Raw genomic sequence first — 87,877 nt, 5'->3', positions numbered from 1 at the left:
GAGAAAACTGTTACCCATGTGGTGAGCACAAACTGTTACCCATGTTGCGGCTGAAGACCTTTGGCCACCTCCCCCAACAAAGTTGGGGGAGGGACATGACGACGGGACCGTTCCCATGGATACCGCGCTGTCCGAGCCCGCCTCATCTGCTGCGTCAGCCGGGTCGACCGCTGCCGTCCGGCAGGCGCTGGCCGCCAGCCACCACGTGGTCCTGGGACCGCTGAAGCTGGATTGCGGCGTCACCCTCGACCGATACAGCGTCGCCTATCGCACCTATGGTGCACTCAACGCCGACAAATCCAATGCCGTGTTGATCTGCCATGCGCTGACCGGCGATCAGTTCGTGGCGGACACGCATCCGGTCACCGGAAAGCCGGGCTGGTGGGAAACCCTGGTCGGTCCCGGGCGGCCGCTGGATCCGGCAAAGTATTTCGTCATCTGCGCCAATGTGCTGGGCGGCTGCATGGGCAGCACCGGACCGCTCGATAGCGACCCGCGCACCGGCCAGCCCTACAACCTCAGCTTCCCGGTGATCACCATCGCCGACATGGTACGCGCTCAGGCCGGCCTGCTCGATCATCTTGGCGTGGCAAGCCTGTTCTGCGTCATCGGCGGATCGATGGGCGGCATGCTGGTGCTGCAATGGGCCGCGCAGCATCCCCAGCGGGTGTTCTCCGCCATCCCCATCGCCACCGCGGCACGTCATTCGGCCCAGAACATCGCCTTCCATGAGGTGGGACGGCAGGCGATCATGGCCGATCCCGACTGGCATGGCGGCAACTACGCCGTTCATGGCACACACCCGGCGCGTGGCCTGGCCGTCGCCCGCATGACGGCGCATATCACGTATCTCAGCGAAGCCGCGCTGCAGCGCAAGTTCGGCCGCCAGCTGCAGGGCAAGGATGCCCTGGGCTTCGGCTTCGATGCCGACTTCCAGGTCGAGAGCTACCTGCGTTACCAGGGCCGATCGTTCGTCGAACGCTTCGATGCCAACGCCTATCTCTACATCACGCGCGCAATGGACTATTTCGACCTCGCGGCCGCGCACGGCGGTTCACTGGCGACGGCGTTTCGCGGCGCGCCGACCCGCTTCTGCCTGATGTCGTTCACCAGCGACTGGCTGTTCCCGACGTCGGAGAGCCGCGAGGTGGTGCGGGCCCTCAATGCCGTCGCCGCCAACGTCTCCTTTGTCGAGGTCGAAAGCGACAAGGGCCACGACGCCTTCCTGCTCGACGAGCCCGAGATGTTCCGCACGCTGGAGGGCTTCCTGCGCGGCGCCGGCAACGCACGGGGCCTCAAGGCCTGACCACCATGGCCGTTTCCGATCAAAAGCCGGCGCCGCGCGACGGCATCCGCGTCGACCTGCAGCTGATCGCCGACATGGTGGCGCCGGGCACGCGCGTGCTGGATGTCGGCTGCGGCGACGGCGCCCTGCTCGATCATCTGGCGCGCTTCAAGCAGGTCGACGGCCGCGGCATGGAGCTGAGCCAGGCCGGCGTGAATGCCTGTGTCGCCCACGGACTGAGCGTCATCCAGGGCGATGCCGACACCGACCTGCAGCACTATCCCAGCGGCGCCTTTGATTACGTGATCCTGAGCCAGACCTTGCCGGCGACCCGTTCGCCGCGCGACGTGCTGGAGCAGATGCTGCGCGTGGGCCAGCACGCCATCGTGTCGTTCCCCAACTTCGCGCACTGGCAGGTCCGCCTGCGTCTGCTGTTCGGCGGCCACATGCCGCAAACCGACGCGCTGCCGCACCGCTGGTACGACACCCCCAACATCCATCTCTGCACCATCGACGACTTCCGCGACCTGTGCGCCGCCATGGGCGTCGTGGTCGAAAAGGCGATGGCCCTCGACCGCCGCGGCCACATCATCAGCGGCCTGCCCCTGCCGCTCGCCAACCTGATCGGCGAACAGGGCCTGTTCCTGCTGCGGCGGAAGTAGCGACGCTGTCATCCCGAGCGCAGCGAGGGATCCAGGCGCCGTTCCTAGACTAGATCCCTCGCTACGCTCGAGATGACAGATCATTCAACGGCTGGCGATTCTCGCTTCCACCGGCTTGGCGACGCGCAGCCAGTCCTGGGTGTCCATCTCCATCGAGCGGTCCAGGCGGCCGGCGTTGAAGAAGATGGTCGTGTGCGCCAGCAGGTCGGGATCGACGATGATCGAGAGTGCATCGTCGAACGTAAACGGCGGCACGCTGCCCATGGCGCAGCCGGTGATCTGCTGCGCCGTCTCGGGATTGGCGAAGCCGCACTTGCGCGCGCCGAAGTGCTGCGCGACGGCATTGAAATCGAGCTTGCGGCTGCCGGGCAGGATGGCGAGCACGTGCCGGCGCCCGCTGCCCTCGCCGCGCACATCCAGCACCATCGCCTTGGCGGCCTGGTCGGGATTGTTGCCGCGGATCACGCTGATCCTATCGGAGCGTCCCTCCGGCTCGTGCTCGATGACGCGGAACGTTGCGTTCTCGCGGCGCAGCAGATCGACAATGCGGTCGAAGACAGACGATTCGCTCACGGACGACTCCGGCACGGCGCAGGCGGGCGATGGAAGGATCAGTCGGTCGATCGCGCCGAGGGTGGCACGATACGGCCGGCCGCCGGCGACGGGCCGCGCGAGTGCGCCACCCGCAGGCGCGGGCGGGCCGGCGCAGGATGATGAGCAACGACGCCGGCGTGGATCTGCTTGCCGGCCTCGACGACCGCCACGCCGGCGAAACGGCTGAACAGGCGCCGGCCCATCTTCTCGACGGTGGGCGCCAGGCTCAGCATCAGCCGCGACCGGGTCGGCGGCAGATAGAGGGCGCGCGCCTCGCGCAGCGGCGTGAACATGTTGGCGCGCAGCAGGATGGCGAGCTGGCGCGCCGAATAGGGATGGCCGTGATAGAACGGCGAGCGATCGAACTGCGCCCACAGGCCGGTGCGGTTGGGCACCACGACCAGCATCCGCCCGCCGTCGGCCAGCACGCGCCAGGCTTCGCGCAGCAGCGGCCGGATCTGTTCGGCGCATTCCAGCGCATGCACGATCAACAGGCGATCGATCGAGCGGTCGGGCAACGGCAGGTCGATCTCCTCGACCAGGGTGGCGAGGTTGGCGCGTTCGTTGGGCCACGGCAGCACGCCCTGCGCCGCCGGCATCAGGGCCAGGACCCGTTCGGACTCATCCATGAACGGCCGCAGGAACGGCACCGCGTACCCCAGGCCGGCAACCCGCAGGCCGCGCACGTCGGGCCACAGTTCGCGCAACTGCGCCCGCAGCAGCCGCTGGGTCACCTGGCCCACGGTCTCGGCGTAGAAGTCGCGCAGGTCGACGACGTCGGTGAACATGCCCCTAATATATAGCACGGTTTGATGATTTCACCCCGTACCGGCCGTGACTTGCCCGAAACAGCGGTGCTAACGTCGCGCCGCGCCCACGCACGGTGACAGAACGTAAACCCAAGGGGAGAAGGATAGCGTATGGCCAATATGAAACTGATGTACTCGCCGACCTCGCCCTACGTGCGCAAGGTGATGGTGCTGGCGATCGAGGCCGGCCTCGACAAGAAGATCGACAAGGTAACGGTATCCACCACGCCCGTGGCACCGAACCCGGCGGTCGCCAAGATCAATCCGCTGGTCAAGGTCCCGGCGCTGAAGGCCGAGGGACTGGACCTCTACGACTCGCCGGTGATTTGCGAGTACCTCGACAGCAAGCACCGCAAGAAGAAATTCTTCCCGGCCAAGGGCAAGGCGCGGTTCAACGCGCTGCGCCAGCAGGCCCTGGCCGACGGCCTGATCGACGCTGCGATCCTGCTGCGCTACGAGAATACCTTGCGCGAGGAGCCCATGCGCAGCCCGGCCTGGCAGGAAGCGCAGATGAAGAAGATCCGCTGGGCGCTTGACCAGATGGAGAAGGAAGCCGGCACGCTCAGGGGCGCGCCCACCATCGGGCACATCACGTTCGCCTGCGCGCTGGGCTATCTCGACTTCCGCTATGCCGACGAGGGCTGGCGCAAGAGGCGCAAGAAGCTCACGGCCTGGTATGACAAGTTCGCCCAGCGTCCGTCGATGAAGTCGACGCTGCCGCCCGGCTGACGTTACCGCGCCGTGGATGCCGACGACCTGATCCGCCGCCTCGGGCTGCAACCGCATCCCGAAGGCGGCCATTTCGTCGAGACCTATCGCGCGCCGCCGGCCGACGGCACTGCCCGCGGCGCCACGACGGCCATCTACTTCCTGCTGAAGGCGGGCGAACGCTCGCACTGGCATGCCGTCGACGCCGTCGAGATCTGGCACTGGTACGCTGGCGCGCCCCTGGAACTCGCGATCTCGGACGACGGCCGTACCACGCGCTGCGTGATCCTGGGCACCGACTTCGCCGGCGGACAGCAGCCGCAGGCCGTCGTGCCGACGCGGGCCTGGCAGGCGGCGCGAACGCTGGGACCCTGGACGCTGGTCGGTTGCACGGTGTCCCCGGCGTTCGAATTCGCCGGGTTCACCCTGGCGCCTGCCGGCTGGTCGCCCGGCCAGGAGCTGCCAGGCTGACGGATGCCCGGGTTGATGGGTGAATGCCGGGCGGCGAAGCGCATTTGCACCTTATGTTCCAAATGAACCCAATGGAACATGCCGTGCCGCCATTCGAATCTACCGGATGATCACGCATCGGCGCGCGATTTGACCACGGACGATGAATCGTCGTGTCGTTGCCACTTCAATAACCCGGGTGCGCGCCTATCGCGCGCATGAGGCTGTGTTAGACTCGCACACATGCCGAGCCGCCGTCCGCCCAGCCCAGCCAAGGTACGCCTGGCTCGGCTGGTGTTCGGCCTGGGGTGGCTCGCGGCGCTCACGATCGCTTCGACGGGTCCGGCCTACCGCCGCGGTTTCATCGACGTCGCCGGCATCCAGACAACGTTCGGCCTCGGCACGTCGGCGGCGTTGGCTGCCATCATCGGTGGACTGGCGCTGTCGTTGCTGCTGCCCGCGCGCGAATACCGCCGCACCATCATCGCCACCGGCATCGGATGGCTGTATCGCGCGGCCGTGCTGTGCGTGTTCGGCGTGACGGTGATCTTCCTGGCGTCGCGCGCGGTACCCAGCCTGGGCGCCCGCACCGACTCCATGAAGCTGCTGGGCATTGCCGGTATCGGCGCCCTGGTCGCTGTCGCGCTGGGCATTCTGTGGGCCGCGGCACAGCCTGCCGGAACGGCACGGCCGGGGCTGCTCTCCACCCTGGTGGGCGTCACGCTGGGCATCGCCGCCGCCTACGTGCCGCTGAACTGGCGGATCGCGGCCGACACCCTGCCCCGCATCAACGACATCACCACCGATACGCTCCACCCGCCGGCCTTCATGGCCTTGCGCACATCAAACGACAGCGGCAATGGCGGTGACTATGCGGGTGAGCCTGTCGCGGCGGCACAGCGGGCGGGCTACCCGGATATCCGATCGCTGACCTTGAAGGAGCCGGCGGCCGAGGCCTTTGCTCGCATCGAGCGCACCGCGCGCGCATTGGGCTGGGAGATCGTGGGCGAGGACACGGCACAGGGCCGGCTGGAAGCCGTTGCCATCACCCGGTGGTTCGGCTTCAAGGACGATATCGTCGTCCGGCTGACGCCGGTGAGCGGCGGAACGAAGATCGACATCCGCTCGCGATCCCGCGTTGGCGTCAGCGACCTGGGCACCAATGCCGCCCGCGTCCGCCAATTCCTGGCCCGCCTGCAGCAAGCGCCCTGATGGCGCGCGCCGCGACCGGCCTGGATGGGCCGGCCGTGGCAACGGCTATCGCGGTTCAGCGCCGCCAGCCCACACGCTGTTCATCGTGACGGTTGCGATAGATGGCCCGGCTCTCCCGGTCGAGCATGCCGTCCAGACGCGCGCGTTCGCCCCGCGTCACGACACCATCGGCCTTGTAGCGCGCTTCGGCGCCGCGGATGCGGGACTCGCCCCATTCCAGGCGACGATATTCGCGCGGCGTCAGCGAACCGTCACGCACGCCGGCATAGATGCGGTCCTGCTGATGGCGCTCCCGCCAGTCGACGACCGGCGTGCGGGTACCAGTGTAACCGGTGTTCAGGCCCTGTGCCGAGGCGGCACTCGACAGACCGGCAACGACGAGCGCGCTCAACATGGTCAGGAGCGAAACGCGAGAGGCTACGGACATGAGGGGTCCTCGGGGACAATCGACAGCGGAAGCGGTGCCGTCTTATGGCTGCTTACGGCGCCACCGCCGACCGCATCCCTCGATTTTTGTTGGCAGTGTCAGGGTACCTTGAACACGTCGTCGACAGGTACCCGATAGCCGTTGGCCAGTCGGTTGGTTTCGTTGGCGAGGCCCACGACGGCCATGAGTTCACCGAACATGTCCTCGGTCATCCCCCGCTTGCGCGCCTGCGCCGTGTGCGAGGCCACACAATAGTCGCAGGCATTGGTCACCGAGACCGCGAGGTAGATCATCTCCTTGGTGCGCATGTCGAGCGCGCCGTCGGTCATCACGGCGCGCATGGTCGACCACATGCGCCGCATCTGCGCCGGGTGGCGTGCCATCGCCTTCCAGAAATTGTTGACCTGCCGCGGATCGATGCCACGCGCCGCCGCGATCTCGTCGAACACCGCCTTCGCCTCGGGCGCCGCCGCGTCGTACTCGATCAGGAAACCGTCAGACATGGACTCTCTCCGCCGTGTTTGAACAACAGCCTCAGCATGCGGCCGCGACCTGCCACCATCAACCCAAGCCTTGCATTTGCCAGCCGGCGATCCGCGTCGTAGTGTTGTCGATGTCAACTTCATGCCCGGAACGTGATGACCGATTCCGCTTCAGCCGAAGCAGCGCCGCCGCGCCGGCGCCGGCCGCGCGCCAAGCCGGCCAACCGCTATCATCACGGCGACCTGCGGGCAGCGCTGCTGGAGGAAGGCAAACGGCTGCTGGATCAGCAGGGCCCGGCAGCGCTGAGCTTGCGTGAGGTGGCGCGCCGGCTCGGCGTTTCGCATAACGCGCCCTACAAGCATTTCGCCACGCGCGAGGCCCTGCTGGCGGCGCTGGCCGCCGAGGGGTTTCGTCGGCTGGCGGCGCGCATGGCGGTCGATGCACGCGACAGCCTGCATGGCGCGGGCCTCGCCTATGTCGGGTTCGCGCTGGATGACCCCACGATCTTCCGGCTGATGTTCTCCGATGCAATCGACAAAGCCGGCTTCGCCGAGCTGCGCGCGGCGTCGTCTGCCAGTTTCGCGGCGCTGCGCACACGGGTTGCCGCCGTTGCCGGCGGGAACGACGTCGACCTGATGGCTGTCAGTGCCTGGTCCTTCGTGCACGGCCTGGCCAACCTGCTGATCGACGGGCAGGTGCCGTCCTCGATTGACGGCGGCCGCGACAGGATCGAGATCGCCGATCGCGTCTTGCGCACCTATGCAGGCTCATCGAAACGCACCCCGCGCACCGACACGAATCCGCTCGCGAGAACGTGAGCAGCTTGCCGCAAAGCTGCCATGGGCGGCAGCGTCAATGTCCTCCAGCCTGGTGGCGCCTCCACCACATGAAGAACACAACGCCCGGAGCGCCCATGCATCGCCGTTCCTTCCTGCGCACCGCGACCGTCGCAACGTTGGCAGGCGCCACCACGGCACGCGCCCAGGAAGCCTACAGTTTCGTACTGATCCACGGTGCCTGGCACGGCGCCTGGTGCTGGCAGCGCGTGGTGCCCATGCTGGAGTCGCGCGGGCATCGCGTCGAAGCACCGACCCTGGCGGGAGTCGGCGAGCGTGTCGGCGAACTCAGCGACGCCATCACGCTCGACACGCACATCGAGGAGATCGTCGACCTGCTGAGCACGCGCAAGCTGTGGAATACCGTACTGGTGGGGCACTCCTACGCCGGCGCGGTGATCACCGGTGTTGCCGACCGCGTGCCGCAGCGCCTGCGCCGCCTGGTGTTCCTCGATGCCGTGGTGCTGGAGAGCGGCCAGAGCCTGGGGCTGCCGGCCGGCCGCGATCCGCGACGGCCAGCCGCGATCCCGCCGCCGCCGGCAACGAATTTCGGCATTCCCAACCCGGCTGACCTGGCCTGGGTTCAGCAGAACCTCACCGCCCATCCGGCCCGCACCTTCGAGCCGCCGCTGATCCTGCAGAACCCGGTCGGCAACGGCATCCGGTGCATCTACGTCGCCTGCAACCGGCCGGCGATGATGGACCACGCACTGTTCCGGCGCATGGCACAGGTGAACCTCGGCTGGCAGATTCGCGAGCTGGCCACCGGCCACGACGCCATGGTGACAGCACCCGGCCCGCTGGTGGATCTGCTGGAAAAAGTCGCGGTGTAGACTCCCGGCCAGGGCCCGTCATCCCGAGCGCTGCGAGGGATCTTTCGCGAAGGGAGTCTCTGTTGCGCGGCGATCCCTCGCTGCGCTCGGGATGACGACGTGTCGCAACATTCACAGTTGCACACCTGTCGCAGCGACAACGCGTCCCCGCGCCAATCGTCCGGCTGTCGCTTAAATACGAAACGCGTTAGGATGATCAGAATGAAATGATGTGCCGGGCTCGCCGGCGCATCGGGAGAGACGGCATGCCCGACCTCTTCGATGCCTTGCTGTTGGCGCGCTTTCAGTTCGCCTTCGTCATCACGTTCCACATTGTCTTTCCGGCGTTTTCGATCGGTTTGGCCAGCTATCTGGCCGTGCTCGAAGGGCTGTGGCTGTGGACCGGCCGCGATGTCTACCTGCGGGTCTTCCGCTACTGGCTGAAGATATTTGCACTGGTGTTCGGCATGGGTGTCGTGTCGGGCGTGGTGATGGCCTACCAGATCGGCACCAACTGGGGCCCCTATGCCGACCGCACCGGACCGATCCTCGGCCCGCTGATGGGCTACGAAGTGCTGACGGCGTTCTTCCTCGAGGCCGGCTTCCTGGGCGTGATGCTGTTCGGCATGAACCGTGTCGGCCGTGGCCTGCATTTCTTCGCCACCATGATGGTGGCCATCGGCACGTTGATCTCGGCGTTCTGGATCCTGTCGGCCAACAGCTGGATGCAGACACCGACTGGACATGCCGTGGCGCCCAACGGGCAGTTCGTGCCGGTCGACTGGTGGGCCATCGTCTTCAACCCGTCATTCCCCTATCGCCTGGTGCACATGGTGCTGGCGGCCTACCTCACGACGGCGCTGGTCGTGGGCGCGGTCGGCGCCTGGCATCTGCTGCGCGACCGCTACAACGGATCGGCGCGCACGATGTTCTCCATGGCGATGTGGATGGCAGCCCTGGTGGCGCCGCTGCAGATCGTCGTCGGTGATTTTCATGGGCTCAATACGCTGAAGCACCAGCCGGCCAAGATCGCCGCGATGGAAGGCCACTTCGAGACCCAGCGCGGTGCACCCCTCATTCTTTTCGGCTGGCCTGATATGGCGGCCGAGACCACCCGCTATGCCATTGAGATCCCGCGCCTGGGCAGCCTGATCCTGACTCATGAATGGGACGGCGAGATCAAAGGCCTGAAGGAATGGCCGCGCGAGGACCGGCCCAACGCCACGATCGTATTCTGGTCGTTCCGGATCATGGTCGGCATCGGCGTGCTGATGGTGTTGCTGGGCCTGTGGAGCCTGCTGGGGCGCTGGCTCGGCTTTCTGTACGATGCGCCGTGGCTGCACCGCTTCGCCGTGGCCATGGGACCGGCCGGCTTCATCGCCGTGATCGCCGGCTGGATCACGACCGAGGTCGGCCGGCAGCCCTACACGGTGTATGGCCTGCTGCGCACATCCGAGTCGGTGTCGCCGATCGCGGCGCCGGCGGTGGCCACGTCGCTCGCCATCTTCGCGGTCGTCTACTTCGCTGTGTTCGGCACCGGCGTCTTTTACCTGATGCGCCTGATGCGCCAAGCGCCCACGGCCGACGAACCCGGGCCGATACCCGTTGCCGACGCCGCCAAACCGGCACTGGTCGGCGGTGCCGTCGGCCGCCTGACGGCAGGTGGAGAGGCGCCATGACCTTCGACCTGCCATTCCTGTGGGCCGGCCTGATCGCGTTCGCGGTGCTGGCCTACGTGATCCTCGACGGCTTCGACCTCGGCATCGGCATCCTCTTTCCCGCGATGCAGGATCCGCACGATCGCGATGTGGCGATCGACAGCATCGCACCGGTGTGGGACGGCAACGAGACCTGGCTGGTGCTGGGCGGCGGCGGGCTGTTCGCGGTCTTTCCGCTGGCCTATGCGATTGCGCTGCCGGCGCTCTACATGCCCATCACCTTGATGGTGGTGGCGCTGATCTTCCGCGGCGTCGCCTTCGAGTTCCGCCACCGCACGAATCGCGGCCGGCGCTTCTGGGACGGCGCTTTCGCCGGCGGCTCGCTGGTGGCCGCGTTGTGCCAGGGCATCGCGCTCGGCGCGCTGGTACAGGGCATCCGGATCGAGAACCGTGCCTATGCCGGCGGCTGGTGGGACTGGCTGACGCCGTTCAGCGTGCTCACCGGCCTGGCGCTGGTGACCGGCTACACGCTGCTGGGCGCGACGTGGCTGGTCTACAAGACACAGGGCGACCTGCAGGCGCGCTGCTTTCGCTGGTCCCTGCCGCTGGGCGCGGCGCTGCTGGCGTTCATTGTCATCGTGAGCGCCGTGACGCCGCTGCTCAATCCCACGTATGCCCAACGCTGGTTCGCCTGGCCGGCCGTTCTGTACGCCGCACCGGTGCCACTGCTGGTGGCGGCAACGGCGTTCGGCTTCTGGCGTGCCGTGCGCAACCGCCGCGAGCTGCTGCCGTTCCTGCTGGCGCTGGCGCTCTTCGTGCTGAGCTATGTCGGCCTCGGCATCAGTCTCTATCCGCACATCGTGCCACCGTCGGTCACGATCTGGTACGCCGCCGCACCCGAGGCGAGCCTGAAGTTCCTGCTGGCCGGCGCTGCCGTGCTGCTGCCGATCATCCTGATCTACACCGGCTACGCCTACTGGGTGTTCCGCGGCAAGGTGACACCCGGCAGCGGCTATCATCACTGACATGGCGCTGCCGGTTCCTGCCCATCCGCGCTGGCGCCGCCTCGGCTGGTTCATCCTGCTGTGGCTCGGCGGCGTCGCCGCGGTCGCGGGCATCGCGTATCTGCTGCGCATGGTGATGAAGCTGACGCTGACGTAGGTACGACCACGTCGCGATGATCACACGCTGGGCGCGCGCCACTCCGTGGCGCGTCATGGGGTGCTGAAAAGAAGACGCGCGACGGAGTCGCGCGCCCCCAGCGCGTCAACCCACGCTCGTACCGCCGTCACCGCGCAGCGGGTGTCCCGCGGCGAACACCTGTTGATGGCCGCCCAGCGTGTCCATGTATTCGCGCACGCGCGCGATGCGGCCGTCGCCGCATTCGAAGATGAAGCAATAGTCGTTGGCGTAGGCGATGCCGTTGGGCAGCCGCGCCGACATGCGCTCCTCGACCACGACAATGGGGCCGTCGGCGTGAAAGCCGCGAAACGTGATCGATACATCCGTGAAGAGACGTCGCATGCCGGTCGCGATGAAGGCCGCGATCGCGGCGGCGCCGACCATGTGATGCGTCACGTCGAGCGCGACGGCCGTGGCGTTGCCGGCCGGCGCCCGCCATTCGGCGTCGTCCGTAAAAAAAGCCGCGATCCGGTCGGGATCGCGGCTGGCGAAGGCAGCCCACGCTGCCTTGACGAGTGCTTTGCTGTCGTCGCTCTGCATGGACCTCACCTCTGTTCGGTGAGGTCCCTCTAGTGCGGATGGTACGGCCCGTGCTCGCGGTTTGCGGACGTCACAGGCAAGTGCCTTGGTTCCTGGGAGCGCGGGCGTCTCTCCGCGCGCGCTTCGGCGCTATGCACACAGGCGACCGCATAGCTTTTGCCGGGGAACGCGGGCCGCAGCCGCGCTCCCAGGAAGCTCAGTACATGTGCTGGCCGCCGTTGATGCTGAGCGTCGAGCCGGTGATGAAGCCGGCGTCGTCGGCGACCAGGAACACCACGCCGCGCGCGATCTCGTCGGCCTTGCCGAGCCGGCCGACGGGGATCTTGGCGACGATCTTCTCCAGCACCGGCGCCGGCACGGCCGAGACCATGTCGGTGTCGGTGTAGCCCGGCGCGATGGCGTTGACAGTGACGCCCTTGGCGGCGCCCTCCTGGGCCAGCGCCTTGGTGAAGCCGTGGATGCCCGACTTGGCGGCGGCGTAGTTGACCTGGCCGTACTGGCCGCCCTGGCCATTGATCGAGCCGATGTTGACGATGCGGCCGAAACCGCGGCCGTTCATGCCGTCCCACACCGCCTTGCAGACGTTGAAGCACGAGCCGAGGTTGGTATCGATCACGGCGTCCCAATGATCGCGGCTGAGCCGCTTCATGGTGCCGTCGCGCGTGATGCCGGCGTTGTTGACCACGACGTCAATCGGACCGAGATCCTTCTCGATCTGCGCCACCGCCGCCTGCACGGCGGCGAAGTCACCGACGTCGAACTTGTAGACGGCGATGCCGGTCTCACTCTTGAACTTCTTCGCGGCCTCATCGTTGCCGGCGTAATTCGCCGCCACGGTGTAGCCCTTGTCCTTCAACATTTTGGAGACGGCCGCGCCGATGCCGCGGGTGCCGCCAGTGACCAATGCCACGCGAGCCATGATATCCTCCCAGGTTACGCGTCTTGCTTGCCGGCCGTGCCTTGTCGCCGGCTGCCGGATGATCTTCTACCGAAAATGCTGCACTGCAGCAAGACCCTTGACAGTCATGCTGCAATGCAAAAACGATCTGTGAATCTTCTACGTCCGCTCGACGCACATGGCGATGCCCATGCCGCCGCCGATGCACAGGGTGGCGAGGCCCTTCTTGGCATCGCGCTTCTGCATCTCGAACAACAGGGTGGTGAGGATGCGTGCGCCCGAGGCCCCGATGGGGTGGCCGATGGCGATGGCGCCGCCATTGACGTTGAGCTTGGCGGGGTCGAGGCCCAGCTCCTTGCCGACCGCCAGCGCCTGGGCGGCGAATGCCTCGTTGGCCTCGACCAGGTCGAGGTCCTTGACCGTCCAGCCGGCCTTCTCGAGCGCCTTCTTGGTGGCGGTCACCGGGCCGATGCCCATGATCGACGGATCGACGCCGGTGGTGGCCCACGACACGATCTTGGCCATCGGCTTGACGCCGCGCTTCTTGGCCTCGTCCGCCGTCATCAACACCACGGCGGCGGCGCCGTCATTGATGCCCGAGGCGTTGCCGGCCGTCACCGAGCCGTCCTTGCTGAACGCCGGCCGCAGCTTGCCCAGCGCCTCGACCGTGGTGCCGTGGCGCGGGAACTCGTCGCTGTCGACGACGACGTCGCCCTTGCGGGTCTTCACGGTGACCGGGACGATCTCGTCCTTGAAGCGGCCGGCCTTCTGCGCCGCCTCAGCCTTGTTCTGCGATGAGCAGGCAAACGCGTCCTGCTCGGCGCGGGTGATCTGGTACTTCTGCGCCACGTTCTCGGCGGTGTTGCCCATGTGGTAGCCGTGGAAGGCGTCCCACAGGCCGTCCTTGAGCATGGAGTCGACGAACTTCAGCTCGCCCATCTTCACGCCGTCGCGGATATGCGCCACGTGCGGCGCCTGGCTCATGCTCTCCTGGCCGCCCACCACCATGATGTTGGCATCGCCGTTGCGGATCGCCTGGTAGCCCAGCGCCACCGCGCGCAGGCCCGAACCGCAGAGCTGGTTGATGGCGAACGCGGTCTTCTCGACCGGCACGCCGGCATTCACCGCCGCCTGGCGCGCCGGGTTCTGGCCCTGGCCGGCCTGCAGGATCTGGCCGAGGATGATCTCATCGACCTCTTCCGGCTTCACGCCGGCACGGTCCATCGCCCCTTTGACGGCAATCCTGCCCAGTTCATGCGCGGGCAGTCCGCCGAACGCGCCATTGAAACTACCCACTGGTGTGCGTGCTGCTGCGGCGATGACGATATCGGTCATGAACATCCCCTCCGGAAAGGCGGCGCGGCGCCCGAGGCGACCGCCACGACGCGGTGTGTGTGGCTACGCGGGACTTGCGACCGCCCCTGACTGTAGACCCGCCGTTCCCGCCGGCTCAAGCCGGCCCAGCGCTGTCCCTGGGCGATGTCGGCGGGCTTGTCGCACAGGTCATGCTGCAGCGCAACATGGAACGCGTGCATCGCATCCATGCATCTCGCTCCTTTGGTGACGCTGCGTTCATCAATCACCACGTATCCACCCATGCCCGCTTCTTGCCCTCGCGCGGCTTGGGCGGCGGCAAGGAGCGCAGGCCGCCCATGATCCAGCGGCGGGTGTCGGCGGGATCGATGACGTCGTCGATCTCGAACAGCGATGCGGCGCTCAATCCTTTTCCCTGCTCGTACATCTGCGCCACCATGCGATCGAAGAACGCCTTGCGTTCGGCGGGATCGGTGATGGCCGCGATCTCGTTGCGATAGCCGAGCTTGACCGCACCCTCGAGCCCCATCGGACCGAATTCGGCCGTGGGCCACGCCACGGCGAAGAACGGCGCGCGGAAGCTGCCGCCTACCATGCCCTGCGCGCCCAGGCCATACGCCTTGCGCAACACGACGGAGAACATCGGCACCGTGAGGTTGGCGCCGGTCACGAACACGCGGCTGCAATGGCGCACCAGCGCCGCCTTCTCGGCCTCGGGGCCCACCATGTTGCCCGGTGTGTCGCACAACGACAGCAGCGGGATGTCGAAGGCATCGCACAGCTGCATGAAGCGCGCCGCCTTGTCGGCAGCATCGCTGTCGATGGCGCCGCCCAGGTGCATCGCATTGTTGGCCAGCACGCCCATCGGCCGGCCCTCGATGCGGATGAACGCCGTGATCAGCGCACGCCCAAAGCGCGGTCGCAGTTCCAGCACCGAATCGGTATCGGCCAGGCTCGCAATCACCTGGCGCACGTCATAGACGCGCAGCCGGTTCTCCGGGATCAGCTTGCGCAGCCGGCGCTGATCGGCGCAGTCCCATTGCGCGACCGCGCCCTGGAAGTAGGAGAGATATTTCTTCGCGACCTGCGCCGCCTCCGGCTCGTCGGCGACGGCGATGTCGACCACGCCGTTGTTCACCTGCACGCTCATCGGTCCGACGTCCTCGGGCCGGAAGATGCCGAGCCCGCCGCCCTCGATCATGGCCGGGCCACCCATGCCGATATTGGCGTTGGCGGTGGCGATGATGACGTCGCAGCAGCCCAGCATCACTGCGTTGCCGGCGAAGCAGCGGCCCGACACCACGCCGACCAGCGGCACCAGGCCGGAGAGCTTGTTGAACAGCTCGAACGCGCGCACGTGAAGCTGGCCGGCGAACACGCCGTCGGTATCGCCGGGCCGGCCGCCGCCGCCTTCGGTGAAGAACACGATCGGCAGGCGCCAGTGCGTCGCCAGCTCGAACATGCGGTCCTTCTTCTCGTGGTTCTTGTAGCCCTGGGTGCCGGCGAGCACCGTGTAGTCGTAGGCGATCGCCGCCACCCGCGCCTGCGCATCGGGGAACAGGTCGCCGTTCACGCGGCCCAGGCCCATCACCATGCCGTCAGCCGGCGTGCGCTCGATCAGCTCCTCGAGCGTGTTGCGCTGGCGCCGCGCCGCCACGGCGAGCGAGCCATACTCGACGAACGAACCGGGATCGCACAGCGCGGCAATGTTCTCGCGCGCCGTGCGCTGACCGGTCTTGCGCCGGCGCGCCACGGCATCGGGCCGCGCCGCGTCCTGGGTGACACCCTGGCGCTTGAGCACTTCGGCGAGGTCGGGGCGGATCGCGTCGAGATCGCCGTCGTCGCTGCGCTCGGCCACGGCGCCGGCGACCTCGGCCGGCTCGATGAAGGCGAGCGCGTGCCCCTCGAACACGGTATCACCCTGCCCGACCGTGAGTTCGCGCACGATGCCGGCGGTGTCGGCGGCAATCACGTGCTCCATCTTCATCGCTTCCATCACCAGCACGGGCTGGCCGGCGCGCACGGTATCGCCGACACGCACCGAGAGGCTGACGATGGTGCCTTGCATGGGCGCCACCAGCGGCGTGGTGCCTTCCGGTCCCTCCGTTTCGCCAGCGGCACCCGCGACCAGTTCGTCGAAAGCGACGGCTGGCGCGGCGGTCTCCTGCTTGCCCAGCGCCAGGACAGCCAGTGGATCGGCGCTGTCGAGCTTCACGCCAGCCAGCCGCGGCGATGCCGTGGCGGCGCCCGCCGGCTCGAAGAACAGCCTGGCATGCTCGCCATTGTCCGTCGCCAGGAGGGCCGCGATGTGCGTTTCGACGAAGCGGGTATCGACGCGCCCGGCGATGACGTCGGGATGGCGCAGCAGGTTCTGCAGGAAGGCCGTGTTGGTGGCGACGCCGGCAATGCGGAACTCGCACACCGCGCGGTAAGCCTTGCCCAGGGCCGCCACCAGGTCGCCGGCGCCGGCGTGCACGATCAGCTTGCCCAGCAGCGAGTCGAAGCGCACGCCGGTGCGGTAGCCGGCGTAGCCGAAACCGTCGACCCGGATGCCGGGACCCGACGGCGGATCGTAGGCGACGAGCGTGCCGCCGGCGGGGCGACTGGTGCCGTCGGGCGCCATGGTCTCCATGTTGATGCGCACCTGCACCGCCGTGCCGCGCGGCGCCGGCACACGATCCTGCGTCAATCCCAACCCTGCCAGCGTTTCGCCGCCGGCGATCGCCAGTTGCAGGCGCACAAGGTCGAGGCCCAGCACTTCCTCGGTCACCGTGTGCTCGACCTGCAAGCGTGCATTGGCCTCGACGAAGAAGAACCGCGGCCGGGTGGCGGGTTGCGTCTCGACCAGGAACTCGACGGTGCCGAGACCGGCATAGCGGGAGGCCGCCGCGATCGTCGTGGCGGCCTCCAGCAGCGCCGCGCGCACCTCCGCCGGCAGATGTGTCGCCGGCGCGATCTCGATCAGCTTCTGGCGCTGGCGTTGCAGGGAGCAGTCGCGATCCCACAGATGGGCGACGGCACCGCTACCGTCACCCACCACCTGCACCTCGATATGACGCACGCGCGGCAGCAGCTGCTCGACATAGAGCGCGCCGTCGCCAAAGGCCTGTTGTGCTTCCGAGGCGCAGCGCGCATAGGCCTGTTCCAGTTCGTCGGGATGGTGCACTGGCCGCATGCCGCGACCGCCGCCGCCGGCCACAGCCTTGAGCATGACGGCGCTGCCCTCGCCCAGCTGCTCCATGAACTGGCGCGCCGCCGCGAGCGTGGTCGTCCCCGACGTGCCGGCCGGCACCGGGATCTTGCAGGCTTGCGCCAGCGCCCGCGCCTTGGCTTTGTCGCCGAAGACCGCCAGGGTCTCGGGCCGCGGGCCGACGAAGGTAAGGCCGGCCTCGGCGCAGCGCTGCGCAAACGCGGCGTTCTCGCTCAGGAAGCCGTAGCCGGGATGGATCGCATCGCAGCCGGCGTCCCGCGCGATGTCGATGATCTGCGCCATGTCGAGATACGCCGCCACGCCGGCACCCCGCAGCGGTCGCGCCTCGTCGACCTTGCGCGTGTGCAGCGACGCCGCGTCGTCCTCGGAAAAGACGCCTGTCGTGACAATGCCCATCTCGGCCGCCGTGCGGGCGATCCGGATCGCGATCTCCGCCCGGTTGGCGATCAACAACTTCCTGATCATGCGTCCTTCCCGTCCCTGGTGCCGGGCCGGTTGTGCCGGCCTCGGATCGCATGGAATATCCCGTTCGTACGGATCGCATCATGCGACGCCGACGCCCCGATGGGGAGCCCTGATGAAGCGACTGTTCCTCGCTACGACATTGCTGCTCGCCGGCATGGCATCAGCCCATGCCATCACCCTGGCCGAGGCCGTGCGCGACGGCTACGAGGTCAAGGCGGCCTCGATGGCCGGCGTGCAGACGCTGTTCATCGTGTTGCAGAAGGAGAAGACCGTCCTGGTCTGCGAGATGTCCGACACCAAACCCTGCCGCCTGTTCCGCTAGGCGGCCGAGCGCTCGCTCCATCCTGCCGGACGCAGCGAGATGTCTAGGCGCCAGCCTTGGTTCCTCGTTACGTTCGGCATGACAGACAAGAGGAGGATCGTATGGATGGGGTGATCGTCAGCGGCGCGCGCGAATTGAAACAGGCCACGTTGTTCGAGCGCGCGGCGCGGGCGGCATCGGGCTTCGCCGCGCTGGGCATCGGCGAGAATGGCGCCGTGGCGCTGGTTCTGCGCAACGACTTCGCCTTCTTCGAGGCCGCCATGGGCGCCGGCCTGGTCGGCGCCTATGCCGTGCCGGTGAACTGGCACTTCAAAGCCGACGAGGCCGGCTACATCGTCACGGATTGCGGCGCCAAGGCCGTGGTCGTGCACGCCGACCTGCTGCCGCAGATCAAGGACGGCATTCCCGCCGACGTCAGCGTCTTTGTCGTGCCGACGCCGCCGGAGATCCGCGATGCCTACGGCATCGCCGCCGATCTGTGTGCGGTGCCGCCGGGCGCAGTGGCGTGGGACGACTGGGTGGCGCGGCAGACACCGTGGAACCAGCCGCCGCGGCCGGCCCGCACCAACATGATCTACACCTCGGGCACCACCGGCCGACCCAAGGGCGTGCGCCGCGAGCCGGCGACACCCGAGATGCAGGCCGCTATGGGCGCCATGGTGGCACGCATCTTCGATATCCGGCCGGGCGATGGCATGCGCACCGTGGTCACCGGCCCGGTCTACCACTCGGCGCCGAACCTCTACGCCCTGTCGGCGGCGCGCGACGGCGGGCTGGTGATCCTGCAGCCGCGCTTCGATGCCGAGGACCTGCTGCGCCAGGTCGAGCAGCACCGCATCACGCATCTGCACATGGTGCCCACGATGTTCGTGCGGCTGCTGAAGCTACCGCCCGACGTGCGCCGCAAGTACGACCTGTCGTCGCTGAAATTCGTCACCCACGCCGCGGCACCCTGCCCGCCCGACGTGAAGCGCCAGATGATCGAATGGTGGGGGCCGATCATCAACGAGTACTACGGCGGCACCGAAACCGGCGGTGCCATCTTCCATAATTCGGAAGAAGCGCTGCGCAAGCCCGGCACGGTGGGCAAGCCCATTCCGGGCGCCGTGGTGAAGATCCTCGATGCCGCCGGCAAGGAACTCGGGCCGAACGACATCGGCGAGGTGTATCTGCGCATCGGCGGCTTCCCCGACTTCACCTACAACGGCATGGACGAGAAGCGCCGCGAGATCGAGCGCCAGGGCCTGATCACCTGCGGTGATGTCGGTTACGTCGACGACGACGGCTATCTGTTCCTGTGCGATCGCGTGCGCGACATGGTGATCTCCGGCGGCGTGAACATCTATCCGGCCGAGATCGAGGCGGTGCTGATCGGCATGCCGGGCGTGCAGGACTGCGCCGTGTTCGGCATTCCCGACGAGGAGTACGGCGAGTCGCTGGCCGCCTACGTCGAGCCGCAGGAAGGCGCCGACCTCACGGCCGATGCCGTGCGTACCTATCTGCGCGAACGCACCGCGGGCTACAAGGTGCCGAAGCTGGTCGAATTCCAGCATGGCCTGCCACGCGAGGACTCGGGCAAGATCTTCAAGCGCAAGCTCCGCGCGCCCTACTGGGAAAAGGCGGGGCGACAGATATAGAGTCTCCTGTCATCCCGAGCATAGCGAGGGATCTTTCGATGCAGACGCACGGTGCGCCACGCTGAAAGATCCCTCGCTGAGCTCGGGATGACAGGTGCGTGAGGCGATAATGAGAGGAGGCCACCATGGCCACGGGCATGCGCAAGGGACTGGCCAGCTATGGCGATCCCGGCTTTTCGCTGTTCCTGCGCAAGGCCTTCATCAAGGCCATGGGCTACAGCGACGATGCGCTCGACCGGCCGATCGTGGGCATCACCGACACCTTCAGCGACTTCAATCCCTGCCACGGCAACGTGCCCAAGCTGATCGACGCGGTGAAGCGTGGCGTCATGCTGGCCGGTGGGCTGCCGATGTCGTTTCCCACCGTGTCGATCCACGAGTCGTTCTCCAATCCCACCAGCATGTTCCTGCGCAACCTGATGGCGATGGACACCGAGGAGATGATCCGCGCCCAGCCGATGGACGCCGTGGTGCTGATCGGCGGCTGCGACAAGACCGTGCCGGCGCAGCTCATGGCGGCGGCCAGCGCCGACATCCCCGCCATCATGCTGGTGACCGGCCCGATGCTGGTCGGCCACTACAAGGGCGAGGTGCTGGGTGCCTGCACCGACTGCCGCCGCCTGTGGGGGCAACACCGCGCCGGCACCTTCTCCGAGGCCGAGATCGAAGAGGTGAGCGGCCGGCTGGCGCCCACCACCGGCACCTGCATGGTGATGGGCACGGCCAGCACCATGGCCTGCGTCACCGAGGCGCTGGGCATGTCGCTGCCGGGCAGCGGCTCCATCCCGGCGACGCACGCCGACCGGCTGCGCGCCGCCGAGGCGTCGGGCGCCCGCGCCGTCGCCTTGGCCAAGAACGGACCGCGGCCGCGCGAGATCATGACCAAGGATGCCTTCCGCAACGCGCTGGTGACCCTGCAGGCGCTGGGCGGCTCGACCAACGGACTGGTGCATCTGACGGCGATCGCCGGCCGCTGCGGTGTCGCGGTCGATCTCGACGAGGTCGACCAGCTGGGCCGCGACGTGCCGGTGCTGGCTGACCTCAAGCCGTCGGGCGAGCACTATCTCGAGCATTTCCACTGGGCCGGCGGCACCATGCGCATGCTGCGCGAGGTGCGCGAGCTGTTGGCGCTCGATGCCATGACGATATCAGGACAGACACTGGGCGCCGCGATCGACGCCGCCACCGACGTGCCGGGCCAGACCATCATCCGCACGCGCGCCACCGCGCTCAGCGCCACCGGTGCGATGGCGGTGCTGCGCGGCAACTTGGCGCCGCGCGGCGCCGTCATCAAGCAGTCCGCTGCGTCGGCGCATCTGATGCAGCACACCGGCCGCGCCGTGGTCTTCGACTCGGTCGAGGACATGACCCTGCGCATCGACGACGACAACCTCGACGTCACCAAGGACGACGTGCTGGTGCTGCGCAACGCCGGCCCCAAGGGTGCGCCGGGCATGCCCGAGGCTGGCTACATGCCGATCCCGCGCAAGCTCGCCCGCCAGGGCGTGAAGGACATGGTGCGCATATCGGATGCGCGCATGAGCGGCACGGCGTTCGGCACCATCGTGCTGCACATCACGCCGGAGGCTGCCATCGGCGGGCCGCTGTCACTGGTGCAGAGCGGCGATCGCATCACGCTCGACGTGCCGACGCGGCGCATCGAGCTGCTGGTCGACGCCGCGACGCTGGAGATGCGGCGCCAGGCCTGGCGCCCCCCGACCGAGGTCACGACCCCGGCACGCGGCTACGCCGGCCTGTTCCAGCGCAGCGTGCTGCAGGCAGACCAGGGGTGCGACTTCGATTTCCTGGTCGAAGCCCCGCGCACTGCGGCAGAGTGATCAAAGCAGTAGTGCGTCTGAGACAGGAAGATTCACCACAGAGACACAGAGGGGCACAGAGAAAGAGGAGATTGCGCGTTGAGGCGCACCTTGGTCTTTTCTCTGTGTTTCCTCTGTGCACTCTGTGTCTCTGTGGTGAATCTTCCAGGCGCCGCGACACATGATTGCCGGGAGAGTGGGATGCCAACGTTCCAAGAAGCACGTGAGTTCTTGTTGAAGCACCGCGTGGACTATGCTGCGGCCATCGCAGGCTTCCGCTGGCCCGAGCCCGTGCCGTTCAACTGGGCCCTGGACTGGTTCGATGCCGGCCTGGCGCAGGATCCGAAGAGCGGCGCCCGGCCGGCGCTGTGGATCGTCGACACCGCCAGCGGCAGCGAGACCAAGCTGAGCTTCACCGCGCTGTCGCGCCGCTCCAACCAGGTGGCGAACTATCTGCGCGGATTGGGCCTGCGGCGCGGCGATCACCTGCTGCTGGTGCTGGGTAACGTGGTGCCGTTGTGGGAGACAATGCTGGCGGCCATGAAACTGGGTGCCGTCGTGATCCCGGCCACGACCCTGCTGACCCAGGATGAGCTTGCCGATCGCCTTGAGCGCGGCCGCGCCCGCTTCGTCGTGGCGGGCGAGGACCAGGTCGCCAAGTTCAAGGGCCTGCCCACCGAAGGCATTACCAAAATCGTCACCGGCACGGCCAGCGACGCCGACTGGCGATCATATGCGGAATCCGCCGGCGAGCCGGACACCTTCACGCCGGACGGACCGACCGCGGCCGACGATCCGATGCTGCTCTATTTCACGTCGGGCACCACGTCGAAGCCGAAGCTGGTGCGGCACAGCCATCGCAGCTATCCGGTGGGTGCGCTCTCGACCATGTACTGGCTCGGCCTGCAGCCGGGCGACGTCCATATGAACATCTCGTCGCCGGGCTGGGCCAAGCATGCCTGGAGCTCGTTCTTCGCGCCCTGGAATGCCGGCGCCACCATCTTTGTCGTCAACCAGCCGCGCTTCGAGGCCAAGAGCCTGCTGGCGGTCCTGGAGCGCTGCGCCGTCACCACGATCTGCGCGCCGCCGACGGTCTGGCGCCTGCTGATCCAGGAGAACCTCGCCGCCTGCAAGATCGCGCTGCGCGAGGTGTGCAGCGCCGGCGAGCCGCTCAACCCCGAGGTCATCGAGCAGGTGAAGCAGGCCTGGAACCTGACCATCCGCGACGGCTACGGCCAGACCGAGACCACAGCCCAGATCGCCAATCCGCCAGGCCAGGTCGTCAAGGACGGCTCGATGGGCCGCCCGCTGCCGGGCTACACGATCGAGGTGCTGGATCCGGACGGCAACACGGCGCGCGAGGGCGAGGTCAGCATCACCCTGGGCAACAAGCGGCCGGCGGGCCTGATGCAGGGCTATCAGGACGCCGGCGGCGATGTGGCTGGCGCCGATGCAGCCGTCTACCGTACCGGCGATGTCGCCTATCTCGACGACGATGGCTACTTCCATTTCGTCGGCCGCGCCGACGATGTCTTCAAGTCGTCCGACTATCGCATCAGCCCGTTCGAACTGGAGAGCGTGCTGATCGAGCATGCCGCCGTCGCCGAGGCGGCGGTCGTGCCGGCACCCGATGCCATCCGGCTGTCGGTGCCCAAAGCCTATGTCGCGCTGGTGCCGGGATCGACGCCTGATGCGGCGACGGCACTGTCGATCTTCAAGCACACGCGCGCCCGCCTGGCGCCGTTCAAGCGCATCCGCCAGATCGAGTTCGTGACCGATCTGCCCAAGACCATCTCCGGCAAGATCCGTCGCGTGCAGCTGCGCCGCATCGAGCACGAGCGCGATGCGCAGCCGACCGGCGCGCGGATCCGGTTCGCGGAAACGGATTTCCCCGACCTTCAGTCGGATCGCACCACATCGTAGCGATGAGCACGGAGCGTGTTGTCAGGTCGGTTGCCGCGGACGCGGCCAGGAGCGGATCGTCTTCCGCCTTCCCCGCGCCAGGCGCGGGGAAGGCCAGTGGCTGTTACTTGCCCTTCGCCGGCTTCTTCGGCTTCTTGGGCTCCCTGCCGGATCTCTTCTGACCTTTAGCCATTGTCACCTCCCGCGTTGGTGCGAGACGGCAGCACTTTAGCACAAATTTGTAATGCCGCGCGCGCCATCGCGAACTTGGGAAGCTTCATGGTGAACCATGAAGGCTACGACCGACGCGCTTGCAGCCAATCGATCACTGGACGCCAGCAGCGCTTGGCGGCACTGCTGCCCACCATCATGCCGATATGGCCCAGCGGTAAATCCAATCGCGTGGCGTTGGGCAGGCCCTTGGGGCCAACCAGCGCCGCGGCCGACAACGGCGGCACGATGCGATCGCTGGCCGGGATCACGACCAGCGCGTCCACAGCGATGTCGCGCGGACGGATCGCGCGGCCGTTGACGACCCATTCGCCGCGCCCCGTCAGGTTGTCGCCGTACCAGCCCAGCAGACAATCGCGTGCCACGCGCTCGGGCAACGGCGCACCGTCGTTGAGCCAGTCCTCCAGCAGCACGAAATCGCGCGCGGCGTCCGACGCCATGTCCAGAGTGGCGAAGCGCAGGAACTTGTTGATCACCAGCCAAGGGTCCAGCGAGTAGAACAGCGTCTGGATGATGTCGGTCGGCAACTCCCCCGCCGTGCGCGCCAGTTCCGCCAGTGCCGGCCCCATCGTCACCAGCATGCCCTGCCCGGTACGGTCGGCATGGAAGTCCCACGGCGTTGCCAGCGCCACCAGGCCCGACACAGCCGCCGGCTGGATCGCGGCGAGCGCCACGGTCAACGTGCCGCCCATGCAGTAGCCGATCACCGGCAGCGGACGCCCATACGTCGCGGCGAGATGCTCGAGCCCGCGCGCCAGCCGCTTGACGCAGCCGGCCGCGTTCATGTCGCGCTCGTCCTCGCCCGGTGTACCCCAATCAACGACGAACGGCCGGAAGCCCTCGGCGGCGAGCGCGCGCACGAAGCTCTTGCCCGGTGCCAGGTCGAGCACCTGCCAGCGGTTCACCAGCGACGGCACCACCAGCACCGGCACCGCATCGGCCGCCACCGACACGCCCTGCGCCGCGCCGACATCGCGCAGGCAGGTTGCCCCCTCGCGCCAGGCCGGCGGCGGATCGTCGAGCACGCGCCGGACGGCATGCTGGCGATAGGCCAGCACGCCGGCGGCCAGCAGATCGAGCCGCCGCACCGTCTCGCGGCGCAGGGCATCGCGGAACGCGGCCGGATCGGCCGCCGCCTCAGGCGGCAGGCTCAGGCGGCTTGGGCTTGGGGGTGCGTCGTCGCGGTCGGGGCCGGGCCTCGAGTTCGGCGACCCGTCGTTCGAGGGCGTCAAGCCGAGCGCGCAGCTGCCCCAGGTCTGCAATGCCGTCAGCAGGTGCAGCGGCAGCGGACGCGGTCCCAGGCGAGGCGCCGGTGGCCCCGGCGGCAGTGGCATGTCGGGCATCAGCGTGTGCCTTCCGCGCGGTCTCGAAAGCAGCGGCCATGCTGGCGTTGGTGGTGGCCAGCAAACGCGCCATGGTCTCGGTGAGCTGGCGATCCGACGACAGGGCCGAAAGCTGGTTCTGCCACAGATCGAGGTAGCGCTTGGCGAGCGCATCGTAGTCGTCGGCCATGGCGGCAGTATAGCCGAGCCTATGCTGCGCAGCATCCGTTCTGCACGTGTCGTATCGCAGTGCACACCCCCACTTGTAGAAGTCCCGTGCGCGCGCTACGTTCGTGTATTGTGCGGCGCACTAGATGCAGCGCCACAAACGAACCGTGCGAGGCATGACATGGCCGCAGCGGAGAGTATTCCGAGCGCGAAACCGGCGCCGGTGGTGATCAAGAAGTACGCCAACCGACGCCTCTACAACACGTCGACCTCGATGTACGTCACGCTCGACCATCTGGCACAGATGGTGAAGGACAAGACGGACTTCGTCGTCTACGACGCCAAGAGTGGCGATGACATCACGCGCTCGGTGCTGACGCAGATCATCTTCGAGGAAGAGAGCAAGGGGCAGAACCTGCTGCCCATCTCGTTCCTGCGCCAGCTGATCGGCTTCTACGGCGACAATTTGCAGGCCCTGGTACCGCAGTACCTGGAAATGTCGATGCAGAGCTTCGCCAAGAACCAGGAACAGATGCGCAAGGCCATGCAGGGCGCCTTCGGCTTCAACCCGTTCGCCCAGATGGAACAGCAGACGCGCCAGAGCATGGCCATGTTCGAGCAGGCCATGAAGATGTTCAACCCGTTCATGGCGGCAGTGCCAGGCATGGGCGCCCAGGGCGCCGCGCCACAGGCCACACCCGACAGCAATGCCACCCCGCCGGTGGCGCCCGTGGCACCGCCGCCGGCCGAGCGCCCACGCGAGGGCGGCGGCGACACGCAGGCGCTCGACGATCTGCGCCGCAAGCTCGAGGAACTGCAGAGCCAGCTCAGCCAGATCTCGACCCGCCGCGAGGGCTGAGCGCTACCACCGCGCGCCGCGAAGGCGCCCGGTACAGCATGACGAGACATGACTGACTCCCCTCCTCGCCCGCAGCGCCGGCCGATCGTGTCGCCCTGCATATCGGTGTGCGTCATCGATCCCCAGAGCGGCCTGTGCCGCGGCTGCAAGCGCACGCTCGACGAGATCGCGCGCTGGGTGATGATGAACGAGGACCAGCGCCTGGCGGTGCTGGACGCGCTGCCGACGCGCCCTGATCCGACTCCAGCGACGTAACCAACCTGGGACCGCGGGCTCAGGCGACCTGCGCTCCCGAGGGTCACCGCCCGCGGAATACCGGTTTGCGCTTGGCGATAAAGGCTTCGACGCCTTCGCGGTGATCGTCGCTGGTCGTGGCCAGCGCGAACTGGTCCATCTCCATCTGGCTCGCCACATCGTCGAGCGCGCCGGCCAGTCGGTTGACGGTCTGTTTGGTCATCTGCACCGGGATCGGCGGCTGCGCACCGATCCGCTCGGCGAACGCCATGGCGCTGGCGAAGGCCTGGCCATCATCGACGACCTTTTCGACCAGGCGCCACTCCAGCGCTTCGGTGGCGGAAATGCGATCCGAGGCCAGGATCACGGCCTGCTTGGTGCGCGCCGGTCCCATCAGCTGCAGCATGCGCGGCACCGAGCCCCAGGTCATGTTCATGCCCAGCTCCAACTCAGGCACGCGGAAGTGCGCGCTGCGGCCGCAGAAGCGGAAGTCGAGCGCCACGGCCAGCGCCACGCCGCCGCCGATGCAATGGCCCTCGATGGCCGCGATCGTGACCTGATCCAACTCGTACCAGGCCTTGGCCAGCCGCGGGCCGTTGCGCAGCGCGACGCGACGCTGGCCCAGCGGCAGCGATCCGCGCGCCTTGCCGGCCGGCTCCTTGAGATCGAAGCCGGCGGAGAAGGCCCGCGCCGTGCCGGTCAGCACCACGACCGAGGTGTCGATATCATCCTCGAACGATCGCGCGGCTTCCGTGAGATCCCGGATCGCCGCCATCGACAGCGCGTTGATATCGTCGCCGCGGTCGAAACGCACCACCGCGATTCGGCCCTGTGGCCCCAGGCCCTTTTCGATGCGCACGGACGGTTCTGGCATGGTTCCCTTCTCGGCGTCTGCACCGGCAGGCTATCGCGGCACGGGATGCATCGCCACTGGCAGTAGCCTAGGAGGCCGATCAGACGCGCCGCAGCACCTTGACGATCGCGCAGGGCTCTTCGGCGCTGAAGCCCGCGTCCACCGCGCGTCGGAATATGCCGGCGGCGAAGCTTGGAAACGCCGCGCCGATTTTCAGATCGTGCGACAGTTCGACAAGCCGGGCGACGTCGGCGCTGACCGTCTTGAGGGTGGCTTCCGGCTTGTCGAAGCGGTCTTCGGCGATGGCGCGCCCCATGTGACGCAAGTCTTGCGCGAACGACGGGGACATCCCCGCCATCATCTCGCCGAACATGCCCACATCGAGCCCCTCGGCCTCACAGATGGCCGCACCGTGGCTGAAGCCGATCCAGTGCGCGGCAAAGTAGGCAAGCGCCGCACCGAACAGTGCTTTGGCATGGCCGATGTTCGCACCCGTGTAGGTGAGGCCGCCCGCCAGCAGCTTCAGCAGCGGTTCGGCCACGGTAAACAGCGCTTCGCTGCCGACGATGAGAATGCCGGCGTCAGGCCCGCCGATCTGGCGCGGCCAAGCCGCGATGGCACCGTCGAGATAGTGGGCGCCGTGCGCAGCCACCCAAGACTCAAGCGCGCGCGCCTGGTGGGGCGTCCCCGACGTCAACTGCACGATCAGTCGGCCGCCGAGCCCCTCGGCCACGCCGTCCCCGCTCAGCACGCCGGTGGTTGCCGCATAGTCGGACAGGCACACCACCAGGACAGGGCTGGCTGCCACGGCGTCGGAAACAGTGGAGGCATGCACAGCCCCTAGATCCACCAGGGGCGCGGCCTTTGCCGGGGTCCGATTCCAGACCACGACCGACTTGCCGGCCGCCAGGAAGGCGCGCGCCAGGGCGCTGCCCATCTCGCCAAGGCCGATCACGGTCACGTCGCTCATGAGATCCTCACTTGATTTCATACCTACAAAATGTAACTTACAGAATGTAGAAATCAAGCCGGGACCGACGCATTGGTGAAACTGCCGAAGGACAGGCGCCGCGAGCAGATGCTCGACGTGGCCATGACGATCGTTCGCGCCGACGGCGCCGACGGGCTGACCTTGGGTACGCTCGCGGCCAAGGCCGGCGTCAGCAGGCCCATTGCCTATGACCACTTTGGGACGCGGGCGGGTCTGCTTCTGGCGCTCTCACAGCGCCTGGAGGACCGCTACGTGCAGGCGCTGCGCGATGCCCTGCGCGCCACGCCGCGCGACCTCCACGCGATCGCGGACGTGATGAGCAGGGCCTATTTCAATTGCCAGACCGATCTCGGCCCCGAAGCCCCGGCCATCTCGGCGGCGCTGAAGGGCAGCGAGGCCATGGCAGCGCAGCAGCGCGCCATGATCGACGACTATGTCGACATCATGCACCGGGCCCTTCAGCCTTTTTCCCCGTTGGGACCTGACGCGTTGAAGCTCACGTGCATCGGGCTGTTGGGTGCGGCGGAAGCGATCGCGCGCGAAAAGCACGACGGCCGCGTCTCGGCGGAGGCCGCCATGGACGCCTTTTCGTCGCTCATTGCTGCGAGCACCGGCGCACCGCCCCGCTGAGGCGCGCGGCGAATGGGCCTCGCCGCCGCTGTTGCCCACCAGAGGCCGATCCAGTATGGTCCGCCGCGTCGGACCACAGGTCCGGTCCAGGTGCGGGACCCGTAGCTCAGCTGGATAGAGCGCTGCCCTCCGAAGGCAGAGGTCGTACGTTCGAATCGTATCGGGTCCGCCACCTCACACCAGTAGTACCGGCATCTTGGCAAGTCATACTGACCATACCTGCGTGTGGCGATTCTTCATGCCCTGACGGCGCTACCGTTTCGCGCGAGACGGGCTCGCGGGGGCTGTTTGGCGCGGCTGCGGCTTGCCGGCGGTAGGATCATCCGGCGAACGCGGTTCATTGGCTTGACCGGAAGGTGTTTCGCCCTGCTTCGCATCAATTTCCCGGTGGGCGCGTTCCCAGTGTTCCTGGTCGCGACCGTCGGGCCGCCCTTCCATTTCCCAGATCTCGTGAGCGCGCTGCCTGATCCTCTCCTCGCGATCCACCATCGACCAACTCCTCGCGTGTGACCTGCTGTTAGGACGTCGTAGCGGAAGCATGGTTCCCCGTTCTCGCGTCAACAGTATTGGCGGCAGAGGGTCGCGCTCCCCAGCCAAGCGCAACCTTCACCATACGCGCGCGTAAGGTTCGAGGCCCATGCTCGGAAGATCGTCTTCCGGCCATTCCTGTCGTCAGGCCGCCTGCCACTTCCAGCCGGGTAGAATCATGAACGTCTCTCCCAGTGCGCCTCAGATCATCGTCATGCGGTCAAGCCTGCGCGAAGGCCTGCCGTTTCCGCTCGGCGCCACGTGGGATGGCCTCGGCGTCAATTTCGCGTTGTTCTCCGCCCATGCCACCAAGGTGGAATTGTGCCTGTTCACCAGCGACGGCAGCACCGAGATCGAGCGCATCGAGCTGCCCGAATATACCGACGAAGTGTGGCACGGGTACGTGCCCACGGCGCGGCCCGGCACGACCTATGGATATCGCGTGCATGGTCCCTACGCACCGGAGGCCGGGCATCGCTTCAATCCCAACAAACTCCTGATTGATCCTTACGCGAAGCAGCTGGTCGGCAGCCTGCAGTGGCGACCGGAACTGTTCGGCTACAATCTCGAGTCCCCTGAGAAGGATCTCTCCTACGATGAGCGGGACAGTGCGTCGTTCGTCCCCAAGTGCCGGGTCATCGACCCTGCCTTTACCTGGGGCGCGGCACGGCAACCCGCCACGCCCTGGGATCGCACGATCATCTACGAGATGCATGTTCGTGGCTATACGATGCGCCATGACCGCATCCCGCAGGAACTGCGCGGTTCGTTCGCAGGGCTCGCCGATCCGCACGTGATCGGATACCTGCGATCGCTGGGCGTGACGGCCATCGAGCTGCTGCCCATCCACGCCTTCGTCGATGACGATCATCTGCTGAAGAAGGGGCTACGGAACTACTGGGGCTACAATTCGATCGGTTTCTTCGCACCCGACCCCCGCTATCTCTCGACCACGTCGGTCAACGAGTTCAAGGAAGCGGTGAACCAGTTCCATGCCGCCGGCATCGAGGTGATCCTCGATGTCGTCTACAACCATACCGCGGAAGGCAACGAGCTCGGCCCGACCCTGTCGCTCAAGGGCATCGACAATGCCACCTACTACCGGCTGCTGCCCGACAAGAAGCGCTACTACATCAATGACACCGGCACCGGCAACACGGTCAACCTCAGCCACTCGCGGGTCCTGCAGATGGTGGCCGACAGCCTGCGTTACTGGGTCACCGAAATGGGTGTCGACGGCTTTCGCTTCGACCTGGCGACCATCCTGGCGCGCGAGCCGCACGGGTTCGATGAAGGTGGCGGCTTCCTCGACAGCTGCCGGCAGGATCCCATCCTGTCACGGGTGAAGCTGATCGCGGAGCCCTGGGATATCGGCCCCGGGGGCTACCAGGTCGGCCATTTTCCACCGGGGTGGGCGGAATGGAACGACAAGTTCCGCGACACGGTACGAGCCTACTGGAAGGGCGATGAAGACGTATTGCCAGACCTCGCCAAGCGACTCACCGGCTCGCAAGACAACTTCAACCGGCGCGGTCGCAAGCCTTGGGCCTCGGTCAACTTCATCACGGCCCACGATGGATTTACGCTGCACGATTGCGTCTCCTACAACGACAAGCACAACGAGGCCAATGGCGAGGACAATCGCGACGGTCACAGCAACAATCACGCCTGGAACCACGGCCACGAAGGACCAACCGACGATCCGGCTATCAGGGCCCTACGCGAACGCACGAAGCGAAACATGCTGGCGACGCTTCTGCTGTCGCAAGGGACGCCGATGCTCCTGGCGGGAGACGAGTTCGGGCGCAGTCAAGGCGGCAACAACAACGCCTACTGCCAGGACAACGACGTCAACTGGGTCGACTGGGAACACATCACGTCGGACGGCAAGGCGTTGATCGATTTCGTGCGCAAGCTGATCGCGCTGCGCAAGGCCTATCCCATTCTTCACCGCGGCCGGTTTCTCATCGGCGAGTACAACCAGGAGCTGGACGTCAAGGACGTGACCTGGATCTCACCAGCCGGCGTCGAGATGGCACCAGAGCAATGGCAGGATGCCAAGGCGCGGTGCCTGGGGCTGGTTCTTGACGGCCGCGCCCAGCCCAGCGGCATCCGGCGTCGCGGCGCAGACACGACACTGCTGCTGATCCTCAACGCCTATCACGATGTCGTCGATTTCACCCTGCCCGCGGTGCCGGAGGGCGACAGCTGGCAATGCCTGATCGATACGAACGTACCGACCGTGATCAAGCAGACACCTCATGTGTTCGGCGCGATCTACCAGGTGACAGGCCGCTCCTGCCTTCTGTTTGCGCTCGAACGGCGCCGCAAGACGACACGCTCCGTGCGCGCCGGCATGGCGGCCATTCTCGACGTTGCGCATCGGCCCACGCGCTGACCCGCGTCAGTGTGATGCACGTCGTCCCATCGGTAAGCGCGAGCTACGCCGCAGCGGTGTCCAACAGCCCGGGAACTGGCCTTTCCGTCTGCCGTTGGATTCTTGAACCGCCAGAGTGTGTCGCCATGTCGAATCTCAGATCGGAAACCAATGCCCCGAGCATTCTGCTCGTCGAGGACGACGGGCTGTTGCGCATGACCATTGCGGACTTTCTCCGCGACAGGGGTTACCCGGTCGTCGAAGCAACGTCCGGCGACGAGGCCATATCAACGCTCGAAACAGTCGGCGATGTCGACGTGGTGTTTTCGGACGTGCATATGCCGGGCAACGTCGATGGTTTTGGCCTCGCGCGATGGGTCAGCAGGCACCGCCCGGAGGTTCCCGTCCTCCTCACCTCAGGCGTGTACACCGAGGACGGCGTTGTTCCGAAGCCTTATGACGTCGCAGACGTCGAGGAACGAATCAAAAGACTGCTGAATACCCAGCCGCTCTCACGATAGAGCCTGTTTGCACCCGCTCACGACGTTGCGGCTGCAGCCTCCGTGGCGGCCCTGTTCGCCCTCGCCCGCTCGGCGGCGAGTTCGCCGACATGTGCGCGCAGTTGAGGGTAACGACCGAGGAACGTCCGAAAGTCACGCCTGTCGAGCGTGAGGAACTTGCAGAAATCGACAGCCGTCACGTCAGCTGATCGCCGTTCGCCGCTGAGCAGCGCCATTTCCCCGAAAAATTCGCCTTGCGCCAGGCGTATCGTGCGGTTGCCGACGTCTACCTGCACGGCGCCTTCCGAGATGAAATATGCCGCGTCCGGCCGGTCACCCTTGCGCAGCACACGATCGCCCGGCGAAGCCATGCGCGGCTGGAACAGCACCAGCAACTCCTCGCGCGCCTGATGATCGAGATGCCCGAAGATCGGGAAGAGATCGACGAGGTTCTTCATCTGCAGGCTGCGTGCCTCTTCACGGGCCTCGGTCCGTTCGCGCAGCATGGTAAGTTGGGTCTGCAGTGCCGCCAGTCGTCGCGCGCCGTAGTTGCGGATGGATTTGACGGCGGCGATTCGCGGACCGAGCATGTCGACGGCGGCAAAGCACACAGGATTGAGCGTGATCGACAGCAGGGCGCCGGCGAGGATCAGGTCGAAGGCTTCCTGCGGCAGCAACCCCGCGCTTTTTCCCAGCCCTGCCAGGATGAAGGAGAATTCGCCGATCTGCGCCAGGCTCGCGGAGACGGTGAGCGCCGTCGCGACCGGGTAGCCCAGCGCGACAACGACCCCCAGGGCAGCGATGGACTTTCCCAGCACGATCACGAGCAACACGGCAATGATCGCGAATGGCTCGCGCACGACGATCGAGGGATCAAACAGCATGCCGACCGATACGAAGAACAGGATGGCAAAAGCATCCTGCAACGGCAGCGAGTTGGCCGCCGCACGATGGCTGAACTCGGACTCGTTGAGCACGACGCCGGCGAAGAATGCGCCCAGCGCGAAGGACACACCGAACAGCTCGGCCGAGCCGTAGGCGATTCCCATGGCGATCGCCAGAACGGACAGAGTGAAGAGTTCGCGGGAGCCGGTACGCGCGACCTGCTTGAGCAGCCAGGGAACCACTTTCGGCCCGAGAACCACCGCGAGGGCAACGAAGGCAGCCACCTTCAGAAGCGTGATGCCCAACGTCAACAGCACACTGCCGCCTGGTGTTGCATGCGGATCCGGGCGACCGCCGAGCAATTCCGAAAGCGCCGGCAGCAAGACCAGTGCGAGCACGGTCACCAGGTCCTCGACAATCAGCCAGCCAACGGCAATGCGTCCGTTCGGGTGATCGAGAGCGTTTCGGTCCTCAAGGGCGCGCAACAGAACGACCGTGCTGGCGACCGACAGACTGAGACCGAACACGAGGCCCGCGCCCAGGCTCCAGCCCCAGACCATGGCGAGCCCAGCACCCAATGCCGTCGCCAGGACAATCTGGCCGATGGCGCCGGGGATCGCGACCCGCCGCACGGCCATCAGGTCCGCCACGGAAAAATGCAACCCGACGCCAAACATCAGCAGGATGACGCCCATCTCCGCCAGTTGCGCCGCGAGCGCGGCATCGGCGACAAAGCCCGGCGTGAAGGGGCCAACGGCGACGCCGGCGACCAGATAGCCTATGAGCGGGGGAAGCCGCAGCCTGCTGGCGGCGAAACCGAATACAAATGCAAGAACGAAGCCCATGGCAACGGTCGCGATCAGCGTGGCTTCATGATGCATCGAACTTCCCGAGGATATGATGAGGCGGAGAACGCGGGCTTGGCGGCCGGCGCGACCAACCATTACCAGCCCATGCAAGTTTCGGGCAACCACCGATGCCTCTGCACGACGATCAGGAAAGTCTCGCGATGCATACCCGTGATGCGGCCGGCATTTTGCGCATACGACAATGCGATCAGGTCATTGCGCGCGATGGCAGCCGTTACCTCGCGGCAAAACGTGGCACCAATTTCAGTATTCTCAGTCGTGGCTTGAGGGGCTATTCGACCATGCTGACCGAACGCCTCGGCACCAATCGAAGGTACGATTCGACCCGCAGGCTCTCGGCCAGTCGGCTGCGCGAATACGTCACCATGCCCTTGATCGCACGCTTGGCCGATTGACGGTCGGTCTCCGTAACGCTGATGGGCATGGCCGCGAGCAGGTCGCGCAAGGTCAGCATGAGCTCGCGTTCGCGCCTCGTGTCAGGTCGATCCGGCGTCAGGTCGAGCCACATCCTGACAGCATGCAAGGCGCCCGCGATCGAGTACAGCCTGGCCGGACCCGGCCCGATGCCCCACGGGGCTGGTGTTACAAATGTGCCGGTGACCATAGGCATCGCTCCTCGCAGGGGAGCACGCCACACGCGGTCGGCCCCTATACCGACAAATTCACTGTGGGCCTCTCCACGACGCGCCACAAGGACAATCGGCACCCTTTCCCCATCCGACGATCAGCGATCGCCAGAACCCCACGGCACGTTCGCACCCCGGCATTACGGGTCGCAGCGCATGCAGACGCTGATCACGCATGATCCCCTTTCGGCAGCCAGAGCGACAGCAGGCCGCCGATCACCAGCAACGTAACATTGCAGGCAAGCGCCACGCTGAAAGCGTGCGCGTGAGCGGCCAGATCGAGCCTCGATCCGAGCACGTTGAAGAAAATGCCGCCGATCACAGCAACCCCGAGTGCGGCGCCGATCTGGAACGTCGAGATCACGATTCCCGAAGCAAGGCCGGCATGACGCGGATCGATACCGCCGATCACCGCCTTGATGACCGACGGCATCACGATGCCGAAACCGATGCCGGCCACGACAAGCCCCGCGTCGATGTACCCCGCACGCGATCCTGCGACAGCCAGGGTCACCGCACCGAAGCCGATGACCTGGATGGCGAATCCGAGCGTGAGCGCGCGCGATCCCAGGCGTTGCATGATGCCGGCCGCGGCGAACGATGCGAGGAAGTATCCAACGCCGAACGGCAGCGTTCGCAGGCCGGCATCCAGCGGCGCCAGGTGCAGGCCCGCCTGGAGATAGACGGAGAAGGTCAGATAGAACGAGGACAGCATGTAGTAGAGCAGCGCCATCGCCACACCGATTGCGAAGCCGCGCTGCCGGAACAGGCCGATGTCCACCAGCGGCGACCCGCCACGCCTGATCAACCGGCGCTCGAACTGGACGAAGGCGATCAGCGCCATCGGGAACGCCACGAGCATCGCGATGATCCAGAATGGCCATCCCATCTCCCGCCCTTCGACCAGGGGATAGACGAGAAGGCCCAGCGTCGCCGACAGCAGGATGACGCCGCCGACATCGAGTTTCTGCGCGTGGTCGGCTTTTGAATCACCGAGAAAGAGCAGGCTGCCGATGAAGGCCGCAAGGCCGATCGGCACGTTCACCAGGAAAATCGCCTGCCATGCGAGGCCGAACGGCTGCGACGACACCAGGACGCCACCCAGAATCTGTCCTGCGATATTGGCCAACCCGAAGGTGGCACCGTAGAGACCGAGTGCCGTCCCTTGTTCGGCCGCCGGAAACAGCACCCGGATCGAGGCCAGCACCTGCGGCGCCATCATGGTCGCGGCCAGCCCCTGCAGGATGCGGCCGGCGATCAGCACATCCGGCGACCACGCCGTTCCGCACAGGACGGAAGCCAGCGTGAAACCGACGACGCCCAGCGTGAACAGGCGCTTGCGGCCGAGCCAGTCGCCGAGCCGCCCGCCGGTGATGAGGAACACGGCGTAGGTCGCGGCATAGGCCGATATGACGAACTGCAGGTCGCTCGATGTCGCCCCGAGATCCTGTCGAATGGCCGGCAGTGCCAGATTGACGACGTTGAAGTCGAGGATAGGCAGGAACGCCCCCGTCAGCAGGACAGGCAGCGCCAGCCATCGTCGCGGATCGCCATCTGCCTGTGCGCCGGCCGGCTTTTCGAGTGTTGTCGTGCTCATGATGCGCCCCTCACCGCAGCGGCTGCTTGCGGTGCCAGTCGGTGGCCTGCTGGTAGGCGTGACCGGCCCGCACGAGCAGGGCTTCATCGAGGTGCCGGCTGACGAGTTGGAACGAGAGCGGCAGTCCTCTCGCCGTGAAGCCGCACGGCAGCGTGAGCGTCGGACTGCCGGACATGTCGAAGGGTGCCGCGAAACGCAGGAACGCGCCAAGCTCGTCCGGCTGCGTGAAGAGCGCGGCTTCCCGCGCTACCGTGAAATCGGCAAGCGGCTGCGTGGGAATGAGCAGCAGGTCGATGTCGCGGAACAGCGCGGCCAAGGCGCCGCCGAAGGCCAGCCGGGCATAGTGGATGTTCATCAGATCGATCGCCGTAACGGTGCGACCATGCTCGATCAGGCCGGCGATCGTGCCGCTGGCGGGCGGGCCATAGTCCGAAGACCGGGCAGGATATGTCGCCGCGTGAACGATGCCGGTCTCGACACCGGCCAGCGATCCCCACGCCGCCGTGACCGCGTCGTGATCCGGAACCCGCACGTCACGAATCACCGCGCCCTGGTCCTCCAGCACACGTCGTGCGTCGCGAAGCGCCCCGACAATGTCGGCGTCGACACCGTCTTCGGCATAGGACAGATCGATCCCGACTCGCAGGCCGCGGACACCCTTGTCCAGATCGGCAAGATAGTCGGGCACCGGCGCGACGAGCGTCGTCGGATCACTCGGATCGTGGCCGGCAATTGCGCCCAGCATGGCACCCGCATCGGCGGCCGACCGTGTCATCGGTCCGATGTGATCGAGGCTGGGCGCCAGCGGGAATACGCCGTGGCGGCTGACGCGGCCCCAGGTCGGCTTCAGCCCGGTGATGCCATTGGCGGCGGCGGGAAAACGGATCGAGCCGCCGGTATCGCTGCCGATCGCACCGAACGCGAGACCGGCGGCGGTCGCCACGCCCGAACCGCTGGACGATGCGCCGGCGTAGTACGCCGCATGCCAGGGATTGCGCGGCACGGCGATGCCAGGGTGGTGCTTGGCGAAGGCACCTTCCGTCAGTTGCAGCTTGCCCAGCAGCACCGCGCCGGCGTCGGCCAGGCGCTTGACGACGGTCGCGTCGAAATCCGGGACGTGGCTGGCATGGATCGGCATGCCGGCGGCCGTGACGATGCCGGCCGTGTTGCAGATGTCTTTGACCGCGATGGGAATGCCATGCAACGGCCCACGATCGCGGCCCTCGGCAAGGTCCTTGTCGGCCCGACGCGCCTGTGTCCGGGCGACCTCCGGCGTTACGGTCGCGTAGGCATGAAGCGTGGGATCGACTTGCGCGATGCGATCCAGCAGCGCGTCGGTCAATTCCACCGAAGACAGTTTCCGCGACCTGATGGCATCGGCCGCTTCAGTCAGGGTTGCATAGTGCCAGCCCGTCATCCGTCCACCTCAGAGGTTTGTCGGCGCGCGCTGTCCTCAGATTTCAGCCGCGCCTCATGTGTCGGCCCCAAACCTAGTGATCCGTTGACAATAACTGAATGTGATGTTTATCTATATCAGAGATAACATTCCAATATGAACAATGACGACCCTCGACGTTGATGCCGTGCAGGCCTTCGTTCTCGTGGCCGAATTTCAGAGCTTCACGCGCGCGGCCGAAGCGCTCGACACCTCCCAGGCCGCGGTCAGTGTCAAACTGAAGCGACTGGAGGAACGACTGGGCGAAAGGCTCATCGAACGCACGCCCCGCCTCGTGCGCCTGTCGTCGCGCGGCGCGGCGTTCCTGGGGCCCGCGCGCGAGTTTGTGGCCGCGCACCAGCGTGCCCTGGCCGGGCTTTCCTCAACGCCGCGCCGCTTCGTTCTCGGCATCACCGATCAGTTCACCAGTACGGAACTTCCCATCCTGCTGGCCCGTCTGCACGCGCATGACCCGGCACTGCTGATCGAGGTCCGGATCGAGTCATCGCGCAGTCTGCTCGACGCCTTCGACCGTGGTGTCCTGGACGCTGCGATCGTGCGACGGGAGAGCGATCGGCACGACGGCGACGTCCTGGCGCAGGAACGCTTCGGCTGGTTCGCAGCGCCCACCTTCGTGCGTCGAGACGGCGATCCGCTACGCTTGGCATCGCTCGCCCAGACGTGCGGCGTTCGCACCATCGCCACCCGCCTGCTGGATGACGCCGGTATCGTCTGGACGGAAGTGTTCGTCGGCGGTGGCATGGCCGCCGTCACGGCGGCGGTGTCGGCTGGACTTGCGGTGGCGGCGATGGCGCGCACCATCGCGCCCGTCGGTGCCGTGGAGGTTGGCGCGCAGCTGGGTCTTCCGTCACTGCCGCCGGCGGCGGTCGTTCTGCACTCCACCGTATCGGACCCGCGCTCCCGCGCCGCCCTGCGCGCCCTGGCCGCCGCCTTTCGCGAGCATCGCGCGTCGCTGTGACGGCTAAGGCGTCGTGCGGAAGTCGATCGCCGGCGCCTCCGGTGTAATGCCCCGCCGGCTTACGACGCCCCAGTCACCGTCGTAGTAGTGGGTGAGGATATGGTCGAACCGCACGGTGTCGGCGACGCCCGGCAGGCCGTAGAGCCGCCGGGTGAGCGCAGCCAGGCCCGGATAATCGACAAGGCGCTTTCGACTGGCGCGGAACAGCGGATTGTAGACACCGTCGAAGCGGACCAGCGGCGTGAAGATCAGAACGTCGGCCAATGTCGGCTGGTCTCCCAGCAGGAACATACGGCCGTCACCCACGAACCGCTCCATCTCGTCGAGGAAGCCGAACAGCGATCCCATCGACAGGTCGTACTCGCCCTGATCCCGGGCTTGCCCAACCGCGTAAACACCCTTGGATAGCTTTTCCGCGATCCGAAGGCTCAATGCGTCGATCTCGGGTTTGCGTGCCGGCGGATCAAGATCAACGCCATGATCGGCGCCGACCGTGTCGAACGCCGCGTTCAGCATCCGCGCGATCTCGATCGACTCGTTGTTGACGATCTGTCGCGTGCCTGTGTCCCAGAGAACGGGAACCGTCACCTTCCCGGTGTAGGTCGCATGCGATGCCCGATAGGCCTCATGCAGGAAGCGAAAACCGTTGCCGGCCCGATCCGGTGTCGACAGGGGCGAGGCGCCGAACGCCCAGCCGTCGGGTGTGTCCCAGATGGGATCCACGATCGATATCGGCACGATGTCCCGCAGTCGTTTCAGCGCATGCACCACCAGCGTGCGGTGTGCGAACGGACAGGCGTAGGAGACATAGAGGTGATAGCGACCGGCTTCGGCCGCAAAGGCTGACGGCCGGTGCGGCATGACCACGTGACGAAAGCGACCGTCGTGGATCGCACGCTGGGCGGCCAGTTCAGGCGGCGGCGCGATATCGCTGCGCCAAACCCCATCGATCATCAGCTTCATCGGACGTACCGTCCTGTGTAACGCCTCGCAGTCCCCTTCATATTGGCGTCATCCGCGCACTATTGAAGCGCGCCTTTGCTTATTTCAGCGATATCCGTTTGCTATGCCGGTGGCTGCCGGACACTCGGCATCACACGCCCGCGCCGCCACTCGGCCGGAGATCGCCGTGCCTCCCGCCGAATCAGGCGCCGCAACGTCGAGGGTTCGGCATAGCCGACCTGGCGGGCAACCGCATCGACGGGCAGGCGCGTCGTCTCCAGCAGCACCTCGGCAGCCTCGATCCGGATCCGCTGGACAAATCGGATCGGCGACAGGCCGCAGACAGCCGCCAGGCGACGCGCAAAGGTGCGCGGGGACAGGCCCACGGCATCCGCCACCGCATCGACCGAAAAGTCCTTGCGGATGTTCTGGCGTACCCACGCTTCAGCCTGCGCGACCGTTTCGTCCTGGCCTGCCAGGAAGGCCAGCGCCATGTAGGGCGCCTGGGAGCGCCGCCGGTCCAGCACGAGATAGCGGGCGCAGGCAGCCGACAGCGCCGGGCTGGCGAACTTGGCGATGATCGACAGCATGAGGTCCATCTGCGCCATGGCCGCCCCGGCCGTCGCCAACGGCCAATCCGGCATCACGATCGCGTCCGGCTCAAGGCGCACGTCGGGATACCGACGCCGAAACAGCGCTGCCAGCCACCAGGTCGTCGTGGCACGCCGCGCCGACAGCAAGCCTGCTTCAGCCAGCACGAAAGTACCGGCGCATGAAGCCGCGATGGACGCGCCCGCCTTGCTCGCGCGGCCGACAAGGTCGATTGCCCGCCGCGCCGGCAACGTGGCGAGGCGTGCGATGACCTCCTGCTCCGAGGTACCGCCCAGTCCCGGTACGATCAGGAGATCGCCGTGCGTGAATTTCACCGGCCCGGCTCGCCGCAACGGCACTGTCTGCACCTGAAACGGCGGGCGACGCCCACCCTGGCGGCTGATGTGGTTCGCCGTCTCGAGGGCGTCGAGCGTGATGGCCAGGCTCGACGCCAAGCCATCCGGAAACGCCAGAACCAGGGTACGTGTCATGTGGCGGATTCACCCTGAATAATGTCGAATTCGACACTAGCCGATACGTACCTGCGCGGGCAAACATGGCCGCCATGCCTGGGAAGAAACGGTGGCACCCATGACAAGTCGGAATCTGAATGAGGACGATCGCCTGGAGGACTTCGAGCACCGGCCGATCACGCTCGAGGGTACGACCAAGGTGGTCCATGTCGCGGGTTCCGGACCGGCGGTCATCGTGATGACCGAGATGCCGGGCATCAGTCCGCACGTCGCACGATTTGCGCGCTGGGTTCGCGATGCGGATTTCACCGTCTACATGCCATCGCTCTTCGGCCGCGACGGCGCCATGCCGGCGGCGGCGGAAGGCGCCGCCGTGTTCCAGCGTGCCTGCGTCAGCGCCGAGTTTCGCGCGCTGGCCGCAAATCAGTCGAGCCCGGTCACCCGGTGGCTGATGGCGCTCGCCCGGCTGGCGCACCAGCAATGCGGCGGCCCGGGCGTCGGCGCCATCGGCATGTGCTTCACCGGCAACTTCGCGCTTACGATGATGCTCGAGCCATCGGTGCTGGCACCTGTCCTCTGCCAGCCGTCGCTGCCGCTCAACGATCCGGCCGGCATCGAGATCGCACCCGAGGACGCCGCGGCCGTGCGTGCCCGCCTCGAACGGGAAGACCTCACGGTGCTGGCGTACAGGTTCGACGGCGACTCGTTCTGTCGGAGCCAGCGCTTCGCCGCCTACGCCGCCGCACTCGGCGAGCGCTTCGTCAGCCGGGTGCTGCCCGACAGCGCCGCCAACCCGGATGTGCCGCCCTTCTTCGCACGTCACGTGACGAGCCCGCACAGCGTCGTGACGGTCCACCTCATCGACACGGCCGGTCAGCCAACGATTGCGGCGCGCGACGAAATCCTGGCATTTTTCACCCGTCGACTGGCGCCATCGCCGGACTAGCCCGCAGACCAGGGAGATCGCCGTGTTCACGTTTTTCTACACGCCCAACACCTGTGCGCTGGCCAGCCACATCGCGCTGATCGACGCCGGTGCCGCGTTCAAAGCTACGCGAATCGATTTCGCCGCCAACGAACAACAATCGCCGGACTACCTGCGCGTCAATCCCAAGGGGCGCGTGCCGGCGTTGGTGACGGACAAGGGGGTACTGACCGAAACGCCGGCGATCCTGGCCTTCATCGCGCAATCGTTCCCCGCTGCAGTGCTGGCGCCGACCGATCCCTTTGCCTTCGCCCAGGCCCAGGCGTTCAACAGCTATCTGTGCTCAACCGTTCATGTCGCGCATGCCCATCGCATGCGCGGTTATCGGTGGGCGGACGACGCGGCTGCGATCGAAGCCATGAAGCGGAAAGTGCCGGAGAGCGTATTCGGGTGCTTCGACCTGATCGAACGTACCATGCTCAAGGGACCATGGGTCCTGGGCGACCAGTACTCGATCTGCGATCCCTATCTCTACACGCTCGCCCGCTGGCTGGAAGCGGATGGCGTCGATGTCACCCGCCTGCCGCGCATCATGGATCACCGCAATCGAATGGCAGCACGTCCGAATGTACGCCAAGCGGTACAGGAGCAGGGCGGCTGATCGCAAGAATTCACACCTGCGCGCAAAAGATGTAGCGACCCGCTCTCCACACTGTTAGATTGAATAACATGCCTCCGAAGAAGGCTGGGTCACTGGGGAAGTAGGGTTTCATGTATCTCAAGGGTTTGGGCATCGCCGCCGGTGTGGCGACGGCGATGTTGTTGGGGTCGTGTGCTACGGTCTTGTCCGGCACAAGCCAGGAATTGACGTTCGTCACTTATCCTGAGGGCGCCCAGTGCGCGGTATCGCGTTCTGGAGACGGCAGCCTGGGTAGTATCACTAAAACGCCAGGCAAGCTGAGGGTGCTGCGGCGCAAGGACCCCCTGACGGTGGTATGTACCGGTGCCGGCTCCGAGCAGACCACCGAAATCATCGAACCGACTTTCAGTGGCGCGACGCTCGGTAACATTCTGATGGGCGGCCTGATCGGCGCCGCCGTCGATGCATCGTCAGGCGCCAACAACTACTATCCGGAGCGGAACATCATCGTGATGGCGCCGCCGCCGTTCCGCACACCGTCGGACCGCGATGCGCACTTCACGCGCATTGCCGAGCAAATCAAGGAACTGGTGACGGCCGATATCAAGGCCGTCAATGACAAGTGCAATCCGCAACAGCGCGAGTTCTGCCAGATCGACATCCGGCGACTGGAAGAGGCGCGCGACCGCGCCCTTGCTGTTGTGGAACAGAAACGCGCCGCGGCGATCGTCAACAACGGATAGGCGGTGCGCCGGCACGACCGGCGAGCGTGCTCGCGCTCGCCGGGATCATGGGGAAAATACCCAGTCAGCCCATGCCGGAGACGGACGTCGGCGTGATCTCACACATTACGCGCACATCGCCGGGCTGGCCGAATTTGTAGGTATCTCCGGTATACTTCCGCGAGAGCTGGTTGATGTGATCCTCGGCGCCGGTCTCGGTCCGGCGCGTGATGGTGCCGCGGATCTGCACGTAGCGATACGGGTTGGCCGGATCGACGATCGACAGCGCCACCGGGTTACCTTCCTGCATGTTCCTGTCCTTGACCCGGCCGCGCGCCGTGTTCACCCGGACCTTGCCGTCAAGCCAATCGAACCAGACCGGCGTGACCTGCGGTGAACCGTCCGCCATGCGCGTTGCCAAATGGGCAAGCGCCTTGGCGGTGGTCAGCAGGTCCTGATATTTTCCGACATCGGCAGGCATGGAGTTCTCCTGATGATCCCCTCGCCTTTGAGGCAAGGGGTGACGTTGTTCCGTTTATACTCTCTGGCTTGACGCGAATGAACACGTTGCCGGAGCATTATCATTGGCCAGTATGAAACCGGACCTGCCTGCTTTCCAGCAGGTGCTGGGTAACGATTGGAACCGCCTCGGCGCGGTGATCCGGCGCCATTATTTTCTGCGCCCATACTCGGACGACCGCATCACCGTGCGCGGCGTCATGCACGAAATCCATCACGCCGCCGTGGCCAAGCTGCTCATCCCTTTCGGCCTGCTGTTCGGTGCCATCGTCCCCTATCGGCGCAAGGATGTTCCCATCGACGTGCACTACAACTGCCGGCCAGACGACGCCTTCATCTACTGGGATCGAGTCTTTCACATCGACGATCGCACCGATTTTCATTTTCGCTCGCACATGGAACACGTGCGAGACAACGAGGTGATCGAGTTCGTGCGCTTCGGCGTCGGCATGCGGCTGATCGTTGGCGCCGAGGACGGGGCTTTGGTGTTCAGGAGCGCCGGCTACATCTGGCGCATCCTGGGATGGCGTCTGCCCATCCCACTCGGCCTGCTGTTCGGCAAGGCCTATGTCGAAGAACGCCCGGTGGACGAGACTCGCTTCACCATGTGCATGGTCATCCGGCACCCCTTGGCCGGTGTGCTGTTTCGCTACGATGCCACTTTTGAGCTGCCGCCTGATGCCGAATTGGCGACTGACAGTCCCCAGTGATGGGATCCATGGCGTATTTATAGCGCACTCTGGCGCGAATACCTTCCGGACATCCCGGCTCCGTCGCCGGCCTGTTCCACTGGAAGGGTACCCGCCATGACCACCCTGTTCTCCCCGTTGCGGATCGGCACGCTGACGTTGCCCAACCGCCTCGTGATGTCGCCGCTGACCCGCAATCGCGCGGCTGCCGGCACCAATGCACCGACGGCGCTGAACGCCACGTACTACGCCCAGCGCGCCAGTGCCGGCCTGATCATCAGTGAAGCGACCGACATTTCCGCCGACGCCGTCGGTGGCGTGCGCGCGCCCGGCACGTACACGCCACAGCAGATCGATGGCTGGCGCCAGATCGCCGAGGCCGTTCATGCGCGTCACGGACGCATCTTCGCCCAGCTCTGGCACGTCGGCCGCATCTCGCACGCAAGCCTGCGCCCCGGCGGGGCAGCGCCGGTGGCTCCCTCGGCGGTGCAAGCCAAGGCCCGCGTCTTCGACGGCACGCAGTTCATCGCTGCCGGCCAACCGCGCGCGCTTGACGTCGATGAGATCCGCACCATCGTACGCGACTTCGCGCTTGCCGCGCGCAACGCTCGCGAGGCCGGCCTGGACGGTATCGAGATCCACGGCGCCAACGGCTACCTGATCGATCAGTTCCTGCAGGACGGCACGAACCGGCGCACTGACGACTACGGTGGATCGCTGGCCAACCGCGCTCGTTTCCTGTTCGACGTCATCGAAGCCGTCAGCGCCGAATGGCCCGGCCGCGTGGGCTTGCGCCTGGCGCCGTTCAGCCAGGCCAACGACATGACCGACAGCGATCCGATGACGACGTTCGGCTACGTCATCGAGCGGTTGAACGATTATCCTCTGGCATACCTGCACATGCCCGAAGGCCATCCTGGCGGATCGCGTGACCTGCAGCCCGGTCACGATGTTCAAGTGCTGCGCCGGGCCTTCAAAGGGATGTACATGGCCAACAACGGCTACGATCGCGACCTCGCGATGACGGCGATTGAAACAGGCCGCGCCGATCTGATCGCCTTCGGCCGGGCGTTCCTGGCGAATCCCGATCTCGTCGAGCGTCTCGCCCGCAACGCGCCGCTGAACGTGCCCGACACGACGACGTTCTACGGCGGCGACATGCGAGGCTACACGGACTATCCCCGGCTGGAGATGGCAGCGTAGGCGGAACCAATTTAAGAATTTTTAACAACGTTGGTGTTCGCCGCAAGCGCATACAGTTCGGCATTCAGCACGCGAAGGGGACGTCGCCGACGCGACAGAACAGTGTGCCCCTCGATAGCCGGCCAGCGCACACCTCCGCGCGTATCGCGCGCATCAGGAGATCGTCGATGCGACCGATTTATCAAGCGCCCGTCGTGAACACCATGCCGCCGAACCTCAGAGCGGCGCCGAACAACCGGGCCGACCGATGGGCCGAGATCAAGGATGTTGCGAATCCCTTCGGTGGGACTGACAAGCGGAGCTTCGGCTATTGGTTCAACTACTTCTGGGAAGAAGCGCGCCAGGTCGACGATCTCACCGACGGCGACAAGACGCGCTTGAGTGACGCATTCCTTGCCGTGCTGACGAAGACGGGCACGGCATGGTCGCCGTCGCCCGATCTGGCGCGGATGGACGATCATCGCCGGCGCCAGATCCTGACTACGCTGCTCGTCCTGGGATTTCAACGGATCGCGTTGGACGGTTTCCTGTCGTCGAGTCCGGCCGGCATCCGCGCCGAGAAGGCAATCGACGCGCGCAGCGTGTTCATCAAAAATCTGGAGTTCAATCGGCGCGGCCAGGCATGGTCGATCGCCATCGGCTTTCGCGCCGACGGCCGGCCTTACGAAAAGCTCGTCGAGCAGGGCGGCTTTCACAGCCGCGCCCGCTCGTCCGGCCAGTCCGTCTACAGCGAGTTCGGCCTCGACCTGCCCTGGCATCCGTTGTCGCTGGACGTCTATGCGCGGTCGCTGTTCCTGCGCAAAGGCCACAACAAGGACAACTGCCTGCATTCCGTGGTCAGCGTCGCCAAGCTGTTCAGCGAGATCATGCCTTATCCGCTGCTCAGCGATGCAGCGACGTTCCGTCTGGCGTTCAAACCGTTCAGCAGTTGGACCGCCGAAGACAAACGGGAAGCCGCCAGTCATTGGCTCAAGATCCGGGTGGTTGAAGGGGGCAGTCCGCGGAAAATCGACCATCTGGAGAATGAGATCCGGGTCTACATCGTGCGCGTCGACAACACCGTCGCGTTCAACACCGAGGCTTGGCAGAAGCGATTGCATGTCAGCAATCCATTTCCCGAGGCTGCCGTCGCCCAGATCCCGATCGAGGATATCCTGGCCGAGATTGAGGTCACGCGGAAGTATTTCTTCGACGCCGACGCATCAGGCGCCGGCGCCGTGACGCTGTATGACGTCGACTTCAAGACGACGCGCGTGTTGCCATCACGCAGCGCACAGACGGCAATCTATGGTTCGCACTTTCCGATCCAGCTTGAGGCGTTGATGCAAGGCTTGCAGCAATCGGCGCGACAGGCCTTTGCCGGCGCCCGGACCCGATACCTCGACCAAAACAAGCCGCGGCTGCCATCCAAGAGCATCGGTGAAACGTGGACGTGCCCCACGTGCAAGGTCACGGAGTCCAAGATCGCCAAGAATTTCCACAAGTGCAGGCCGGTTGCGACAACAAGCTGAGAGGCGGCGTGCCCGCTACCGCGCGTCCGGCTGGATTGCTTCGACCGTGTACTCCAGCGTATCGCGGCTGACCCGGCGCACGACAAGGCGCCGGCCTTCCAAGGGAAGATACTCGCCCGGTCCCAGCACCAAGGTGATGGGTTGCGCTGCCGCTGCGTAGTTGGCCTCCGGCGAGGTAACACCGGCCGGCACCCACAACAGGGGATTGTCGCCGCTCATCACCAGGTCGTTGCGCACCAGAACGGCCTTGCCGCCCTGGGCGCCGGTGAAGCGCACGATCACCCGCTGGGCTTCGCTACCGCCGTGGTCGACCAGCGCCAACGCACTGATTCCGCCGCGCAGGATGCGGACATCCATCACCGTATCGCCGGCGTTGGCGGACAACTGGTCGCCTGATGTGGTCACGAGCGTGGCCTGCCGCCCGTAGTTGACCGTACAGGCGGTCAGGCCCGCCAGTATGGCCACCGCCGCGAGACCCCGTACACCACCGCCCATTGTTGCCCCCGCTTTACCGGTCGATCGGGCCATACTAGAGCATATTCCGTTCAATTGGATGCATAGTTAGCATGCCTGAAGTAGTTAGAGGCGTGCTGTGGGCTCAGGCAACGTGCGAACTGCCCGACGCGTTGCCACAATACAGGCACTGTCCGCTCGGCCAGTTTGCGCAGATGCGCCTTGAGAGCGCTGAACGACATCTCGATCGGGCTCAGATCGAGCGAGTACTGCGGCAGGTAGCGCAGCGTCGCGCCGACCGCTTCGATTGCCTCGCGGACGCCGGCGACCTTGTGAGCCGCGAGGTTGTCCATGATTACGATATCTGCGGGTCGAGCAAGCTGCTCATCGTGTACTTGAAGGTCGAGTTGGGATGTGCGTGCGTCTTCCAATAATATTCGTAACCTTGGCGATACATTTCAAACAGAAGTGCGGCGATCTGCGCATCCGACAAGCTGGCGGCACCTCCATAGATGATTTCTCGGCCGCCATTTCCTGGGCACGGGCCGCCGAAACCTGACGCAGGCGCTCCTGGATCGTGGCCAGTTGCGAACCGCAAAGCCATTGCGACGTACCCGCCCGGAGTTGAACATGCTCAATGTTGCAACTGATTTAAAACGCTTGTCGGTTTTCGCCGCTGATAACGAGTATCCGCCGCCACCGCAGATGCCGAGCAGGCCGAGGCGCCCGACATCGACGCCCGGATAGCGGGTGATGAAGTCCGCTATGCCGTGAATGTCGATGCGGAATGCGGGCTTGCCCACGCTACGCGGCTGACCAACTCTGCGCGCTCGCCTCAAGGCGAGCTGCTGCCGAGATGGGCGATCGCCTCGATCTCCACGAGGATCTCCGGCTTGGCGAGATTGCTCACCTCGACCAGGCTGCAGGCCGGGAAGTCGCCGTTGAAGAATTCGCTGCGGGCGCGCCACACTTCGGTGTTCTTCGCGATGTTGGTGACGAAGATGGTCATTTTCACGACATCGTCCATCTTGCCGCCCGCGGCCTCGACGAGGTCCCTGATCTTGCCGAAGATCACCTTCGACTGCTCGTACTCTTCCCCGAGCACGGTTTCGCCGTCCTTGGCCCGCGCCGTCATGCCGGAAACATAGGCCACATCGCCCACCCGCAGGCAGTTCGACCACAGGCGCGGCTTCGGCTCGGCAACTTGCTCGCTGTAGATTCTCTGTCTTTTCACTCTGTCCGTCTCCTCACTCAAGAAACAACGGCGTCTTCCTGGGTGTCCGGGAAGGCGCGGATGAATGGCTCGAGCCGTTCGCAGCGGCTGGCGATCGCCATCGTTCGCGGATAGGCGTCGAGCGGGCAGGAAAAACGCCGCGCATTGTAAATCTGCGGCACCAGGCAGACGTCGGCCAATGTCACCTGGTCGCCGTAGCAGAAGTCGCCCGCCATCGCACACGCCTGCAGGGTCGCCTCGTACGATGCCAGGCCTTCTGCCATCCAGTCGCGGTACCACGCCAGCTTGGCGTCGGCCGACACCTGCAGCCGCTGTTCCAGGTATTTGAGCACACGCACATTGTTGAGCGGATGGATCTCGCAACCAACGATCTGGGTCAGCGCCCGCACGTAGGCCCGTTCATATCGCCCCTCGGGCAGCAGCGCCGGCTGCGGCGTCCGCTCTTCGAGGTATTCCAGGATGGCGAGCGACTGCGCCACCACCTTGCCGTCCTCGACCAGCGCGGGGACGAGGCCCTGCGGGTTCACGGCCAGGTAGGGTTGCGCCTTGTGTTCCAGCTTCGGGATGCTGACGTACACCGGCTCGTAGGCAAGCCTCTTGAGGTTCATCGCGATGCGGACGCGATAGGCCGTCGACGACCGCCAGTAGGTGAACAGCTTGAACATATCCATCTCCGCGCTAACGCCGATTGCCGGGGCCCCACGGCACTAGCCGCCGCTCCAGCTCGTCCAGCACGGCGAAGAAGGCCCAGCCGAGCAGGCCGATGACGACGATGCCGGCGTACATCGACTCGACGTCAAACACCTGCCACGAATTCCACACCAGGTAGCCGATGCCGCTCTTGGCGCCGACGAACTCCGCACCGACCAGCACCAGCAGCGACACGCCAAGGCTGAGGCGAAGACCTGCGAGGATCATCGGCAGCGCGCCCGGCAGGGCGATCGTCAGGATCGCGCGGGACCGCGAAACGCCGAAGCTGCGGCCGACGTCCCAGTAGATCCGATCGACGTTGGCCACACCGGCAAACGAATTGATGGCCATGAAAAAGAAGACTGCGATAGCGACCAGCACGTACTTGCTGAGCTCGCCGATGCCAAAGATGGCCATGACCAGCGGAAAGATCGCGATCTTGGGGATGGGATACAACGAGGCGACGATCGGGCTGACGATGGCGCGCGTCATTGGCGAGAGCCCCATCAGCGTGCCGACGACGAGGCCCGGCATCGCCCCGAGCAGCAGCCCGACGAAAACCCGCGTCAACGAAACGCCGACATGGCGCGCCAGCTCGCCGCTCTCGATCAGCGACTTGAACGTCTCGAGAATCATGCTGGGCGCGGGCACGATGCGCGCGTCGAGCAGCCCGGCACGGACGACAATCTCCCAGAGCACCAGGATCAGCAACGGGCTCAGGATGCCGAGCGCCTTTTCCAGGCGCGCGCGCCGCCGGACCGATTGGCCGATGTCCGGGTCGGCCGGGAGACGGACGAGGCCGTCCGCGTCGCTTGCCGCCCTGTTGCGATTAGCGTTGGCCATTCATACCCGCCTTGATGTGGGCGCCAAAGTCCGCAACCAGGGCTCCGAATTCCGGCAAGGCACGCAATTCATAGGCATTGCGCGGCCGTGCGAAAGGCACTCTCGCATCCATGACGACGTGACCGGGCGGACCTCCAAGGACGACCACGCGATCGGCCAGGAACACTGCCTCGTCGATCGAATGGGTTATGAAGACCACGGTCTTGCGGGTATCGCTCCAGATGCGCAGCAGTTCTTCCTGCAGGATCGCGCGGTTCTGCTCGTCGAGCGCCGAGAACGGCTCGTCCATCAGGAGGATCTCGGGGTCGTTGGCGAAGGCCCGCGCGATCGACACGCGCTGCTTCATGCCGCCCGAAAGCTGGTGCGGGAGGGACCGCGCGAAGCTCGTCAGGCCAACCTTGTGCACGAAGAAGTCGACGCGCTCGCGCACGGTTGCTTTGTCGAGCCTGCGCGCGCGAAGGCCATAGGCGACGTTGTCCCACACGGTCATCCACGGGAAGATCGAATGCTCCTGGAACACGACCGATGTGAGCGGCTCCCCCGACCGCGCAGCCCTGATCTCGACGACGCCATCGGTGTGCCGATCGAGTCCTGCGAGGATGCGCAGCAACGTCGTCTTGCCGCATCCCGAGGCGCCGAGCAGGCAGACGAACTCGCCCCCTCCTATCGCCAGGTCGATGCCGCGCAGCGCCTCGAACTCGCCCCGGTCGGTGAGGAACCGCTTGCTCAGCCCAGCGATGCGAATGACCGTGTTGCGGCCAGGGCCGGCAATGGCCGCCGGCTCGACGACCGACAGCACCTTTTTTGTGTTGGGAGGCATCGGCTGGGTCTGCGTACGCCTAGACCGGCTGAAATGAGCCAACGATGGCCTGCCGGCCGTCGCCGTCCGGATGGGCTTCCTCGCGGAACATGCCGAGCTTCTCCATGACGGGCTGATCGGTCACGGAGAACAGGAATGCCGGTCTTGTTCCATGGTTGTCGTGCTCGTGCCAATGCCAGTTCGGCACGACAAAGACGTCGCCCTTGGCCCAATCGAAGCGCACGCCGTTGACGACGCTGGTCCCCTCGCCTTCGATGACGAAGTAGATCGTGCTCGACAGCGAACGGTGGGCCCGCGTGTGCTCACCCGGCCGCAGCAGCTGCGCGCGGCACGACATGGTCGGCAGGGTCGGCCCCGAGGTGAGCGGATTGACGTATTCGAGGATCACCCCGTCATAGGGGCTGCCCTCCTCCCCGGACAACCGCTCAAGCGCGGCATGCATGTCGCTCCAGGCATAGCGCATGCGCGGCGTTCCGGCGGGGTTGTCGCCCCAGCCGACGGGCCGGCCGTGGCCCAGGCGCGCCGCCGTATGGCCGTCGGCATAGGTGGGGACAGGCTTGGCCGGATCGGACGGCTCGAACCAGCTCGCCTGAAGCAGGTTGACCAGTGGATAGTCCAGCGCGTCCAGCCAGACGATGTCGTGCTCGGTGTCGTTGACATGCTCGTGCCACATGCCCGATGGCGTCAGCAGCAGGTCGTTCTCCTCCATCGTCAGGGCCTCGCCGTCGACTCTGGTGAACACTCGGCCGCCGCGGCTGCTCGCGGCAAAGCGGATGGCACCCGCCATGTGCCGATGCGACGGCGCGGACTCTCCCGCCTTCACGAGCTGCACAGCCGTCGCGATGGTGTGCGATGTCGTGTATTGGGCGCGCAGGTCGGGATTGGTGTGCTCCATCGAGCGCCGCTCGGCGCCGCGCTCCGGCGTGATCAGCTCGCCGGCACGGTACAGATACTGTAGCACCTCGCTCCATCGCCAGAGGTACGGCCGGTAGGTCACCTTCGGCTTGGCCGAGACGAACTCTGATACGTACTTCCACGTCGGCACCAGCCGCGCCTTCTCCATGTCCTCATGGAGACGGTCCAGCGTATCGGCCTGGAACGCGGGCTTCGCGTTGGTTCGACTCATGATTCGCTCCTGCCAATCGACGTTGCTACTGGACCTTCTGCGCCCGTTCGCGCCGACCCAGGCGTTCCAGGGCGTAGTTCAGGTACTGATAGTCGGCAAGGTCGGTGAGCTTCGGCTTGGCCTTGAGCAGGCCGCGGGTGGCATACCAGTCGATGCTGGCCTCTATGGTCTTGAGGTTCAGGTAGCCGTCGGGATCGAAGCCCGGAAACACCGCATTCTCGAGCACGCTGGCGTCGGTGGTGCCAGACGCATACTTCTTGAGCACCACGATCAGCTTATCCTTGCCCGCCTTGCTGCCGACCGCAGCGAGATAGTCGCGGATGGCCCGGACATAGGCGACCATCCAGCGCTTCGCGGCCTCCGGCTGCTTGACCACGAAGTCGGGACCATAGATGACGCCGGCGATCTGGAAGTCGGGCGCAATGTCATCGACACCCATGAAACGCACGCCGACGCCGCGCTTCGCCGCGATCGCGACGAACGGCTCGATCATCAGCGCTCCGTCAACGGCCTTGTTATCCAGGGCGGTGATCATGTCGGGGAAGTCGAGGTTCTGGATCTCGACGTCCTTGTTGCTGAGGCCGACCTTCTGCAGGGCCATCTCGAGTTGCTGCTCCATCGGCGAATGCCGGGACGCGGTCGCGATCCTGAGCCCCTTGAGGTCGGCCGCGGACTTGACCTTCCCGGACTCGACCAGGTCCTTTCGGACGACGATCGCGTTGAAGCCGTGCCCCTTGGAGTTGCGGCCCTTGTCGGCCACCAGCTTGAGCGGCAGGCCGCGCAGGGACCCGTTGAACAAGCCGAGCGTGGGCGCGCCGGAGGCGACGTCGATCTGGCCGCTGCTCAACGGAGCGATCATGTCGGCGGTGTTGGAGAAGCGCTCCAGCTTGATGTCGAGCCCTTCCTCCTTGAAGTAGCCCTTCTCCATGGCCACGAAGATGATGATCTCGGACAGGCTGTTGAGCACGCCCACCCTGACGATCGTCGGCGCCTGGGCCCACGCGCCACTCGTGCCTGCAGCAAGAAGGACTGGAGCCGCCGTCATGAACGTACGGCGTGCCATCCGGATCGTCCTGCTCCCATCTGCCCTCTCGTGCCCCATGAAGTCCTCCCTTCCCGTCAGTCGAGCCCCAGCGCGCATCCATCGGCGCGGGGATCGGCGGCCCCGACCAACGTCCCGTCCCCGCTCACGGCAATCGCCTGGGCGGCGCCGAGCATGCCCAGCGGCTTGTCACTGATGCGATGGCCCAGTTCGCCCAAACCCGCCAGCGACGATGCAAAGCGACCATCCATTCGGATTTCGAAGGGCTGGCCGAGATTGACCGGATCGGTTCCCGGCATCAGTTCCCAGCGCGGCTGGTCGATCGCCTCCCGGAGGTCACGCCCGCCATTCAGCACAGCGTCCAGTATCTGCAAATTCCACTGCGGTTGCCCGTCGCCGCCGGATGTTCCGCCAGCAAGTTTCAGGCCGTCGTCGTCGCAGACCATGTAGACGTGCAAGGTCGACATCGTGCGCTTGCCGCCGGCGAGGCAGTTCGGCGCCGTCGGATCGAGCGTGAAGCCCCGGCCGGCCCGGTTGTTCATCAGCACGCCCGTCCCGTCGATCACCTCGGCCGCGCCAAACGGCGTCGACAGGCTGGAAATGTAGGCGACGACGTTGCCGGACTCGTCCGCCGTCGCCAGGCACGTCGTGTCGCCTTCGCCGAAGGAGGACCAGCTCTCCTCGACCGACGTCATGGCCCGCCGGTCATCAATCCGCCCGGCGTGCCCGCGCAGGTGGGAATCGCTCAGCAGGCGGTCGATCGGGTTGGCCACGAAGCGCGGATCGCCGAGGTGGCGATTGCGGTCGAGGAAGGCGAGCTTCAGCGCCTCGATCATCCTGTGCACCTGCACGACCTCGCTGCTGCGATCCATCGGTGTGCAGCGTTCGAGGATGCCGAGCGCCTCCAGCAGCACGATGCCCTGCCCGACCGGCGGATTGGTGTAGATCCTGCCTTGTCCGAGCGCCAACGACAGCGGCTCGACGGTCTCGCACTGGTACTCGGCAAGGTCGTCGAGCGAGAACAGGCCGCCGGTCGCGGCGCTGTGCGCAACCAGGCGGCGGGCGAACTCGCCGCGATAGAACGCATCGGCTCCGCCGGCGGCCACGGCCTCCAATGTGTTCGCGAGCTCCGGCTGGCTCAGCACTTCGCCTTCCGCTGGCGCCTTGCCGTTCTTCAGGTACGCAGCGCGGGCCGATTCGGACCCAGCGAGGACAGCTTCGTTCAGCGCGAAGAAGCGCGCCACCGACCGCGTCAGGGCCACGCCGTCGGTTGCATGACCAATGGCCGGCTGCAGCAGCGCCGCGAGACTATGCCGGCCGCTGCCGAACTGCTGGTGCGCTGCGCACATCGCGGCCACCGCCCCCGGTACGGATACCGAGAGCATGCCGCGATCGGGCAGCCTGGCCAGCCCGGCTTTCCTGGCCCATTCGAGCGATTGGCCATGGGGCGCGGGGCCGCTGGCATTGACCGAGCGTATCGCACCGGTACGTCCGGACCGGATCAGGATGAAGCTGTCGCCGCCCAGCCCGCTCATCATGGGCTGCACTACGCCGAGCACCGCCACCGCCGCGATCGCGGCGTCCATCGCATTGCCACCTCGGGCAAGCACGTCGAGCCCGACCCGGCTCGCGAGCGGATGGGCGGTCGCGACCATGCCGCCCCTCGCCACGGCGCGCCGCGCCATCGCCGCCTCGGGACGCTCAGCCAAGCCTACGTTCATGGTCCATTCCTCGTGCCAGTTCGAGCGGGCGCGGATCGATCCATGCGCCGGCGTCGAAATCCTTATCGATGAAGCCGTTCCCGAGCAGGAATGCCTTCTGTGCCGCGACCGCCGCGATCGAGCGCTCGTCGAGTTCCAGGGCAAGTCGATCATGTACCTCGGCGCCGTAGGCCGCCGTCACCCATTCCGGCGTTGCGCCGACGTCGCCGCCCACGATGCCGAGCGTCTCCGCCTCGTGCTCGTGCGCCCAGCGCGCCGCCTGCATGAGCGCCGCGAGATAGCGCGCGACCGTCTCGGGTGCGGAGCGGGCGAGCTCGCCGTCGACGGTCAGGACGGTGGGAACCTGGTTGTTGACACGCGAGCCCGAGTCCGCATGCGCGCCGAGATCGACGACAGTGGAGGCCCCCATGAACGACGAAAGCTGGGCGCCCGGCGCACCGGCGGTATAGATCGCGTCGATCTCGCCGCGGATCAGGGCGAGCGCCTCGCGGCTTTGCCTGCGGGCGCGGTTGGCGCCGCGCCACAAGGTGCCACGTTGCGATGCGCCGCCCGTCGGGATCTGCTTTTCGTCGATCGGGAGGTCGACGAACTCGACGTCGTTCGGCTCGAGGCCGGCAATCTCCAACGCAGCGAGGTATCCGCGCAGGCACATGGCACGCCAGTAGTCGATCTGCTCGTTCAGGCGTCGCGGCATCCCGAGCCGCTTGCCGCGCAGGTCGGCGGCATTCTGTATCCCCGAGGACGGCAGCGCCACAATCGCCTGGTACTCGTCGATCCAGTTGGTGGCGACCACTACCGTGTCGGCGCCGCGTGACCGGCTCCAGATCGGCGGAATGTTGCCGCCTTGCCGGAACAAATTGGTCTGGCCGTGGTTGTAGTGCGCCTCGCGCACCGCCATGTCGCTCGACGCGTTGAGCGACTGCACGACGATACCGTCGGCCCGGAATTCGTCATCGAGCATGCCACGCTCGATCGCGATGCTCGACGCGGTCGGCAGGGGACAGCGCGTGTACCAGATCCGCATGGCTTCAGGCCGGCACGGCTGTCCTGGCGGCGACACGACCGAAGTCGAAGACGCGCTCGGCATTCTGCGTGAACATCATCTTCAACAGTTCCGGCGAAAGGTCGCCGCGCTCCTCGTACTCCTCGGCGATGCTGTCGTGCGCCGCCTCGTCGAAATGCGGCATGTCGCTCGATACCAGCAGCGCGTGCTCACCCAGGACTCCGGAGGCATAGGGAATGTCGTCGTCGGGCTCGCAGCCCACCAGCACGCGGCCGGCCTCGAAGTGGTCGAGGACACGGGGCTTGCCGCTGCGCTCGATGGTGCGCACCGCGCCCACCATCCAGGTGCAGCCGCCGCCCTCGAGGAAGACCCACTTGAGCTTGGGGAAGTCGTCGATGAGCGTGCTTTCCATCAGGTTGTAGAAGGCGTACTGCACCGTCAGCGTCGACAGCAGACGCCGCGAGCGCGCCGGATAGAAGGTCTTCTTCTCGGCAACCGGGTGCGCCATACCGTCGAACATGCGGTACATCGAGGGCGATCCGAGGCCGAGATGGACCACCATCGGCAGGCCAAGTCGCTCGGCCTCGGCGAAGACGGGGTAGTGGCTGGGATCGTCGATCGGCTTGTCCCACTCGAGCCCGCGCACCAGCACGCTCGCCATGCCCGGCATCCTGTCGAGGCGGCGGAGCTCGGCCACCGCTTGCTCCGGCCGGCGATACGGGATCACGGCATTGAAGAAAATGCGGCCGCCCGATGCCGCGCACGCATTCGACATGAAGGTGTTGTAGCTCTGGAACAGCGCGGCCTCGAGCTCCGGGTCCTCTGTGAGAGTCGACAGCGTGAACGAGGGATGCACCAGCTGCTTGGCGACGCCCATCCTGTCCATTGCCGCGAGCCGCGCCTTGACGTCGGTGATCTGCTGCACGTCAGGCGAGTAGGACTTGCGGCCGGCCATCACGTTGCCTTCGATCGGCGTGGCGCCGAAATGGCGGACCTGCCGATCGATAATCCAGAACGTGTTCCAGTCGAGGAACGAGGTGTCGGCCGGCACGGCAACCGGCACCGGCCGCCGCTTCGCGAACTTCGGATCGAGGTACTGCCAGGTTTCCTGGGATTCGATGACGTGTGAATCGGCGTCGATGATCGACATGGCTACGCTGCCCTCCCGTTGTTCCGGCCGGACGATCCGCCGCACCGTCCGATGTGCACAGGGTCGAGGCTAGGGGTGGACGCCTTGTGGATCAACATTGATTATTCGGTCAATATATGGCTTCTTTTGACATGACCAGAAAGCCTTCCAAGGTCGCGGCGGCGGCGCGTGCACACGACGCCAAGAGCTTTCTCTCGGCGAAGGAAGCGGCGCACCTTCTGCGCATCAAGCCGCAGACGCTCTATGCTTACGTCAGTCGCGGCTGGATCCATTCGATCGGCCAGGACAAGCGACATGGCTTCCTCTACTCGCGCGAGGACGTCGAACGGCTGCGCGCACGGGGCCATGCGAAGGCCGAAGGCGGACTCTACAAGGGCGGCGCGCCGAGATGGTCGGAACCCATCGTGCAAACGTCGATCACGACGATAACGCCGGCGGGTCCGGCCTACCGCGGTCGCCCTGCGCTCGACTTCGTACGGCACAGCCAGAGCTTCGAGAGTGTTGCCGAGCTGCTGTGGTCGGGCGCATGGATGGAGGAACAGGGCGCATGGCCCGGCACCGCCGCGGCGGTCGCGATGGACAAGCTCATCGCGGCGGCCGAGGTCGACGCCTCGCAGCCCGACATCGTCAAGTTGTTCTCGCTGTTCGTCATGTCACTCGTCGCGCGGCCGTCGGGCGGTGACGACCTGCGCGACGGCAACACGGTCATTGCCGCTCGCGCTCTGCTGATGGGCCTGCCGGCCTGCATGCGCTTCCTGGCCCGCTCTCGCAAGAGCATCGCCCTGGACGCGTCCGCATCCGGCGGCGGGCTCGCGGTCGCTGCCCGTATCGTGGCTGGCGCCGGCGCGCGCGCAACCGCGGAGACGACGGCAGCGGTGAACACCGCCTTGGTGCTGCTTGCCGACCACGAGCTCACGCCGCAGACGGTCGCAGCGCGCCTCGCCGCCTCGAGCGGCGCCAACCTCTATTTCTGCATCCTGTCGGCCTTGAGCGCCCATAGCGGATCGCGCATCCGCCGCGCCTGCGACAAAGTGGAGGATCTGCTGACGACGGCTCGCGCCAGGAGCACCCGTCGAGATCGGCTGGCTGAAATGGCGAAGTCGGGAAGCGCGATACCGGGCTTCAACCATCCGCTCTACCCGAACGGCGATCCCCGGGCCGAGCACCTGCTGGGTGTGGCCCGCAATCTGAGCATCAATCCGGACCGTACGATCGACATCGTTACCTTTCTCGAGGAGGCTGCCGAGGCATTCAAGATAGGGCCCAGTGTCGAAACCGGCCTCGTGGTGCTCTGTCACGCGCTGCAGCTTCCCTATCGGTCTGCAGGCGCCATCCTGACCATCGCGCGCTGCGCAGGATGGATCGCGCACGTGATGGAGCAGAGGTTGGCCGGCGTAATGCTACGCCCCCGCGCGCGCTACCTTGTCAATTAGCGAGTTCGCCATGCCGCTCTGGAATAGCTGACCTAGCGGGCTATTGATAAAGTCATCGTATCGCGCGATCTCTTCGACGGTCTGCGCTTTGATTTCTTCGATGAGGAAGGCAGTAATGACGGCGATGCGTTCGACGCGCAGGCTGATAGATTTGCGCTCGATGCTCTGATACCGGAAGCATTATGGAATCAGTATCTCTTACGTTTTGCGCTGTCGGAGAGGCGGCCACAAATTCCTTCAACCCTCAACCGCTATTGCGCAGGCCGGCGGCAATGCCGTTGATGCTGAGATGGATGCCCTGGATCACGCCTTCGTCGGTGTCGCCGGCGCGATGGCGCTTCAGCAGTTCGATCTGCACGTGGTTGAGCGGGTCGATGTAGGGGAAACGGTTGCGGATCGACCGCGCCAGCAGCGGGTTGCTTTCCAGCAACGTGCGCTGACGCGTGACCGCCAGCACCGCCTCGATCGAGGCCTGCCATTCGGCGCGCAGGCGCTCGAAGATCGAGTCGCGCAGCTCCGCATCGGACACCAGTTCGGCGTAGCGCGAGGCGATCGCGATATCGCTCTTGGCCAGCACCATGTCCATGTTCGACAGCGTCGTGCGGAAGAAGGGCCAGTCGTGGTACATCGCCTGCAGGATCGCCAGGCCGTCATCCGATCGCGCCTCGGTCCACGCTTTCACCGCGCTGCCGAAGCCATACCATCCCGGCAACATCAGGCGGCATTGCGCCCAGCTGAAGACCCAGGGTATGGCCCGCAGATCCTCGATACGCCCAAGCTTCGAGCGCGACGCCGGCCGGCTGCCGATATTGAGGTTGGCGATCTCACCCAACACGGTGGACTCGCGGAAGTACCGTTCAAAGCCCTCGGTTTCGTAGACGAGATCGCGATAGGCGCGATAGGCATGCGCCGACAGCGCCTCCATGACGTCGAGATAGGCGGCCGGCGGCGCCGGCTGGTCGGCTTCCAGGAGCGTCGCTTCCAGGGTCGCGGCCGCCAGGGTCTCGAGATTGCGGCGGCCGACATCGGCGTTTGAGTACTTGCCGGCGATCACCTCGCCCTGCTCCGTGATGCGGATCGAGCCCTGCAGCGCGCCCGGCGGCTGCGCCAGGATCGCCTGATAGCTCGGCCCGCCGCCGCGGCCGACCGACCCGCCACGGCCGTGGAACAGGCGCAGGCCGATCCCGTGGCGCGCGAACGTCTCGATCAGCGCCACTTCGGCCTTGTACAGCTCCCAGGTCGACGTCAGGTAGCCGCCGTCCTTATTGCTGTCGGAGTAGCCCAGCATCACCTCCTGGATGCCGCCCCGCGAGGCCAGCAGCCGACGATACTCAGGCAAGCCGAACAGCGCCTCCATGACCGGGCCGCAGCGCTGCAGGTCACCGATGGTCTCGAACAGCGGCACGATATCGACATCGAGCTTGCCCTCGCGCGGGCGCAGCAGGCCGACTTCCTTGAGCAGGAGCGCGACCTCCAGGATGTCGGAGACACCGTCAGCCTTGGAGATCACGTAGTGGGGAACGGCGGCGGCGCCATAGCGCCGGTGTGCATCGGCGGCCACGCGCAGCATGGCCAGTTCGGACGCCGTTTCGTCCGAATACGTGAGGTGCAGCGAGGCCAGCGGCCGCGCATTGCGCAGTTCACCGGCCAGCACCCGCACACGTGCGTCCTCGGCGAGCGCGCGATAGCCGGTGCAGGCACCGGCCGTCTCCAGCAGTTCGCCGATCGTGCGTTCATGCACATCGGCGTTCTGGCGCAGATCGACGGATGCCAGGTGAAAGCCGAAGACATCGACGGCACGACGCAGCGCCCGCAGCCGGCCGCGCGCCAGCGGTGCCGATCCGTTGGCCATCAGCGACTCGTGGATGGCGTCGAGGTCCATCTCCAGGTCGGCGGCCGTGGCGTAAGCCGGCGCACTGCCGACCGCGAGATGCGGTGCTTCGAGGCGATCAAGGTCCCACGCCGTTGCTGCCAGCCGCGCATAGATGCCGGCAATGGCGCGGCGATAGGGTTCGTCCTGGCGCTCCGGTGCACGGTCGGGCGATTCCGCCGCCAGTTTGGCGACGGACCCCGATACGGACACGATGCGATCATCCAGTGACAGTTCGGCGCCCAGCTGATGCAGTTCCTCGAGATAGAAGCGCAGGGCGCGCTCGCTCTGCATGGCCAGCGCCTGGCGCAACACGTCGGCGGTGACGTAGGGATTGCCGTCGCGGTCGCCGCCGATCCAGCTGCCCAGGCGCAGGAACGACGGCACATCGAGGTCCTGCCAGGCCGCATCGACCGACCCGAGCTGGTCTTCGAGATCGGCGTAGAAATGCGGCAGTTCGCGCAGGAACGTGTAGTCGTAATAGGCAAGCCCGTTGGCGACCTCGTCGATGACGCGCAACCGCGTGCGGCGCAGAAGGCTGGTCTGCCACAGCGTGAGCACCGCGCGGCGCAGTGCCTTGCGGTTGGCGGTCAGCTCCTCCGGCGTGAACTGGATGCGATCGCGTTCGTCGAGCAGCCGGGCGATGTCCATCTCGCGGTCGATCGAGCTCTTGCGGCGGACTTCGGTCGGATGCGCCGTCAGCACGGCGCTGCACAGGGCGCGCTCGAAGAATGCCTGCAGATGCGCACGCGAAACGCCGTGGTTCTTGGCGCGTTCCAGCGCATACGCCATGGTGCCCGGACGCGGCGCCGCATTGGCCATCGCGTAGGCGCGCGTGCGCCGGATGTGGTGCTGGTCCTCGGCGATATTGGCAAGATGCGAGAAATAGCCGAAGGCCCGGATGATGCGATTGGCCCGGTCCACCGGCAGGCTGCTCATGATCGCCTGCAGCTCCTGCCGAGCCGCCTCATCGGCATCACGATGGAAACGCACGGCCGTGCGACGGATGCGCTCGACGACGTCGAACACCGGCTCGCCTTCCTGCAGGCGCACCGTGTCGCCGAGGATACGGCCGAGGAGCCGGATGTCGTAACGCAGCGGGACATCCTTCTCGGGAATGGCGGACTGATCCAAATGCTCCATGGCCGGCGTCGTCTCCAAAGCTCCGCTCACGGCTGCTCACCATAGCGCCGGCGCGTTCTGCCCGGAATGACAGCGGCGGTCACGTCAAAGATTATGACCCCGGGATCATCGACGACTGCGGCCACCGGCGGGCCGTGGTGCCTGCGCGATCTGATCGTCGGGCAATGTCGCACCGATGCGTTCGTCGGTCATGCCCACGTCTTCCGGCGCTGGCGGCGCGACCGCTGTGTTGGCGGCGGCGAGGTCATACCACCGGTGTGCCTCCGCAACGTCCGCTGCGACACCGCGGCCGGCCTCGTACATGAAGCCCAGGCTGGATTGCGCCGCCGCGAAGCCCTGCACCGCTGCCTTGCGATACCACCACACGGCTTCGCCATCGTCCTGGTGAACGCCGTGCCCCATGGCATACAGGCTGCCAAGACCGCATTGCGCGCCGGCATGCCCCTGCAGCGCAGCCTTGCGATACCAGCGGGCGGCTTCGGCATCGTCCGGCGGCACGCCACGACCCTCGTCGTACAGCAGGCCGATCCTGTACTGTGCTTCGGCGTAGCCTTGATCCGCCGCCCGGCGATACCAGGTCGCGGCTTCCGCCAGATCCTGCGCGACGCCCTGCCCGTCGGCATACATGGCGGCGAGATTGACCTGGGCCCGGACATCGCCGCGGTTGGCGGCCTCGCGGTACCACTCGGCCGCGGTGGCATCGTCCTGCGTCACGCCGAGGCCGTGGGCGTACATGTAGGCGATGTTGAACTGGGCGGCGGGATAGTCCTGGTACGCCGCTTCGAGGTACCATTTCGCGGCTTCGACATCGTCGCGCCGCACGCCTTGACCGACGAGATACAGGCTGGCGACGTTGTACTGGCCGATCACGTGCCCCTGGTCCGCGGCCCGGCGATAGAAGGCGAACGCATCCGTGTAGCTGCGCTTCACCCCCCAGCCGTTGTCATACATGAAGCCGAGGTTGACCTGTGCGTCGGCATAACCCTGCTCTGCCGCCTTGCGGTACCAGCCCACCGCTGTCGCATCGTTGCGCCGCACGCCCAGGCCGTTGGCATGCATGAAGCCGAGGTTGTTCTGTGCGCCAGCGTGGTTCTGATCGGCGGCCTTGCGATACCAGCGCATGGCCTCGGCCTCGCTCTTGGTCACGCCGCGGCCACTGGCATACATGAAGCCCAGGTTGGCCTGGGCGTCGGCCAATCCCTGGTCGGCGGCCCGGCGAAACCAGCGCACGGCCTGCCCATCGTCCTGCCGCACGCCCCGGCCGCTGGCGTACAGGAACCCGAGACCGAACTGCGCCCGCGCATCGCCCTGCGCCGCCAGGGGCCGCATCAACTGCTGCACGTGGGCATAATCGCGCCGGTAGTACGCCGCGCGCGCATCCTCGTGCGGATCCGCCGCGGCCGGCGTCATGAGCGCGAGCGCCAGCAGGCAGACAGCGGCACCAACCACCGCCGATCGCAGCCCCTGATCGGATCGCCGTTTCCCCATCATCGCCCCGCTGGTCCCCACCGCCCGGTGCGAGCGCTCATTTTACACGCAAAACCCTGTTCTGAACAGACAGTCCAACGCTATTTATCTTCCGGGTACCCTGGCCGGCATAAACCGGCTTGACCGATGCCGATCCATCCCTAGATCAGCACCCGCGCCTGGTTTCATCCGGGTGGTCCATTCCCCGAACGACGAGGTGAAACCTGATGTCTGCGGCTCCCGAGGCTCGAGCGACTTCCCCGGCCCCAGCGCGATTGCGCCCACTGCCCGGACTCATCTTTGCGTCACGCTGGCTGCAATTGCCGCTCTACCTGGGCCTGATCGTCGCCCAGTGCGTCTATGTCGCCCTGTTCCTCAAGGAGCTCTGGCACCTCGTCACCCACACCTTTTCGTTCAACGAGCAGCAGATCATGCTGGTCGTGCTGGGCCTGATCGACGTGGTGATGATCTCCAACCTGCTGATCATGGTGATCGTGGGCGGCTACGAGACCTTCGTGTCACGGCTGGAACTGCAGAACCATCCCGATCAGCCGGAATGGCTGAGCCACGTCAACGCCAGCGTGCTCAAGATCAAGCTCGCGATGGCGATCATCGGCATCTCCTCTATTCACCTGCTGCGCACCTTCATCGAGGCCGGCAACCTGGGCTCGACGAACACCAACTACACCGAAGCTGGCGTGATGTGGCAGGCGATCATCCATGGCCTGTTCATCCTGTCGGCCATCGGCATCGCCACCGTTGATCGCATGGGAGTGACCGCCGCCAACGGCAAGCACTGACGGCCACCGGCGTCATGACATCGCGATCCTGCTCAGGCTGGCGAGCTTGTCGGGATTGCGCATGATGTAGATGTTTGTCGCCTGGCCGTCCGCGTCGTAGGCAAAGGACACGGCGGCCGCGACCTTGCCGCCGTGCTGCAGGATGACCCCGCGATGGCCGTTGAGGTCTGTTACGGTCCATTCGTAGGGTTTCCAGTAGGCACTCAGCGCATCGGCAATGAACGCCAGCACATCGGCTTTGCCGTGCAGGATCTGGCGGATGGTCTGCACCTTGCCGCCGCCATCGGCGCTGAGCGCGATGTCGTCCGACAACAGCGCTGCCAATTGCTGTGTGCCGCCGCCGGCGATGGCTGCCTCGAAGGCCGCCAGCAGCTGTTCCTGGCGTTCGGGTGTCGTCGCGTGCCTGACCTTCGAGCGGTCGACATTGGCACGCGCCCGGTTGACGAGCTTGCGGCAGGTGCTCTCCTGGACGCCCAAGGTGCGGGCAATATCGGCGTAGGACACCTCGAAGATCTCGTAGAGCAGATAGGCGGCGCGCTCACGCGGCGTGAGCCGCTCGAGCAGCAGCAGGAAGGCTGTCGTCAGCGACGACGCCAGCGCCAGATTGTCCTCGCTCATGTCGGTGCTCACGGTGTGGATCGGCTCGGGCAGCCAAGCGCCGACGTAGTCCACCCGCTTCTTATGGGCGGATCGCAGCAGGTCGATACATCGGCGCGTGCACGCCGTGGTGAGCCACGATGCTGCATTCTCGATCCCGCGCCTGTCAGCCTGCTGCCATTTCAGGAACGTGTCCTGGACCGCGTCCTCGGCGTCGGCCCGCGAGCCCAGCATGCGGTAGGCCAGGCCCAACAGCATGGGCCTGGCCTCCTGGAAGGTTTCGACGTCGTTGCCGTCCGACATCTCAGTGTCTCGATACCTGAATCCGGTTCCACAGGTTGATCATGGCCACGATCGAGGTCAGCAGGCCAATCTCCTCCTCCGAGAAGTGCTGGCGCAGGCGGGCGCGGATCGCCGCCAGATCGGTCCTGCCGTCGATCACCGTCAGCGCCTCGGTCCAGGCCAGGGCGGCTTTTTCGCGGTCACTGAAGTCGTGGACGTGCTGCCAGACGATCACCCGGTCGAGGCGTTCGTTGGTCTCGCCGTCCTGGCGGGCCTCCTTGGTGTGCATCTTGATGCAGAAGGCGCAGCCGTTGATCTGGGAGGCGCGCAGCTGGACCAGATGCTGAATGGTGCGGTCGAAGCCATGCGTATCCATGACCTTGTGCACGCCAGCCAGCGCCTGCAGCACATCGCCCACCACCTGCTCGTATTTGACGGGGCTTGTCTCGCTCATGATGACGTTCTCCTGCGTCGGGGAAATCCGACCGATACCCCTACGACGATCCAGCCCGCAGACTTGTGGCGCCCGGCGCCAACTTTTTTGAGGATCCGGCCTGCGTCCGGCCACCTAGGCTGCGGCGTCCTGCCGCGCTAGGCTGGTCACCGATCAACGAACACTTCCCGCAGGAGACGTCCGTGAAACGCCTCAAGTTCGGTACCTTCCTGGCACCCCACCATCCCGTCGGCGAGCACCCGGCGCTGCAGTTCCAGCGCGACCTGAATTTCGCGGCGCACCTGGACCGGCTGGGCTACGACGAGTTCTGGTGCGGCGAGCATCATTCCTCGGGCTGGGAAATGATCGCGTCGCCCGAGATGTTCCTGGCTGCCGCCGGCGAGCGCACCAAGCGCATCAAGCTCGGCACCGGCGTCGTATCGCTGCCCTATCACCACCCGTTCAATGTGGCGCAGCGCATCGTGCAGCTCGACCACATGACCGGCGGCCGGGTGTTGTTCGGCACCGGGCCGGGCGCGCTGCCGTCCGACGCCCGCACCTTCGGCATCGACCAGATGCTGCTGCGCGACCGGCAGGACGAGGCGCTCGGCGTGATCGTCCGCCTGCTCGAGGGCGAGCGCTTCACCGCCAAGAGCGAATGGTTTCAGCTCAATGACGCCCAGCTACAGCTCCTGCCGCTGCAGGAGAAGATTCCGATGGCGGCTGCCTCGTCCATCAGCCCATCCGGCATGCAGCTGGCCGGCAAGTACGGCATGGGCGTATTGTCGATCGCTTCGACCTCATCCGAGGGCCTGCAGGCGCTGCCGGTGCAGTGGGGCTTTGCCGAGGAGGCCGCCCGGAAGCACGGCAAGACCGTGGACCGCCGCGACTGGCGCGTCCTGCTCTCCTGGCACCTGGCGGAGTCCAAAAAGCAGGCGCAACAGGAGGCTGTCGACGGCCTGTGGTGGTGGCACAACGAATACCGCGTGCGGGTCCTGGGCCAACTGGGCGCCACGGCCGTGGACGACCGCTGGAAGCTGATGGAACAGGTCACCGGTGCCGCCGGCAGCGGCACCGGCTCGTCGGTGATCGGCACGCCCGACGAACTGGTCAAGACCATCCAGCACCTGCAGGAGGTCACCGGCGGCTTCGGCGTGGTGCTGGGCTTCGCCCACGACTGGGCCAACACCGAGGCGACGCTGCGCTCCTGGGAGCTGTTCGCGCGCTACGTCATCCCGGAGCTGAACGGCTACACCCGCAATCAGAAAGCCTCGGCCGAGTATCTGGCGCAGCACCGGGTGGAACTGATGACAGGCCGCGCCGAATCGATCCGCGCCACGGTGAAGGGCAACGAAAAGGCCCAGGCGGCACTGGCCGTCACCATGCAGCAGATGGCCGTGGCACCGCAGGGCGGCGGCTGGCGCCCCGGCTCGGAGTTGCTGGAAGAAAAGACCAAGACGACAGCCGAATCGTCCGACTGATCCATGCCGATATGCCGGTGCCGAATCTCACGGCGCCGGCACCGCAGGGTGCGTCAAACGCCCGACGCCAGGTTCCGCTTGCGCTTCCACATCAGGCGGCCGCCCCAGGCATACGAGTCGGCGTTGTTCTCCAGCCCGACATAGCCCTTGGCGTTGTATTTGAGGTCATCCCACTTGTAGCCCGATCCGTTGCGGGTGCCGTCGTCGAGCACGTCGACATCGTCGGTGTTGGCGAACTTGTGCGAGGCCTCATGCACGATGATGCGGGCGATCTTGCCTTCGCTGTAGGTCTCGACGCTGTCCATGTTCAGGTGGATGCGCCCGACATGCGTGCCGCGCGAGGCAACCCAGCCCTCGGTCCCTTCCCGGATGAACTTGATGTGCTTCCAGGCTGTCTTCCCCTTGCCGTGGCGCAATGCCGACAAGGCGTCCTTGACGCCGGTCTTCACGTCGTCGCGGTCATGGATGTATCCGACGACCAGATCGAAGGGACCGGCGATGCCGGTCCGGATCTGACCGAACTTCAGGCGAATCGTGGCGACCTTGGCCTTGTCGGTCGGCTTCTTGAGGTCGAGGCCGAAGTACTTCTCCAAGGCTTCTTTGACAACGCTGTGGCTGCCGAAATAGTCCTTCGCCATCTGCTTGTCGACGCTGGCGACGATCTGGGCGTGCTCGTACTGGGCCAGCAGCTGGCAGGCGTCATCCACGATCTGCCGCGAATAGCGGATCGCCGTCGCCAGCTTCGCCTTTGAGGTCGAGCCGAGCTTGAGGAAGGGATCTCCGCTCCAATTGGTGACGTGCACCTTCTCGATCGTCATATCCATCGTCTTGCTCCCTCCGCCAGGAAATCACTGGAACAATCACGTCCGGCAGCCGGTGGGGCGCGCGCCATCGCAAGCCGCGCAGCATCGTCCCGCGCATCCGGGTCTGATCCGTTTCAGAGTTTTTCGCGTGTGTGGCCCGGTGCCCGCCGTTGTTCGCAGTCTGGACGTCAGGCACCGGGCCGGCTCATTCCCCAAGCCACGCGCGTTTTGTAAGCTTTTATCGGCGACGGCGGGGCTTAAAAGTTCTTAAAAGTGACAATTCCCAGGGAATGAATGGCGCCGTCGCGTCAGCCGCTGCGCACCACGCGCAGCGCCGGCCGGGCGGTGGGACTGGGCCGCTCCGGAACGCCGGCACGGCGCAATCCGTCCATCACCGCCGCCAACAGGCGGCTCGACGACCGGCGGCTGTGGAAACGGCTGTAGTCGGTCAGGTTGAACGTCGGATCGAGCGTCATGAGATGCGCCACGGCGGTCCCGGCCGGCAGGCCCGCGGCGCCCAGGGCCGCCACATGGGCGCGGTGTGCCGACAACCGTTCGGGACTGCCGGCGATGGCCCGCTCGCCCCACCGCACGGCAGCATCGGGCCGACCGGCGGCAAGATGGGCGTAGGACATGCCGGTCAGCGGCTCGCCGGCACCGGGATCCAGCGGATCCAGGCGCAATGCCTCCTGGAGGTGCGGGATCGCCGCCTCCGGATCGTCGGCATAGATGTGCGCCCAGCCGGCCGAACTGCGCGTGGTTGCCGAATTGGGATGCAGGTCGACGGCACGCGTCACCAGCAGCAGCGCCACCTCCGAGCGATGCACCAGGTAGACGAAGACGACCCCGACCTGGGCCAGCACGAGGGGATCGTCGCGGGCTTGCGCCAGCGCCGCTTCGGCCAGGCGGATGGCGGCCTCCGCCTCGGCGGCGGCGTCCTCGGGAAAGCTCTGCGAGACTCGCCACATGCGGCAGGAAGCTGCCGCCGCCAGCGCCAACGCAAACGTCGGATCGACTGCCAGCGCCTGGTCGAGGAAGCCCAGCGCTGCCTCGCAGTTGCTGCGCGTCATCGGGTGCATGCACGCCATCGCGCGCAGGTAGGCTTCATAGGCCCGCGGCAGTTCGGTCGGCCGTCGCCGCAGCCGGTCGATCTCGGCCCGCCGCAGGCCAGGCTCCAGCGCCGCCACGATGCTGCCCACGATCCGGTCCTGCAGGGCGAAGACCTCGTCGAAGGGATACTCGAAACGGTCGCTCCAGGCCGGCACGCCGTCGGCGGTATCGACGAGGTCGACATTGACCCGCACGCGCCCGCCGGCACGCCGCACCGTACCGGTGACGACATAGCGCACGCCCAGTTCGCTGCCGATCTCGGTCGCCGATATGTCGTGTCCCTTGAAGCTGAAGGCCGAGTTGCGCGCCAGCACGTAGAACCATCGGATACGCGACAGCGCCGTGATCAGGTCTTCCACGATGCCGTCGGCGATGTGGGCCTGGTCGGCATCGTCGCCCAGGGTCCGGAACGGCAGCACGGCCAGCGACGGACCGCGGGTGGGTGCCTCGGCTCCCGCCGGCCGCACCGCCGCCAGCTGGATCGGCGCGGCCGCCCGCGTCGGCGTCCGCTGACCGCCGAAGCGATAGCCGCGCCCGGGGACGGTGACCACGATGTCCGCCCCCTCGGCGCCAAAGGCCCTGCGCAATGCTGAAATCTGGACCGGCAGGTTGCCGTCCTCGACCTTCCGGCCACCCCAAGCCCGGCTGATCAGGGTGTCCTTGTCGACAACCGCGCCATCAGCCTCGATCAGGGCCAGCAGGATGTCGGCCGCCCGGCCTCCCAGCACAATACGCTCGCCGCCGGCCAACAGGGTCCGGGTTCGCGGCAACAGGCACCAACGGCCAAAACCAATACCTTCCTCGGCCATATTCGGAATCGAGCAGACAACTCTGTTTCAGATTGTACAGCCGAATGAGGCCAAGTGCCTATAGTTGGCGCGCGGCACCGGGGCGCTCCACGTTGGCGATCCGGGCGGGCACGCCGAACTCGCGCCGGCAGATGTCGGCCAGCACGGCGACCCCCTGGCGGATCGTCTCCGGCGCCGGGTTGGCGAAGCACAGGCGCAGGCGGCTCTTGCCGTAGGCCTTGTCGGTCGACCATTCCGGGCCGGGATTGAGCGCGACACCGGCGGCCAGCGCCGCCTGCGACAGCTTCAAGGTGTCGACCTGGTCGGGCAGCTTGACCCACAGGAAAATACCGCCTTGCGGTTCCTCGAACTCGGCCGCGGTGCCGAACTGCTCAGCCAACGCTTCCATCAGGGTATCGAGCTTGACCCGCAGGCCGCGGGTCAGTGCCGGCACGTGGCTGGCGAAATGGGCGGTGCAGAACTCGGCCAGCACCATCTGCTCCAGCGCGCCGGAGCCGGCGTCCTGTTTCAGCGCCAGGATGCGCGACAGCACGTCCCAGCCGGCCACGATGTAGCCCACCCGCAGCGCCGGCGCGATCGACTTGGAGAACGAGCCGACATGGATGACGCCGCTGCCCTGCGCCATGGCGTAAAAGGCCGGCGGCCGCTTGCCGTCCCAGATCAGGTCCGAATAGCATTCGTCCTCGAAGATCGGCACGCCATAGGCCTGCGCCAGTTTCAGGATCTCAGCCCGCCGCTGCGGTCCCATGATGGCACCGGTCGGATTCTGCACCGTGGGGATGGTGTAGAGGTATTTGGGCCGCACGCCGCGCTGCTGGAGGTCCTTCAGCGCCGCTTCAAGGGCATCGACGCGCAAGCCCTCGTCGTCGAGCGGCACGCCGACCATCTTGACACCCAGCCGCGCCAGGCGGGTCAGGGCCCCGCCATAGGTTTCCTGCTCGATCAGGATCGTATCGCCGGGCGACAGCAGGATGTTGTTCACCAGGTCCAGCCCCTGCAGCGAGCCCGATGTGATCAGGATGTCATCCGCCGCGCAGGTGATGCCGGCGTGGCCCTTGAGCTTGCCGACCAGGAATTCGCGCAGCGGCCGATAGCCCAGCGGCCCGCTGGCCAGCCCATAGGTCGCCAGCGACGCACCCTCGCGCTTGAGCACGCTGGTGGCTGCCGCGATCAGCTTGTCGACTGGCACGTGCGCGGCGTCGTTGTGCCCGCCGATGAAGTTGTACTTCGGGAACCCCGACCATTTCGCCGCCGGCACGGGTTGGTTGGGCGCCAGCAGCGGCGTGAAGTCAAATGACGCAGGCGTCATGGCGTTCCTCGTTCTCATCGGCGGCAGTCGGTTGCCGTCCCGAACCTAGCGAGGGATCTCTCCGGCGACAGCAACGATCCGCGCGACGCCTCGAATGACAGGCATGCCGGCAGCTTCTAACCCAGGCGGTGTACGAAGTAGCGGACCGTCTTGTCGTTGTGACTGGCGCTGCCCACCGCCGCGAAGCCCATCGCGGCATGAAATGCATCCGAGGCCGGGTTGGGCGGCTCGGCGTTCACTTCGCAGGTCACGATATCGTGGCCGCGGCGCCGGGCATGCTCGAACAGGTCCAGGTAGAGCCGCCGGGCATGGCCCTTGCCCCGCGCCGTCGGCGCAACGACGACGCGATCGACATACGCGAAGCGCGGGTAGCGGGCGCGGAACCACTGGAAATGCCCGCCGTCATAGCCGGAGGTCTCGTCGAAGGCGATCAGGAAGGCCTCCAGGCCGCCGATGCGGCGGGCATGGAAGGCCCATCCCAACAGTTGCCTGAGGCGATCGATCTCCAGCCACGACAGTTCCACAGCGTGGGCGTTGTTCAGCGCCAGCACGGCGGCTTCGTCGTCCGCCGCGATCGGCAGGGGCGTCGCGTCATTCATTTTTCGGACCGCGGGCGTCCACGCCCGCATCTCCGGCGAAGCTCGCTTTCGCCTGTGCGCGCCAGCGCCGACTGTCTTTCGCTTTCCGCTTCGCTGCAAGCGAATGCGGGCGTGGACGCCCGCGGTCCGAAGAAAGGACCATGTCAGCGCCGCTCGAAGTCGATCTGCTCGTCGACCGGCAGGCCCAGCAGATGGCGGCGCAGGCAGTCGAGCGCCATCTCGGTGGCGCCCAGCCGAATCCAGTCGCGGCCGCCGAACATGCGCGCCTGGCGGGCGACCGGTGCGCCGCCATCGACGATGCCGATCGAGATCGTGCCGCCCAGTTCAAGGCCGTCGGCGCCCTCGTCGAGTCCCACCAGGACGGCCAGCGCGTGGCTGGCGCCGCTCTGGTCGCGCAACGCGCTGGCGACCGCAACGGCGGCCTCGGCCGATATGCCGCTGACATCGAGCTGGCCCAGGTCGCGCGCCACGATGGCGCGGCGGAACAGGGCTTCGGCGCCGGGGACCGGCGCGATGCGGGTGGCGATGGTGCCCGATGTGAACGTCTCGGCGATCGCCAACGAGCCGCCGCGCGCCCGCAACGCCGCCAGCACGACGCCTTCGAGCGTCTGGTCGTCCTCGGCGACGATGAAGTTGCCCAGCCGGCGGCGCACTTCGGCCTCGATCGGCGCCAGCTTGCGGTCGAGGTCGGCGGCGTCGGTGCCGCGCGCGGCGAGCTTGGTCTCGAGCTGCGGATAGTGGGCCTGGAAGCCGAGCTTGACGCCGCCGTCGGGCGCCAGCGCCTCGATGCCGTCCAGCATCTGATCGGCGCGCGATTCGCCGATGCCGTAGGAGTGGAAGCGCTTGACGCGCGCCACGCCCTGTATGCCGCTCAGCGCCAGCAGGCGCGGGATCACCTGCTCGTCGATCATGCGGCGCATCTCGCGCGGCACGCCCGGCGTGAAGAAGAAGCGCGCGCCGTCGATGGTGACGGCGAAGCCGCAGGCGGTGCCGATTGGGTTGTCGATGAACTCGGCGCCGGACGGCAGCATCGCCTGCTTGCGGTTGTTGGGCGGCATGGCGCGGTTGCGCCGGCTGTAGAACGTCTCCATGCGACCGAGCCAGGCTTCGTGCAGAACCAGGTCGACGCCCGCCGCCTGGGCCGCGATCTCCTGTGACAGGTCATCGACCGTCGGCCCCAGCCCGCCGTTCACGATCACCGCATCAGCGCGCTTGGCGGCCTCGCGGAAAGCCTTCAGCAGGGCATCGCGGTCGTCGCCGACCGTCGTGCCCCAGGCGACCTCGAGACCGACTTCGACCAGGCGTCGGGCGATGTGGCTGTAGTTGCTGTTGATGGTCTTGCCGGTGAGGATCTCGTCGCCGGTGCAGAGAATCTCGATGCGCATAGGGTCCTTTGATGACGTCTTCCCTTCCCCGCTTGCGGGGAAGGTGGCCGAAGGCCGGAAGGGGAGCCGACGTGGTCTTTGTTATATAGACCACGAGGCCTCCCCTCCGCCCCTTCGGGGCACCTCCCCAGCGAAGCTGGGGAGGAATTTGAAAAACTACGCGGCCTTCACGGGGATGGCGCGTTGATTGTAGAGCAGCTTGCGGATGCGGGCCTGCTCTTCCGGCGGCAGCTTGGTGACGTCGGTCGAGAGGTCCGATCCGACCGCCATGCCCTTCTTCACCGCCGGCCGGGCGGCGAGTTCCTCGAACCAGCGTTTGAAGTACGGGAACTCGTCGATGTCCTGGCCCTGGGCCTGCCAACCCACCGTCCAGGGATAGGCGATCATGTCGGCGATCGAGTATTCGTTGCCGGCGAGGTACGGCTGCTGGTGCAGCCGGTTGTTGAGCACGCCGTAGAGCCGGTTGGCCTCGTCGCTGAAGCGGCGCACGGCATAGGACTGATCGCCCTCGCGATCGCCCAGACGGCGGAAATGGCCGCACTCGCCCAGCTTGGGGCCCTGGTTGGCCATCTGCCAGATCAGCCATTCCGTGACGGCGTACTTGCCGCGCACATCCTGCGGCCAGAAGCGGCCGACCTTTTCGGCGATGTACATCATGATGGCGCCGGACTCGAAGACGCTGATCGGCGCCCCGCCATCCTTCGGCTTGTGGTCCACCAGCACCGGCATGCGGTGGTTGGGGTTCATCTTCAAAAACGCGTCGCTGAACTGGTCGCCGCGCTGGATGTTCACCGGCACGACCTTGTACTCCAGCCCGCATTCCTCGAGCAGGATCGTGACCTTCTTGCCATTGGGCGTCGGCCAGTAATGGAGATCGAACATACGTGCATCCTTTCGATCGGGTACTGTCAATGGCCGCAAGCTTAGCTGACCGACCGGACGCCTCCATATGATGATTCTTCACGTCGGCTTGAGGGGCAGCGGGGAGAAGGGACAGCACAGTGCGCAAATCTCGGGATGGCGTGAACGGCAATCCCGCGTCAGACTGGCATGCGAAGAGATGGGGAGGCTGTGATGCTGCAACGCCGGTGTGCCGTGACGCTGGGTGCCGCCGCGATCCTGGTCGGGACGGGCTTCACGGCCCGCGCCGCCGATATCACACCAGCGGTGGTCTACTCCGTGGGCGAAAAGTTCGACGGCTCGTTCAACGAGGCGGCCTATCGCGGCGCCGAACGGTTCAAGACCGAGAGCAAGATCAACTATCGCGATTTCGTGGTCACCAACGAGGCGCAGCTCGAGCAGGCGCATCGCCGCTTCGCCCAGGCCGGCAACGATCCCATCGTCGGCGTCGGCTTCCTGCAGACATCGGCCGTCACCACGGTGGCCAAGCAGTACCCCAAGATCCGCTTCACCGTCATCGACACCGTGGTCGACCTGCCCAACGTGCGCTCGGTGTTGTTCAAGGAGCATGAGGGTTCGTTCCTGGTCGGCGTCGCCGCCGCCCTGGCCTCCAAATCGGGCAAGGTCGGCTTCGTGGGCGGCATGGACATCCCGCTGATCCGCAGGTTCGTCTGCGGCTACGAGCAGGGCGTGAAGTACGCCAAGCCGGGCGCCAGCGTGATCCAGAACATGACCGGCAATACGCCCGCGGCGTGGACCGATCCCGGTCGCGGCGCCGAACTGGCCAAGGGCCAGTTCGAGCGCGGCGTCGACGTGATCTACGCTGCTGCCGGCACCACCGGGCTGGGCGTGCTGCAGGCGGCCAAGGACCGCGGCAAGCTCTCGATCGGCGTCGACTCCAACCAGAACGGCACGCATCCCGGCTCGGTGCTGACCTCGATGATCAAGCGCGTCGATCTTGCCACCTACGAGACCTTTGCCGCCGCCAAGGCCGGCACCTGGTCGCCCGGCATGCGCGTCCTGGGTCTCAAGGAGGGCGGCGTCGACTGGGCGCTGGACCAGAACAATGCCAAGCTGATCACCGACGAGATCAAGGCCAAGGTCGAGCAGGCCAAGGCCGACATCGTGAGCGGCAAGATCAAGGTGCACGATTACATGAGCAACAACACCTGCCCGCAGTAGGGAAAGCACTTCATGGTGAGCCTGTCGAACCATGGAGTGCCGCGCACCGACGATCGTGCGAAGGCCTTCATGGTTCGACAAGCTCACCATGAAGACAACAGGGAGGCCGTCATGAAGACTTGGACTCGAAGCGCGCTGGGCGCCATCGCCGCCGCCGGCATCGCGGGCGTGGCGCAGGCTGCCGACATCAAGCCGGCTGTCGTCTTCGACATGGGCGGCAAGTTCGACAAGTCGTTCAACGAGGGCGTCAACAACGGGGTCGAGCGCTTCAAGGCCGAGTCCAAGCTGTCGGTGGCCGAGTTCGAAGTCACCAACGAGACCCAGTTCGAGCAGGCGCATCGCCGCTTCGCGCAGCGCGGCCAGGATCCCATTCTGGGTGTCGGCTTCACCCAGGCCAATGCCGTCGAGAAGGTGGCCAAGGAATTTCCCAAGGTCCGCTTCACCGTGATCGACGGCGTGGTGAAGCTGCCCAACGTGCAAAGCGTGCTGTTCAAGGAGCACGAGGGTTCGTTCCTGGTCGGCGTTGCCGCCGCCATCGCGTCCAAGAGCGGCAAGGTCGGTTTCGTCGGCGGCATGGACATCCCGCTGATCCGCCGCTTCGCCTGCGGCTACGAGCAGGGCGTGAAGTATGCCAACCCCAAGGCCGAGCTGCTGCAGAACATGACCGGCACCACGCCGGCGGCGTGGAACGATCCCGGCCGCGGCGGCGAGCTGGCCAAGGGCCAGTTCGAACGCGGCGCCGACGTGATCTACGCCGCCGCCGGCGCCACCGGCATCGGCGTCTACCAGGCCGCCAAGGATCGCGGCAAGCTCGCCATCGGCGTCGACTCCAACCAGAACCACCTGCATCCCGGCACCATGCTGACCTCGATGATCAAGCGCGTCGACATCGTGGCCTACGACACGTTCAAGCTGGCCATGGGCGGCACCTGGACACCGGGCGTGACCGTGCTGGGCCTGAAGGACGGCGGCGTCGACTGGGCTCTGGACAAGAACAACGCATCCTTGGTGACGCCCGACATGAAGGCCAAGGTCGAGCAGGCCAAGGCCGATATCATCAGCGGCAAGATCAAGGTGCATGACTACATGAGCAACAACACGTGCACGTATTGATGGCGCATGACCTTTTACCTTCCCCCGCCTGTGGGGGAAGGTGCCCGAAGGGCGGATGGGGGCTGCCGCTACACACCGCGTCTGATCAATCGGCCCCCCATCCGGCGCTGCGCGCCACCTTCCCCCGCAAGCGGGGGAAGGTAAGGGCTTGCCATGCCTGACACTCCGCCTGCCATCGAGTTGCGGTCGATCGACAAGTCGTTCGGGCCGGTGCATGCCAACCGCGGTGTCTCGCTGTCCATCGCGCGCGGCTCGATCACCGGCATCATCGGCGAGAACGGTGCCGGCAAGTCGACCCTGATGAGCATCCTCTATGGCCTCTACGAGGCCGACAGCGGCGCGATCCTGGTCGACGGCCAACCCGTGCGCATCAAGAGCCCGCGCGATGCGATCGCGAGCGGCATCGGCATGGTGCACCAGCACTTCATGCTGATCGACACCTTCACCGTGCTGGAGAACGTCGTGCTGGGCGCCGAGACCGGCGCGGTGCTGCGCCCCAGCCTGGCGGCCGCGCGCCAGGAACTCGAGCGGCTGGGCCGCGAGTACGGCCTGCGCGTCAATCCCGACGCCCTGGTCGGCGACCTGCCGGTGAGCGAGCAGCAGCGCGTCGAGATCCTGAAGGTGCTCTATCGCGGCGCCCGTATCCTGATCCTCGACGAACCCTCGGCGGTGCTGACACCGCAGGAGACCGAGCAGCTGTTCCGCATTCTCCAGGCGCTGCGCGACCGCGGCGCCACGGTGATCCTGATCACCCACAAGCTGCGCGAGATCATGGCCGCCACCGACACGGTGTTCGTGATGCGCCATGGCCAGATGGTGGCCGAACGGCAGACAAAGGCGACCAACAGCGAGGAACTGGCCGAACTGATGGTGGGCCGCAAGGTGCGGCTGGCGCTCGACAAGCCCGCCTGCCACGCAGAAGCGCCGGCGTTGACGGCGGAGCGCATCGGCCTGCGCGACGGCCGCGGCGTGGCGGTGCTGGACAACATCGATATTACCGTGCGGGCCGGCGAGATCGTGGGCATCGCCGGCGTCTCGGGCAACGGCCAGAGCGAACTGCTGGAAGTGCTGGCCGGCATCCGTGCGCCGACCACCGGACGGCTGGTGATTGGCGATCGCGCGATCGACGCGGCGCATCCGGCCGACCCGGCCGAGATGCGCGCGCTGGGCCTGGCGCATGTGCCGGAGGACCGCCATCGCTACGCCATGGTGGCGCCGTTCGACGCCACCGAGACATCGGTGCTGGGCTATCACCACGAACCGCCGTTCAGCGGCCGGTACCTGATGGACCGCCGTGCGATGGCCGGGCACTGCAGCAACCTGATGGAGCACTACGACGTGCGCCCGCGCCGGCCGGAGCTGCGTTCCTCGAGTTTCTCCGGCGGCAATCAGCAGAAGCTGGTGCTGGCGCGCGAGATCGCCACCAAGCCGAAGATCCTGCTGGTCGGCCAGCCGACACGCGGCGTCGATATCGGCGCCATCGAGTTCATCCATCGCCAGCTGGTGGCGGCGCGCGACGCCGGCTGCGCCATCCTGGTGGTCTCGGTCGAGCTCGACGAGGTGATGGCGCTGGCCGACCGGATCCTGGTGATGTACGGCGGCCAGATCGTGGGCGAGGTCGAGGGCAGCGCCGCCGATGAACGCACCTTGGGCCTGATGATGGCCAACGTGTGGAGGCCGGACGCAGCGAAGGCCGGAGTACCATGAGCGGGCGCGGACATCTGACCATACCTTCCCCCGCTTGCGGGGGAAGGTGCCCGAAGGGCGGATGGGGGCTGCCGCCTCACATTCGGTCTGTTCGATCCGCCCCCCATCCGGCGCTGCGCGCCACCTTCCCCCGCAAGCGGGGGAAGGTATGAAAGCGCCGCTGCCGGGGTGGGTCGATATCGGGCTGATCCCGGTCGTCAACGTGCTGCTGGCCTTCGTCGTCGTCGGGCTGATCGTGCTGGCGGTCGGCGTCAACCCGTTCACGGCCGTGCGCATCATGATCGTGGGCGCCGTCGGTTATCCCGAGGCGATCGGCTACACGCTCTACTACACGACCAACTTCATCTTCACCGGGCTCGCCGTGGCGCTCGCCTTCCATGCCGGCCTGTTCAACATCGGCGGCGAGGGCCAGGCCTATCTCGGCGGGCTCGGTGTCGGCCTGGTGGTGCTGGCGCTCGATGCCACCCTGCCGCCGGTGCTGCTGATCGCGCTCGCCGTGCTGGCGGCGGCGCTGTTCGGCGCCGCCTGGGCCGCGATTCCGGCCTACCTGCAGGCCTATCGCGGCAGCCATATCGTCATCACCACCATCATGTTCAACTTCATCGCCGCGGCGGTGATGGTCTACCTGATGGTGAACGTGCTGATCGCTCCCGGCTCGATGTCGCCCGAGAGCCGCGCGTTCGCCGACGCCGGCCACCTGCCCTTCATCCACGACCTGCTGGCTTATGCCGGCATCACCATGGGCCAGTCGCCGCTCAACCTCGCGATCGTGTGGGCGGCATTGTGCTGCGTCTTCGTCTGGGTGTTCCTCTGGCACACGCCGTGGGGCTTCGAATTGCGCACCATGGGCCACAACCCCAGCGCCGCGATCTACGCCGGCGTCGACATCCGCCGCATGACCGTGCTGGCGATGTGCCTGTCGGGCGCGCTGGCGGGCTTCGTCGGCGTCAACGAGATCCTGGGCGTGCATCACCGCCTGATCCTGAACTTCACCGCCGGCTACGGCTTTGCCGGCATCGCCGTGGCGCTGATGGGCCGCAACCATCCCGTCGGCATCGTGCTGGCCAGCCTGCTGTTCGGCATGCTGCAGCAGGGCGGCGCCGAGCTGTCGTTCGACATCCCCGCCATCACCCGCGAGATGGTGGTGGTGATCCAGGGCCTGATCATCCTGTTCTGCGGCGCGCTGGCGCACTTCACCCGGCCGTGGTTCGAGGCGCTGTTCGGCGCCCTGCGCGCGCGCAGCGGGCGGACGACCGCGGCCGGCGCAGCGGAGGCGTAGCGGACAAAGATGAAGACGAACCACAGAGACACAGAGGCACAGAGCAAGACACAGAGCATGATGAGGCTGCGCGCCTGCGGCGCGCGTAAAGTTTTCCTCTGTGCGATCTCTGTGTCTCTGTGCCTCCTTGGTTGGCCTTCTCTTCATTCCGGACCGCACTGACATGGAAGAGGCGATCACCTTTGCGGTGCTGATCCTGTCGGCCACGTTGCGGGTGGCGACACCGCTGATCCTGTGCGCCATGGGCGGGCTGTTCTCCGAGCGCAGCGGGCTGATCGACATCGGGCTCGAGGGCAAGATGCTGGCGGCCGCCTTCGTGGCCGCCGCCACGGCGTCGGTCACCGGCTCGGCCTGGCTCGGGCTGGGCGCCGCCATCCTGGTCGCCGAGGCGCTGGCGCTGCTGCACGGCTTCGCCTGCATCACCCACCGCGGCAACCAGGTGGTGAGCGGCGTCGCCATCAACATCCTGGTATCCGGTCTCACCATCGTGTTCGGCATGGCCTGGTTCCAGCGCGGCGGGCAGACGCCGGCGCTGCCGCCCGAGGCGCGCTTCATGCCGATCACCTTGCCCGGCACGCAGGCGCTGGCCGACGTGCCGGTGCTGGGCCGGATCTGGGGCGACCTGATCGGCGGCCACAACCTCTTCGTCTACGTGGCGCTCTTGATCGTACCCATCACCTGGTGGGTGCTGACCCGCACGCGCTTCGGCCTGCGCCTGCGCGCGGTGGGCGAGGTGCCGCTGGCGGTCGACGCCGCCGGCATCTCCGTCGCCTGGCTGCGCTATCGCGCCGTGCTGATCTGCGGCCTGTTCACCGGCATCGCCGGCGCCTACCTCTCGATCGCGCAGAACGCCGCCTTCAGCCGCGACATGACGGCGGGCCAGGGCTATATCGCGCTCGCCGCCATGATCTTCGGCAAGTGGCGGCCGTTCCCGGCCCTGGGCGCCTGCCTGATGTTCGGCCTGCTCGATGCCGTGGCGATCCGCCTGCAGGGCGTACGCGTGCCGGGCATCGGCGAGGTGCCGGTGCAGTTCATCCAGGTACTGCCCTACGTGCTGACCGTGATCCTGCTGGCCGGCTTCATCGGCCGCGCCGTCGCCCCCAAGGCGATCGGCGTGCCGTACGAGAAGGAGCATTGACAGGCTCTGTCGTCCTGAGCGAAGGACCCTGCGGTGCGTCGATCGCCGCGATGGGACGCGTGAGTTCCGCTGGAAGATTCACCACAGAGGCACAGAGATCACAGAGGGACACAGAGAAAGAAAGACAGAAGCGCGCCGTCGACGCGCAATCTCTTCTGCCCTCTGTGCGCCTCTGTGATCTCTGTGCCTCTGTGGTGAATCTTTCCTGCCTCGAAACGCGCACCCTGCTTGATCGACGCACCGCAAGGTCCTTCGCTTCGCTCAGGACGACGGAAATGACAGCACCCTCCGATGACATGATTGCGTTGGCGCGCCAGGCGATGGAACGGGCACATGCGCCCTACTCGCGGTTTCCGGTCGGCGCCGTGCTGCGCGGCGCCAATGGCAAGCTTTATGCCGGCTGCAATGTCGAGAACGCGGCCTACCCCGAGGGATGGTGCGCCGAGGCGTCGGCGATTGCCGCCATGGTGATGGACGGCGAACGGCGCATCGTCGAGGCGCTGGTGATGGGCACCGGCGCGGCGCTGGTGACGCCCTGCGGCGGCTGCCGTCAGCGGCTGCGCGAGTTCGCCACCGACGCCCTGCCGATTCACATCTGCGGCCCCGACGGCCCGCGCCGCACGATCACCCTGGGTGAGCTGCTGCCGCTGTCGTTCGGGCCGGACAATCTCTCGGGGACGGAGTCGTCGCCCAAGACTTGAGTTGCCATGGCGCGCAAACGGGCGGCTTTCGCATCGTCACGCGCAAGGTGCCTGGCCAGCGCGCGAATGAGATCGCGATCATCACCGCGGCCGATCACCTCGAACCGGGTCAAACCACGATCGGCGAGACGGTGTCGATATCGTCGCAAGGCACATCTCTGCGTCATGCTCGCCATCCCGTTCTCCACCCTATATCCGGATATAAAATCGCCTCGGCGAATCGCGTGACAACAATCACAACAATCACAACAATTCGAAGGCCTGGGCATCGCAGGACAGCGCCGGGTTGACGGCCCAGCGCAGGCGGGGGCGGCCGACGCCCTCGGCGGGCACGATGCGCCGCAGCCAGCGGCCGGCGATCAGCGTTTCGATCACGCCGTCGACGCCGGATGCGTTGGGCGCGACACGGGCATGGCGCCAGAGATCGTCACGCGACACCTGGGCCAACGACTGACCGCGAATCCAGAGCAGCGCCCGGCGCGCCTGCCGCTTTGTGTCGCTGGTGCCGGCCGCTCCCAGGACTGCGCCGGCGTGCGGCCACAAGTACGTGGTCCACAGGGCGATGGCAGCCTCCAGCGCCGGGGCGGCGACCACCGGTGGCTCCGACGGGTCGGCGAATTGCGCTGACCAGTCGAGGAACGTCCACACGCCGGCCAGCCGCAGCACGTTGCTGGCACCCCTGCCCCACCAGGCCGCCTCGGCGCCGTCAAGCCGCTCGGCGTGTGCATCGAGCGTGCGACGAAAATCTTCGAACAGCGCCCGGGCCTCGGTCGTCAACGGCAGGATGTGCGTCACATCCGGCAAGTCGCGCAGCCGAGCCAGAGCCCAATCGGCATCCCGGCCCACCGCCGCGTCGGACAGCGGCTGCAACGGCGGGCGGCCGGGCCAGGTGAACAGGAACCGTGCGCCCAACCCGCCATCATGGCCAGCCAGCATCGCCGCGATCGCGTCGGTTTCGATGGTACCCGTGATGGAAACAGCGGTGCAGGGAATCCAGTTGCACCGACCGGTCTCCAGAACGGTGTCTGCCGGTGCCTTGCCATCCAGCTTCCAGGAGTCGGCGGACCACGCCTTCAGCCAGCGCGACCGATCCGACGCACCAGCAACATCATGTGCCATGGCCGTCAACCAGCCGGCGAGCGACTCTGGCGCCAGCAGCACGCCGCCACGACGACCGCGCAGCGCCGCGGCCACGGCGTCGATGCCCGGTTCGTCGACGACGCACTGGCGCGGCACGAAAGGCTGCGGTTCGTGCGCCTCCGGCGGTATCGCCGGCGACGGCTTGTGGTTCGCCACCGCGCCGCGCACCGCTTCACGCCACCACCAACGCTCGGCCCGGGCCGTTTCCAGGTCTGTCACGTAGCGTCTTCGCCCGGCGGCAGCCAACTCCCAGTCGTCATCCAGCGCGCGCGTCAGCGCGACGGCCGCCGCCAGGCCCGATGTCTTGCCGGACGATGGCTCCCCCACCAGTGCCGTCCACAGCACGCAGGGCTCCACCCATGCCGGCACGGGGCTGACGTATCTCTTGGCGCCCAGCAGGCTGGCTGCCGCCGCCAGCAGCGGCAGCGCGACGTAGTCGACCGCCACGCCCTTGCCCGCTGCCGCCCTCTGGCACCAGTCGCGCCAGAACCGCGGCAACAGCGCAACCGGGAACGCCGGCAGATCGCCGTGGCGTGCACCCAGCAAGGTCAGGTCAGGCTCATCCCAGTCGGCATCGGCCTCGATGCTGGTCGCATTCGTTCGATCGAGCATGGCTCACCAGAGGCAGGAAGCAGACACAGGAATGCCCGGGAGCGCGGGCGTCTCGCCCGCATCAGGACGAACGCTTTACGTTCGCCGACATGAGCGGGCCGGAGGCCCGCGCTCCCGGGCTAGTGGCGGCGCCCGCCGCGCTCGCCGCCGTCATCGGCATCGTCGTCGGCCTGTTCCTGTTGGTGACGGCGGGTGCGGATGGCGACGGCCTCCTGCAGCACGTCAACGAAGTCCAGCGCGGCATCCGGATCCATGCCCGGCTTCGATCGCCCCCAGGCGCGGTCGAGAATGCCCTCCGCTGCCGCCAAACGGGCCGATGCCGGCGCGCGTTCGTTGCGCATCACCTCGACCAGGGTATCGATCGCCAGCGTGGTGTAGGCGCGTACGAGATCGCGAAACGCCTCCACCGTCGCTGGCGCGACAGGTCGCTGGTTGTCTTCCGCGTTCATGTCATCCTCCTGAAGCGCATCACGGCGCCATGGGCAGAGCCAAGCTCGAAAGCCCGGGCGCGGGCCCGCAAGCCTGCGCCGGTCTGTCGATACCTTGGATGTGAGGATGCCGATCTATGTCATGAGTGCCTGAAAAAGTCAAGTATTTTCAAAGTATTGGTACAAACACAGGCCGGCGTGTCGCACCTGGCCGGTCCAAAATGAAGTTGGCCGGCCGCGTCAGACTCCCTCGACGGCAACGAGGTCCGTATCGGCGATGGCATGGCGCAACGCCTTGAGTTCGGCGTAGGCAGGATCATTCATGAAATCGTCGATGGCCCGCATGGAAGGAAAGCGGAACAGCACCACACGCTTGGGCTGCCACGCGCCCTCGTAAACCCGCACCGCACCGCCGCGGACGAGATATTCCCCGCCGTGCTTTCTGATGAGAGCGGGAACCTCCTGTCTGTAGCGTTCGAACGTGCCGGCGTCTTTGATGTCGAGATCGACGATGATGTAGGCTGCCATGGTTGCCCCGCGCGCGTGTCCTGAAACGACAACGGAAGATCGCTTCGGCCATGAACAGCTCGTGCCGGCGTCTATTCCCGATACCGCAGGGCAATCGCATATGGCTCGAGGGGATTGGCTGAGACCGGCGCAACACACGCTGGGCGCGCGCCACGCTCATGGTATCCGCCAAGGCGGCCCGGTTTCGCCATCTGGCCGTGCTCCGCCGGCAAACATCGAGTATGACCGCAAGCCATGACGTTCCACGGAGTGGCGCGCCCCCAGCGTTTGATCGTACCGCCTCGGGTCATAGGCGATCGCACTGCCCGATACCGGGTAGTGGAGCCGCCATCCCCCGCCTACACCGGCATCCCCGGGTTTTTCACTGTCGAATTTCGGGGGCAGTACCGAAACAACCTTGCCAGCAATGACGATCAACGCCCTGCTTTCTGCTGAAATAACCGCCGCGCCAGCAGCGACAGGAAGCCGTAATACTCAGGCTTCTGAATAAAGAATTGAAATGTCAATGAAGAGAGCACTCTGGTAGATTGGATATGATTAGATAACGAACTGTTTTGCGTTCAGGCTCACCTGCACGTGATGTTCGACCGGGTTCAATGGCTCCGCAATTTTCAACGTCCTGATGGAATCATGCGCTTTCATCTGATCCCTGCGCTCATCGCAGCGTACAGCCTGGTAGAGGCCGTACCCGCAGCCAGAGCCGACTGCACATCCGACTTCAACAGCTTCAACCGGGTCAATGCCAGCGCCGGCCCCTATTCGGTCGAATGGCGCAAGTTCCTGTACAAGGCCGAGGACCGGCGCCCCGATACGCCGCAAAGACTGTCGATCGTCCAGGTCGTGCCATCCGAGGCCATGCGCATCAAGTCGGAGACGACAGAGATCATCATCGCCGAAGGCAGCCCGGGAACCTCAAACAACGGCCGCCGGGGGTGGTTCAAGAGGGATACAGACCCGTCATGGGTTGCCATGCCCGCGGGTGACGTGGACCGTATCGTAAAGAACGTGCCGCTGCTGGCCTACTTCGCGGCGCCGAACGCCAACAACGTCGATTGCAAAGACGCCCAGATCGTCGACGGCACGCCGTATCTGACCTTCACCCTTGCCGGCCGCCATGGCGGCGGCAGGCAACAGACCACGGCCGCCTTCGATCTTGCCACGTACCAGCCGGTGTCGGGCGTGACCATCGTCGACTTCGGCGCGTCACGGACACAAGTCGAAGTGACGTACCGGTTCGACAACACCATCAAGATCACGCTGCCCGAACAGCGGCCCTGATTCCCCGTCATCCGGAGCGGCAGCAACGGCCGATGTCCGGACGTTGACGCTGCCACGGGCCTGAGGCGAATTCGACGACACGCTCGGCGTCGGCGTCAAAATCATATCGCCCGGCCGTCCGCTGCGCCAGGCGCGCGCCACGACCCAATTTTTCTGCCTCATCTCAAGACCGCAGTGAAACACCAGTGCCAATGCGAGTGCAATCTGTTAGATTGCGAAAGATTAGATGTCGAATGGTTTTTTGTCAGGCTCATGCGCTTTGTGGTGCCTAATGCTCTCGGATGCCTCTGCGGACAAGACGTCTCGTATCCTTTGTTCGCGCACGTTTGTTCCTCCCCTCCAGCCGACATCGGGCCTTCTGACCACCGTCTCGCGGATCGCGATGTATGTGGCCTGCAGTGCGCCGATCGTGGCCTTCGCCGGCACCGCCCTCGTCACCCGGTCCGCCCTGGCCATCGACGAATGCGGGACGGGGCCGACGGTCACCTGCTCGGTGACAGTTGATTCCTATCCCGACGGGATCACGTACGGCGGCGTGGGGGGGCTGACGCTCACGTTCGATCCGGGCGTTGTCGTTCAGCCGAGCGTTGGCAAGGTCGGCATCACGGTAGGCACGCAAGGCACACCGGCGACCGGCACGATCAGCATCACGACGACCGGCGGCAGCATCACCGCGGACCAGGGTGCCGTCACATCAAACGCCGTCCATGGCATCGCCGTCACCGCCAATGCAGGACCGGCCGCGCTGACAGTCACAACCGGCCCCATCACGGTCAGCGGCAATGGCAGCTTTGGCACCTATGGCGTCTCCGTGAACAGCCAGGGAACTGGTCCGATCACCATCGATACGACCGGTGGACCGATCGTCGCATCAGGCAACTCGTCAGGCGGTATTAACGTCCAGGCTTACAATGCAGCAGGCCCCGTCACCGTCAGAACCGGCACCATCACGGTGGGCAGCAGCGTAGCACCGGCGTCGTCCGGCATCGCTGTGCTGGCGAGCGTCAACGCAGCCTCGCTGTCGGTCGACACCAGAGGTGGGCCGATTGCGACATACGGTGATTTCTCGAGCGCCGTCATAGTCTACAACGGGTCGGGCGAAACAACCGTCTCTACCGGCGACATCACGACCCAGGGCTACTACGCATCGGCGTTACAGGTAAACGGATCAAAGGTCGCCGTTGACACGACCGCGGGAACGATCTCCACGACAGGAGACGGTTCTGCCGGCATAGTTGTCAGCGCATACAGTGACGGTCCGGTTACGTTGCGTACCGGCAATGTCGCGACATCCGGCGCTTACGCCAACGCAGTCACCGTCAGCCCGCAGCCCACAGCAGGCGGAAACGTAGTTTCGGTCGATACCAGAGCCGGGCAAATCACGACAGTCGGCGACAATTCATCCGGTCTATCGATCCAGGGGTTCACATATACAGTCGTCCCTGCCTTCGATACGAAAATCCAGACAGGACCGATCACCACGCAAGGCGCCAATGCAGCGGGCGTCCACGTTTTTCGCGTCTCCCGGCTCGATCTCGATACGAGTGCGGCGCCCATCAACACATCCGGCGCCGGTGCGGCCGGCGTTTTCGTCTTCAGCGCGGACCCCACGGCCGATGCGACGATCCGCACCGGCGCCATCACCACATCGGGGCCCGGTGCGTTCGGCGTCGCCGCGGCCTCCGTGACTCGCCTGGTCCTATCGGATCCGAACGATGGGAGCAGCCCGCAGGTCCCCGCCGGGGCGTCCGGCCCGATCACCATCACCAACACGGCACCGATCACGTCCACCGGCGTCAACGGCGGTGGTATCGTCGCCGTCAGCTTCGTTCCCAGCGGCTTCATCAGCGGCGCGGTGACCGTCAACGCCGATGCCGCCATCACCGCCTCGGGCCAGGATGCCGTCGGCATCCACGCGGCCTCGGTATCCGGAACCGTGGCGATCAAGGTCGCCGCCGGCGTCAGCGTCATGGGCGGCTGGGCGGCCAACCCCGGCGATCTCTCTGTCGTCGGCAGCGAAGTCCCTGGCTATGGATCGATCGGGAGCAGGCTGCCGGCGGCCGGCATCGTCGTCTACAGCGGCGCGATGGGTGCCACGCCGGCCATGACCATCGTCAACAACGGTTTCATCGGCGCGCTGAGCGATCTGGCGATCACCATGGGCACCGTCTGCGCCAGCGAGAACGGCCCCGGAAGCGGCGGCGTCTTAGACCCCTGCACCGATCCACTGCCCGCGATACAGCAGCTGCAGGTGACGAACAACAACACGGTCACCGGCTTCGTCTCGTTCCTGCCCGGCGCGCCGCACATCTTCGACAACAACGGCACATTCGAGATCCGTCATTTCGCTGTTACCGCCGACGGTAGCGTGCGCAGCACCAAGCGTGTCGCCATCTCCGATTTCGGCGGGCCGAATTCGACCTTCAACAACGTTGCCGCCGGCACCGTGAAGTTCGCGCCGGTGAGCGGTGCCACGAAAATCGAGCCCGCCAACTACTACGTCCCCACCACCGGCGCCGACAGCCGCAGCCTGGGCACGACGACCTACGACCTCAATCGCGAGGGCATCGTTCAGGGGCAGTTCGTCAACCTCGCCACCTTCAACAACGCCGGCACCATCGACCTGCGCGGCCCCGCCGTCGGCAACACCCTGGTCATCACCGGCGGCGCCAGTGCCGTAGCGCCCGGCACCGGTGTGTTCGTGTCCGACGGCGGCCGGCTGCTGGCCAACGCCGTGCTCAACGGCGGCGTCGACGGCACCGGCGGCAGCATCGCGGACATGCTGATCGTCGATGGCACGCAGCTCAAATCGACTGCAACACAGATCACCGTCACCAATGTCGGCGGCGCCGGCGCCCTCACGCCCGGCAACGGCATCGAGCTGGTCGAGGTCCGCAACAAGCAGGGCTCCGCCGCCGGCGCTTTCGCCCTGGCCGGCCGCGTGGTCGCCGGGCCCTACCAGTACTCGCTCTACCAGGGTGGCGTCGGCGCCGACGCCGCGGACGGCAACTGGTATCTGCGCTCGGTGCTGGACTGCACGCAATCTCCGCCGCCCGCCGGCTGTCCCACACCGCCGGATCCCGGTCCAGGTCCAGGTCCCGGTCCCGGTCCCGGCCCGGATCCGACACCACCGACGCCCGTCGTGCCGGACTATCGCCAGGAGACGTCGCTCTATTCCGCCCTGCCCTCGATGGGCCTGACCTACGGCCGCTGGCTGCTCGACACCCTGCACGAGCGCGTCGGCGAGGAGGAAGGCATCCGCGGCCGCGCCGATCTCAACGGCCGCAGCACCGTCAACGGCTTCTGGAGCCGCATCGTGGGCGTCACCGGCAATGCCGACGGCGGCAACGTCTATCGCAACGGGCCCAAGTACGACTACAGCCTCTACGCCCTGCAGATCGGCGCCGACATCTACCGCAAGGAGGACTCCGAGGGCCGCCGCGACCATGCCGGCTTCTACCTCGGCGCCGGACGCATCGAGGCCCAGGTCGATCACTATACCGGCGCCCGCGCCGGCCAGAACACGATCGACGGCTACTCCCTGGGCGCCTACTGGACACACTTCGGCGCCTCCGGCTGGTACCTCGACGGCATCGTCCAGGGCACCTGGTACGATGCCCGGGCCCGCGCCGCCGATGGCCGGTACCACCTCAAGACCGACGGCTTCGGCCTCGCCGTGTCGGCCGAGGGCGGCTATCCCTTCAAGTTCGAGAACAACTGGGTGGTCGAACCGCAGGCGCAGCTG

The 87,877-nt window shown here is 66.2% G+C and carries 79 protein-coding genes, 1 tRNA gene and 2 pseudogenes; 38 read left to right on the top strand and 44 right to left on the bottom strand.

Annotated elements, in window-relative coordinates; all coding sequences use genetic code 11:
• Nucleotides 1–115: 115 nt before the first annotated feature.
• Nucleotides 116–1,306 carry a homoserine O-acetyltransferase gene (locus FQU96_RS42535; protein WP_146546604.1) on the top strand — a complete coding sequence of 397 codons (1,191 nt, stop codon included), beginning with the start codon at nucleotides 116–118 and terminating at the stop codon, nucleotides 1,304–1,306.
• Between the two features lie 5 nt (nucleotides 1,307–1,311).
• Complete coding sequence (metW, locus tag FQU96_RS37840; protein WP_218575030.1) at nucleotides 1,312–1,947, top strand: methionine biosynthesis protein MetW; 636 nt, start codon at nucleotides 1,312–1,314, stop codon at nucleotides 1,945–1,947.
• Between the two features lie 84 nt (nucleotides 1,948–2,031).
• On the opposite strand, the gene FQU96_RS37835 is transcribed toward metW, so the two are convergent.
• Together FQU96_RS37835 and FQU96_RS37830 are read right to left on the bottom strand one after the other, a co-directional pair.
• A complete protein-coding gene (locus tag FQU96_RS37835) occupies nucleotides 2,032–2,520 on the bottom strand; it encodes a YbaK/EbsC family protein (RefSeq protein ID WP_146546602.1) in 489 nt (162 codons plus the stop codon).
• 38 nt (nucleotides 2,521–2,558) lie between these two features.
• The gene (locus FQU96_RS37830; protein ID WP_146546601.1) at nucleotides 2,559–3,329 is read right to left on the bottom strand and encodes a class I SAM-dependent methyltransferase; all 771 of its coding nucleotides are present in this window, start codon (nucleotides 3,327–3,329) and stop codon (nucleotides 2,559–2,561) included.
• 132 nt (nucleotides 3,330–3,461) lie between these two features.
• Here FQU96_RS37830 and FQU96_RS37825 point away from each other — a divergent pair, with 132 nt between their 5' ends.
• From FQU96_RS37825 to FQU96_RS37815, 3 genes are all read left to right on the top strand, one after another.
• The gene (locus tag FQU96_RS37825) at nucleotides 3,462–4,079 is read left to right on the top strand and encodes a glutathione S-transferase (protein WP_255468799.1); all 618 of its coding nucleotides are present in this window, start codon (nucleotides 3,462–3,464) and stop codon (nucleotides 4,077–4,079) included.
• 12 nt (nucleotides 4,080–4,091) lie between these two features.
• Nucleotides 4,092–4,529, top strand: a complete 438-nt coding sequence (locus FQU96_RS37820) for a cupin domain-containing protein (protein ID WP_146546600.1) — start codon at nucleotides 4,092–4,094, stop codon at nucleotides 4,527–4,529.
• Nucleotides 4,530–4,751: 222 nt separating this feature from the next.
• Nucleotides 4,752–5,720, top strand: a complete 969-nt coding sequence (locus tag FQU96_RS37815) for a DUF1499 domain-containing protein (protein WP_146546599.1) — start codon at nucleotides 4,752–4,754, stop codon at nucleotides 5,718–5,720.
• Between the two features lie 55 nt (nucleotides 5,721–5,775).
• Here FQU96_RS37815 and FQU96_RS37810 read toward each other — a convergent pair whose 3' ends face one another.
• Both FQU96_RS37810 and FQU96_RS37805 read right to left on the bottom strand, forming a co-directional pair.
• Nucleotides 5,776–6,147, bottom strand: a complete 372-nt coding sequence (locus FQU96_RS37810) for a hypothetical protein (RefSeq protein ID WP_146546598.1) — start codon at nucleotides 6,145–6,147, stop codon at nucleotides 5,776–5,778.
• Between the two features lie 98 nt (nucleotides 6,148–6,245).
• On the bottom strand, nucleotides 6,246–6,650 hold the full coding sequence (locus tag FQU96_RS37805; RefSeq protein WP_146546597.1) for a carboxymuconolactone decarboxylase family protein: 405 nt from the start codon (nucleotides 6,648–6,650) through the stop codon (nucleotides 6,246–6,248).
• 135 nt (nucleotides 6,651–6,785) lie between these two features.
• Here FQU96_RS37805 and FQU96_RS37800 point away from each other — a divergent pair, with 135 nt between their 5' ends.
• The 5 genes from FQU96_RS37800 to FQU96_RS37780 all read left to right on the top strand — a co-directional run bounded on the left by FQU96_RS37800 (nucleotide 6,786) and on the right by FQU96_RS37780 (nucleotide 11,097).
• Nucleotides 6,786–7,448 (top strand): TetR/AcrR family transcriptional regulator, encoded by a 663-nt coding sequence (locus FQU96_RS37800; protein WP_146546596.1) that lies wholly within the window; start codon nucleotides 6,786–6,788, stop codon nucleotides 7,446–7,448.
• Between the two features lie 95 nt (nucleotides 7,449–7,543).
• The gene (locus tag FQU96_RS37795) at nucleotides 7,544–8,299 is read left to right on the top strand and encodes an alpha/beta fold hydrolase (RefSeq protein ID WP_178131039.1); all 756 of its coding nucleotides are present in this window, start codon (nucleotides 7,544–7,546) and stop codon (nucleotides 8,297–8,299) included.
• Nucleotides 8,300–8,544: 245 nt separating this feature from the next.
• Entirely contained in the window at nucleotides 8,545–9,957 is a 1,413-nt protein-coding gene (locus FQU96_RS37790; protein WP_146546594.1) for a cytochrome ubiquinol oxidase subunit I, read from the top strand.
• A complete protein-coding gene (gene cydB, locus FQU96_RS37785; protein WP_146546593.1) occupies nucleotides 9,954–10,961 on the top strand; it encodes a cytochrome d ubiquinol oxidase subunit II in 1,008 nt (335 codons plus the stop codon). The genes FQU96_RS37790 and cydB overlap by 4 nt, the downstream gene beginning before the upstream one ends.
• Nucleotide 10,962: 1 nt before the next feature.
• Nucleotides 10,963–11,097, top strand: a complete 135-nt coding sequence (locus FQU96_RS37780) for a DUF2474 family protein (RefSeq protein ID WP_146546592.1) — start codon at nucleotides 10,963–10,965, stop codon at nucleotides 11,095–11,097.
• Between the two features lie 105 nt (nucleotides 11,098–11,202).
• On the opposite strand, the gene FQU96_RS37775 is transcribed toward FQU96_RS37780, so the two are convergent.
• The 4 genes from FQU96_RS37775 to FQU96_RS37760 form a co-directional block, all read right to left on the bottom strand.
• Entirely contained in the window at nucleotides 11,203–11,658 is a 456-nt protein-coding gene (locus tag FQU96_RS37775; protein ID WP_146546591.1) for a nuclear transport factor 2 family protein, read from the bottom strand.
• Between the two features lie 196 nt (nucleotides 11,659–11,854).
• Complete coding sequence (gene phbB, locus FQU96_RS37770; RefSeq protein WP_146546590.1) at nucleotides 11,855–12,577, bottom strand: acetoacetyl-CoA reductase; 723 nt, start codon at nucleotides 12,575–12,577, stop codon at nucleotides 11,855–11,857.
• Between the two features lie 138 nt (nucleotides 12,578–12,715).
• On the bottom strand, nucleotides 12,716–13,891 hold the full coding sequence (locus FQU96_RS37765; protein WP_146546589.1) for an acetyl-CoA C-acetyltransferase: 1,176 nt from the start codon (nucleotides 13,889–13,891) through the stop codon (nucleotides 12,716–12,718).
• Nucleotides 13,892–14,135: 244 nt separating this feature from the next.
• A complete protein-coding gene (locus FQU96_RS37760; protein ID WP_146546588.1) occupies nucleotides 14,136–17,546 on the bottom strand; it encodes a carboxyl transferase domain-containing protein in 3,411 nt (1,136 codons plus the stop codon).
• Nucleotides 17,547–17,658: 112 nt separating this feature from the next.
• On the opposite strand from FQU96_RS37760, the gene FQU96_RS37755 reads away from it, so the two are divergent.
• The 4 genes from FQU96_RS37755 (at nucleotide 17,659) to FQU96_RS37740 (ending at nucleotide 23,245) form a co-directional block, all read left to right on the top strand.
• Nucleotides 17,659–17,868: a hypothetical protein gene (locus tag FQU96_RS37755; RefSeq protein WP_146546587.1), complete on the top strand. Its 210-nt coding sequence runs from the start codon at nucleotides 17,659–17,661 to the stop codon at nucleotides 17,866–17,868.
• Nucleotides 17,869–17,978: 110 nt separating this feature from the next.
• Nucleotides 17,979–19,505 carry an acyl-CoA synthetase gene (locus tag FQU96_RS37750; RefSeq protein WP_370461641.1) on the top strand — a complete coding sequence of 509 codons (1,527 nt, stop codon included), beginning with the start codon at nucleotides 17,979–17,981 and terminating at the stop codon, nucleotides 19,503–19,505.
• 125 nt (nucleotides 19,506–19,630) lie between these two features.
• Entirely contained in the window at nucleotides 19,631–21,343 is a 1,713-nt protein-coding gene (locus tag FQU96_RS37745; RefSeq protein ID WP_146546585.1) for an IlvD/Edd family dehydratase, read from the top strand.
• Nucleotides 21,344–21,523: 180 nt separating this feature from the next.
• Nucleotides 21,524–23,245 (top strand): AMP-binding protein, encoded by a 1,722-nt coding sequence (locus FQU96_RS37740; protein ID WP_146546584.1) that lies wholly within the window; start codon nucleotides 21,524–21,526, stop codon nucleotides 23,243–23,245.
• A gap of 275 nt (nucleotides 23,246–23,520) precedes the next feature.
• Here the strand turns inward: FQU96_RS37740 and FQU96_RS37735 are convergent, their stop codons facing one another.
• Nucleotides 23,521–24,798 carry an alpha/beta fold hydrolase gene (locus FQU96_RS37735; RefSeq protein ID WP_218575029.1) on the bottom strand — a complete coding sequence of 426 codons (1,278 nt, stop codon included), beginning with the start codon at nucleotides 24,796–24,798 and terminating at the stop codon, nucleotides 23,521–23,523.
• A 328-nt stretch (nucleotides 24,799–25,126) separates the two neighbouring features.
• Here FQU96_RS37735 and phaR point away from each other — a divergent pair, with 328 nt between their 5' ends.
• Both phaR and FQU96_RS37725 read left to right on the top strand, forming a co-directional pair.
• A complete protein-coding gene (gene phaR / locus FQU96_RS37730) occupies nucleotides 25,127–25,804 on the top strand; it encodes a polyhydroxyalkanoate synthesis repressor PhaR (RefSeq protein ID WP_146546583.1) in 678 nt (225 codons plus the stop codon).
• A 48-nt stretch (nucleotides 25,805–25,852) separates the two neighbouring features.
• Nucleotides 25,853–26,059, top strand: coding sequence for a DUF1289 domain-containing protein (locus tag FQU96_RS37725; RefSeq protein ID WP_146546582.1), 207 nt, complete (start codon nucleotides 25,853–25,855; stop codon nucleotides 26,057–26,059).
• A 43-nt stretch (nucleotides 26,060–26,102) separates the two neighbouring features.
• On the opposite strand, the gene FQU96_RS37720 is transcribed toward FQU96_RS37725, so the two are convergent.
• Nucleotides 26,103–26,912 (bottom strand): enoyl-CoA hydratase/isomerase family protein, encoded by an 810-nt coding sequence (locus tag FQU96_RS37720; RefSeq protein ID WP_146546581.1) that lies wholly within the window; start codon nucleotides 26,910–26,912, stop codon nucleotides 26,103–26,105.
• Between the two features lie 79 nt (nucleotides 26,913–26,991).
• Nucleotides 26,992–27,861: an NAD(P)-dependent oxidoreductase gene (locus FQU96_RS37715; protein WP_146546580.1), complete on the bottom strand. Its 870-nt coding sequence runs from the start codon at nucleotides 27,859–27,861 to the stop codon at nucleotides 26,992–26,994.
• Nucleotides 27,862–27,969: 108 nt separating this feature from the next.
• Between FQU96_RS37715 and FQU96_RS37710 the strand changes: the two genes are divergently transcribed.
• Both FQU96_RS37710 and FQU96_RS37705 read left to right on the top strand, forming a co-directional pair.
• Entirely contained in the window at nucleotides 27,970–28,512 is a 543-nt protein-coding gene (locus FQU96_RS37710; RefSeq protein WP_146546579.1) for a TetR/AcrR family transcriptional regulator, read from the top strand.
• 95 nt (nucleotides 28,513–28,607) lie between these two features.
• Nucleotides 28,608–28,684 (top strand) — tRNA-Arg (locus FQU96_RS37705).
• An 80-nt stretch (nucleotides 28,685–28,764) separates the two neighbouring features.
• Here FQU96_RS37705 and FQU96_RS37700 read toward each other — a convergent pair.
• Complete coding sequence (locus FQU96_RS37700) at nucleotides 28,765–29,001, bottom strand: DUF2934 domain-containing protein (RefSeq protein WP_146546578.1); 237 nt, start codon at nucleotides 28,999–29,001, stop codon at nucleotides 28,765–28,767.
• Nucleotides 29,002–29,218: 217 nt separating this feature from the next.
• Here FQU96_RS37700 and glgX point away from each other — a divergent pair, with 217 nt between their 5' ends.
• Nucleotides 29,219–31,438, top strand: a complete 2,220-nt coding sequence (gene glgX, locus FQU96_RS37695; RefSeq protein ID WP_146546577.1) for a glycogen debranching protein GlgX — start codon at nucleotides 29,219–29,221, stop codon at nucleotides 31,436–31,438.
• A gap of 125 nt (nucleotides 31,439–31,563) precedes the next feature.
• Nucleotides 31,564–31,938: a response regulator gene (locus tag FQU96_RS37690; protein ID WP_146546576.1), complete on the top strand. Its 375-nt coding sequence runs from the start codon at nucleotides 31,564–31,566 to the stop codon at nucleotides 31,936–31,938.
• 17 nt (nucleotides 31,939–31,955) lie between these two features.
• Here the strand turns inward: FQU96_RS37690 and FQU96_RS37685 are convergent, their stop codons facing one another.
• The 4 genes from FQU96_RS37685 to FQU96_RS37670 all read right to left on the bottom strand — a co-directional run bounded on the left by FQU96_RS37685 (nucleotide 31,956) and on the right by FQU96_RS37670 (nucleotide 37,242).
• On the bottom strand, nucleotides 31,956–33,683 hold the full coding sequence (locus FQU96_RS37685) for a cation:proton antiporter (RefSeq protein ID WP_146546575.1): 1,728 nt from the start codon (nucleotides 33,681–33,683) through the stop codon (nucleotides 31,956–31,958).
• Between the two features lie 259 nt (nucleotides 33,684–33,942).
• Nucleotides 33,943–34,275 carry a hypothetical protein gene (locus FQU96_RS37680; RefSeq protein ID WP_146546574.1) on the bottom strand — a complete coding sequence of 111 codons (333 nt, stop codon included), beginning with the start codon at nucleotides 34,273–34,275 and terminating at the stop codon, nucleotides 33,943–33,945.
• 191 nt (nucleotides 34,276–34,466) lie between these two features.
• Complete coding sequence (locus FQU96_RS37675; RefSeq protein WP_146546573.1) at nucleotides 34,467–35,894, bottom strand: MFS transporter; 1,428 nt, start codon at nucleotides 35,892–35,894, stop codon at nucleotides 34,467–34,469.
• Nucleotides 35,895–35,904: 10 nt separating this feature from the next.
• Entirely contained in the window at nucleotides 35,905–37,242 is a 1,338-nt protein-coding gene (locus FQU96_RS37670) for an amidase (RefSeq protein ID WP_370461640.1), read from the bottom strand.
• Nucleotides 37,243–37,453: 211 nt separating this feature from the next.
• Between FQU96_RS37670 and FQU96_RS37665 the strand changes: the two genes are divergently transcribed.
• Entirely contained in the window at nucleotides 37,454–38,308 is an 855-nt protein-coding gene (locus FQU96_RS37665) for a LysR family transcriptional regulator (RefSeq protein WP_146546571.1), read from the top strand.
• A gap of 3 nt (nucleotides 38,309–38,311) precedes the next feature.
• On the opposite strand, the gene FQU96_RS37660 is transcribed toward FQU96_RS37665, so the two are convergent.
• Both FQU96_RS37660 and FQU96_RS37655 read right to left on the bottom strand, forming a co-directional pair.
• Nucleotides 38,312–39,271 carry a glutathione S-transferase C-terminal domain-containing protein gene (locus FQU96_RS37660; RefSeq protein ID WP_146546570.1) on the bottom strand — a complete coding sequence of 320 codons (960 nt, stop codon included), beginning with the start codon at nucleotides 39,269–39,271 and terminating at the stop codon, nucleotides 38,312–38,314.
• 101 nt (nucleotides 39,272–39,372) lie between these two features.
• Entirely contained in the window at nucleotides 39,373–40,332 is a 960-nt protein-coding gene (locus tag FQU96_RS37655) for a GlxA family transcriptional regulator (protein WP_146546569.1), read from the bottom strand.
• Between the two features lie 100 nt (nucleotides 40,333–40,432).
• Between FQU96_RS37655 and FQU96_RS37650 the strand changes: the two genes are divergently transcribed.
• From FQU96_RS37650 to FQU96_RS37640, 3 genes are all read left to right on the top strand, one after another.
• On the top strand, nucleotides 40,433–41,260 hold the full coding sequence (locus FQU96_RS37650; RefSeq protein WP_146546568.1) for a dienelactone hydrolase family protein: 828 nt from the start codon (nucleotides 40,433–40,435) through the stop codon (nucleotides 41,258–41,260).
• A gap of 22 nt (nucleotides 41,261–41,282) precedes the next feature.
• Nucleotides 41,283–41,900, top strand: a complete 618-nt coding sequence (locus tag FQU96_RS37645) for a glutathione S-transferase family protein (RefSeq protein WP_146546567.1) — start codon at nucleotides 41,283–41,285, stop codon at nucleotides 41,898–41,900.
• A 110-nt stretch (nucleotides 41,901–42,010) separates the two neighbouring features.
• Entirely contained in the window at nucleotides 42,011–42,622 is a 612-nt protein-coding gene (locus tag FQU96_RS37640) for a hypothetical protein (RefSeq protein WP_146546566.1), read from the top strand.
• Between the two features lie 64 nt (nucleotides 42,623–42,686).
• Here the strand turns inward: FQU96_RS37640 and FQU96_RS37635 are convergent, their stop codons facing one another.
• On the bottom strand, nucleotides 42,687–43,082 hold the full coding sequence (locus FQU96_RS37635; protein ID WP_146546565.1) for a PPOX class F420-dependent oxidoreductase: 396 nt from the start codon (nucleotides 43,080–43,082) through the stop codon (nucleotides 42,687–42,689).
• Between the two features lie 112 nt (nucleotides 43,083–43,194).
• Between FQU96_RS37635 and FQU96_RS37630 the strand changes: the two genes are divergently transcribed.
• From FQU96_RS37630 to FQU96_RS37620, 3 genes are all read left to right on the top strand, one after another.
• The gene (locus tag FQU96_RS37630) at nucleotides 43,195–43,830 is read left to right on the top strand and encodes a DUF4166 domain-containing protein (protein WP_146546607.1); all 636 of its coding nucleotides are present in this window, start codon (nucleotides 43,195–43,197) and stop codon (nucleotides 43,828–43,830) included.
• A 96-nt stretch (nucleotides 43,831–43,926) separates the two neighbouring features.
• Nucleotides 43,927–45,012, top strand: a complete 1,086-nt coding sequence (locus FQU96_RS37625) for an alkene reductase (RefSeq protein WP_146546564.1) — start codon at nucleotides 43,927–43,929, stop codon at nucleotides 45,010–45,012.
• 167 nt (nucleotides 45,013–45,179) lie between these two features.
• Complete coding sequence (locus FQU96_RS37620; protein WP_146546563.1) at nucleotides 45,180–46,523, top strand: hypothetical protein; 1,344 nt, start codon at nucleotides 45,180–45,182, stop codon at nucleotides 46,521–46,523.
• Nucleotides 46,524–46,538: 15 nt separating this feature from the next.
• Here FQU96_RS37620 and FQU96_RS37615 read toward each other — a convergent pair whose 3' ends face one another.
• The 12 genes and pseudogenes from FQU96_RS37615 to FQU96_RS37560 form a co-directional block, all read right to left on the bottom strand.
• Nucleotides 46,539–47,018: a hypothetical protein gene (locus FQU96_RS37615; RefSeq protein WP_146546562.1), complete on the bottom strand. Its 480-nt coding sequence runs from the start codon at nucleotides 47,016–47,018 to the stop codon at nucleotides 46,539–46,541.
• 133 nt (nucleotides 47,019–47,151) lie between these two features.
• Nucleotides 47,152–47,350, bottom strand: a pseudogene (locus FQU96_RS37610) (transposase); the annotation flags it as partial.
• A pseudogene (locus FQU96_RS42950) lies at nucleotides 47,347–47,794 on the bottom strand (alpha/beta hydrolase); the annotation flags it as partial. The pseudogenes FQU96_RS37610 and FQU96_RS42950, both read right to left, overlap by 4 nt.
• A 17-nt stretch (nucleotides 47,795–47,811) precedes the next feature.
• Nucleotides 47,812–48,210, bottom strand: a complete 399-nt coding sequence (locus tag FQU96_RS37600) for a RidA family protein (RefSeq protein WP_146546560.1) — start codon at nucleotides 48,208–48,210, stop codon at nucleotides 47,812–47,814.
• A 17-nt stretch (nucleotides 48,211–48,227) separates the two neighbouring features.
• Complete coding sequence (maiA, locus tag FQU96_RS37595; RefSeq protein ID WP_146546559.1) at nucleotides 48,228–48,875, bottom strand: maleylacetoacetate isomerase; 648 nt, start codon at nucleotides 48,873–48,875, stop codon at nucleotides 48,228–48,230.
• 13 nt (nucleotides 48,876–48,888) lie between these two features.
• Nucleotides 48,889–49,743, bottom strand: coding sequence for an ABC transporter permease (locus FQU96_RS37590; protein ID WP_146546558.1), 855 nt, complete (start codon nucleotides 49,741–49,743; stop codon nucleotides 48,889–48,891).
• Nucleotides 49,730–50,542, bottom strand: a complete 813-nt coding sequence (locus FQU96_RS37585; protein WP_255468796.1) for an ABC transporter ATP-binding protein — start codon at nucleotides 50,540–50,542, stop codon at nucleotides 49,730–49,732. Before FQU96_RS37585 ends, FQU96_RS37590 begins: the two co-directional genes overlap by 14 nt.
• A 40-nt stretch (nucleotides 50,543–50,582) precedes the next feature.
• Nucleotides 50,583–51,689, bottom strand: coding sequence for a cupin domain-containing protein (locus FQU96_RS37580; RefSeq protein WP_146546556.1), 1,107 nt, complete (start codon nucleotides 51,687–51,689; stop codon nucleotides 50,583–50,585).
• Between the two features lie 25 nt (nucleotides 51,690–51,714).
• Nucleotides 51,715–52,752 (bottom strand): ABC transporter substrate-binding protein, encoded by a 1,038-nt coding sequence (locus FQU96_RS37575; RefSeq protein ID WP_178131037.1) that lies wholly within the window; start codon nucleotides 52,750–52,752, stop codon nucleotides 51,715–51,717.
• A gap of 56 nt (nucleotides 52,753–52,808) precedes the next feature.
• Entirely contained in the window at nucleotides 52,809–54,452 is a 1,644-nt protein-coding gene (locus FQU96_RS37570; RefSeq protein ID WP_178131035.1) for a gamma-glutamyltransferase family protein, read from the bottom strand.
• Entirely contained in the window at nucleotides 54,433–55,413 is a 981-nt protein-coding gene (locus tag FQU96_RS37565; RefSeq protein WP_178131033.1) for an ABC transporter substrate-binding protein, read from the bottom strand. The genes FQU96_RS37570 and FQU96_RS37565 overlap by 20 nt, the downstream gene beginning before the upstream one ends.
• A gap of 67 nt (nucleotides 55,414–55,480) precedes the next feature.
• Nucleotides 55,481–56,605: an amidohydrolase family protein gene (locus FQU96_RS37560; protein ID WP_146546552.1), complete on the bottom strand. Its 1,125-nt coding sequence runs from the start codon at nucleotides 56,603–56,605 to the stop codon at nucleotides 55,481–55,483.
• A gap of 131 nt (nucleotides 56,606–56,736) precedes the next feature.
• Between FQU96_RS37560 and FQU96_RS37555 the strand changes: the two genes are divergently transcribed.
• Nucleotides 56,737–58,038 (top strand): citrate synthase, encoded by a 1,302-nt coding sequence (locus tag FQU96_RS37555; protein ID WP_178131031.1) that lies wholly within the window; start codon nucleotides 56,737–56,739, stop codon nucleotides 58,036–58,038.
• Nucleotides 58,039–58,282: 244 nt separating this feature from the next.
• Here FQU96_RS37555 and ppc read toward each other — a convergent pair whose 3' ends face one another.
• Nucleotides 58,283–61,051 carry a phosphoenolpyruvate carboxylase gene (ppc, locus tag FQU96_RS37545; protein WP_146546606.1) on the bottom strand — a complete coding sequence of 923 codons (2,769 nt, stop codon included), beginning with the start codon at nucleotides 61,049–61,051 and terminating at the stop codon, nucleotides 58,283–58,285.
• Between the two features lie 105 nt (nucleotides 61,052–61,156).
• Nucleotides 61,157–62,500 (bottom strand): tetratricopeptide repeat protein, encoded by a 1,344-nt coding sequence (locus tag FQU96_RS37540; RefSeq protein WP_178131030.1) that lies wholly within the window; start codon nucleotides 62,498–62,500, stop codon nucleotides 61,157–61,159.
• 245 nt (nucleotides 62,501–62,745) lie between these two features.
• On the opposite strand from FQU96_RS37540, the gene FQU96_RS37535 reads away from it, so the two are divergent.
• Nucleotides 62,746–63,318 (top strand): TIGR00645 family protein, encoded by a 573-nt coding sequence (locus tag FQU96_RS37535; protein ID WP_146546549.1) that lies wholly within the window; start codon nucleotides 62,746–62,748, stop codon nucleotides 63,316–63,318.
• 12 nt (nucleotides 63,319–63,330) lie between these two features.
• On the opposite strand, the gene sigJ is transcribed toward FQU96_RS37535, so the two are convergent.
• Together sigJ and FQU96_RS37525 are read right to left on the bottom strand one after the other, a co-directional pair.
• The gene (sigJ, locus tag FQU96_RS37530; RefSeq protein WP_146546548.1) at nucleotides 63,331–64,218 is read right to left on the bottom strand and encodes an RNA polymerase sigma factor SigJ; all 888 of its coding nucleotides are present in this window, start codon (nucleotides 64,216–64,218) and stop codon (nucleotides 63,331–63,333) included.
• 1 nt (nucleotide 64,219) lies between these two features.
• The gene (locus FQU96_RS37525) at nucleotides 64,220–64,651 is read right to left on the bottom strand and encodes a carboxymuconolactone decarboxylase family protein (protein ID WP_146546547.1); all 432 of its coding nucleotides are present in this window, start codon (nucleotides 64,649–64,651) and stop codon (nucleotides 64,220–64,222) included.
• A gap of 182 nt (nucleotides 64,652–64,833) precedes the next feature.
• Here FQU96_RS37525 and FQU96_RS37520 point away from each other — a divergent pair, with 182 nt between their 5' ends.
• Nucleotides 64,834–66,111, top strand: coding sequence for an LLM class flavin-dependent oxidoreductase (locus FQU96_RS37520; protein ID WP_146546546.1), 1,278 nt, complete (start codon nucleotides 64,834–64,836; stop codon nucleotides 66,109–66,111).
• A 53-nt stretch (nucleotides 66,112–66,164) separates the two neighbouring features.
• On the opposite strand, the gene FQU96_RS37515 is transcribed toward FQU96_RS37520, so the two are convergent.
• From FQU96_RS37515 to FQU96_RS37490, 6 genes are all read right to left on the bottom strand, one after another.
• Entirely contained in the window at nucleotides 66,165–66,935 is a 771-nt protein-coding gene (locus FQU96_RS37515) for a hypothetical protein (protein WP_146546545.1), read from the bottom strand.
• A gap of 287 nt (nucleotides 66,936–67,222) precedes the next feature.
• Nucleotides 67,223–68,833, bottom strand: a complete 1,611-nt coding sequence (locus tag FQU96_RS37510; protein WP_146546544.1) for a winged helix-turn-helix domain-containing protein — start codon at nucleotides 68,831–68,833, stop codon at nucleotides 67,223–67,225.
• 58 nt (nucleotides 68,834–68,891) lie between these two features.
• Nucleotides 68,892–70,142 (bottom strand): PLP-dependent aminotransferase family protein, encoded by a 1,251-nt coding sequence (locus tag FQU96_RS37505; RefSeq protein WP_146546543.1) that lies wholly within the window; start codon nucleotides 70,140–70,142, stop codon nucleotides 68,892–68,894.
• A gap of 116 nt (nucleotides 70,143–70,258) precedes the next feature.
• Complete coding sequence (locus tag FQU96_RS37500) at nucleotides 70,259–70,741, bottom strand: GNAT family N-acetyltransferase (protein WP_146546542.1); 483 nt, start codon at nucleotides 70,739–70,741, stop codon at nucleotides 70,259–70,261.
• Between the two features lie 143 nt (nucleotides 70,742–70,884).
• On the bottom strand, nucleotides 70,885–72,126 hold the full coding sequence (locus tag FQU96_RS37495) for a CinA family nicotinamide mononucleotide deamidase-related protein (RefSeq protein WP_146546541.1): 1,242 nt from the start codon (nucleotides 72,124–72,126) through the stop codon (nucleotides 70,885–70,887).
• Nucleotides 72,127–72,282: 156 nt separating this feature from the next.
• Nucleotides 72,283–73,008, bottom strand: coding sequence for a glutathione binding-like protein (locus tag FQU96_RS37490; RefSeq protein WP_146546540.1), 726 nt, complete (start codon nucleotides 73,006–73,008; stop codon nucleotides 72,283–72,285).
• Between the two features lie 192 nt (nucleotides 73,009–73,200).
• Here FQU96_RS37490 and FQU96_RS37485 point away from each other — a divergent pair, with 192 nt between their 5' ends.
• From FQU96_RS37485 to cdd, 6 genes are all read left to right on the top strand, one after another.
• A complete protein-coding gene (locus tag FQU96_RS37485) occupies nucleotides 73,201–74,208 on the top strand; it encodes a BMP family protein (RefSeq protein ID WP_146546539.1) in 1,008 nt (335 codons plus the stop codon).
• 111 nt (nucleotides 74,209–74,319) lie between these two features.
• Nucleotides 74,320–75,321, top strand: a complete 1,002-nt coding sequence (locus FQU96_RS37480) for a BMP family protein (protein WP_146546538.1) — start codon at nucleotides 74,320–74,322, stop codon at nucleotides 75,319–75,321.
• Between the two features lie 153 nt (nucleotides 75,322–75,474).
• Complete coding sequence (locus FQU96_RS37475; protein ID WP_146546537.1) at nucleotides 75,475–77,028, top strand: ABC transporter ATP-binding protein; 1,554 nt, start codon at nucleotides 75,475–75,477, stop codon at nucleotides 77,026–77,028.
• A gap of 148 nt (nucleotides 77,029–77,176) precedes the next feature.
• The gene (locus FQU96_RS37470; protein WP_146546536.1) at nucleotides 77,177–78,307 is read left to right on the top strand and encodes an ABC transporter permease; all 1,131 of its coding nucleotides are present in this window, start codon (nucleotides 77,177–77,179) and stop codon (nucleotides 78,305–78,307) included.
• A gap of 163 nt (nucleotides 78,308–78,470) precedes the next feature.
• Nucleotides 78,471–79,445, top strand: a complete 975-nt coding sequence (locus FQU96_RS37465; protein WP_146546535.1) for an ABC transporter permease — start codon at nucleotides 78,471–78,473, stop codon at nucleotides 79,443–79,445.
• A gap of 50 nt (nucleotides 79,446–79,495) precedes the next feature.
• Nucleotides 79,496–80,146: a cytidine deaminase gene (cdd, locus tag FQU96_RS37460; RefSeq protein ID WP_146546605.1), complete on the top strand. Its 651-nt coding sequence runs from the start codon at nucleotides 79,496–79,498 to the stop codon at nucleotides 80,144–80,146.
• Nucleotides 80,147–80,389: 243 nt separating this feature from the next.
• Here the strand turns inward: cdd and FQU96_RS37455 are convergent, their stop codons facing one another.
• The 3 genes from FQU96_RS37455 to FQU96_RS37445 form a co-directional block, all read right to left on the bottom strand.
• A complete protein-coding gene (locus FQU96_RS37455; protein WP_146546534.1) occupies nucleotides 80,390–81,898 on the bottom strand; it encodes a DUF3987 domain-containing protein in 1,509 nt (502 codons plus the stop codon).
• A gap of 119 nt (nucleotides 81,899–82,017) precedes the next feature.
• Entirely contained in the window at nucleotides 82,018–82,347 is a 330-nt protein-coding gene (locus FQU96_RS37450) for a hypothetical protein (RefSeq protein ID WP_146546533.1), read from the bottom strand.
• A 219-nt stretch (nucleotides 82,348–82,566) separates the two neighbouring features.
• Complete coding sequence (locus tag FQU96_RS37445; RefSeq protein ID WP_146546532.1) at nucleotides 82,567–82,854, bottom strand: DUF1330 domain-containing protein; 288 nt, start codon at nucleotides 82,852–82,854, stop codon at nucleotides 82,567–82,569.
• Between the two features lie 576 nt (nucleotides 82,855–83,430).
• Between FQU96_RS37445 and FQU96_RS37440 the strand changes: the two genes are divergently transcribed.
• Both FQU96_RS37440 and FQU96_RS37435 read left to right on the top strand, forming a co-directional pair.
• A complete protein-coding gene (locus FQU96_RS37440; protein WP_146546531.1) occupies nucleotides 83,431–84,132 on the top strand; it encodes a hypothetical protein in 702 nt (233 codons plus the stop codon).
• A gap of 388 nt (nucleotides 84,133–84,520) precedes the next feature.
• Nucleotides 84,521–87,877 (top strand): autotransporter outer membrane beta-barrel domain-containing protein (locus FQU96_RS37435; RefSeq protein ID WP_178131028.1); only part of this gene is annotated, 3,357 nt, incomplete at its 3' end.

Source organism: Reyranella sp. CPCC 100927 (genome assembly GCF_007859315.1).
Taxonomy (GTDB): Bacteria; Pseudomonadota; Alphaproteobacteria; order Reyranellales; family Reyranellaceae; genus Vineibacter.
The sequence above is the reverse complement of the archived record's forward strand: the minus strand, read 5'-3'. Positions and strand labels throughout refer to the sequence as shown.

Coding starts and splice junctions, on each gene's coding strand:
- FQU96_RS42535 (WP_146546604.1), top strand. CDS start 116: ATGGATACCGCGCTGTCCGAGCCCGCCTCATCTGCTGCGTCAGCCGGG.
- metW (WP_218575030.1), top strand. CDS start 1,312: ATGGCCGTTTCCGATCAAAAGCCGGCGCCGCGCGACGGCATCCGCGTC.
- FQU96_RS37830 (WP_146546601.1), bottom strand. CDS start 3,329: ATGTTCACCGACGTCGTCGACCTGCGCGACTTCTACGCCGAGACCGTG.
- FQU96_RS37825 (WP_255468799.1), top strand. CDS start 3,462: ATGGCCAATATGAAACTGATGTACTCGCCGACCTCGCCCTACGTGCGC.
- FQU96_RS37815 (WP_146546599.1), top strand. CDS start 4,752: ATGCCGAGCCGCCGTCCGCCCAGCCCAGCCAAGGTACGCCTGGCTCGG.
- FQU96_RS37810 (WP_146546598.1), bottom strand. CDS start 6,147: ATGTCCGTAGCCTCTCGCGTTTCGCTCCTGACCATGTTGAGCGCGCTC.
- FQU96_RS37805 (WP_146546597.1), bottom strand. CDS start 6,650: ATGTCTGACGGTTTCCTGATCGAGTACGACGCGGCGGCGCCCGAGGCG.
- FQU96_RS37800 (WP_146546596.1), top strand. CDS start 6,786: ATGACCGATTCCGCTTCAGCCGAAGCAGCGCCGCCGCGCCGGCGCCGG.
- FQU96_RS37795 (WP_178131039.1), top strand. CDS start 7,544: ATGCATCGCCGTTCCTTCCTGCGCACCGCGACCGTCGCAACGTTGGCA.
- FQU96_RS37790 (WP_146546594.1), top strand. CDS start 8,545: ATGCCCGACCTCTTCGATGCCTTGCTGTTGGCGCGCTTTCAGTTCGCC.
- cydB (WP_146546593.1), top strand. CDS start 9,954: ATGACCTTCGACCTGCCATTCCTGTGGGCCGGCCTGATCGCGTTCGCG.
- FQU96_RS37780 (WP_146546592.1), top strand. CDS start 10,963: ATGGCGCTGCCGGTTCCTGCCCATCCGCGCTGGCGCCGCCTCGGCTGG.
- FQU96_RS37775 (WP_146546591.1), bottom strand. CDS start 11,658: ATGCAGAGCGACGACAGCAAAGCACTCGTCAAGGCAGCGTGGGCTGCC.
- phbB (WP_146546590.1), bottom strand. CDS start 12,577: ATGGCTCGCGTGGCATTGGTCACTGGCGGCACCCGCGGCATCGGCGCG.
- FQU96_RS37765 (WP_146546589.1), bottom strand. CDS start 13,891: ATGACCGATATCGTCATCGCCGCAGCAGCACGCACACCAGTGGGTAGT.
- FQU96_RS37760 (WP_146546588.1), bottom strand. CDS start 17,546: ATGATCAGGAAGTTGTTGATCGCCAACCGGGCGGAGATCGCGATCCGG.
- FQU96_RS37755 (WP_146546587.1), top strand. CDS start 17,659: ATGAAGCGACTGTTCCTCGCTACGACATTGCTGCTCGCCGGCATGGCA.
- FQU96_RS37745 (WP_146546585.1), top strand. CDS start 19,631: ATGGCCACGGGCATGCGCAAGGGACTGGCCAGCTATGGCGATCCCGGC.
- FQU96_RS37740 (WP_146546584.1), top strand. CDS start 21,524: ATGCCAACGTTCCAAGAAGCACGTGAGTTCTTGTTGAAGCACCGCGTG.
- FQU96_RS37735 (WP_218575029.1), bottom strand. CDS start 24,798: ATGCCCGACATGCCACTGCCGCCGGGGCCACCGGCGCCTCGCCTGGGA.
- phaR (WP_146546583.1), top strand. CDS start 25,127: ATGGCCGCAGCGGAGAGTATTCCGAGCGCGAAACCGGCGCCGGTGGTG.
- FQU96_RS37725 (WP_146546582.1), top strand. CDS start 25,853: ATGACTGACTCCCCTCCTCGCCCGCAGCGCCGGCCGATCGTGTCGCCC.
- FQU96_RS37720 (WP_146546581.1), bottom strand. CDS start 26,912: ATGCCAGAACCGTCCGTGCGCATCGAAAAGGGCCTGGGGCCACAGGGC.
- FQU96_RS37715 (WP_146546580.1), bottom strand. CDS start 27,861: ATGAGCGACGTGACCGTGATCGGCCTTGGCGAGATGGGCAGCGCCCTG.
- FQU96_RS37710 (WP_146546579.1), top strand. CDS start 27,970: ATGCTCGACGTGGCCATGACGATCGTTCGCGCCGACGGCGCCGACGGG.
- FQU96_RS37700 (WP_146546578.1), bottom strand. CDS start 29,001: ATGGTGGATCGCGAGGAGAGGATCAGGCAGCGCGCTCACGAGATCTGG.
- glgX (WP_146546577.1), top strand. CDS start 29,219: ATGAACGTCTCTCCCAGTGCGCCTCAGATCATCGTCATGCGGTCAAGC.
- FQU96_RS37690 (WP_146546576.1), top strand. CDS start 31,564: ATGTCGAATCTCAGATCGGAAACCAATGCCCCGAGCATTCTGCTCGTC.
- FQU96_RS37685 (WP_146546575.1), bottom strand. CDS start 33,683: ATGCATCATGAAGCCACGCTGATCGCGACCGTTGCCATGGGCTTCGTT.
- FQU96_RS37680 (WP_146546574.1), bottom strand. CDS start 34,275: ATGGTCACCGGCACATTTGTAACACCAGCCCCGTGGGGCATCGGGCCG.
- FQU96_RS37675 (WP_146546573.1), bottom strand. CDS start 35,894: ATGAGCACGACAACACTCGAAAAGCCGGCCGGCGCACAGGCAGATGGC.
- FQU96_RS37665 (WP_146546571.1), top strand. CDS start 37,454: ATGACGACCCTCGACGTTGATGCCGTGCAGGCCTTCGTTCTCGTGGCC.
- FQU96_RS37660 (WP_146546570.1), bottom strand. CDS start 39,271: ATGAAGCTGATGATCGATGGGGTTTGGCGCAGCGATATCGCGCCGCCG.
- FQU96_RS37655 (WP_146546569.1), bottom strand. CDS start 40,332: ATGACACGTACCCTGGTTCTGGCGTTTCCGGATGGCTTGGCGTCGAGC.
- FQU96_RS37650 (WP_146546568.1), top strand. CDS start 40,433: ATGACAAGTCGGAATCTGAATGAGGACGATCGCCTGGAGGACTTCGAG.
- FQU96_RS37640 (WP_146546566.1), top strand. CDS start 42,011: ATGTATCTCAAGGGTTTGGGCATCGCCGCCGGTGTGGCGACGGCGATG.
- FQU96_RS37635 (WP_146546565.1), bottom strand. CDS start 43,082: ATGCCTGCCGATGTCGGAAAATATCAGGACCTGCTGACCACCGCCAAG.
- FQU96_RS37630 (WP_146546607.1), top strand. CDS start 43,195: ATGAAACCGGACCTGCCTGCTTTCCAGCAGGTGCTGGGTAACGATTGG.
- FQU96_RS37625 (WP_146546564.1), top strand. CDS start 43,927: ATGACCACCCTGTTCTCCCCGTTGCGGATCGGCACGCTGACGTTGCCC.
- FQU96_RS37620 (WP_146546563.1), top strand. CDS start 45,180: ATGCGACCGATTTATCAAGCGCCCGTCGTGAACACCATGCCGCCGAAC.
- FQU96_RS37615 (WP_146546562.1), bottom strand. CDS start 47,018: ATGGGCGGTGGTGTACGGGGTCTCGCGGCGGTGGCCATACTGGCGGGC.
- maiA (WP_146546559.1), bottom strand. CDS start 48,875: ATGTTCAAGCTGTTCACCTACTGGCGGTCGTCGACGGCCTATCGCGTC.
- FQU96_RS37590 (WP_146546558.1), bottom strand. CDS start 49,743: ATGGCCAACGCTAATCGCAACAGGGCGGCAAGCGACGCGGACGGCCTC.
- FQU96_RS37580 (WP_146546556.1), bottom strand. CDS start 51,689: ATGAGTCGAACCAACGCGAAGCCCGCGTTCCAGGCCGATACGCTGGAC.
- FQU96_RS37575 (WP_178131037.1), bottom strand. CDS start 52,752: ATGGCACGCCGTACGTTCATGACGGCGGCTCCAGTCCTTCTTGCTGCA.
- FQU96_RS37570 (WP_178131035.1), bottom strand. CDS start 54,452: ATGAACGTAGGCTTGGCTGAGCGTCCCGAGGCGGCGATGGCGCGGCGC.
- FQU96_RS37565 (WP_178131033.1), bottom strand. CDS start 55,413: ATGCTCGATGACGAATTCCGGGCCGACGGTATCGTCGTGCAGTCGCTC.
- FQU96_RS37560 (WP_146546552.1), bottom strand. CDS start 56,605: ATGTCGATCATCGACGCCGATTCACACGTCATCGAATCCCAGGAAACC.
- FQU96_RS37555 (WP_178131031.1), top strand. CDS start 56,737: ATGACCAGAAAGCCTTCCAAGGTCGCGGCGGCGGCGCGTGCACACGAC.
- ppc (WP_146546606.1), bottom strand. CDS start 61,051: ATGGAGCATTTGGATCAGTCCGCCATTCCCGAGAAGGATGTCCCGCTG.
- FQU96_RS37535 (WP_146546549.1), top strand. CDS start 62,746: ATGTCTGCGGCTCCCGAGGCTCGAGCGACTTCCCCGGCCCCAGCGCGA.
- sigJ (WP_146546548.1), bottom strand. CDS start 64,218: ATGTCGGACGGCAACGACGTCGAAACCTTCCAGGAGGCCAGGCCCATG.
- FQU96_RS37525 (WP_146546547.1), bottom strand. CDS start 64,651: ATGAGCGAGACAAGCCCCGTCAAATACGAGCAGGTGGTGGGCGATGTG.
- FQU96_RS37515 (WP_146546545.1), bottom strand. CDS start 66,935: ATGGATATGACGATCGAGAAGGTGCACGTCACCAATTGGAGCGGAGAT.
- FQU96_RS37510 (WP_146546544.1), bottom strand. CDS start 68,833: ATGGCCGAGGAAGGTATTGGTTTTGGCCGTTGGTGCCTGTTGCCGCGA.
- FQU96_RS37505 (WP_146546543.1), bottom strand. CDS start 70,142: ATGACGCCTGCGTCATTTGACTTCACGCCGCTGCTGGCGCCCAACCAA.
- FQU96_RS37500 (WP_146546542.1), bottom strand. CDS start 70,741: ATGAATGACGCGACGCCCCTGCCGATCGCGGCGGACGACGAAGCCGCC.
- FQU96_RS37495 (WP_146546541.1), bottom strand. CDS start 72,126: ATGCGCATCGAGATTCTCTGCACCGGCGACGAGATCCTCACCGGCAAG.
- FQU96_RS37490 (WP_146546540.1), bottom strand. CDS start 73,008: ATGTTCGATCTCCATTACTGGCCGACGCCCAATGGCAAGAAGGTCACG.
- FQU96_RS37485 (WP_146546539.1), top strand. CDS start 73,201: ATGCTGCAACGCCGGTGTGCCGTGACGCTGGGTGCCGCCGCGATCCTG.
- FQU96_RS37480 (WP_146546538.1), top strand. CDS start 74,320: ATGAAGACTTGGACTCGAAGCGCGCTGGGCGCCATCGCCGCCGCCGGC.
- FQU96_RS37475 (WP_146546537.1), top strand. CDS start 75,475: ATGCCTGACACTCCGCCTGCCATCGAGTTGCGGTCGATCGACAAGTCG.
- FQU96_RS37470 (WP_146546536.1), top strand. CDS start 77,177: ATGAAAGCGCCGCTGCCGGGGTGGGTCGATATCGGGCTGATCCCGGTC.
- FQU96_RS37465 (WP_146546535.1), top strand. CDS start 78,471: ATGGAAGAGGCGATCACCTTTGCGGTGCTGATCCTGTCGGCCACGTTG.
- cdd (WP_146546605.1), top strand. CDS start 79,496: ATGGGACGCGTGAGTTCCGCTGGAAGATTCACCACAGAGGCACAGAGA.
- FQU96_RS37455 (WP_146546534.1), bottom strand. CDS start 81,898: ATGCTCGATCGAACGAATGCGACCAGCATCGAGGCCGATGCCGACTGG.
- FQU96_RS37450 (WP_146546533.1), bottom strand. CDS start 82,347: ATGAACGCGGAAGACAACCAGCGACCTGTCGCGCCAGCGACGGTGGAG.
- FQU96_RS37445 (WP_146546532.1), bottom strand. CDS start 82,854: ATGGCAGCCTACATCATCGTCGATCTCGACATCAAAGACGCCGGCACG.